Here is a 115,343-nt window from a genome sequence, read left to right as displayed (position 1 = left end):
CAGGCTGTATTGAAAACAACTATCAATGCCGGATTTCTGATCACATTTGTATGGGGAATATACCAGCTCCATACCGCACAGATTTCTTTCGGAACAATGACCGCCTTTTTGCAATTAGTGGGTCGTATTCAGTCTCCAATAGTTTCATTAATGAGCTTTATTCCACGTTTTATCCGATTCAGAACTGCAACAGACCGGGTACAGGAGCTTCTGGAAGTGGAGACAGAGGAAGAAACCGATGCCGAATATATCTCTCAGCCGGAGTCTGTATCCCTGGAAAAAGTTGAATTCAGATATGAAGATCAGCTGATTATCAATAAGCTGTGTGTGCAGATAAAGGCTGGTAAACCTGTAGCAATTGTCGGTACCAGTGGTAAAGGAAAGACGACCTTCATCCGTTTATTGCTGGCATTGATACAACCTGACAGTGGTGAAATCCGGATACATACAGCACATAGTAGTTATTTGCTTACAAACAGACACCGCGTCAATATGGCCTATGTACCTCAGGGTGATAAATTGTTCAGTACTACTATTCGTGAAAATCTCATTACAGGTACAGAAGAAATCACTGCAGCACAGATTCATAAGGCCTTATATCTGGCCTGTGCCGAATTCATATACGAGCTACCCGATGGATTGGATACTGTAATCGGGGAATCCGGCTATGGATTGTCAGAAGGACAGGCACAACGTATAGCGATTGCAAGAGCTATGATGGGCGCATCCGGTATCTGGCTCTTTGATGAGATCACTTCCGCATTAGACGGAGAGATAGCACAAAAAGTGTTCAGCCGTCTGACAGAGGAGGGGAAAGATAAAATAATGGTTTTTGTTACGCATGATCTTAAGTTGGCACAGCAGTGTGATCAGCAGATCTATATATAATCCTGAGTAATATGAATGATACTACATATAGCTGTCAGCAGACCCGAAAGACCGTTTACTTCCGGATAGCAGGTCATACGCTCAAAATGATTGTACCCGTCAGTATAGATCTGCAAAGGTCACTTCCTACATTCTCCGGATTTTATGAAGAACCGGGAGAAGAGACATTATGCCGTATGACTGTAGAAATTACGGAGTCTGCTGCTGCAATGGAAGTGGGTGAATTGAAAATGCTGAGTAATATATCTATCGTATGGCAGGATAATTTTCAATTTGAAGAAGCGGAAAAATGTTATGTCACCACGGTCAGAAGCGAATTAAACGACCACCGGTGGCTGATGTACAGTACCAAAGATTTTGCACATTCGGTGATCCGTGTTGTTCGGGAAGAACTGTACTCCACATCCGTGTTGAGCTGGTTGCTGATGGTGATTTACGGACAAGCTATTTTGCCTTATGAGAGTCTGATGTTGCACGCCTCTGTAGTGGAAAAGGACGGTCGTGGCTTTGCATTTCTGGGTAAAAGCGGCACAGGTAAGAGTACGCACAGTCGTCTATGGATAAAATATCTTCAGGATACGGCTTTGCTCAATGATGATAATCCTGTAATTCGAATCTTGCCTGACGGACAAATAATGATCTATGGATCGCCATGGAGTGGAAAAACAGATTGCTATAAAAATAAAGGTATACGACTGCGGAGTATGGTGCGGCTCAATCAGTCCGGCTCCAATATAATGCATTGGAAATCCGGAGCAGAAGGACTGATTACCGTGTTGCCAAGTTGTTCTTCTATCCGTTGGAACAGAATCCTCTTTGACCACATGACTACTACGTTGGAAAAAATTGTACAACTCGTACCTATAGGTGTACTGGATTGTCTCCCGGAAAGGGCTGCAGCTGAAATATGTTACATTGAAATAATTAACAAATATAAAATTACTGAAGAATGAAAAGACTGATTTTTGGATTAATGCTATGCAGTGTCATATTGTTAAACTCTTGTCTGTTATCTAAACGAATGGCTTATGTACAGGATATGGTACCTGATTCTGTATACAGAGTTCAGATAGCTCAGGCGACCCGTATTCAGAAAGGAGATCGACTGGGTATCGTAGTCAGTGCCAAAACCCCGGAACTGGCGATGCCTTTCAATATTGGGGAGAGTACCTATAGTATTACGGAAAAGGGAAATATAGCAGCCACCGGAACAGCTACTGGTGGAGCAAGTCTTACAAAAGGCTATCTCGTCAATCAGACCGGAGAAATAGACTTTCCGATATTAGGAACCCTAAGAGTCGAGGGGATGTCCATGGAAGAACTTAAAGAGTTTATCCGTAAAAGGCTGATAGATGGCAGACTGATCAATGAACCAATTGTACGAACGGAACTGCTCAATTTTAGAGTCAATTTAATGGGCGAGATAAACAGAGTAGGCGTAATAGATGTGCCGGATGGTGCAATCACTCTTTTTGATGCCGTCTCACGGGCTGGAGGGCTGACCAGCAATGGTGCGCCAAACAAAATAGCTGTCATTCGTGAAGAAAATGGCGTCAGAAAGATGACCATCAATAATATACAGTCTGAAGAAGTATTCAAGTCTCCGACCTATATTCTCAAACAAAATGATATTGTGTATGTCATGCCACGCGGAGGTACCATGGGAGCTAAAGAACAGCAGAGCTGGCAATTTCTTTCCACCGGAATAGGATTAGTAAGCCTCCTTATTTCTACACTTATTCTTCTCAAATAACAGTTGATATGAATCTTACAACACAGGACAATTTAAAAACAGAAAAATCGGTCAATATCATCGACCTGTTTAAATATCTGACTATACACTGGAAATGGTTTGTACTTTCCGTGCTGCTTTTCGGTGGCTATTATTATTACCAGTACAGCCGTGCCGCCTATATGTACAGGAGTTCAGAAATGGTCATGATCAAGACCCCGATGAATACTCCTTCTACTGCTCGTATTACCAGGACCAATGCTGCTTTTAATTCGGTGAGTGTAGCCGGAGAGATGTTACAATTGAATTCAAAGGAATTGATGAGGAGGACGATCGATCGTCTTGATGCAGATGTCAGTTATACCGTACGTAAGGGTCTGAGAGATCAGGAACTGTATACCAATAGCCCGGTAAAAATTACCTGCCTGAATAAAAAGCCGGATCAAAGCTTTTCATTTACACTTACTCCACTGGATCAGAAACATGTATTGCTCCAAAAATGGAATGGCGCAGCCAAAGATAAAGAACTCAAAATAGAGCTTGATAAAGAGGTCAATACACCTGTTGGCCGGATTATAATTACTGCGACCAAATATTTTAATTCATCCGCTTTGGGTGAGGATATACAGGTAAACAAGTATACACGGGAAGCCATTGTAGGCATGATTATGGGCAATCTCAAGATCCAGCAAATGGAAGAAGATGCCTCTCTGCTGCAGATCACACTGGAAGATCGTTCTGCCGTCAGAGCAAGTGATATTATCACCACGCTGATTACGGTGTATAATGAATTTTCGCTCGAAGATAAAAATCAGATTGCCATCAATACAGCGCAATTTATCAGAGAAAGACTACAGATTATTGAAGGTGAACTGGGTAATGTGGAAAACAATATTGAACAGCTTAAGACGGCCAATCAGGGAGTAGATGTCAATGTTGCCGGAGATATGTATCTGAGTGAATCCAAACAATATCAGGGAGAAAGAAATAAACTGGAAACAGATATCAAACTGGTAGATATGATGCGTAGTCATCTGGATAATAAAACAAAGAAAAATGAGCTTATTCCCAGCAATACAGGTCTCGTAGAAGCCAATATAGAAAGTCAGATTACTGACTATAACAGTACATTGCTGCGCAGAAACCGATTGGTAGAAGGTAGCAGTACCGAGAATCCTGTTGTGCAGGATATGGACAGAGCATTGGGAGCTATGCGAAATAATATAGACCGGGCTGTAGATAATGCAACAGACGGTCTTCGGGTAAGGATGCAGAAGGCAAGACAGGAAGAGCAACAGGCGAGGGGGAAAGTAATACAGATTCCACAGAAACAGAGAATCATGCTTTCGATAGAAAGACAACAGAAAGTAAAAGAAGAATTGTATGTGTTTCTGCTCAATAAGCGGGAGGAGAACGCATTGAACAAAGCCATGACGGATGATAATATTCGTATTATTGATCCGGCATATGGTCCGGACACACCAGTCTATCCTGTACGTTTCAAGAAAGTAATGACCGGTGTCGGAATAGGTATGGTGCTGCCTGCAGCCGTACTGTTGTTTATGTTGATATTCAATACCGGAGTAAGTGGCAGACAGGATATTGAAAGTGTTCTGGATATTCCTTTTCTCGGAGAGATACCGCAGGCCGGAAAGATCAAATCTGATGATAATGCTATACTGGTCAGTAAGACGGGACGCGATGTGCTTACGGAAGCATTCCGTATCATCAGAACTAATATCGGCTTTATGGCGGCAAACGGTAAGCCCCCTCAGGTGATTACGTTTACCTCCTTTAGTATCGGTGCCGGTAAAACATTTACTGCACTCCATCTGGCCGCTACCTTGTCTTTTCTGGACAAAAAGATATTAATATTAGATCTGGATCTGCGTAAAGGAACAATCAGTTCCCGACTCCATATAAAAAATACATTGGGAGCAAGTCATTACCTGTCCAATAGTAATGTTTCCATAGATGATACCATCTGTAAAAGCGGAATAGCGGACAATATCGATATTATACCTATCGGTATCGTCGCTCCCAATCCCGTAGAATTGTTGTTGAGCAAGCGCTTAGATGATCTGGTGGCCGAACTCCGAAACAGGTATGACTACATAGTCGTGGATGGTGTGCCAGCCGGACTGGTGGCCGATGCCAGTATTGTCAACCGGATTTCGGATCTGACCATATTTATGATACGGGCAGGTAAAATGGACAGAAGACAATTACCGGATATTGAGAAAATACGTAATGAAGGTAAACTGTCTAATATGTCCATCATTCTGAACGGATTAAAACACGGAAGAAGAGGATATGGCTATGGTTACGGTTATGGCTACGGCTACGGATATGGCGATCAAAAGAAAAGCAATAAGCTCTCTCTGTTTTGGAAGAAGATCAGAAGTTGATTGTGTAAGTTGATAAGGTTTATAGAGTTGATAGGGTGAAGAAGTGATAAGGTTAGAGAGGTTTAAAGCGTCAGTTGGCGTCCCCGCCAACTGTTTATGTAACATATACGACTGTCCTTTTGTTTAAAAACAAGAGGACAGTTTTTTATCTGCTGCTGCACGCGTGCCGCGTGTACCTTTACATCTTGTTATAATTGTTTAAAGCACACGCCACAGGCGTGCCCTAGCGAGATTGATAGGTGTTCTTATAATAACTCTCTCCTTTCAGGGAGAGATGCCCGAAGGGCAGAGAGGTTGATTGTGTAAGTTGATAAGGTTTATAGAGTTGATAGGGTTAAGAAGTGATAAGGTTAGGGGGTATACTGTGATTCTCGTTTCTATGTTCTTATAATAATTCTCTCCTTTTCAAGGAGAGATGCCCGAAGGGCAGAGAGGTTGATTGTGTAAGTTGATAAGGTTTATAGAGTTGATAACAGGGTTAAGAAGTGATAAGGTTAGGGTGTATACTGTGATTCTCGTTTCTATGTTCTTATAATAACTCTCTCCTTTCAGGGAGAGATGCCCGAAGGGCAGAGAGGTTGATTGTGTAAGTTTATAAGGTTTATAGAGTTGATAGGGTTAAAAAGGGATAAGGTTAGAGAGGTTGAAAGCGTCAGTTGGCGTCCCCGCCAACTGCTTATATAACATATACGAACTATCCTTCTGTTTAAAAACAAGAGGATAGTTTTTTATCTGTTGTTGCACGCGTGCCGTGTATACCTTTATTGTATTTATAGCACACGTCACAGGCGTGCGCTAACGAGGGGCAATAGCTATAAAAAAACCGGAATCAATTTTATATTGATTCCGGCCGATTGTATAAATAGTGTAGTGTGTTGTTCGTTGTTTATATAGCTCAGCTACCTGTTAAGTACACAACGGATGTTGTAATACATACCGCTGAGTAGCTGATCAGGTACAGTTGGATCTGAGTTATGAACCACATATAGAGCAGCTGCCCGGAAATAAGAGTTACCTAACTTAGTGTTATCTGTAGTCCAGTAATTACCTGTAGTCCCCCCAATAGCTATTTGATTTCCATCGAAATTAAATTGTACCCACTTGCTGTTTGCATTCTGACGAAACCTGTTATATCCAATAGTAGCTGCCGTTGGTATAAAACTCTGTTTTTCTTCGTATGTATCAGAAGAATTAGCCAAAGGTAGTAAAGCTTCGAACTCAGTCCTTCTTGGCATACGCCAGGTATTTAAAGGAAGTACTTTTTTACAAGGATCTATCAAATTATTTTGATCAAAAACATTTGGATATGGTAAGTTAGCCATCCAGTTCCAGCCATCTGTTTTGATATACTGACTAATACTTTGTATTGGCCTTGGTATTACGTCCTCATCTCTTATCTTGTAGGTGTTATTTTCATAATACAGATTTCCGGTGGCCCAGTAGGTAGTACCTATCGGAGTGACATCCAGAATATTGATATTCGCAATTTCCTCTTTACCGGCTACAGGTAAAATAGTATTTGTAAAATCCACTGTTTTGTTTGTAGTACTTAATGGTCCTACGGTAAGACTGGCTACATTGACTTTAAAAGAAGGAATTGCAGTCGCTGTTGGTGTGACAGGGATTGTATAATACGACGCGGATGCAATGGTACCTGGGAGAGTAACATTAATACTTGATACATTGTGCTGCCCTGTTATAGTGTATGTCAGTGTACCATCTGTCGTATTCAGCGATACTGTACCTTTATTAAAATACGTAGCTGATCCGAGTGTAGCATTTAATGCCGAAATAGCATCGCTTCTTGAGCTGGCATCAAAGCGTACCGTTACCTTGGCCAGTGCATGCTTGAACGTAATAGGTACCTGTGTCTCCGTATTAGGTCCGCTACCAGCAGTACCCGGAACCAACACCGTTCCATTTGCGATCAGCAGGTCCTTGTCATAGGAAGGCGTAAATATAGGATTGGCCTCGTTAAGTAGTGGAGTTACAGTCGCAGCTTCGTTGTACGAATAGGCATACCATTTGTAGCTGCCTCCTTTTACAACATCGATTTTGGCTGCTTCTGTTTGTTGTCCGGTGGATGATGCTATCGCCTCTACCGAGCCTACTACTGCACCTGTTGCAGCATCCAGTACCACCACTCTGTACTTGTACCCGTTAGTCATATTAGCTGCTCGCTGTTTGCTATTATTCGTCGATATCTCCTGTGCCTTGATCGGGCCGGATGTCACTGATATCATTGCATTAATACCACCCAGATCCAGCAGCTGACTTTCACGGGCTGTATTGGATACCGGTACCGCAGACCTGCTTGATGTAGCAGCACCTGCATCCGAAGCTTCTGCAATTCCATTCACCGCAAATGATAATTGCGTGACCTGATCCGGTGGGATCTGTTTTTCTGTTTCTTTTTTAGAACAACTGCTCAGGGTCAGCAGACCACATAGGATCAACTGTGTCCATATCATTGTTTTCTTAGTATGTATTGTTTTCATGTGTTTGACATTAATTAAAAAATGGCAACGGATTAAAATGTTAAATCCTGACTTTGTGTTTCTGTAGTCCAGTCCTCTACCTGGGGATTGGCCGAATTGGTTCCTGTTCCTCCAGGCACCAGCTTTGCGGACGATGCGGCTATACCTTGCTCCAGTTCTATCGTGCGGGTATGCACTGTAGGAGCGACATAGTTTGTTTTACTTTTTTTATTTTTATTCATAATCCAATGATTTTTTATAGTGTTTTGACTTAGGATTTCTATTTTTATTCAGCAAAAGCAATCACGGCACGGCTCAGACGAGGATCATTGTAGTACATATTATCTACGCCTCCCGCTGCGACTGTAGTCAGTTGTCTTGCAGGCACGCCAAATTCATTGACCAATACACTTTTTATCGCTTCGGCACGCGCGATACTCAGACGCTGATTGATTTCGGCGGTTCCTGTTCCTTTATCGGCATATCCGGTGATACGGTACACCTCATCCTGGTCTCCGTCTTTGATCACTTTAGCAAAGAACCCCAGATTGACGCGGGTTTCATTTGATACAGCGCTGCTTCCGATAGGGAAGGTCACCAGAATAGGAGCAGCCAGTACTTTTTTATTCACTACTACATTAGTCATGCTCTTGCCACCGGCTTCTGCAAGTTGTCTGCTGAGGGCCTCATTACTGGCCGCCAGTTCATTTACCTTACGACGAAGGGCATTCAGCTCCTCTTCGTCGTAGCTGATGACAATAGTTTTGTTTCTGTCCCAGCCTCGTTTTTTGAATTTGTAAGTCAGTCCTATCATGGTGCTTAGTGCTCCTTCTTCTTTACGCCCGCCTACTTCACCATCAAAGCGGTCATTGACCATACTACCGCGTATGTCCAGAGTCAGATCCAATGCTTCAGCAAGTCTGAATGTATTATAAAAACCCAGATTGGCACTTACTTCACGCTGCTTTGGCACATTATTGGTGAACATCCATCCGGCACCTATATAGGGACTTATAGTATAGAAACGGGTTGCACTATATCCGCCAAACAGGTTGGACAGATTGAACAACATATCTCCATATACATGGTAAAAATTAAATTTTTGTCTGCTAAGTGATTTGGATGCATCAAATACTTCGCCGGTAGAATGGCTCCCGTTTTGGGTGAGTCCTTTGATCTGATAACCACCGGCTCCCAGACGTAATCCCAGTCCGGGTGAAAACCATTTTCCAAGATGCAACCCAAAGTGTGGTGTGAGATTGTCCGAAAAGGGAGCCTGTTTGTTATGATCTCCGAAATAAACCTGAGCACCTGCTCCGGCACCGAGAAACCAATTGCTCCAGAATGTATTGCTGATAACTTTGTACTTATTGTTGTCAACAACTACAGTTGTATCTTTTCGGATACCCTGCTGACCATATCCGGTCATGGAGATGCATAGTGCAATAAAAAGTAAACTTACTATCCTCATTTTTTAATGTAATTATGTTTATTAATTCGAAAAAATCTCTTTCTTGACAGTGTACATCTGTTGTATAAATTATATCAAGTTAGTGTGTTGTGATTAATGACAAAATTATGTTTCCCCGGTTAAAATTGTAGTACTGCCATATATGTTTTTCTATAGTCAAATCTCAAAAACATCGTTTTTACAGTGATTGAAACAGGTGGTGTGGATGTATCTCTACAATTTTAACCTAGATAATGAAGCTATTTGTTGATGTTTTGTGCTTGTATATGAGGGTGTTGTTGAGTTGATAGGGTTAAGAAGAGATAAGGTTAGAGGGTTATAGTGTGATTCTTGTATCTGTGCTCTTATCATATTTCTCCCCTTTTCAAGGAGAGATGCCCGAAGGGCAGAGAGGTTGATAGTCGAAGTTGATAGCGTTTATAAGGTTGATAGCGTTACAGGGTGATTTCAGCATTTGTGCTCTTATCATATTTCTCTCCTTTTCAAGGAGAGATGCCCGAAGGGCAGAGAGGTATAGTAAGACGTTGATAGCGTTTATAAGGTTAATAGCGTTTATAAGATTAATAGAGTTGATAAGGTTGCCCGATGATAACAGCATCTGTGCTGTTATCACATTTCTCTCCTTTTCAAGGAGAGATGCCCGAAGGGCAGAGAGGTTGATAGTCGAAGTTAATAGCGTTTATAAGATTAATAGAGTTGATAAGGTTGCCCGATGATAACAGCATCTGTGCTGTTATCATATTTCTCTCCTTTTCAAGGAGAGATGCCCGAAGGGCAGAGAGGTATAGTAAGACGTTGATAGCGTTTATAAGGTTAATAGCGTTTATAAGATTAATAGAGTTGATAAGGTTGCCCGATGATAACAGCATCTGTGCTGTTATCACATTTCTCTCCTTTTCAAGGAGAGATGCCCAAAGGGCAGAGAGGTTTAGAGACTCAATAGAGTTTGCATCTGTTGGTGTCCCCGCCAAAACTGATTTACCATGGATATACTTTTTAAGGATATTTTATTTCACTTGAAATATAGTTGTGATTGCATTTTCTTTATTTTATTTTATTTCCATTAAGTGTATTTTGTAATTATAATTTTGATCTGAAGTTGTTTATATTACAATATGAAACTTAAATTTTGTGTTTTTTCGGCCTTATTGCTGACCTTCCCACTTCTAAGTCAGAACTGTTACGGGCAATCTGCAAAGGCTCCGATTATGGGATGGAGCAGCTGGAATAGCTTTCGTATACATATTGATGAAAAATTAATTAAGGAACAGGCTGATGCATTAGTCTCATCCGGTTTGTATGAAGCGGGTTATCGTTATATCAATGTAGATGATGGATATTTCGGAGGACGGGATAAAGACGGTAAACTCTTTGTCGATAGCACAAAATTTCCAAATGGAATGGGAGCTGTTGCAGATTATATACACAGTAAAGGCTTAAAAGCCGGTCTGTATTCGGAAGGAGGAAAAAATACCTGTGGATCGATATGGGATAATGATACCAAAGGAATAGGAGTTGGGATGTATGGACATGAAAAGCAGGATGCAGAGTTATTTTTCAGCGAGTGGAATTTTGATTTTATTAAAGTAGACTGGTGCGGGGGAAAGGAGATGAACTTAAATCAAGAAGAACAGTATACCAAAATTGTTCGTGCAGTTAAAGCAGTCAAGCCAGATGCCGGATTCAACTTATGCCGTTGGCAGTTTCCGGGAGAATGGGCTATCCGGATGGTAGATTCCTGGCGGATTTCTGAAGACATACGAAATAATTTCGGGTCGGTATTGCATATTATTGACCTAAACAGAGATCTGTATAAGTATGCTTCTCCAGGCCACTACAATGATATGGACATGTTGCAGGTTGGAAGAGGAATGAGTTTTGAAGAAGATAAAACTCATTTTTCAATGTGGTGTATGCTCAATTCACCATTAATGGCGGGAAATGATCTGCGTACCATATCCAGACAAACGATAGAGATCCTGACGAATAAAGAGCTAATCGCTCTCCATCAGGATAAGCGATTCTATCAGGCCAGAAGTATCCTGCGTGAAGGTAATATGGAAATCTGGGAAAAACTGCTGTCAGATAAAAAGAAGAAAGCTATAGCTATAATGAATCGTGGAGATAGCGCTGTGGGTTATACATTGGTTGCCAGATCTTTAGGGTTGAATGCTGGCAGTAATATTCGTGACCTTTGGTTACACCGTTCACTTGGCAAGATCGGGAAAGAACGAAAATTTACTATTCCTGCCCATGGCATTATAGTCCTGGAGGTCAGTATCTGATATAGAAGAGGGATTGATTTCGAAAAAAATACTACAAATTCTCTAATTTAAAATTCAGATATTCACGATACGATTCATCTGACAGTCGCAGGCAGGCCCAAAGAGAGATTATCCATTGAATATTTTATTTCGTTTTATGGTTTTACCTTTTCTTAATTGTATCGCATGATAAAGAGAAGGGACATCATTAGTCCACGTTTTTAAGGTCAGGATAATAGCCATAATCTCCAAACGTGTTAAAAGACCGAGCCACAGACAGATCTGAAAAATCACAACGGATTGGCAATGTATATTGACCTCAACTAAAGTAGCAAACAAAGAGAGTGTCCAGATCTTTGCTCCTATAGAATGTGTGGCAACTTCTTTTTTGAACTTGATAAAGCTGATTATATAGGTCAATGCTTCAGCAGCAATTAAAATAATAAGGGCTGTGCTATTCTGATGAAAAAATCCGGGGCAATGAATATAAGTGGATATGGCCACCAGAATAAAGAAGGCCTGATCCACACCCGAATCCAGTCGTCTTAAGCGTTCTGTAGATACTTTAAGCTGGCGTGCAATAATGCCATCAAATACATCAGAAAGCAGGCCAAGTGTAAGTAAACTGATTGCGTAGACTTCGTAATGTGAAATATGCAGGATACTCAATACGATAAGAATAAGCCCCATCAGCAGTCTTGACCAGATCAGTATTTCAGGAATTTGTTTTTTTGTCATAATTCTTAAAAGCAACATAGGTAGATAAGGCGTGTCGTACTACTGCCCATAAAAAAGCAACCTAAAATATTACTTTTAGATTGCTTAACCTATTTTTTGATTATTTTATTTATTCACAATGTCCATCCGGTGAACAGGATGGGCCATCACTGATAACAAAAGGTGATATTGGATTTTTAGCAGTCCACTCTCCGAATGATTTATTCAATGTGTCAGCAAAAGCTTCTGTCGGTTGCGCTCCTGAAACAGCATATTTACGGTCAAATACAAAAAATGGCACTCCCCGTACGCCGATGCTCTGTGCTTCCTGTATATCTTGTGTTACCTTGTATGCATATTCGTCATTGGATAAGGCCTCTTTTATCTCATCTTCTGTCAGTCCGATTTCCTGTCCTAATGTGGAAAGTACCTTTTGATCCCCAATATCTTTACCTTCGGTAAAATAGGCTTTAAAAAAACGCTCTTCTATATCGTCTCCCAAACCTTTTGTCTTTGCCAGTTGAATTATTCTATGGGCATTGAAAGAGTTGACAGTGACAACATTGTCAAAATTGAAATCCAAACCTGCATTCTTTGCTGTTTGCGTTACCTGATCTAACATTGCATGTACCTGATTGGCTGGCATGCCTTTTCGTTCGACAAGGTACTGTATATGATCAAATTCCTCTTTTTCAGGCAGCATTGGATCTAGTTGAAAACTTTTCCAGATAATTTCTATATTTTCAGCGTTAGCAAATTTGGAAAACGCACCTTCAAAATTACGTTTTCCTATATAACAAAACGGACACATGATATCACTCCATATCTCGATTTGCATTTTATTTATTTGAGTTGTATTCATTTTCTTCAGTTCTAAAGTACCGATGCAAATTTAACTAATTCAGGAAGGATAATAGGATCTTTCAATCGACTTCAGATTTGTTACTTCATAATGTTGCAATTTCATGATTTGTCCTTTACAAGTATATGACAAACAAGATTTACTTAAACTTTCTGACCAAGAGATACTGATCCTGAACCAGAGAAAGATAGCCGAATTCGTATATAAAATAATAAACTTTACCTGCGGTTGTTATGTACTGATGTGTGAAAAAGTCAAATTGAAAACCCATATCATTAAGATCTGTTTTATTCACTTTTACTTTATTATTTGCTCCCAGAGTATCCATCAGAATTTTTCTGTTCTTGCGTAAAATTGTATTGATAGATCTTACAAAAGCTGTCTGGTCACTGTTTAGTCGGTTATTATAGTTATTCCTGCAGCCATCATCACAAAACCGCTTGTCTGATCTGCCTTTTAATGGATTATTGCATTCTATGCATACTTTTTCTGCTGTTTTCATGGATATGCAGCTTTCTCTTAACCGTTTATAAACGCTTATAAACGTTTATAAATGGTAATAAATGTTTAATTACCGGATATTGCTATTTGTCCTATGCAACTTTGTATCAGTGCTTCGGGAGTGAATAGTAATCACTGTACCGGACAAGGAAGTTAATTAATTTTTTTTACTTATTAAAAATTTATTATTATGAACGCTTTAAGAAACAGTATTCAGTTAGTAGGCAGATTAGGGATAGATCCTGTAATCAAAGCTACAGTCAAAGGTTCAAAAATGGCTCAGCTCCGTTTAGCTACCAATGAAGTATACAAGAATGCGCAGGGAGAATGGGTAGAGAATGTTCTTTGGCATAATCTGGTGGTATGGGGAAATCTTACCCATATGGTTGAGCAGCGCTGCTCAAAAGGCACACAGATTATGGTTGAAGGTATGCTGACTTACCGGGATTATGAAGATAAAGATGGAAATAAGAAAGTCTTTGCTGAAGTCAGGGTCAGACAATTACAGATTCTCGATAAAAACAATACCTCAAAAGAGCCGGCTGATCTGCTCCAGGAACAGGTAGAGCAGGAGCAGGATCTGCCTTTCTGAGTCAATGATCATGTTGTCTGTACAGGTATCTGTGAATACTAATATTTTATTCCGGATACCTGTCGTAAAAATCATACAGTTTCTGATCCGAAAATTGCTTTTTCTTAAACAAATATTACCCGATATGTGTTATGTAAACGTCACTGTTTAATATTTTATACATATGGAAATAAGACATTCAAGTAACGGAAGAAATGGTGTGTTTACAGCATATATTGATGATCAGCAGAGTGGTCAGATGCATTATGAAGAAGGAGAGGACAGACTAATTATTGACAGTACAGAAGTGGACTCTCATTTTGAAGGTCAGGGTGTTGGCAAGAAACTGGTATTGGAAGCAGTAGATTATGCACGCAAGAATGATCTGAAAATTGTTGCGGAATGTCCGTTTGCAAAATCTGTTTTTGATAAAACTCCTGCTTTTCAGGATGTGCTGGCTACAGACTAAATCACCGGCGGATTTGTATAAATAGCGCAAATGAACTCCTGTTTTTGTAGATGTAAAGCTTCAATTTTTAAGTTCTAAAGGTGTTTTGTGTCTGATCTGAATTACTGGCAATCAATTTGAGGTATAGCCGTACAACAAGTGGTATATTTGCCCACTTTTGAATTAGACATATGAGGAAGATACAATTTGGAATTTTTTTGCTGTTAGGCTTATGGTTCATAAGTTCATGTAATACCGATAGAGAAGATACTTTTGGCGACGAACTCGCTAAAGTGTTTCAACAAAAAGGATACAGGAATTTTGATACCACTGCATATTTTGCCGTATTTAAACAAGAGCTGTCAAAGAACAAAAGTCAGCTTCATAATCCGAAATGGATCACGGAATTTGCCGATTCAACCTTAGGGATGACTTTTATCAGCAGAAATCTTAGTAAAGGTGTCGTTGATACGTTATGTATGTATCTGCAAGAATCTGATAAACACGGTTTATCTAGTGCTTATTTTCACACCAATCAGATCAAAGAAAGCTTTGAAAAGCTGAATACATTGAAATCCGGTAAAGTGGAGGATATCTATCCATTACTCGCTAAACTGGATTTATTTGCTACAGACGGATATGTTACCTATATAAGTATTCTGAAGGGGGGAGCTGTTAATCCAAAGCAGTTGTACGGTCGTTATTTTGAAAAATTACATAAAGTTACAAAACAACAGGCCAGAAAAGCACTGGACAGTACAGATGTTAAAGAATATCTTTCTGAGGTACAACCTAAAAATTCCTATTATCTGAAACTGCAACAGGTGTTGCAGAAAGGGGGAATCAGTAAAGATGAGAAGGAAAATATTTATCTTACACTCGAAAAATTGCGTTGGATGGGTAAAGATTTTCCGGAAAAATATGTGGTTGTTAATATTCCTGAACAGAAACTGCGTATGGTTGATGACCGGAAAACAAAAGAAATGATGAACGTATGTGTAGGGGAGACGATCTACGGACCCTATGCCAGAAGAGCAGGAGCAACAGACAATCATGAAACACCGGTATTAAGCGGGGAACTGGACCGTATGCAGGTCAATCCGGTATGGAATATTCCGGCAAGTATAGTTAAGAAAGAGCTTATTTCAAGTCTGAGGTCTAATCCAAATTATCTGGAATCCCGTAATATGGTGGCTTATAATAAAAAAGGACAGATGGTGGATCCTAATACAGTCGATTGGTCTTCTGATTCGGTATTAAATTTTAAATTCAAACAGAATCCGGGAGCTGATAACTCTTTAGGCAATATCAAATTTATATTTTCAAATCCTTATTCAATTTATCTGCACGATACACCAGCCAGACAAATGTTTTCAGCAAAGAACAGAGCGGTTAGTCACGGATGTGTACGTGTAGAAAAACCAGCGGCTCTGGCAGCATTTTTAGTAAATGACGATAAGAAAGCTGAACAGATCGCAAGTGAAATTGCTGATACGCTTAATAAAAGCCGTTGGGTAATGATGAAAAAAACAATTCCTGTATATATTACCTATTATACAACATGGATTGATGATGAAGGAAAAATATACAGGCTTCCGGATATTTATGGGTATGACGACAGACTAAAAAAGGCAATGAAAAAATATTATAGCCTGTAATTAATCAAATGACATAATTACAAGCTGTATATAACAACAAGATCAGGCAAAAGCCTGATCTTGTTGTTATATACTTTCACATTTGTCGATTACAAAATGTCTTCCAGTGCATGATCTAATGTCGGGAACTTAAATTCATATCCCAGTTGTCTGATCTTATCGTTAGAAAGTCTGGAACCTGTCAGAATCATATCAGCCTGTTCTCCTAATATAGCTTTAAGTATAAACTTGGGAACAGAAGGCAGGATAACACGTTTGTGAAGATGTTGAGCAAGTTTATGCGTGAAGTTCCTGTTATTAACATGTTCAGATGCTACAGCATTTATAGGTCCTTTTACATGCTGTTGATCCAGTGCAAAGGCTATAATGCCTGTGATATCATCTACATGTATCCAGGGAAAATATTGTTTGCCATTACCCAAAGCCGTATTTAAATAAAGGTTTGTAATACGCTTCAGAAGAGGAAGAGCACCTCCGTCTTTGGCCAAAACAATTGAAGTTCGGATTTTTATGACACGTTCAGCAAGACCTTCATTTTCAAATTGATCTGCTTTTGCTTCCCAGTCTTTTGTCAGATCTGCAAGGAAATCATGACCGGCAGCATCAGATTCTTTGAATATATGATCAGAAGTAATCATGCCATAATAACCACTTGCAGATCCGGATATAAACGTTTTGATTTTTTGCCCGCATTCTTTTAAGGTGTCAAAAATAAGTTGTGCGCTGTCTATACGACTGCTTCTCAGGTTTTGCTTCTGTTTTGATGTCCAGCGCTTGTCGAAAATATTTGCTCCCGCAAGGTGAATAATATGGTCTACCTGTTCAAATGCCTGTTTATCGATACGCTTCTTTTGTATATCCCATTCATACTCATTCGTATTTTTTTTATGTCTGGTCAGATAACGCAATTCATATTTATTACACAACAGGAGAGTCAGATGTTTTGCAACAAGTCCATTTGCCCCACTTATAAGTACGATTTCTTTCATAGGTTAACAATCAAATTGCCTGCTCGCTGTGTATTGTTTGGTATATCCTTCTGAAGATAACAATACAACAACACGTTCTTCTTCATAATCTCTTGGTACCTGAAAGATGAAATCCAGTTTACCGTCTTTATCCAGATCCCCTACAAAAACGAGCTCCATAAAGGTGTCATTAAATGAACTTTCTTTTAGCATAATTCCCTGGTCTTTACCGTCTATGGTTAAAGCGAGCGAATAATCCTTTACTTCATGAAATTTTTCCTTTTTATCATCGTCAGTCCAATGCATTTCCGTAGATAATATCTTTCCACGACCCTTTAAGGTATATGTATTGCCTTGAAAATCAAAGGAAGCAGATTCTTCAGGCCATATTTTGCCTGTTGTAATCTTTAATGCATTTACTTTTCCGGGTTTTAACTGCGAAAATTCCAGATATACCAGCGTCTTATGTTTTGAGTCTAGGCTTTCTGTATTCATACCGCTACATTCATCATAGCCTTTTTCGATTGTATAGTCGGGTTTTGCTAACTCGAACTGTCCGTTATCTTCGTTTAAACTCAGCCACTGATTGCCCGGAAGAAAGTCCGCTTTCTCATTTTCATCTAACCGGTAAGTTCCGTCGAAAAAGACATGACTTTCTTCTGTTACTGCGTCAGGTACAGGCTGATGAGTTACTGGCTGTAAAGTATCTGTGATACTATCTTTTGTTGGATGATTTGATAGCGTATCCACTGTATTTACGGATTTTGTTCCGGAGGACTGACAGCCCATAACAAGAATTATAACAGATGTGAAAAGCCAATATTTAGACATAAGTAGTATTTGTTTATTATAAAGGTAAACAAATATCGTATGTTACGTTATTTCAGAAGCAAAAAAATGGAGATATTATACTGTTCGCGGGGAGGCCAACAAACGCTTCACATGCGTATGCCGGTGTCTTCACCGGCATACTATTAAGGCACAAGCACCGCTACGCTAATGCTTGCAGCATACAAATTGCAAGGGTTAAACCTTGTCCTTTTTAAGAAGTTGATAGCGTTCAGGGAGTTGATAAGGTTGATAGGGTTATAGAATTAATGTGTTACTCTGATTCCTGTACAATGCTGTTATCACAATTCTCTCCTTTTTAAGGAGAGATCCCGTTTATCGGGAGAGAGGTTGCAAACAGAAATTATATAAGCACAAGCAACATGCTTTCGCATAAAAATGGGACTCGAAGACGCTTCACATGCGTTTGCCGGTGTCTTCACCGGCATACTATTAAGGCACAAGCACCGCTACGCTAATGCTTGCGCCATAGAAATTAAGAATAAACCTTGTGTAATTCTCTCCTTTTTAAGGAGAGATCCCGTTTATCGGAAGAGAGGTTGCAAACAGAAACTATATATGCACAAGCAACATGTTTTCGCATAAAAATGGGAGTCCAACAAATACTTCACACGCGTTTGCCGGTGTCTTCACCGGCAATACTATGAAGACACAAGCACCGCTACGCGAATGCTTGCGCCATACAAATTGCAAGGGTTAAACCTTGTTTAATTCTCTCCTTTAAAGAAAAGATACCGATTTATCGGGAGAGAGGCTTAAACAATATTAGTAAATTTTAGGATAGTGCACGTTGCAGAACTTCATAAGATCTGAGACGTTTGGTATCATCAAAGATATATGATGTCGTCATGATCTCATCCAGATTGTACATTTCAGCGAATGCATGTAAGTCTGTTCTCAGGGATTCTTCATTTCCGGTAAATGTGCAAGAAACCATACTTTGCACAGCTTGTTCTATTTCGGTGATACCGGCATAGATAGGTTGTTCTGTAGGTGGTGAAAGTGGTCTGCGGGTATTGGTAACTATACCTGCAAAAAGATTATACAGACTTGTTGCCAGATGAGCTGCCTCATCATTGGTGTCAGCTCCTACGACATTGACACAGGCTATGGAATAAGGATGCTGCAATTGTGCTGAAGGTTTAAAGTTTGTTTGATAAATCTCCATCGCATTTTTTAACATTGCAGGAGCAAAATGCGATGCAAAAGCATAGGGGAACCCCAGTTCTGCTGCCAGATGCGCACTATCTGTACTCGAACCTAATATCCACAAGGGAACATGCTGTCCTTCAGCGGGAAAGGCACGCACTTTAGCATTAAAATTGTCCTCACTAAAAAACTGCTGCAATGCTTTGACATCATCTGCGAAGTAAAATTGTGTGTGCATGTTATTTCGGCGAAGTGCCATCGCTGTTAACTGATCCGTACCGGGAGCTCTTCCTAATCCGAGATCAATGCGACCCGGATAAAGTGTTTCTAATGTTCCGAACTGTTCTGCGACGACCAGAGGGGCATGATTAGGGAGCATAATTCCTCCTGAGCCAACTCTTAAAGTAGATGTATGAGCAGCGACATGACTGATCAGTATCACGGTTGCCGAACTGGCTATATATTCCATATTATGATGCTCGGCAAGCCAGAGACGTTCGTAACCTAATGATTCTATATGTTTTGCGGCAGTAACAACGCGGTCAATTGCTTCTTTAGGTGTCCCTCCTTTTTTTACAGGAGCCAATTCCAAAGCAGAGAATTTGATTTTTTTCATAACATAAAGATACGAGTCCGATCAGGGAGAATTGTAATGAAAATGTAGGATTAATGTAATCTGGAGGCCATTATTACGATGTAATTATTATCATGGTCTTGAGTAAAGAAAAGGAATTGTTCTCCTCCGTCTTTGATCTTCCAGCGTTTTCTGAGTTCCTCCGGTTTATCCGGAAAGTTTTTAGCGACAATATTGGCCTGTTTGGGATAATCAGCCTTTTTAAAAGCAGCGTATGGAAGTACTTTCGTCACGATGAAAATTCTGCCCGGAAAGTAAGCTACCAGATCTGTACTTGTATAGAGATGCGTGCTGGGATGTAACTTTTGTAATTGATATTGCTTACCGACAGTTTTGAATGCTCCGGCTTTGGTGACAGCTACATCCGGATCATAGAGATACGTCAGGGCTGTACTGTAGTTGTTTGTTTCCTGCCGCTCCTGCTGATAAGTAAAAGTCAGCTGCTGTTCAGTGCCTTGAAAAAGACGGACACTATGTATTTCAGGTTCGCCTTCGAAGCCTTTTTCCTGAACAAAAAGCAATTCTTTGCAATCATTGTCTACACTGATTACATAGACGTCTTTTACATACAGCAGGGAAGTAAGAGCTGTGGAAATATCCATTAACGGAGCGATTTTACTGATAATTGTATTCGCTTTTGTAAAAAACAGAGTTTGAAGATCTGCAATATTCGGTTCACAATCTGTTAACAGAAATACTTTTCGGGTATTCACCCTTCGCGAAGGATCAATATATATATAATCCAGACTGTTGTCGGGTTGCTGTTCGAGATAAGTTACAGCATCTGTAGCTACAAATTTTACATTGTTGACCCCTAATGTTTGAAAATTGTGTTGTACAATTTCCGATAGGGCAGTATTGATTTCACAATGGGTAACCTGACGGGCCTTGGAAGTGAAAAAATAACTGTCAATACCAAATCCGCCCGTCATATCAAGGAGAGCAGTATCCGGCTTAATAAGACGACACTTGAATGCCGCTGTCTGTTCTGATGAGCACTGTTCAAGATTCAGTTTTTCCGGAAAGTATATTCCAGGTGTATTTGCCCACTTCGGTAATTTGCGTGCAATACGTTGTCTGCCATCCAGCTGAGTCGCCAGTTCTGCAGAAGAGACAGCAACAAAAGGACTTTTCTTCAGGGCAATAGCAGATGGTGAAACCTTGCTGTTGTCCTGAAGAAATTGTTGAACTTCCTTTTGTAATATATTGTAATTCAATTATTTGTTTTTAACCAGCATTTGGCAGGTATAGCTGTCCTTCAGCTCTTTAATAATTTCTTTATTCAGCAATACCCGATCTATTGTTTCCTGATTGTAATAACGTATAGTGATCAACTCAAGGCCGGATTCTACAGTCACTTTATATCTTTTTTCCAGTTCTTCAAGTAATGCCGTTACGTTATCACCTGTGTTGTCTACAGCTACAGAGAACTGGATTGCACTGTTGTGCATCATGTTGATCTTGATGCGGTGCATATGAAAAAGATTAAAGATATGGCTCAGGTTGTCCTCTACAATGAATGAAAAATCACGTGGAGATATATTGATAAATACCTGATCGACCTTAAATATAAAAGAAGGAACAGGTAATGTCTGATTCGTGCTTTTGATTGTTGTGCCCGGCTGCGTACTGTCTATGAAAGAACGCACATGCAGGGCAATCTTTTTATTTTGAAGTGGCTTGATAGTCTTCGGGTGTATCACCGTAGCACCATAATATGTTAACTCGATCGCATCCGTATAAGATAGCTCGGGAATAAGCTGTGTCTTTTCAAACCATTTAGGGTCTGCATTCAGTACACCAGATACATCTTTCCATATGGTGACCGATTCTGCATTCAGGCAGGCTGCAAATATAGCAGCCGAATAATCTGAGCCTTCACGTCCAAGCGTTGTTGTGAAGTTTTCAGAAGTCGAACCTATAAAACCCTGTGTAATTAATACATAATCATCCAGAAGTATCGGAAGTTCTTCCCGAATTTTATCTTCTGTTTTCTGCCAGTCTACTTTTCCTTCACGATAGGTATTATCTGTGAAAATATAATCACGTGCATCTGTCCATTTGGATTGGACTCCCATATGAGCAGCATATGCAGCTATAATACGTGAGGAAAGAAGCTCTCCCAATGATACAATCTGATCATACAGATAGTCATAAGTATCCAGCGGTTCTTCTTCCAGTATCCATTCAATTTCGACAAATGCATTTGCAATTTCGTCAAAAATCGGATGGGAATGATCTGCGAATAGCTGGTCCAGAATAGAGAAATGACTTTTTTTTACTTCATTCAGAAGTTCAAAGGCGTCTCCGGATTGCTGAAAAAAAGTTTTAGTAAGTTCTTCTAAGGCATTAGTTGTTTTTCCGATTGCAGATACGACGACCAAAAGTGGCTCTTCCTTATATTGGAGAATAATGGACACCACATTCTTTATGCTTTCTGCATCTCTTACCGAAGCTCCTCCGAATTTGAATACTTGCATTGATATTACTTATGTTTTTGGTTGATTGCTGTTAATTTGCTGAAGATATACTTTTCCGGAGTCGGTCAGCAGATGTTCAATTTCCTGGTAGGGGATGCGCAGAGCGGTACTTCCTTCTACGTAAGATTTGATTTCGTATGGATTGTAATAAAACAGTAGGTTATCTTTTTCCAATGCGAAATTTTCTGCTAAAGCATATTTTCCATCTTCAAAAAAATACTTTCCGGAGAGGTTTTCATTGTCTTTAAGACGTTCTGCTTTCCGAAAATATTTTTCCGCAATTTTAAGCAATTCTTTTTGTTTTTCCTTACGGATAAGATCTGTTAAGGTGATTTTTTTATTGTTGGAGATATCAAAATTCGAAAGGATCATCACATGATTGCCATGCGCTCCTCCGCTGAAATCATCGATCTGGGTAGCGATAGAAAGGATACGGGAATTATTCAGTACAACATAACTTTGAAGTTCACGAAACCAGGCTATATGGTAGCTTGGATTGGCGGCGTCTTCTACAAATTCGTTAAAACCATCCAAAAAACTTTCAGCCGCCTGACGGACACTGTCTTCACCATCAATCAGGATCGAAGATCGAAGGAGCTGATTAATCCTGTCATTCTCAAATGATGGGTAAGAGGCTTTAAAATAAGTCGTGTCAATACCCGACTCTCCTTCTATAAAATAAGGACTGTTTTCATAAAAATTAATCAGCTTATACCGTAATGTATCCTGTGTGGCCTGTGTATTGCCTTGGCTTTCATTGCCTGAATGGCAACTTGCCCAAAGTAGTGCCGTAAAGATTCCACATACTATTCCATACCTCATTTTTCCTATCCCCATTTTTATGAAAGTGTTTGTTTACGATGCTTAGTTAGAAAGAAACTTCCAGTATATAAAATATATGGAAGAATATATTTCTTTTAGTGATTAATGCTGACATTCAGCCATTCACCATCAAATGTTGCCTGATATTTTTTATAAAATGCTATTGCAGGTGTATTCCAGTCCAGCACCTGCCACATCATTCCGGAATAGCCTTTGCTTTTGCTGTATTCGACGGTTCTGTCCAGTAATTTTTTTCCAATTCCTGTTCCCCGCATCTGTTCTGTCACGATAAGATCTTCCAGATATAACCTCCGGCCTTTCCATGTAGAATAGCGGATATAATATAGAGAAATACCAACAATTTTACCGGATACTTCAGCTACAAATGCTCCCCAAACCGGATTGTTTCCAAAACCGGATTCTTCAAACTCTTCCATAGTTACAGTGACCTGTTCCGGAGCTTTTTCAAATAAAGCCAGTTCCTTTATAAGTTCAAGCATGGCCGGACAGTCTGCTTTCACAGCCTCGCGTATAATTACTTCCTGCATACTTATTTTACTTTAAAATGTTTGATAACTCGTTTTCCGAATACCGTGCTTCCCAGACGAATCATGGTGCTTCCCTGCTCTATAGCCAGACGGTAATCCGAAGACATTCCCATTGACAAAGTATCAAATGTGTCTTCCTTTCTGAAAAAGCTGGATTTTACACCATCAAAAAGCATTTTTAACTCGTAAAATTCTTCTTTTATAACCTTTTCATTCTCCGTATTTGTGGCAATACCCATTAAACCCCGGATGCGGATGTTTTTAAGCGAAGAAAACTCTTCATCCCGAAGCAACTCGATCAGTTCAGTATGATCCAATCCGAACTTAGTATCCTCGTCTGCGATATATACCTGTAATAAACAGTCTATTACACGGTCATGCTTTAAGGCATGCTTGTTAATTTCCTTCAGCAGTTTGACGGAGTCTACAGACTCGATCATATGGATAAAAGGTGCAATGTATTTAACCTTATTGGTCTGTAGATGACCAATGAGATGCCATTGGATATCTTTTGGTAGCTGTTCCTGTTTTTCAACAAGTTCCTGTACCATATTTTCTCCAAATATACGTTGCCCGGCTTCATATGCCTGCAGAATATCCTCGTTTGGTTTAGTCTTAGATACGGCTACTAATGTTACGCCTAAAGATTTGATTTCCTGATTTATTTCTTCAATGTTAGCTGCAATACTCATAACGTACAAATTTAGGATATAAAATAACGAAAAGCATCATATTCCGAGCCTTTTTGTAAATTTGTTCAAAATTATAAAATGCAACGTTTATTATTCGGTATATATTTAGTGTTTTTTCTGTTTTACTCCTGTGGTGATTCCTTGCCGAAGGATGTATTATCCCGATCCAAGATGACTGATATTCTGGTAGAAGTGCATCTGATAGATGGCTATCTGAATACATTGAGTGCAGATAGTTCCCGTCGGATAATTGACGGGTATTATCAACAGGCATTTACCAATTATGGTACAGACTCCGCAACGTTCAACAGAAGCATGAAATACTATTCCGAAGATCCTATACTAATGGGCGAAGTGTATGATAAAGTCAGTGCACGTTTAATGAAGATGGATCAGGAGTACAGTAAGATCGATTCGGTTCGTAATGCGGGTATTCAGGATAGTGTGAGAAGGGTTACTCATCTGCAGACGCTGGCCTCAAAAGCGCATGATCTGATTATGAATGTGCCTAAAGAAATCAGTAAGCTGACATATGAGGCTTACCGCGAGAGCTTTATCACGGAAGCCGGATTAGGCAGTCTGATCGGGAAGTATACTCCTGCAGTTCCTATGGTTCCTGCTGTGGAACAGATCCCGGAGAAAACATTACCGCCAATACCTATGCCGGTAGAAGAGAAGGCTGTCGGAGACAGTACGGACATGCCACTGACCCCTATGAAGTCTCCTTTGGTAAAGCCGGTGATGTAAACGGAGTCGGGAATAATTAAAATGTTGGTTTATTGAAGAGAGAACGGAATATGATTTATCCTGTAAATGCAAGTGACAAACTCGGCCTCGCCGAGATTAAAACATATATTAAACAAAAATGCCTCAGTGAGCCCGGCCGTGAGATGGTCGAGCGTATACAGCCGCAGGTAAAATACGATCAGATCGATCGTTTTCTGAGACAGACAAATGAGTTCAAAGATCTTCTGGTTAATGATTCTCCATTACCTGTAGATCATTTATACCCTATCAAATCCTTAGTAGAGAAGGCAAGGGTAGAAGGGGCTTTTCTTGCAGAAGAAGAGTTTTACAGAGTGTTGCTTTCCTTACGTACAGTCTATGCTGTAATACGTTATTTTAAAGAAAGGGAAGGTCAATATCCCAATCTGGAAGTACTGTTTGAACATGTAGAGATCGAAAACAGTATTATCCGGAATATTGAGTCTGTGCTTGATGAACGGGGTAAGATGAAGAATAATGCTTCCCGTCTGTTGCTGGATCTGACACAGCAGATCCTGAAATCGGAGCAGGAAGCCCACAAGAGAATTGACAGTATCTTTAAACAGGCGCAGAGCAACGGATGGACGGCAGATGGTAATCTGACCATTCGTGACGGACGTTTGGTGATTCCAATCCTGGCAGAGAACAAGAGAAAACTAAAAGGTTTGATTCACGACGAATCTGCAACCGGACAAACTGCTTATATAGAGCCTGAAGAGGTGTTCCATCTTAACAATAAGATTCGGGATCTGGAATTTGAGCGTCGCCGGGAAGTGATTCGTATCCTGGTGGAGTTGACGAATGGATTGAGACCTCATATTCCATTATTGTTATCTTACCACAGCTTACTGACAAAATTGGATTTTGTACGTGCCAAAGCCCTGTTTGCTTTGGATATAGATGCAGATATGCCTGAATTGTCAAAAGAAGCAGAGATAATGCTTCATAATGCACGTCATCCATTATTGTTCTTACACGCCAGGAAAGATCAGCATACTATAGTTCCGCTAAATATTAATATCAATAATGCGGAACGTATCATTGTCGTATCCGGTCCTAATGCGGGCGGGAAATCTGTGTGTATGAAAACAGTTGGATTATTGCAGCTTATGGTGCAGTCCGGTCTGCTGATACCTGCAGATCCAACTTCCAAAGTAGGGGTATTCAGGCAGATCTTTGCCGATATAGGGGATGATCAGTCCATAGAGAGTGATTTAAGTACATATAGTGCGCATTTGTCCAAGATGAAACACTTTACAGAGTTTGCAAATGCCCGTACGCTGGTGTTGATAGATGAATTTGGTACAGGTACGGATCCCTTATTTGGAGGGCCAATGGCGGAATCGGTACTGGAAACATTAAATAAAAAACAAATCCGTGGCGTTATTACAACACACTATTCTAATCTTAAGGTATTTGCGAGTAATACAGAAGGTATAGAAAATGCTTCGATGTTGTTTGATAATGTGGCGATGAAGCCTTTATATATTCTGCAGGTCGGTAAACCGGGAAGTTCATATGCATTTGAAATTGCACAGAAGATCGGTTTGCGAAAAGATATTCTGGAACTGGCCAGACAAAAAGTAGGTACACAGCAGAAAAAGGTAGATACTTTATTGGTGGATCTGGAGCGGGATAAAAAGGAAGTCATGGAAACCAAGACAGCTATTCTGAAACGTGAACGTGAACTGGTGGCTTTGAAAGCGGAGTACGAAACGCTGCAGTCTTATCTGGATGAGAATAAAAAGCAAATTCTCAAACAGGCAAAAGAAGAGGCGAGACAGATTCTAAAAGATGCAAACAAACTGGTGGAAAACACTATTGCTGATATTAAATCAGTAAATGCAGATAAAGAAAAAACTAAGGAAATAAGAGGAAAGCTCACGAAAGCTGTTGCTGATCATAAACCAGTACACGGAACAGTTGCTCCTAAAACAAAAATACAGCCTGAAGAAGATACAGCTATAGAGGTGGGTGATTGGGTGAAAATAATAGATTCAGGGAATGAAGCTCAGGTCATTGAGGTGGCACGTAATAATAATCTGATACTGGCATTAGGCGACTTACGTACAGTTGTGAAGCGTTCTAAAGTGAGCAAACTAAGAAGTAAAGAAAAGTCAAAAGCGATCAAAAGGAGTAGTAATACACCGTCAGCTGCCGATTTTAGTCCGGAAGTGGATGTGAGAGGTATGCGTACAGAAGATGCATTGAATCAGATTGAACTGGTATTGGATAGAGCTGTTATGATCGGATATCCGAGTCTTAAAATTGTACATGGCAAAGGAGACGGTATTTTGCGTAAATTTATACGGGATTATCTTCGTAAGTATAGCCATGTCTCCAGATTTGAGGATGAACATGCCGATAGAGGAGGGGACGGTATTACCTATGCTTATATAGATTAGGGAGTTGATAAGGTTAAGAGGGTTAATATAGTTGATAAAGATACTACTTGCTTACTTTTAAACTAATTCTCTCCTTTTTAAGGAGAGATGCCCGCAGGGCAGAGAGGTTTGGTGAGAAGTTGATAGGGTTTAAGGGGTTGATATAGTTGATAAAGATACTACTTGCATAGTGTTAAACTAATTCTCTCCTTTTTAAGGAGAGATGCCCGCAGGGCAGAGAGGTTTGGTGAGAAGTTGATAGGGTTTAAGGGGTTGATATAGTTGATAAAGATACTACTTGCATAGTGTTAAACTAATTCTCTCCTTTTTAAGGAGAGATGCCCGCAGGGCAGAGAGGTTGGGAAGAAGTTGATAGGGTTTATAGAGTTGATAGTGTTAGAGGGCTATACTGTGATTCTGGTATCTGTGCTCTTATAAATAATTCTCTCCTTTTTAAGGAGAGATGCCCGCAGGGCAGAGAGGTTAGGGAAGAACTTAATAAGGTTTAGAACTGCTTTATTTGATGAATATTACTATCCTCACCAGCAGATAGTTTTATATATTTGATTTTCAATTTGGATATTATGTTTGGAGATTTTTTTCAGGATGAACGTGTTCAGGCAGTCTTTGTATCCATTCTATGCGGATGTGTTATCGGTTTTGAGCGTGAATACCGGAATAAGTCGGCTGGTTTCAGAACAGTAGTACTTATCTGTTTCGGATCTACTATTTTTACAATGGTCTCTATGTTAGGAGAGCAATCCGATGACCGTATTGCTGCTAATATCGTTACAGGTATTGGTTTTCTAGGTGCAGGTGTGATCTTTAAAGGTAAGATGTCCGTTTTGGGACTGACAACTGCTGCAGTGATCTGGTCCATGGCCGCCATTGGTATGGTTATCGGTACCGGAGAGTTTGTGCTTGCATTCTTTCTTACCGGTTGTATGTTTATTATTCTGGCATTCTTTCATAAGATTGAACGTATGTTGTCCGGTTTTTTCTTTACGAAGACTTTATATATTACTTTTCAGGATATTGGATTATATCACCTTAAAGATTTTGAAGAGCTGTTACTCGAAGGTAGCGTGAAGCCGGTTCGTAAAGGTCTCCAAAAGCGTGGCAACCAGCTTATGGTCATTTATGATATTACCGGCAGACGTAAACATATTCAGGCTGTCAATGAAAAGATCGTTGGACTGGATTATGTATATGAGTTCTCTTATTCTTAATACCTTGCAATTATGTCACTTTACATTCGTCAATCTGTTTTTTATATCTTTCTGATCTTTACCTTTTCAAATGCTCCGTATGCCGCTTTTGGTCAGGAAGAGCCAGCCCGTACATTAGATATACGGATATTAGAATCTATAGCAGAAACACATACTCCAGCCCAGAATGCTACCTTTCATTTTATATCAGACTCTCATAATTATATGCAGATTGCTATTCCGGCAGGTCTGTTTATAGCGGGAGCGATCAGCGATGATAAGCAGATGCGTCAAAATGCCGGATACGTTATAAGCAGTACAGCAGTGACAGCTTTGTTAAATATCGGATTAAAGCAGGTTTTCAAACGATCCCGTCCTTTTAAGAAATATAATAATTTCACAGCTCTGTCCACGCCAGGTTCGTTCTCTTTCCCTTCGGGGCATACATCAGCAGCTTTTAGTACCGCCACAGCTTTATCTCATGCCTATCCCAAATGGTATGTCATAGCTCCAGCTATGTTATGGGCAGGTAGTGTGGGCTATTCGAGGATGTATTTGGGTGTACACTATACTTCGGATGTAGCTGCAGGTGCCGCTCTTGGTGCAGGAACTGCATTGGGTATGGGTTTTATGAAAAAATAAACAGGGCTTAATTCTATAAGTTTTCTTAGTCGCCTCGTTATTATAGTCCTTATAATATAAAGATTAAATAAGGTGTAACATATATAATTTGTGTTATTTTATTATGCGAGCATGTTAGTTTATGTTACAAATCAGGGGTATATAGTTGCATAAAATTCTATATTGTGATTTTTCATCAAAATAGTTATCCACAATTCACAATTGTTAAATTTTGTTAAATTATTAAGAAATTGAAGAGCTTATTTTAATTTCTGTAAGAAATGGGCGAATAAATATAAATTTTTAAATTCAACTCCTTCTATTTAGAATATTTGTAAATAACTTAATGATAATGAGCCCCCTGATCTGTATTAAGTTTATGTTAAGTTTACAAATATTCAACTCCTCTTTTTATTTTTGCAGGACAAATTTCATAATTCAAAATAATGAAGAAATCTTTACTATTTTTTGCTTTAGTTCTTGCAAGCTACGGTACGATCCAGGCGCAGGTAACGACAAGTAGTATGACTGGTTCAGTTACTCAAAGCAGTGGTCAGAAAACTGCAGGAGCGACAATCAAGGCAACACACGTTCCTTCAGGAACGACTTATTCGGGTTCTGCAAATAGTGCCGGAATATTTAACCTACCGAATATGCGTGTAGGAGGACCTTACAAAGTAGAAATTACTTATGTAGGTTTCAGTCCGCAAATCTACAATGACATCTACTTACAACTTGGACAGGCGTTTGTGTTGAATGCTAATTTGTCTGACAATGAGACAATGTTAGATGAGGTTGCTGTGACTGGAGTTAAAAAGGGAAGAAACTTCAAAACTGGAGCTGAAACAACTATTTCAAGAAAACAGTTAGAATCTTTACCTACTGTTAGTAGAAGTTTAAATGACTTTACAAGACTTACTCCACAAGCAGATATTAAAGGTAGTTCATTATCCATTGGTGGTATGAATAACCGTTTCAATCAATTGACGATTGATGGTGCAGTGAGTAATGACGTATTTGGTTTAAATGCATCAGGAACAAATGGTGGTGGTACAAATACAAGCCCTATTTCTTTGGACGCTATTGAACAAATGACTGTTCAGATTGCTCCATTTGATGTCAGATACAGCGGATTTGCAGGTGGAGGTATTTCTGCAGTTACTAAATCCGGTACTAATACTGTACAAGGATCTGCTTACTACTTATTCAGAAATCAGGATTTGACTGGTAAAACACCTAAATTTATTTTAAAAGACGGTGAGACAGCAACAAAATTAGCAGACTTTTCTGAAAAAACATATGGAGTACGTATTGGTGGACCAATAGTGAAAGATAAATTATTCTTGTTCTTCAACTATGAAAAAACACAAAGTACAACACCATTAAATAATCCTGTAGGCGTAGGACAATCTAAGCTTACAGTTGCTGAAGCAGACAGAATTGCACAGATTGCCAGAGATAAATATAATTATGAAGCGGGCTCTTACTCTGATCTTATTGATGAAAATGAATCAGATAAAGTATTTACTCGTTTAGATTATAATATTAACGAAAAGCACAAGTTATCTCTTAGGTATAACTATATTTCAGGTTATGATTTAGGGAACTCACGCAGTACTACTGCATTAACTTTTGCTAACGGGGCTGTAATCAAAAGATCTAAAACTCATAATGCAACTTTAGAGTTTAATAGTCGTTTCAATAATTCCATCTCTAATAACTTTATAGTTGGTTATAATCAAGTAAGAGACTTTAGAGATTTTAACGGAGATTTATTTCCAAGAGTTAATATTAATCTTGGAACAGGGTCTTATAACTTAGGAACTGATGCGTTTACAAACATTAATCAGTTAGATCAGGATGTTATAACGGTTACGAATAACTTAACTTTTTATAAAGGACTGCATACAGTAACTGTAGGTACACATAATGAATTTTATAAGATGTATAATGCATATACTGCCAATTCAAATGGATCTTACAGTTTCGCTAATTCTCCAGCAGCAGATGTGAATCCTGCTACAGGACAACCATATACAGCTATTGAAAACTTTGAAAGAGGTAAAGCCTTATCTTCTCAGTTCAGCTATAGTAATACGGATGATCCGCGTCAGGGAGCGAAATTCAGTGCTGCACAGGTTGGTTTCTATGTTCAGGATGACTATCAAATTCAGCCTAATATGAAAATTACTGCTGGTGTTAGGGTTGATATTCCAATGTATTTTGATAAACCAATGGAAAATACAGACTTTAACAATTCTATCTTAGCCCTACGTTATGATGTGAAAACAAATAGCATGCCTAAGGCAGCATTTATGTTCTCACCTCGTGTAGGTTTCAACTGGGATGTTAATTCAGATCGTTCAACAATTGTACGAGGTGGTTTAGGTATTTTTACTTCTAGATTTCCGTTCGTATGGGCTTCCGGAGCATTTTCTCAAAGTGGAGCATTGTTAGGGGGTAATAACTTGAGTTCAGGAAAAGATAATATTCCTGTTGTTAATTTTATAGCAGACCCAAATGCTCAGCCTAAGTTTGCTGGAAATGTAACACCTTCAGGTAATATTACAGTATTGGATAAAAATCTTAAATTACCTCAGATTGCACGTTTTTCAGCAGGTGTAGATCAGGAATTACCTTACGGAGTTAAAGGTACATTTGAATTTATGTATGCTAAAAACCTGAGCGCATTTAGATTCACTGATATTAACCTTGAAAAACCAATTGGTCAATTACAAGGTGCTGACAATCGTTTGATGTATTCAACGGTTAACAACGACAGACGTATTCTTGATAACTATTCAGAAGTTGTATACATTGACAATGTAAATAAGGGATATTCCTGGTCAGCAACTGCATCATTGTTGAAAAACTTTGATTTTGGATTATCAACGTCCTTATCTTATACCTATACGGAATCAAAAGATTTGTTCTCAGGAACATCATCTCAAAACAATTCAAATTTCTACCGTGTAGCTACAGTTAATGGATCAAATAGTGCTACGGTAGCACATTCTCCATTCAGTACAGGTAGTCGTGTATTAGGGGTTCTTTCTTATTCAAAAGAATATCTGGGTCACTTAGGTACTACGATTTCATTACTGTATAATGGACAATCCGGAGCACGTTATTCTTATATGGTAACAGGAGGATTAGCAGGTCTGGCACAATCCTCATCTAATCAGTTTGCTTTAATGTACATTCCTAGAGATCAGTCAGAAATGCACTTTGTTGCAACAAAAGATATGACTGCTGATCAACAATGGGCTGCATTCAATTCATTTATTGAGTCCGATGATTACCTGAAAAGCCGTCGTGGTAAATATGCTGAACGTAATGGTGCAAGAACTCCATTTGCTCATAAATTTGATGTGAGAATTCTTCAAGATTTATTCACTAATATTGGTAATACCAAAAATAAATTGCAATTATCAATTGATATCATGAATGTGGGTAACCTGATTAATAGCAATTGGGGTAAACAATATAGTGGAGGTGGTAGTTTCTGGGATAACGACTTCAGACCAGTTACATTTGATAGCTATATTTCCGGTACTAATACTCCGCAATACAGACTTAACAATTTGAATAACAATAAACCATATTTTGAGCAGGATATCGTTTCCAGATGGTCCGCACAAGTAGGTGTTCGTTATATCTTCAACTAATTTAGAAGATACACATCTTTTTTAAATAGAATCCCCGTCAGAAATTCTGACGGGGATTTTTGTTTTTTATAATAATCAATATTAGCTGATTATTATGTTAATGTTATGTTTGTTGTTTTTAATTAAATTAAAATTTTTGTTTCGTAAGTTTATGTTGTTTAATTTAAATTTATGATTATGAAAAATTATGGTTTTCTATTAATTTGTTTGTTTTTTTTATCGTGTAGCAAAAAGGATATTTATCCTGTTGAGCAGAATACAGATAAATTATCTTTACAACAAACACTAACAGCAAGTACTCCGTATTACTTTGATTGGGAAAGTGAAACTTATCTGCCCTCATTAAGTACTACAAATCTTGTTCCTCTTCCTTGGAACTCAGGCACAACCTCAATTAATCCAAACTTTGTGGATGACTATAAAAAGGTAGATGGCTGGGTATTATGTTATAATACATTTTCTCCTACTGTTTATTTAAATGATCCGAATTACACGTATTATTTTGCCCTTTATAATAGATATAGCGGAATATTACGGTTTTATCATTGGATTCCCGCAAATCCAATAGCGACATCCTATGTTACTCATGGATTATCCTTGTATGGAAATAGTAATAATTCGAGTATGTTAAATTTTAATGCTGTGGAAGTTATTCCAAAAGAAATTCAAAGATCCTTTTCTCTTATGAATGAACAACAAGTAACGTTGTCTGGAGGTAGTTGGTATGTTTTTGATTATGAAATGGCTTATGATAAAAATATTGTTAACTCATCATTCCCAAATGTGGGCATTGAGCTGAATCCTAAATGGGTTAACGTAACTACAGTCAATATTAACGGAACTTCTACAGGTAAGATTGAAGGAACAATTGGAAATCCAGGTTCACCCTTTAATCTGGTTAATTTTCTTACAAAAAGCGTTACTACTTTATATGGAAATTTAGCATACACAAATCTGATTGGTGTCTTAACATCTAAAAATGGTTCTGCTAGTAGTTCAGCTGAAGGTGAAATGAAGAAAACCCTATCCGACGGTGGTAAAGGAATAGTTAAAGGTATCTTAAATGGTATGTTTGGTTTAGGTGGTAGTCCCTCAACATACCAGAAAGTAAAACTGACAACTCAATCCGATATTAAACTTAACGGAACAATGGTAAATAACGGTTCACTATTCAATATTAAATTAGCTGTCCCTGGACAAGCTAACTATAATAATGTAGTTGGCTTAAAACCAAATTTCAATGAAGTAATGGGGATTTTTAATCTGAGTTCAGCTCCTGTAATAGATGCTCGTCGTGAAAGTTTCTGGTACAGTTTTGTTGATGATCAATACGGAGAAGAAGACTACACAGAAGTGGATGTTGATTATTACTCTCTTAAGAATGATGCATATGCTATTGAATGGAATCCAGCAGTCATAAATTCTGATCCTGTAAATGGTGCAAAAATTGAAAATTTAACGACTCAGATTGTTTCTATCTATCCTTATTCTACATATAACAGTTCAGGTGTAGGATTCACAACATTACTTCAAAAAGGAGATTGGAATCTCGCTGTTGGTGCAAATTTTGAAGTTTTGGTAAATGGAAATCATGTTCGGGAGCAGAACGGCAAAGATATTCTTGGTCTTTCATTACCTAATTCTTCTGAAGAATTTATCATTGTAAAAGATAAATATGCTGTTGGATATCCCGGTGAAATAGGGGTAAGAATTATTTTTGATGTGGTTCCAAATAATGGGGGTAAGAGAACGAAAATTATTAAGACTTTTGCAGCCAAAATACGAGATGTTATTTAGTATTATTCTTAAATTTTAACAAAAACAGCCCGTCAGAAACTCTGACGGGCTGTTGTATGGAATAGATATTTGATTGATCTCTAAAAATTCGGTTTTAGCAGATACTTATCGTAGAATCTGAAAATATGTTCTGCTGCATCTTCTGCACTATCGACCACGCGATACAGTTTCAGATCTTCTTCACTGATATAGGCATTTCCTAACATGGTATTCTGAATCCAGTCAATTAATCCGCCCCAATATTCGCTGCCAACCAAAACAATAGGGAATCGGGCAATTTTTCCGGTCTGAATCAGCGTAATAGCTTCAAACAGTTCGTCCATCGTTCCGAATCCTCCCGGCATCACAATATATCCCTGAGAGTATTTCATAAACATGACTTTTCGAACAAAGAAGTAATTAAATTCCAGTAGCTTATCCCTGTCAATATACTTATTGTGGAATTGCTCAAAAGGAAGCTCTATATTCAGACCTACGGATTTTCCTCCGGCTTCATAGGCCCCTTTATTAGCTGCTTCCATAATACCGGGACCGCCCCCCGAAATAACACCGTAACCTCTTTCTGTCAATAGCTTGCCAATGTCGACAGCCATTTGATAATATTTATGTTCTCTTGGAGTTCTGGCAGATCCGAAGATGGATACACAAGGACCTATTTTAGCTAGCTTTTCAAAACCATCGACAAATTCCGACATGATCTTAAAGATCTGCCACGAGTCTTTCACCTTTATCTCCTGCCATGTTTTGTTCTCGAACGCACGTAAGATTTTATCTTCCTTCATATTTAAATACTGTTTAAAAAATTATAGCCACCTTCTGAGGATGACTCTTACAAGATATACATTTTTTCTAAAATCAAAAATAATTATGCTGTCATAGTTTTTATGCATGCAGAAAAATTTAGAATTACAGAACGAAAAGCCGCTGGAGAATCTATTTACAGCCTGATACCTTTTATTAGAATACAGTGCTTTATTTTTTGTTTTCTGTTTTATATTAATTTAACAATAGCACCATTTTTTCTTAAAGATGCTGTAATATCTAGTTAATATGTAAAAGCTAGGTTTGCAACGTGAAATATCGATTTAGCAGTGTCTTTAATGTTTGGAAGCCAATCTTCATAGATTTCTGACAATTGGCGAAATCCATCACACTTACGATCAGATCTAACGACAGTTTTCAGTACGTATTAATCCATAAACTATTAAATATTCGTGTGCATATGAAATATCCATGTAGTACAGAGTGTACAAATACAAATGAATATAGTTTGGATATTCCATATGACAATTGAAAATCAAATTTTATGCATATGAAACTCTACTTCAACTACATGTTACTTTTACTGGTTGTCTTTACTTCCTGTAATTCTTCGGAGATTGAAACGCTACAGCTTTCCCAACAGTCTGCAACTGCAGATCAGGCATTGCCAGAAGGTACAAACTGGATGAGCTTTATACCGGGAGAACGTAAACTTTCCTCGCTGAGTATTCCAGGGACACACGATGCCGGCGCACGCTATGAGCCAGTTTCGGGTACAGCAAAGACACAGAACCTGACGCTTGCAGAACAGCTGAATGCGGGAGTTCGTTTTCTGGATGTACGTTGCCGTTTTGTAGATAACAACTTTGCTATCCATCACGGACCTGTATACCAGCATCTCAATTTTGATGATGTGTTGCAATCCTGTAAAAGCTTTTTACAAGCACATCCTTCAGAAACGATCATCATGAGTGTAAAGGAAGAGCATACACCCAGTGGTAATTCGATGACTTTCGAGCAACGTTTTATGAAGTATACCGATACGTATTCAGGATTATTCAGACTAGATGCAACTATCCCTTCTTTGCAGCAGGCAAGAGGTAAGATCGTGTTGTTAAGAAGATTCAGCAGTGCACAGACACTAGGTATTCAGGCTTATAACGGCTGGTCGGACAATACGTCGTTTACCATCCAAAATCCGGAATCTACTGTACAGGTTCAGGATGCCTATCAGGTGGGTAATAATACAGATAAATGGAATGCCATCAATACTTTATTAAATACAAGTAAGAATGCGGATGTAGCTTCCGGAACGTTGTTCTTGAATTTCTCCAGCGGATATCAGAAAAAATTGTGGGTCATCCCCAACATTCCATCCGTATCCAATGAGATAAATCCCAAATTATTAAACTATTTCAATCAGCAGACAACCGGCCGTTTCGGTGTTATCATTACCGATTTTATTTATGCGGATCTGGCTAAAAGTATTTTCAATACCAATTTTTAAAACAATATCATATACATGAAGAAAAACTATGTATGGCTGGCAGCAATGCTGTTTTGCCATGTGGGTGTAAGTACCCCAAGCTATGCAGGCATATCCGGATTTGGGAATGCCGTTATCCGCTATGACCAGCGACCTCTGAAAGGAATTGTCAAAGGTGTTGATGGATTGCCGCTTTCCGGTGTATCTGTACAATTAGAAAAGTCCGGCAAAGCTGTACAGACAGATCAGCAGGGAGCTTTCGAGCTGAGTGCAAAGGTTGGAGATCAGCTAAAAATAAGCAGTATAGGATTTCTGACTCAAATCATTACAGTAGATGAGCGTCTGCAGTACAATATAACATTACAGGAAGATAGTCAGACGCTGTCTGAAGTTGTAGTTGTCGGATACGGTAAGCAAAGCCGCAGTACAGTGACGGGTTCTGTTGCCAGTGTAGGACTAGACAGAGCCAGTTCGCGCTCGATGAACAATCTGGGGGATGTATTGCAGGGTAAAGCACCCGGTGTAGTCGTGACGAATGAGGGTGGAGATCCCACAGCAAAACCCCGTGTCAATATCAGGGGACTTGGTGGTATCAACGGAGAAGAGCCTCTGTATGTCATTGACGGATCCATATACTCCGGAGTGCCTATGCTGAATCCTAATGATATTGAATCTATATCCGTACTGAAAGATGCATCAGCTTCTATTTATGGTGCTCGTGCTTCGGGTGGGGTGATACTGGTTACAACAAAATCGGGACGCAAAGCACCGGTAAGTATCAATGTCGATGCTAAACAAGGATTTCAGTCTGCATGGAAAAAACCAAAACCACTAGATGCTGTACAACGGGCGCAGGTATCTAATCTGGCTGCAGATAATGCCGGTGTAAACCGTAATGATGCTTTTAATGCAGAGAAATACCCGGACGGGCAGATTACCCGTACCAACTGGATAGATGAAGTCATGCAAAATGGCCACATTCAGGATTATAATGTTTCTCTGGATGGAGGAAATGAACATTCAACAATATATTCGAGTTTCAATTACCGCAAAGGAGAGGGTATACTGCTCAATACCTACAATGAACGTTATAATATCCGTATCAATGCCAAGCATGAGATCAAACCCTGGTTGACGATCGGGGAGAATCTTTATCTGAACTACGACAACGGGAATGGGGCAGCTACCGGAGACGGTTATACGGGAGCGCTGATCTCAGCCATTTATTACCCGTCAAATGTGCCGGTATACGATGAGAACGGAGCTTTTTCCGGACTTCCACTACCTTACGGACCTGGAGCATACGGAGACATTATCAATCCTGTAGCTTATCTGAAGCGTCTGGATATCGATAATCCAACTTACAATTTTGTTGTGAATCCATATGTAGAACTAAAGCTGGCTAAAGGCTTGAAATTCAGGTCGAACTTCAGTATGACACAAGGTTTCAATAACTTTAAGCAATTCACTACCCGTGTTCCTGAAATCGGAAAACCATCAAACTCCAATAAACTTACTCTCAATGATAAACGCTCCAGCGATATTCTTGCCGAACAGATCCTGACCTATTCACTGGATAAAGGGGATCACCATCTGGACGCTTTAGCCGGATTCAATTATCAGAAAATCACGTCCCGCTTTAATGAGATCACGGGGCAGGGATTTGTGAGTGAAGCGCCGGAAATGCGTTATCTGGTCAATGCAAGTGAAACTCTCGCTCCATTGGATGGCTTTGAAGCTTCGACATTATTGTCTTATCTGGGACGTGTGAATTATAATTACAAACAAAAGTATATGCTTTCCCTGACTGGCCGGAGAGATGGCAGTTCACTCGTAGCTCCGCAAAACAGATTTCAAAATTACGGATCTGTAGCAGCGGCATGGTCACTTAAAAAGGAAAACTTTCTGCAGGATGTAAACTGGCTGTCCGAACTGAAATTAAGAGGTAGTTACGGGGTATTGGGTAATCTGGGAAGTCTGGATCCCTTTGCTGTAAATCCATTGCTGAGCCGTTCACAGATTTTTATGGGAAATACGCCTACACGTGTTACCTATCTGGCTGAAACAAAAAGAGCCAGTACTGATCTGACCTGGGCTGAATCTGAACAAACGAATATCGGATTAGACCTGGGGCTGATGAATAACCGCCTTTCTTTTATCGCGGATTATTTTATCAAGAATACCAATAATATGATTATGGAACTTCCGTTGCCGGGAACTACAGGATTGAAAAATCAGATTGTAAATGGCGGAAGTGTGCAGGATAAAGGGATAGAACTTGGAATCCAGTACCAATCTAAAGCAGAGGGTGAGTTCCAGTATGGTTTTGGAGGAAGTATCACTTCTGTTAAAAATGAAATAAAATCTTTAGCAGGAGGAGTGCAGACACAAGCTTTACCTATCAGTTTCCGTCAGATGTTAAATCCGGTTGTCCTTCAGGTAGGCGAATCTCTTTATTCCTATAAAGTAGTAGAGACAGATGGAATCTTCCAGTCTGATGAAGAAGTGAAAGCTCACACGAACGGTAGTGGAGGTTTGATTCAGCCGAACGCTAAGCCTGGAGATTTCCGTTTCAAAGATGCTAACGGTGACGGGAAAATAGACGCGCAAGACCGTGTTTTTGTCGGCAATGCTTATCCTACATTTTCTTACGGTATCAATTTTAATGCATCTTACAAAGGCTTTGATCTGAATCTGTTTTTCCAGGGAGTACAGGGGAATAAGCTCTTCAATGCGATGAAATTCAGTACACTTAACGCAGGTGTGGGGCAGCAATATAATATGCTGGAAGGTGTTTTGGATGCGTGGACTCCTGAAAATCGCAGCAATGAACTTCCGCGTGTTTCCCTACGTGATGAGAACCGTAATTTCTATGAAACATCTGATTTTTATGTAGAAAACGGCTCTTACGTGCGCTTGAAAAACCTTACACTGGGCTATACACTTCCAGCGGCATTATCCGAACGTATGAAACTGAAAAATGTACGTCTGTATGCCACAGGTAATAATGTATTTACACTGACCAAATACACCGGATTTGATCCGGAAGTAGGTATGGATAGCTATGGAATGGATTCCGGGCGATATCCGCAGGCAAGATCTTTCATTTTTGGATTGAATATTGGCTTTTAATTGAAACAAACACATGCAAAATAATATAAAGAAAACAATGCTGCTTGGTCTTTCGGCAGTATCCTTATTCACGGCTTGTAATAAGCAACTTGATATTGTACCTGAAGGTGCGCCTACAAAAGCCAATTTCTGGAAAACAGAGGCAGATGCGATCAGTGCCAGTAATGCACTTTATGCCTTATACGATCAGTCTGAATCATTCTACGGCAGGGGATTGTTTTGGTTTATCAATGCGAGTGATGATATGGTAACCGGGAGGGCAAATGCGCAGGCGGATAATATGAAAAACTTTAGCCGTGCTTATATCGGCGGATCCTACACCGAAAACAATTGGGTAGATCGTTTTATTATTATCAAACGTGCAAATGATATTATCCGGTACGTTCCTGCCATTCAGATGAGTGCAGCAGTTAAAAACCGTGTACTTGGTGAAGCTTACTTCAACAGTGCAGTGATGAATTATGAACTGGCTGCCAATTACGGCGATGAGCGGATGGGAGTACCTATCGTGACAGTGGATAATATGGATCATACGGAAGCGGTACCACGTGCGGCTAATATTACTGAAAACTATAAGCACGCTATTAATCAGTTTAAGAAAGCAGCAGATTTACTTCCCTTCTTTGATACCTATGCTGCTGCTGATCAGGGCAGAGCACATAAAGTAGCGGCATGGGGTTATTTGTCCAAAACCTATCTGTATATGAAAGATTATGCAAATGCAGAGCTTTATGCAGATTCCGTTATTAATTTTGGAAAAAGAAGATTAGAGGATAACTATAAGGATGTATTCACTACTGCACGTAACTATGGTACAGAATACATCTGGTCTGTGACGAGCAGCGCTGCAGGACCGGACGGATGGGGAAGTATTCTACCAGGCGTAATGCTGACCAACGGTGGCTGGGGAAAATACAATGGCTGGGGTTATTATCTTCCGACAAAAGAATTGTATGATGCATATGAGACAGGAGATGTCCGCAGAGAAGCTACGATCCTGAAGCCAGGGGATAAATTTATGTATTTCGGTGTAGAAACCACTTTCGCACCTCCAAGTGCAGCATTATCCGATTATCAGTTTAATAAATATATGGAGCCGTTCTCTCATGCCAATCCGATAGGTACATATGTGAGCCCCAATGGTGACCACAATTCAACTTCGCTCAATGTTCCTTTAATGAGGTATGCGGAGATTCTGCTGATCAAGGCAGAAGCTGCTCTAAATCTGAGAGGAAGCGGAGCAGGAGATACACAGCTCAATATGATTCGCAGACGTGCAGGTCTGACTCCAAAAACGGGTCTTGACATGACGGAATTGAAAAATCAACGTCGTTGTGAACTGGCCGGAGAATTTGCTGACCGTCACCGTGATCTGATTCGTTGGGGAGATGCAGCAGCAACCTATGCAAAAGCTTTGCACGATTCAAAAGGTAAAGTAATCTGGGCAGCAAGAAAATTTGATCCTAAGATACACCATGTATGGCTGGTACCTCAGCGTGAGATTGATAACAGCAGAGGAGTGATCAAACAAAATGAAGGCTGGTAGAAAGCGGCTCTAAAGTAAAAAAGAATGATAATAAAAACAGTGAAAATATTTATATGGGGTGCGTTAATGTTAACGCACCTCTATAGTTTCGGGCAGCAGCAGAGCAATCTGCTGGATAGCCTGATGTTTAAAGGAGCTTCAGTCACTTCAGACCTGAAGATCAAAGGGCACAGTCACAATGATTATGAGCAGGATATACCATTTTACAAAGCATACTATGCCGGAATGGAATCTATTGAAGCTGATGTGTTTTTGAGAGACGGTGTCTTGTATGTTGCACATGATAAGAGTGAAATCAAAAAAGATAAGACACTGGAATCTGTTTATTTGTCGCCTATAACTAAAGTGATGAAAGAGAATGGGGGACATGTGTTTAAAGATGGGCGTAAAAAGCTGCAACTGATGATTGATATCAAAGAAGATCATGTAACTGCACTGGATGCGCTGATCAGATTGCTGTCTTCACGTCCTGAACTGGCAGATAGGAGTAAAAATCCGGGTGCCATAAGAATTGTAATCAGCGGGGATCGTCCTGTACCATCTGATTTTAAAAAATATCCGCAATGGATATCTTTTGATGGACTGGTAGGACAATCTTATACAGCAGATCAATGGAAGCGGATTGCGATGTTGAGCGCCGACCTGAAAGCGTATACCAACTGGAACGGAAAGGGTACTCCGGTGCCGGCAGATAAAGCCAAGATCAAAGCGGCCATAGCTGTTGCTGAAAAACAACATATACCTTTTCGATTTTGGGGAAACCATGACAGCCCCAATACCTGGCAGGAGCTCCATAAGTTAGGTGTTTATTGGATCAATACAGATCAACCGGATGCTTTGGCCAGATTTATCGATCGTCTACCGTATGAGCAGTTTAGTCAGGCAACCCCACAAAGCTTATATACGCCGTCCTATCAGAGTGACGGGGCTGACCGTGATATCCGGAAAGTGATTCTCCTGATCGGTGATGGAATGGGACTGGCTCAGGTAAAAGCTGCAATGGCAGCCAACTACGGAGCTCTACATATGTCTGCAATGCGTAAAATAGGCCTTTCACGTACAGAAGCAGCCAATTCGGACAATACAGATTCGGCAGCCGGAGGTTCAGCTATCGCTACAGGCCATAAAACGAATAACCGAAGTATAGCTGTAGATGCAGAAGGAAATCCGATGACAAGTCTGGCAGACAGTCTTTATAAAATGGGCTGGGGATCTGCTATATTATCTACAGGTGACCTGACGGATGCCACACCTGCTGTATTCTATGCACATGCTGCAGAGCGGGATTCCTCCCGCGCCATAGCAAGACAGGCATTGGAAGCCTCATTTGATATACTGGCAGGGGGTACTCCCGGATGGTTCAAAGGTGATGAGGCTACACACTATCGTACAGCTATGCAGCAAAAAGGTATCACCTATGGGCATACAGCGCAATTGGCAAAAGACAGTAAAAAACAGATTGTATTTCTGGATGCAGCATACACCAAACCCGTTAAAGACGGACGTCCTGCGGTATTAATGGAACTTCTGAAAGAGAGTTTAAGTATATTGGACAAACAGCATGAACGATTTTTTATTATGGCTGAAGGAGCACAGATTGATTATGGCGGACACGCAAATGACCTCCCGTATGTCATTACGGAAACATTGGATTTTGATCAGGCTGTAGGTGAGGCTCTGCGCTATGCAGATCAGGATGGACATACGCTGGTCATCGTTACTGCAGATCATGAAACCGGGGGACTGACTTTGCTGGATAGTGATGAGAAAAACGGCTATGCACGCGGACATTTCAGCAGTAATGACCACACCAGTATTCCGGTTCCGGTATTTATATATGGTCCGGGATCAGATATATTTACAGGTTATTATGAAAATACTGAAATTTTTCACCGCATATTACAGGCCATAAAGTAGAAGTGTTGATCCGTTTTTTCGGATAAACGATAAATCCGACTAGAGAAAAAGGTGCTGTCTAATTAACGACAGCGCCTTTTTGTTTGTTCAGCTACAGATGCAGCTTCTTTCTTTCCTTTTCCTTTTGTTCGTTTCAGATAGAGTAAATATCCGGTAACAGATAATACTCCGGGAGTCAATCCGATGAGAATATATAAAAACTTGATAGGATAGCCACCATATGATCCCACATGTAATGGCTGTATCGCCGATTCCAGCTTTTTCGAAAATGATAATTCCCGTTGTATAGTTTTTCTTTCGATACTCCCTGTTAACGGATTGATAGCTAATGAACTGTTTCCAAATAATTTGCTGTCACCGGGAAGTGAACCGTTGACTCTGAACAATTGCCCTTCCTGTGCAGGCATATAGATATGTTCTATTGCTAATTGAGGCATGGCGTTTTTCGCAATCTGCAGCAGATCATCCATAGGCAAGAATCCGCTGCTATGTATCGGATTTTCTATCATCTTTTTCTCCCAGCTTTCGGGTTGAAAGGCAAACAGATTCATCCAGAATCCGGTAAAGAAAATAATAAGATTAAGTATTAATGCCCATACACCAATAATACGGTGCAAATCTGAAGTGAGCCGCCTGCGATTTTTCCAGTTAATTTTTACCCTGAATGTAATCACTTTCCAGAGTTGTTTCCTGTACACAATCAGTCCTGTAATACAGGAAATAAGCATGGTGATGCCCAGGATGGCGGTGAGTAATGCTCCCGGCATACCCAGATGAAAGGAAAAGTGAAACTGAAACAGCCATTGCATAATACCGGAATGAAGATCATCGTACCGGCCTGATCTGATCAATGCACCCGTATAAGGATTGACTGTCAGAATAGCGAGATCATAGGTGTAGACTTTGCCATCATTAAGGTATAACCTGAAGTTACATGCTTCATCTGATGGCGCTTCAGGATTGGTCCATCCGATTCCTCCCAGATGCGGATATTGTGAGGTGGCAATACTATACAGCTTATTCAAAGGGAGTTTTTGTTCTTTTTTTTCTATACGGAGGATGTCGTGATTAAGGGCTGTATCTATCTCCTCCATAAATACCAAAGCAGATCCGCTGATACCCAACAGGAGTAAAAAGACCCCTGTAACCAATCCGGCGATGCTATGCAACCGGAATAACTGTCTCCATATGTTAGTGGAAGATGCCATATTATCTGATGGTATAGTTCATGCCGATTCTGAAATTAAACGGATTCCCAAGGGAAGCAGTTGCAGTTCTCGAGTTTCCGCCTATAAAATACCGTTCATTGCTGATGTTGTAAAAGTTGAGTTGTAGCCCCCAGTTGTTTCTGTCATAATTGATCATCGCATCATACACCTTAGAGGAAGGAATTATAAATTTGGGATTAGACTGAAATCCCAGCTGATCACTCATGTAGCGGCCACCTACACCGACACCCAGACCTTTCGCCAGACCAGATGGTACATTATACTTTAACCATAGATTAGCCAGATGCTTTGGTGCATTCTGAAAACGACTTCCTTTTGTTCCAAGTGTATTATCTGCAGTGAGTACATGGTCATTATATGCATACCCGGCGATAACACTGAAATTCTGAATGCTTCCCTGCACTGTCGCTTCAATTCCTTTACTTCGTGTCCCGTCTATGGCAACCTGATGATTAGGGTTGTCATCAGTAGGTGCAGCAGCAAGGATATTTGTATAGTCTATGTTGTAAGCAGCTAACATAAGGGAAATACGATCCTGCCAGACGGAGCTTTTAGCTCCGATCTCATATTGTGTGGCGATACGCGGGGGAAACGGACCTCCGTTTTTGACACTATTAGAGTTCTGAGGAGTGAAGGATTTGGTATAACTTCCGTAGACAGTAAGGTTTTTTTGTATAGCATAGACCAAACCTGCCCGGGGTATCCATGCACTTGTCTTCGATTGATTTCCCTGTTCACTGTCACGTGCTGAAAGGGGAGTTCGGACTAAGTCATAAGAATCATATCGCATAGATAATAAGAGCGTTAAACTTTTATAACTGATCTGATCCTGTATATAGGAGCCAATTAAGCTGATACGTTGCTTGTTGTCATCATAATAATCTTTTTCAGGATTAGCTGCGGGTGGATCGAGACTATAATCCGGATTAAAAATACTGATACGTGTCGCCGCTGAATTTCTGTAATCATTCTTGTACCAGCCATAATTATTATAATCTATACCTCCTAATACCTGATGCTGCAAAACTCCTGTATTGATTTTGTATTCCAGAAAGCCCGTAGTCTGCCAGTTGTATTGATCATATAGCCAGTCCTGGTAGCCTCTGCTGATGGAGTCATTGCGGATGATACCGCTTACAATGTGATCTGTATAATCAAATTTGCTCCTGATATAACGTTGTATGACTGATAATTTGAGGTCTTTAGATAATTTGTTTTCGTAGGTCAGTGTAACTGAAGTGTTATGCGTTTTGCCATAATCGCTTGGACTTTGTATCGTCAGGTTTTTTGGATAATAATTAAAGTCAAAACTGCCGTCCGGACGGGTATATACATAGGTTCCTCTGTCATATTGCTGCACAGTTTTAGCGTAGGCATAATTGACTTCCAGGTCCAGTCTGCTTTTGTCATCAATAAGATATGTAAGCGAAGGAGCCAGTAACAGGTTGCGCACATCCTGATAATCGCGGAAGCTATTTCCCTGATCATATCCGGCTATTGCTCTGTACAACCATTTGCGATCTTTGCTCAGTGGTCCTGTCATATCTGCCGAGAATCGTTTGGAATCCCAGCTGCCATATGATGCCGTCAACTGTAATTGTTTAGCTGGCAGTGGTTTTTTAGTTGTAAAGTTAATGACACCTCCCGGTGCACTTTCACTGAAAAGAACTGCTGCAGGCCCGCGCAGCACCTCTACCTGTTGCACATTATACAACAAAGGCTGCTGACTCCATAAATAAAGATTACCACGTACGCCGTTAAAGGTAATAAAACCGGATCCGAAAGGATAATAGCCTGTGAATCCACGCATACTGAAAGAACCCATTCCACTATTGGCTTTGACTCCTGTCATGACAGAAGACAGTTCATTGAGGGTCGATGCCTGCAGATCCAGAATAGTCTGCTGGCTGATAACCTGAATAGACTGAGGAGTCAGCAACAGAGGTGTCTGTGTGCGGGTGACGGCAGTGACGGTGTCAGTTTTATACTTTTTATGTTCTGTATTAATGACGACTTCTTCAAGTCTTCGGATAGTGTCTGTAGATTGTGCGTGTACAACGTTGGTCTGACTACCTGAATAGATCAGGATAGCGAAAAGTATAGATAAAGTAGAGTTAGACATGGTGATATCGTAATGTAATAATAATACTGCAACTGCTTCTGCTGCAGAATAGTATGTGCGCAAAAAGGCATGATCCGATATCTGTATAAGATATTTAGCTACATATATTTACATTTGGTAGCACTGCCGTATACTATGGATAAAATAGTATCCTGAAAAAGGACAGTGGTGCAGCCGGGGCATATGTAGCCCGGAATCATGGAATAATAAAGAATTACGATATACGGGGAGGCTTGAAAAGCGAAAGGGCATATGCAGAAGACATATGCGGTGTGTCGGTTATATACTGTTTTGTATCTGCTGCGGGTATAATAAGGGGAGCAGGTGACCAGTCAAATGTGATCTGTGTATAGATGAGTTCATTTAACTGTTTGATAATCTGCATATCCTGATTATGCTCTTTCTCCTCGAGTTTTTTGATTTTTTTCATCAAAACACATTGTCCGTGACAACTCAGTTCGGGTTTATCTTTGTTTTCACAGAGAACTCTGGAGATATAATCCTGATTTATTTTGAAAGAAATAAACATCGCCATTCTACTGAAGGGTTGTAACAATACAACCAGTGCAAGTACGATGGGAATGAGTTTTAATCTTTCTTTTTTCATGTGCGCTGCAAAGGTATAACAAAAAATATTTCCGCAGACAAAAAAATGATCCCTTTACCTAAATTCGGGCAAATATAATCTCAAAAAATTGGGTTTAATGCTTCGGAATGTTTACCTTGTAAAGATCAGAATTGCAGGATAAAAAGGTGCTGGTTTATCCGTAAGGGAATTGTTTAATATTCACTTTTGTAAATTTCTGGTGCTATATTTTGGTGTCATTCTTAATCTTTTCTCTGCTATGGATGATTTTATTGCTGCACGCTCGCAGATGGCTATGTCGCTGGGTTTTCATATTATTTTTGCCTGTGTCGGTATGGTCATGCCTTTCTTCATGTGTATTGCTCATTATTTGTATTTAAAGACCGGAAATGAGATCTACAAAGGTCTTACTAAAGCCTGGAGCAGAGGTGTAGCTATACTGTTTGCTACCGGCGCTGTTTCCGGGACGATGCTTTCCTTTGAACTGGGACTGCTCTGGCCTGGCTTTATGAAGCATGCTGGTCCCATCTTTGGTATGCCTTTCTCTCTGGAAGGGACAGCCTTTTTTATTGAGGCTATAGCTTTAGGTTTTTTTCTTTACGGATGGAACAGATTCAATAAGTGGTTTCACTGGGCTACAGGACTGGTTGTCGGTATCAGTGGGATTGCATCTGGCATATTGGTGGTCGCTGCTAATGCGTGGATGAATAGTCCTTCTGGATTTGATTATGTAGATGGTAAATACATAAACATAGACCCCATTCAGGCGATGTTTAATGATGCCTGGTTTTCGCAGGCCCTGCATATGATGTTAGCGGCCTTCGTTGCCACAGGTTTTGCGGTCGCTGGGGTACATGCACTTATGATTATCAAGAAAAAAAATGTGGCCTTTCACACAGCAGCTTTTCGTATATCGGCATTGGCGGCTTGTATCGCAGCGCTGTTGCAGCCTATCAGTGGTGATATCTCAGCAAAAGACGTTGGAAAACGTCAGCCGGCTAAGTTAGCGGCTATGGAAGCTCATTTTGAAACAGAAGCCAGAGCTTCTTTTTTAATAGGAGGAATCCCTGATGAAGAGAAGGGGACAGTAAAATATGGAATAAAAGTGCCTGGACTTTTAAGTTTTCTGGCTTACGGAGATATGGATAAACCGGTCACCGGACTGAATGATATCCCTCGGGATGAGTGGCCTCCGGTAGCGATCACCCATTATGCTTTTCAGATTATGATCGGATTAGGAATGTTGCTGGTGTTGCTTTCTATCCTATATTTTATAGCTCTGTTTAGGAAAAAAAGTTGGTTGCAAAGCACCTGGTTATTCAGATTATTTGTGATCGCTATACCGTTGGGATATATTGCACTGGAGGCCGGATGGGTAGTCACAGAGGTTGGACGTCAGCCCTGGATTATATATGGTATTATGCGCACTATTGATGCGGTGACGCCAATGCCAGGAATTGCGTATTCCTTTTATGTATTTACGGCTGTTTTTGTATCCCTTTCTATAGCTGTGATTTATCTTTTGTACAGACAGATTACAATGGTAGGTCATCTCTATGATCCTACAGACCCTAATTTTAAACTAAAAAAGTAATATCATGTTATACGTTGTCATTGCTTATCTGTGGGCTGCCATCTGTCTCTATCTTATTCTGGGAGGAGCCGATTTTGGTGCCGGTATAGTAGAGTTGATCTCCGGTAAGGAAACCCGTCCCCGGGTGCGTAATCTGATGTATAAAGCCATAGGCCCTATTTGGGAGGCAAATCATATGTGGCTTATCATTGCTATTGTTATTCTTTTTGTCGGGTTTCCGGAGATTTATACGACTATGTCCATCTATATGCACCTGCCTTTGCTCATGATGCTGATTGGTATTATAGCAAGAGGTACGGCATTTACTTTTCGCAACTACGATGCTGTAGAAGATAATATGCAAACCATTTACTTCCGTATCTTCACCATATCGAGTCTGATAACACCTTTTTTTCTCGGCATTATAGCGGCATCTACTGTTTCGAGTCATATTGATACACAGGCAACGGATTTTTATACAGCTTATATCAGCAGCTGGTTTAACTGGTTTGGTATTGCTGTAGGTTTGTTTACCGTAGCAATATGCGGTTACCTGGCTTCGATCTTCGCTATCGGGCAGGTTGAGCGAAAGGAAGACAGAAGATTAATGACCAGACTGGCAAAGTTGTTTGTATTTGTGGTCATGGGCTGTGGCGTTTTGGTATTTGCAGCGGCGTATTACTCACATATCCCTTTGCTCAACTGGGTATTGGGCGATATCTGGGGGCAGATAGCGATCTTTCTTGCTTCCTGTTCGGTTATATGGCTGTTTATTAGTTTTCGTAATGAATCTATTTCCCTTATGCGTATACTGGCCGGTTTTCAAGTGGTTATGATCTTGTTTGCAGCGACCTACAAGCATTATCCGAATCTTATATTATTGAAAAACGGTCAGCACCTTTCATTGGTTGAACATGCAGGAGCAGAAGGAGCTATCAGCTCTCTTGCGTGGGCATTATTGTTGGGAAGTATTTTTATATTACCTACTCTGTTTTATCTTATGTATTCCTTTAGTCGCAAATCAATAAAGGCTTATTAATTAGTTTATAATTGATTATTTCAGTTGTTTTCAATACTCTGTCACTTAAGTATTGGAGAATAATGTCGTGATAATACAATTTATTTTGATTTTTTTCTTTGTTTTGAGAAAATTATTTAACTTCATATTTTCTTGTTTAAGTTTAACTGACGGTTTGTTGATGTTGAAATATGATTATAAACCAAGCCATTATTACCGATATTAAAGCCATTATTTCACAATCAAAAGATGTGGCTATACGGGCTATTGACCACCAACGGACATTAATGTATTGGCATATTGGAAAGCGTATTTTTAAAGAAGAACAAGAGGGAAAAGATCGTGCAGATTATGGAACTTTCCTTGTTAAATATCTTTCCGATCAACTACAGCCTGAATTTGGAAGCGGGTTTTCAATCAGGCAAATTAATTTGTATCGTCAATTTTATCGCACTTTTGAGAATGTGCATACAGTGTATGCACAATTGAGCTGGAGGTAAATGTTTCATTAAGATTATCAGGCAAATACTATTTACCTGATAATCTGATGAATCTTAACTACAAACCATAGGTTTATATTTGTTCCAGTTGTCAGCTATCATCCAAAGATTAATAGCAAAAAATGGAAGAGCAATCATTAACCCGGATGGTTCGAAAATGGCATTGTGAAGAATAATGCCAACCATAATTGGAAAAATTACAATAGCTCCCAATGCTCTTGTTTTTGGAAAGATGAAAAGCAAGCCACCTAGCAGTTCTATAGCACCTACCAGAGGTATCAGGTACTTGATCTCTGCCATAGCTCCGAATAGCTTCATTTGTTCTGCTGTCAGTTCGGGCATAGGCATATAATTTAGAAATTTGTTTAGCCCGGCATTGATAAACATCAATCCAAACAGAAGGGAGAGGATGAATTTAACGATTTTCATGATTTTTAATTTTTTGTGTGTAATTGGTTTTCCTGATCAAATATAATGATCAAACAAGATATTGACTATAGTGTTTTAAGGATTTAAAATACACAAGTGAATAAGCACTATATAAAGTATAGGTTCATTCGAAAAATGATGACCGTTTTATTAATAACAGCTCGGAGATTACCTCGTTTTCATCAGATTAGCCGTTGGAATATTTTTTCATCTTTTTTTTATTTAGATTAATTCTAATTTATATTTGCGCTGAAAATTTAACTATATAAGATAATATAATACTATGAAAAAGAGTTATCTGATCGCTTGAGGTTTATTCTTATTGGCCGGATATGTACAGGCACAGACGCTAAAGGGAACTGTCTACAATGCTTCCGGAGAGAAAATCAAGGGAGCCAGTATCCTGATATCGGGTAAAAGCCTTGGTCAATCTGATGAAAACGGATCTTTCTCTATAAAACTTACTCCGGGAACTTATCAGGTAAAGACATCTTATCTGAATAAACAAAGCTCCGTAACAGAGGTTTTCCTGCAACAAGGGGATCTCAGAGAGCTGGATTTTACTATTGATGCTTCCAATCAATTGGAAGATGTTGTGGTGGTGGCATCCCGAAAACCAGTAAATATTTCGGATATAGCAGGGACAGTCTGGGTTTTCAATCGTGAACAGATTGAACAGCAGGCTAAAAACGGGGTTCCGTTGAAAGAAATGCTGGCAATCCTTGCGCCTGGTATGGATATCGGTCCGCAGGGTAGAACTAACTACGGTCAGAATATGAGAGGCAGGGCTGCACTGGTCATGATCGATGGGGTGTCATTAAATAGTATACGTTCTATCAGTCGTCAACTGGATGCAATTGACCCTTTTAATATAGAGCGGATTGAGATTCTTTCTGGAGCAAGTTCTATCTATGGTGGAAATGCTACAGGAGGTATTATCAATATAATAACCCGGAGAGCTAATAAAGACGGATTGGGCGGTACTTCCGAAATCGGTGTAAGAGCTGGTCTGAGACATTCAAATGATCACGATTATCGTATTGCTCAATCTTTACAGGGCAGAGGAGAGAAATTAGAAGGTCGTCTGGCAGTTGCTTATCAGCAAAACGGGGCTACCTACGGGGCTGATAATGAACAGATTTTTACGGATATTACACAAACGGATTTACAGTACAACAGAAGTGTAGATGTATTGGGAACTGCAGGCTATCAGATCCATCCGAATCACAAGATCACTGTATCCGGACAGTATTATAATTCTAAATTTAATGGCAAAAGAAGTCTTTTCTTAGGTGATAACCTGAGTGCTTTTACTACCGGAAAAGGAGAATTACTTGAAATGAGAGACGGATTTAAATCGAGTGTAAATCCGGGTACTGTACGCTTAATGGGAACAGCAAATTATCATGGTTCACAACTACTTGGCGGACAGGATCTGTATGTGCAGGTAGCCGGGCGGTCAGAAAAGCTGGATTTTTATCCTTTCCCGGGGACATTAAGGTTAGCGACAGGCGTTACTCCTTATATGTCTTCATCCCGTCAGAATACGTATTATACCGGATTGAAAGCTTTATTATCTAAAAGCTGGGACAAGATCAATATTACGTACGGATTGGATGTAGATTTTGAGAAATTCGAAGCGACACAAAATGTATATGATATTGCAAAATCATTTGAATCCGGAGGACTGGTAAATGAAACTATCCATACTTTAGGCAGATATCCTACCAATCGCTCTACAAGTATAGCCGGATACTTTCAGGGAGAATATTCAATTATAGATATGTTGAAACTTACTGCAGGCCTGCGCTATCAAAATACGGATATTACGGTTAAAGACTTTGTAGGCTCCGTTCAGCAGACTCAGGTAGCATTTGGCTATGGAAATTCAGCGTCAGCTATTCCGGGCGGAAAGAGTTCATATGATATGACATTGGTCAATGCTGGTTTATTACTGAAGCCTAACAGTAATCATCAGGCCTGGTTTACCTATTCGGAAGGTGTGGCACTGGCCGATCCGGCAAAGTTTTATGGTTATGGTACTTATAATCTCAATGCTACGACTAATAACTGGGATATTACATCCAGTCTCAATGTAAAAGATTCACCGCTGCAGGGGATTAAAACAAATCAGTTTGAACTGGGATACCGTATCAATTATGCGGGAATTAAAGGACAGGTATCCGGATTTGTAAGTAAATCTGATAAGGTAATGTCTGTTGATCGTACTAATTTTCAGGTTGTTGTCAATGAGCAGAATCTTCGGAATACAGGTATAGAAGCTGAATTGTCGTATACATATGACGGATTTTATATAGGAGCAAGTGCATTATTAATCCGTTCGGAAGTACAGGTTGAAAACGATTGGAAAAAGCAAGAAGTATATAATGCCAGCCCATCTAAACTTGTGGCTTATACCGGATACAATATCAAAAACTGGAACTTTCGTTTCCAGAGTTTACAAAACATGAAATTGAAGGACGAATTGAGCAATGAGATTAAGGCTTACAATACATCAGATCTTTTTGTTGGGTATACGTTGCCTTATGGTAAGCTGAATGTCGGGGTACAGAATTTATTCAATACAACTTACCAGACGATCTGGAGTAAACGATCGCAGATCCTGTATTCTACTTATAAACTCGACGATCTGTTTTATTATCAGGGAAGAGGAAGAACCTTTTCCGTCAATTATACGTTCGACTTTTAGAAATATAACTACTTAATACTTAAATGCGAAGCAGATTTGTTTCGCATTTTTTATTAAATATCAATATGATAATTTCTGTATCTGCAGCAAAATAAATATTTTTAAGCCTTAAACAAGATTAACCTAAACAAGCTTATGGTTTTTGTATCAATAACCGTTTTCAAAAGATGCAGAAGTCAGAGTATGTTTTTTTACCAGTAAAATATGGAGAGAACAGTAGAACAACCAAACGGAGAAAACCAACCTGCCGGAAAAAGTAAGAAAGGTTTATATATTACATTGACTATTTTATGCTTGCTTATTTTAGGAGCAGGCGGATACTACTTTGCTGTGTATAAAAATGGTGGCCAATCCTTAGACGACAGTAATGCTGAAAGGCAAGAAGCAATAAATTCTATTTTTTCTGTTTCAGAATATGATAATATTCCTGATAACTATAAAGCGTTTATTTATAATTTTTTAGAATATAATAATTATCTGGACGGAACGGAGTTCTTAACCAAAATTGCTGACAGAGCGAAGTCTGTTTATGCTTTCGGAAATTTTACCGGCGATGACGATAATGAAGATGACATGGCTGTATTGTTCGAAAAGAATGACTATAAAAGCAGTTCTCTTGTTATATTCAATCATAAAGGTGAAGGACTTTTAATAAAAGATTATGAAAGTGAATTGCCGGTTATTAATTCATTTAAGGCTGGAGCCAGAATATACATGGATGAAGCTAAACTTGTACCAGCTCCCTGTGCCGGGTTAATCATTAAAAACGAAAACACGAAGTATGCATTGGTATATGATAAAAAGACGAAGAAGTTTAACTCCTATTATCAATATACACAACAGGAAATAGAAAATATGGATCAGATGGGATCGGAAGATGATATATCCGGCGATACTCCGGAAGAAACGGAATCTACACCTGATAGTACACATACTATAGCAGAGGGCGATCAATAACCCAGACTTCTCGACAATCTGTAATTTATCTTCTATCGTATTTTTGTACAATAATTTAGTTAAAGAAGAATGCTTATTCTTATTTTTGCGAAATGGAATTTTCTTCAAAATTATTGCAGCAGGCAGTAGATGAATTTGGGCGTTTACCGGGTATAGGACAAAAAACAGCGTTAAGGTTGGTCTTGCACCTGTTGAAGCAATCTGATGGAGAAGTTTTGCGTTTTACAGGGGCGCTCAATCAACTCAAAGAGCAGATTAAGTACTGTAAGGAATGCTTTAATATTTCAGATCATGATATCTGTGAAATCTGTAGTTCACTCAAGCGGGACAAATCTTTGATCTGTGTCGTAGAAGATACCAGAGATGTCATGGCGATAGAGAATACCAATCAGTATCAGGGCGTATATCATGTGCTGGGAGGCCTGATATCTCCTATGGATGGTGTAGGTCCTTCAGATCTCAAAATAGAAGGACTCGTAGAGCGTCTTCGTGCCGGTCATGTGAAGGAAGTAATTTTGGCTTTAAGTGCCACCATGGAAGGGGATACGACAATATTCTACCTGTACCGTAAATTAAAAGAATTTGATATTCAGATCAGCACCATTGCCAGAGGTATTGCATTTGGTGGCGAACTGGAATATGTAGACGAAATTACACTTGGGCGTTCAATTGCTACAAGAGTTCCATATGAGCGGAATATAGGATAATTTTAAATCAATAAACCGGGCTTAACCCGGTTTATTGATTTAATCCTAATCTTTTCAAAGCCCAGATAAACCCAAAAGCAACCAATACCAATATAGCAGCATCGATATACCATAAGGTATGATATCCCCAGAGAGCTACTGTCTTTGTACCCAGAAAGGGACCAAAGATATTGGATGAAGCAAAAGCAATAGAATTCATACCCATATATGCTCCCTGTGTATTGCGTGTAGAGCGCAAAGCAGTAACGGTAGCCATAAATGGTAATGTAAGCATCTCTCCAAGCGAAAGCATAAACATCGCTATATACAGCCAGGCTATTCCAAAATTAAAATTGAGCATCAGATAGGAGAGACCCGCACATAATGTTCCGTAAAAGAGTATGCGTGTAATAGTGGCCCGATGTTCAACAATATGTACGAGCAGCATTTCAAATACAACAATTACAAATCCGCTGAAGCCGAGTATCATGCCGATTTCACGTTCATTCATATGGTGAACATCCTGATAGAAAAGAGGAAGTGTACTGATCAGTTGAAAAAAGGCCATTGAAAACAGACAACAGAGAATAGAAAAAAGTATAAATGGTCCATCTGTATAGGGGTTCCTGTCTTTCACTTCCGTCTGTAATTCCTTTTCTGATTTTTTAGTTATTTTATTTCCTTTTTTATTGTAGAAAAAGTAAAGGAAAACAACAGCGGCTATAGCTACCGCGATAGCATTTCCATAGAAAATCCAGTTGTATGAAAATGCAGCCAGAAAACCTCCCAACGCAGGACCAATCGAAAAACCCAGGTTGACCGCCATTCTGTTTAGTGAATAAGCTTTCGTCAGGTTTTCCGGTTTGGCATAGCGTGCCACTGATACCGAGTTTGCAGGTCTGAACGTATCGGCCACCAGACTGAGTACAAAAACAATAGCGGCCATAGATTCGAATGTACGGAACATCGGCATCAGCAAAAATAAAGGAGCGGTCATAATCAGACTGATAGACTGTACTTTGAAATTCCCAATTCTGTCTGTAAGCCATCCGCCTAGCCAGGATCCGGCGACGGATCCGCAGCCATAGCAGGCTAATACAATACCTACATGGGAGATGTCAAAGCCAAGTTGTTTGGTCATATACATACCCAAAAATGGTATTACCATAGAGCCCATCCTGTTGATTAGCATCACTAAGGCGAGGAGCCAGGCTGCCGGGGAAAGTCCGCTGTAAGACTTGATATATATTTGTATAATTCTTTTCATGAGATAAATGTTGTAGTTTCTGTCAGTTCATTTTATCCGTAAAAGGATATAAATGATTCTTTCAGAAGTAGTCAAAAAAAAATGTCAAACCGGGTGATGATGATCAGACGCCCGATTTGACATTTTAATATGCTAACTTTTTATAGTTTTTATGTTAAAATCGAGGGTTTTATATGATGATCGACCTGATATACGACAGACTCGATGCGCTTCTTTCCCGAATAAGGTTTTAAAATGAAATCAATGCGTCCCAAATTAATTCCGGCAAAACCGACCTGATTGACAATCGTCTGTTCTCCTGCCATATTACGGACAGAGACCGGTTTATCTAAAAAGGTATGCGTATGCCCACCTATAATCAGATCAATATATTGAGTCTTCTCTGCTAACACGAGATCAGAAACTTTGTCTGAATCGTATTTGTAACCCAAATGGGAAAGACAGATCACCAGATCACATTTTTCTTCTTTTTTCAGCTTTTCAGCAATCCGGTTCGCTACAGGAATCGGATCCAGATACTTCATGCCTTTGCAATTCGTAGGATCTACGAGGCCATTTACATCTATACAGACACCAAATACCCCGATTTTGATACCTCCTCTTTTGAAGATGGTATAATCTTGTGTTTTGCCCTGCAATACCGTTCCTGTAAAGTCATAGTTGGCTGTCAGGAAAGGAAATTTTGCATGATCCAGATATTTAACTAGTCCATCCAGTCCGTTGTCAAACTCATGATTACCAAATGTCCCTGCATCATAACCCAGTTTGGTCATCAGATCCAGTTCCAGCTTACCGCCAAAGAGATTGAAATAAGGTGTGCCCTGAAACATATCTCCTGCATCAAGCAAAAGAACGTTTTTCTCCTCTTTTCTGATCTTCTGAATCAATGTACTTCTGCGGGCTACACCGCCAAGTCCCTGATTTCTGGATCCATCCATCGGAAAGGGTTCTATTCGGCTATGTACATCGTTTGTATGCAGTATCGTGATTTTTACTTCCGAATCAGCCAGTGCATCCAGAGGTATGTTACTCAAAGCAGCAGTTGCACCTAGTGCACCTAAACCTTTGATAAAGACTCTTCTATTGACTGATTTTAACTCTTCCATCTAATACTGCATTAATATGTTTTCCGGCTTTCGTTTGTCTGCCGATATAATCCATAAGACCTTCACGGACTTTACTTTCATAGTCTTTTCGTGATACCGGGCTGGCTAAAGCATCCAGATTGTCTCCGCCATTAGCGATATAATCATAGGTCACCATTTTATAATGTTTGGCTGGATCAATATCCTGACCATTAATCTTCACTGATGTTGCTTTTTTACCCACGATCTCCATTCGCATGCCACCTATAGGTTGACCTCCTGTCTGTGCAATGAAGTCAGCCAGTGTCAATACATCCTTACCTGACAATTCAAGTATAGAGATCTTATTCTCAAAAGGCATGATCTCAAATATTTTACCTACAGTAATATCACCTTGTCTCATATCTGTACGGATACCACCTTTGGTTGCAAATGAAAATACAGCATCCTTATCCAGTGTTTTTCCGATATCCAGAAGAGCGTCAGCAAAAAAGTTTCCAATAAGACTCTCGGCATCCCGTGTCTTGGTCAGATAGGTGTCTGAATAACCAATTACACGGTTCATTTCAGATTCCATTTGTTGCTTATAAGGTGCGTAAAGTGCTACTACTGCAGAATCTGCAGTAACAGTGTTATTCATTTCATAGCCCTGATAGGAGTCGGATGCCCGGGTGTAGAGCGTCTTGCACGAGGTGAATCCCATGAAGCCCAAACCTATTACTAATGCCAGGGAACGGATGTTAAATCTATACATAAAACGACAAGATAAATGTGTCGGCAAAAATAATTGAGACAAAGGTAGATAAAATATCCATTTTTAGCCTTAAAATACCATGAAACTTATATGAATAAATTTGTGCTATTTTTTGAGGTTAAGAAGAAGCCCGTGATTCTGTTTTTTTAAGTTGCATAGCTACTTTTCTCTCTTTTTTCAATACAAGCTGCTAATAAAATGCGGTGTTTTTTAAGGAGAGATCCTGGTTTAGCGGGAGAGAGGTTTAGTTGACTGTTTACCAATTATTATAGGAATACTGAATCCTTTTGTTGCGGGTGAGGACACCGGCAAATGCCTTTAGGACTAAAGAATCTTCTTCTGAAGGAACTACTATTTCTATTAAATGATGCTTAATGTTAGTTTACGCTATACCTATAAAATTCTCTCCTTTTTAAGGAGAGATCCCGGTTTACCGGGAGATAGGTTTGGTTAACTGTTTACCACTTACATTATAAGACTACTGCATCTGTTGCCGGTGGGGACACCGGCAAACGCCTTTGATAGTAAAGGAGAGAGGTTTAATTGCGTATAATTGACAGTTTACCAATTATATATAGGAATATTGCATTCTGTTGCCGGTGAGGACACCGGCAAACGCCTTTGATAGTAAAGGAGAGAGGTTTAATCGCGTATAATTGACAGTTTACGAATTATATATAGGAATACTGCATCCTGTTGCGGGTGAGGACACCGGCAAATGCCTTTAGGACTAAAGAATCTTCTTCTGAAGGAACTACTATTTCTATTAAATGCTACTTAAGGTTAGTTTACGCTATACCTACAAAATTCTCTCCTTTTTAAGGAGAGATCCCGGTTTACCGGGAGAGAGGTTTAATTGACTGTTTACTAATTACAATAGAAATACTGCATTCTGTTGCCGGTGAGGACACCGACAAACGTCTTTGGGGAATAAAGATTATAATATTTTTTAATAGTTTTATTTCTCCAAATTCTTAACTATTGTTCTGAAGGTAAGATTGATGCGTGGTCCGAAAATACGTTTGGTAGGAGGCAGGCGATGCATCCAATGGGTCTGTGTAGTACCTTTCATGACAAGCAGACTTCCATGTTCCAATACCATAGCGATTATTTGCTTGGTTTGCTTATGCTTGAAAGCAAATTTACGTTCAGCACCAAAACTCATAGAGGCAATAGCTCCGTTTTTTTTAAGATCTTTTTCACCGTCACTGTGCCAGGCCATTCCTTCATCTCCGCTATGATAGAGATTTAACAGACAGGAGTTATATTTCTCTCCGGTATGTTCTTCTGCAATTTCTTTCAGTTTTAATAAATCTTCTGTCCATGGAAGTGCCGATTTAGTAATATTAGAATACGTGTAAGAAAAGGTCTGATCTCCGTACCAGGCGACCTTTCTTTTTGTCTCGATATGTTTTCCGAATATTACTGCCTGATCATTTTTCCATGCAATATGCTGTAGAAGACGCTCGTAATAGGCCGACGCTTCCTGTACAGACAGCACTGTGCCATAATAATATACTTCACCGTCTTGCGGAAGCAGATTTCGTGATATAAAGCTTTGATCCTCAAATAATTTCATGTCCTTACCTTTCTGTGCAGTTATGAATCGGCCACAGTATCCTGAAGAGCGCTTTCCCATCCTATAATAGCAGTTTTCCGTGTTGGTCCCCACATATATCCGCCTATTGTGCCGGACGACTGGATAACGCGATGACATGGAATCAGAAAAGCAACAGGATTACTGCCTATGGCTGTTCCAACAGCTCTTGAAGCCTTAGTATTTCCGATTTCTTTCGCCAGTTGTCCATATGTTGCCAATTGTCCCATAGGTATTCTTAATAACGTTTCCCAGACTTTTAACTGAAAAGGAGTTCCTTTAAGATGCAATTTGATCTCCGAAAGTCTGGACCAGTCATTCTGAAAGATCAGGGCTGCATGCTGCTGCATATTATCGGTTCCTGTTATTAAAGAAGCATGAGGAAAACGTTGCCGCAATTGTGTTATGCCATCGTCTTCATGATCCGTAAACCCCATAAAGCAAATGCCTTTTTCAGTAGAGCCGATAATGAGTTTACCAAACGGACTTTCGGTAAAACTATAGCGGATAAGAAGATTTTTTCCACCATTTTTGTATTCTGCCGGGGTCATTCCTTCAATTTTGATAAAAAGATCATGCAGTCGGCTTGTGCTGGATAAGCCTGTGTCATATGTCGCATCAAACAGCGAAATGTGTCTGTCTTCTCTTAAAAGTTTCTTAGCATGTTCTACAGATATATACTGCAAAAATTTTTTTGGACTTGTTCCCGCCCATGAGGCAAACATGCGCTGAAAGTGTGCAGGGCTTACATGAATATGTGCCGCTACTTCCTCGATGGAGGGTTGCGTCTTGAAATGATCACGAATATAGGTGATCGCATTTGCGATACGTTGATAGTCTACTTCTTGTTGAGTTTCCATGATAATTATTTTATAAGACAAATATCCGCATGTTGTTTGTCTTATAAAATCCGAATACTGCTATTTTTCAGTATCCGGATTTTCAGTATTTTTCAGCTTACTATTGTCCATCCCTTTTGAGTAAATAATAGCTCTGCTTAAGTTTGTATTACACCTACATTGTATCGTTCTGTTATCGGAGCATGGTTTGCAGCTTCAATTCCCATACTGATTACTTTGCGTGTTTCGTCCGGATGAATAACACCATCAACCCACAATCGTGCTGCTGCATAGTATGGACTCAACTGTTCATTGTACTTGTCTTCAATACTTTTTAAAAGGGCTTGTTGCTCTGTTTCAGTAATCGATACTCCTTTACTTTTTAAAGCAGCATCCTGAATCTGCAAGAGGGTTTTTCCTGCTGCCGCTCCACTCATTACGGCGATCTGTGCTGTGGGCCATGCATAAATGAGGCGGGGATCGTAAGCTTTGCCACACATCGCATAATTACCAGCTCCATAGCTGTTTCCAATCATAAAGGTGAATTTAGGTACAACCGAGTTCGCCATTGCATTTACCATTTTGGCACCGTCTTTAATAATGCCTCCATGTTCAGAACGGCTTCCGACCATAAAGCCTGTTACATCCTGAAAAAATACCAATGGAATGGACTGTTGATTACAATTCATAATGAATCTTGCAGCCTTGTCTGCCGAATCACTATAAATAACACCTCCCATCTGCATTTCAACAGATCCTCCTGCTTTTTTTGCCTTCACTACTTCACGCTGATTGGCAACAATACCTACCGCCCAACCATCTACACGAGCCAATCCACAGACGATGGTTTTGCCATAATCTTTTTTATATTCTTCAAATGTGTTTTCATCAACAATAGCTTCTATTATACGCTTCATATCATAGGGTTTTGTCCTGTCAAGAGGCATAATATCAATAATTTTTCCTGCCGTTGAGGCTGGTTTTGATGATTCTTTTCTGCTAAACTGTGCTTTAGGCTGTTCTCCGAATTTATCTATCACTTGTTTGATGGCATCCAGACAGGCTTCATCTGTAGGATACTTATTATCTGTAACACCGGAAATTTCGGAATGCGTAGCTGCACCTCCCAATGTTTCCGCATCAACTGTTTCTCCTATCGATGACTTGACCAGATAGGGGCCTGCAAGGAATACGGAACCTGTACCTTCTACTATAAAAGCATAGTCTGACATGATCGGGAGGTACGCACCACCTGCCACACAACTTCCCATTATAGCAGCCAGCTGTGGTATGCCCATAGACGACATTTTTGCATTATTTCTGAAAATACGTCCAAAGTGCTCCTTATCGGGGAATATTTCATCCTGCATAGGTAAAAATACACCTGCTGAATCTACGAGATAAATAATAGGGATATGGTTTTCCATGGCTATCTCCTGAGCACGGAGATTTTTTTTACAGCTGATCGGAAACCAGGCACCAGCTTTGACTGTAGCATCATTGGAGACGATAACACATTGTTTGCCTTGCACATAACCTAATACACATACCGCCCCGCCATTTGGACAGCCACCCTCGTCTTCGTACATTCCATCTCCTGCAAAGATACCTATCTCCAGAAAGTCACGATTGTCATCCAGTAAATAGTGTATGCGTTCCCAGGCCGTAAGTTTACCCTTCTGTTTATGTTTCTCAATTTTGTCCAGTCCACCGCCTAATGCCAGTGTCTCTTTCTTTTTGTTTAAAACATCAATTAAGTTATTCATTTGCAATTTTGGTTTATAAGGGGTGCTTATATTAATAATTTCTTAATATGGGATAAAAATAAAACAATATTTTGATATTTTTGTAATTGTATATATAATAGTTTGTATATATTTGATTCGAAAATCACCAATAATTATAAACACGTAAATAGTAAATTATGTTTGTCGCTAATGTAGACCAGATGGAGTTGATCAGGCAGAGTGCTGCTGATTTTGCAACGAATTTTATTAAACCACATATCATGGAGTGGGATGAGGCTCAAACCTTTCCCGTAGAGCTGTTCAGGAAGATGGGATCTTATGGTTTCATGGGAATTATTGTGCCTGAGGAATACGGAGGTGCAGGACTTGGTTATCAGGAGTACATTACTATTCTGGATGAAATATCCAAAGTTTGTGGTTCAATAGGGCTTTCCGTGGCAGCACACAATTCATTGTGTACCAATCATATTCTTAGTTTTGCGAATGAGGAACAAAAGAAAAAATATCTGCCTAAACTGGCTACAGCCGAATGGATAGGCGCATGGGGGCTGACAGAAACCGGTTCCGGATCTGATGCGGGAGGTCTGACGACTGTTGCAGAGCGGGATGGAGATTATTTTATCCTGAACGGGTCGAAAAATTTTATTACACACGCCATCAGTTCTGAAGTTGCCGTTGTTATCACACGTACCGGTCAAAAGGGGGATAAAAAAGGAATGACTGCTTTTATCATCGAAAAAGGTACACCGGGATTCTCGGCAGGAAAGAAAGAGAATAAATTAGGAATGCGCGCCTCAGAAACAGCATGTTTATTCTTTGATAATTGCAGAGTACACAAGGATCAGATCATCGGTGAAGAGGGGCAGGGTTTTGTACAGGCATTAAAATTATTGGATGGAGGACGCATATCTATTGCTGCATTATCTCTTGGTATAGCTCGTGGTGCTTATGAGTGTGCTTTAAAATATGCGAATGAACGCGAACAATTTAATCAGAAAATATTTGATTTTCAGGCTGTAGGGTTTAAATTAGCAGAAATGGCTACGCAAGTAGAAGCTGCAGAGCTTCTGACTCGCCAGGCTGCATATTTAAAAGAATCAGGTACGAAATCTTCCAAGATCAGTGCAATGGCGAAGTTGTATGCATCTGAAGCCGCAGTAGAAGTGTCGAATGAAAGTGTACAGATTTTTGGCGGATATGGATTTACTAAAGATTATCCTGCTGAAAAGTACTTTAGAGATGCCAAATTGTGCACCATCGGAGAAGGAACGTCCAGCATCCAGAAAATGGTTATAGCAAGAGAAATTCAAAAAGATGTCAGATCTTAAAAAAAATATCACTTTAGTAGAGTGTCCGCGTGATGCCATTCAGGGATTGCACGGACAGATATCTACAGAAAAGAAAGTCGCATATATTAATTTTCTGATTCGTACAGGATTGTTTGAATGTATAGATTTCGGAAGTTTTGTATCTCCTGCAGCTGTACCTCAGATGGCAGATACAGAAGCTGTTGTCCGGCAGCTGGATCTGGTCAATGACACCAGACTTCTGGCTATTGTAGTCAACGAGAAGGGAGTGGAGCGTGCTTCTGTTTTTGAGCAGATCCATTATCTGGGCTATCCTTTTTCCATATCAGAAGAGTTTCAGCTCCGCAATACCAACGCAAATCTGCAGCAGTCTTTTGAACGGTTGAAATATATTGTCGAACATACTAAATCCGCAGGAAAAGAACCTGTAGTTTATATTTCTATGGCATTTGGTAATCCGTATCAGGAGATATGGAGCGAGCAGCTGGTTATTGACTGGCTGGGAAAAATTGCTGAATTGGGCGTCACACGGTTCTCGCTGGCTGATACTACAGGTGAGGCTTCTGTAGCACAGATCGACAGCCTGTTTCATAAGGTATATGAATTGTTTGGTGGGCTACACATAGGAGCACATTTTCACTCTACCAAATTGAATAGTATGGACAAAATAAAAGCTGCTTATGCATCCGGATGTAAAATATTTGACGGAGCCATGTTAGGATATGGAGGCTGTCCTTTTGCAAAAGATGATCTTGTGGGTAATATTGCAATGGAGGATCTTCTGTTGTTTTTTGGGAGAGGTAATGCGTCCCGGATTGAGGAGTTGAAACAACAATTTAATACATTAATCAGTTAGTATCATGAGTAGCATTTCCTATCATTTTATCCGAACCGATATAATAGACCATGTATTTTACCTCACCTTAGCCCGTCCCGGTAAACGCAATGCTTTTACACCGACTATGGTCAATGAGATCAGACATGCGTTACAGGAAGCAAATAATGACACAGCTGTACGTGTAGTGATAATAAAAGCTGAAGGTCCGGTATTCTGTGCAGGAATGGATCTCAAAGCATTTGAAAATCCGGAAGCTGATACCATAAATCCGGATATTACAAATGCCGATATTTCTCTGGGAGCAGTCATAGCCGAGCTTAACAAACCTTCTGTCTGTATTATAGAAGGAGACGTATATGCCGGAGGTTTTCTTATCTTTCTGGAATGTACTTATGTCTTTGCTAAGCAAAGTGTACGGTTTGCCCTGCCGGAAGTACGTATCGGAATATTTCCCTTTCAGGTGCTGGCCTCTTTGCTCAAACATCTTCCGGATGCTAAAGCTATGGATCTGTGCATACGGGGTACTTCGTTTACGGCTTCACAGGCACATGAGCTTGGATTAATTACGGATTTTGTTGAAAATGAAGACGATCATAAGATCAAAATGCTGATTGCTGATCTGACAATGGGTGCTCCATTGGCAATAAAAAAAGGTTTTGAAGCCTTGAAACAGATTAAGGAACTGGCTGCTGCTGACCGCTATGCGTACCTGTTAAAGGTATTACATGAACTGAAAGAATCAGAAGATGCCAAAGAGGGACTTGCTGCCCAACGTGATAAGCGTCAGCCGGATTGGAAAAACGGTTAAATTTATACAGAAAATAAAAAGGGATATCCAACTACTTGAATATCCCTTAAAAAAATATAGACAGATTAATAGGTCAGTCTGTGAATACCATTAATTGTTCCGCCCTCGACTTTCAATCCCTGTGTAGCCGTGTTTGTTGCAGTATCAAAGATGTAAACATAGCTGTCCCCTGTATCTAAGGTTAAGCCTACATATGCTTTGGTTCCGTCTGGAGAAAGGGCTCCGTAGTTGCTTGATGTTGTACTTGCTATGTTAACAGGGGCACCTGTAACCCAGGTAACAGTTTGAGCATATACATCAGCAATTGCAAATTTAATTCCTACAGTAGACTTTGATTGTGTGTATGACTGCACCAAAAATTTCCCTTTACCGATATAACGTGCAGAATTGATTTTGAAGCCATTTGTTTTCTCCTCAAAATTGAAGAAATAGCTTTTGTCAAATTCCGTAGTTCCTTTTTTGATACGAACGATAGCTGATGGATTTTTTGATACAATATTTTCTCCGATTTTTACAGTAGCACCTGAAAAGCCATATGCATCTCCCTGCTCATCTACAAATAATCCATTTTTAAAGTAACCACCCAGGTAACTGGTACGGTTGTCTTTGATTACTTTTTCGACTTTCAGATCCGGAAAAGATATTACAGCAACCCATGTGCTGTCGGGATAAGCGGTACCAAAGGTATCTCCGCAACATCCCTTTATACTCATATATGGAGCCAGTAACTTATCTCCAAACTGAGTGGCCCAGGTGAAGTGAGCACGTTCACCATTACCTGCTAATTTGACAATATTGATTTCCTTATCTGCTTTGATTCCCGGGTTTACGGCATCAATACGATAGACAAGAGAATTTTCGTTGCCTGAACGAGGAACTTTGAATAAAACAAGTTCATCATTCATCGGCGCAAATACCTGAACAGTCTCGGTCACAAAATTGGAAACTTTTACAAGTTTACCTTCTGTATTTAATGCGTAAGATGTAACAGCACCCGGATTACCCTGTCCGTATAGCATACTGAAGAATTTATTCTGGTTGACTACATAGTACCGCCATGTTCCGTCCTGTTCGATACCATTACCTTTTGTAGAGATAGAGCCTTTTGTCAGGTCATCAGTTGTCAGTAAATAATCTGCAGTTCCGGCCTCTGCACTGGTAGGATGAGCAGCAATAACATATTTTACTTTATTCCCTTCACCTGGTGTAATGTTGGTGTCAATGGTTCCTTTGTCTTTGGAACAGGCGTTAAAACCTATAAGGGCAGTAGCTGAAAGTAAAGTTAGATTTTTAAATGTTCTGATCATGAGTATGTAATTTTAGTTATTAATATTATTTTGAGTTGTAAAAAAAATCTAGTTAGATATAAAGTAACGTGCTTTCAGGAAGAATCCTCTTGATGGCTTCGGCAATCTGAAATTGTCAAATAACTGGGCATTAGTTATGTTTTTGCATTCCAGACCTATATTATACCGACCATTGTTAAAGCTATATACAGCATTGACATCATGCCCCAGTTGTGTACCAATGTCCAGTTTTTCTGCACCCTGACTTGGCCAGTAGAGATACATGCTGTGTACATAAAGCAGGTTATAACCGATACTCAGATTGTTCCCTTTTGTGCCCAGATCGGAGAGGAATACTGTTGCATCAAAATTGCCGTACAGATAAGGAATATTAGGCATCCTGTCATTGTAGACGATACTTACATTTGCGTTGTCGTTTTCATATTTGGTTTTATTCCTGAAGTCATGATAAGACATATTCGCTCCCGCTGTGAAGAATTTCTTATAGGAATACCGAATCTCAGCGTCTATACCTTTATTGGTTACACTGGCTCTGTTTTCCATAATAGTCTTAACCATGTTTACATTAAATTTTTCACGGATAAAATCTTTGGAATCTCTGTACAGAAGTCCCAGATCTACAGCAAAGCGGTGATCCTGATTAATGGAGAACATATAATTCACACCCAGATTATAATTGTCACTGGATTCCGGTTTCAGGTCCAGATTACTTGATTTCAAAATTTCATCCCCGAATACCTCTTCCGCTTCCGGCATACGCTTCGCATTTTCGTACGAAGCTTTTAATTGTAGGGCAGGGGTAAGGAAATAAGTACCGGCTATTCCGTATCCGATTTTGTTATAATTCGTTTGCTGATGGTTATATGCTACATCACCGTAGTTGCCAGACGGATTATAACTGGAGCTGTATTTAAGCCGTTGGAAGTAATTTTTGAAAAATCCTGTGACATTCCATTTGCCATCATGATTGTAGCGGTACGCTAAGCCTGTAATATTTTTACTTGATTTTCTGGGAAGATCATAGGCGACGTTTTCAGGATACAGTTCGTCAGAACCTTTTCTGTTAAAAGTAGAATAGGTATTGTTCAATACAACAGCATTTCGTTCATTAATATCATATGAAATCGTTGTAGCGGCCAGGCCTGTATTATTTCTGTACTTGTAGAGACTTCGGCTTTGCTCGCCGCCCAGGCCCGAATAATATTTAGGCGTACCATACCAATCGTACCTCACATAAGTCGTATCGATGTTCTGTTCGTGCCCCAGGTTAATATTCGCATTCACACTTGCTGTCAATCCTTTGATAAACAGATCTCTTTTCTGGTATCTCAAAGTGGGTGTAATAATGTCGCCCTTGCGGTACCAGGATCCGAATACAGATTCAATACGCGCACCAGTCTGCATTTCTTTATAACTCTTACCCAATTGTATTCCTACTAAAAGTCGGTCTGCATAGCTTTTGTCCACGACTCCGGTCTGAAGAATAATCGCTTCATTGTGGTAGGTGTCGTGAAAGCGTTTTACATTTTGAGGACCATCAGGAACAGATATTCTGTAGTTGTTGTCTGAATAATTCTGGTAAGCATTTAGCTGCAATGTATAGCCGGATTTAGAAGTCAGACCCGCATTTATAGTGGTTCGGTGTGTATTAAACGATCCATAAGAATAAGAGGCATCTATATAATTCTTTTTAGAGCTGCCGGTGACGATATTAATTGCGCCTCCCATAGCATCAGCGCCTAACCATACAGGTACGACACCTCGGTATACTTCCACACGTTCGGCCAGATTGATCGGAATATTATTGAGCTGAAAAGAAGATCCGAAGCCTTCCATAGGAATACCATCGATGAATATTTTTATCTGTTTACCGGAGTAACCATTGATAGACAGATTCATATCTGAACCCACACCACCGGTCTCCCGGACTCTTACTCCGGAGACTCTATCCAGTGCATGACCAATATCAAGTGTAGTATTATGGAGTTTTGTAGCATCTAATGCAGTGACATTGTAGGCCTGTTTGTTGACCTCTTCTACTTTAGTGCGCCCTAACACCATGACTTCCTCTATTTGCTCTGTTGAGCGGGTAAGTGAAATGACGGGAAGTGTCTGCTTGTTTGGTCCTATTTGGATATCTTCACTCCATCTGCTGTGTCCTATTGCAGATACTACGATTTTATATTTCCCTGAAGGAAGATTCTTAAATGTAAATTTTCCGTTTTCATCGGTAATCGCATTTTTGGATAAGGAAGGGATTTTAACTGTCGCACCGGCTAAAGGTATATCTTCACTCATTATCTGCCCTGTAAGTTCATGTTGCTGAAGCTGAATTGTCAACAGGCTGCTATTCGGATTGCCGGCTGCATAAAGAGCTGAACTGCATATCACATGGGCAAAGAGAAGGGCGCCACATATTTTTTTGCCGGAGATATTCGGAAGTAGATTAAGAATGGGGTAATTGTGTTGCATGTCGGATTTGTTCAATAGATGTCGTTGATGTTAATAGTTGCAAGTGAATAATATGAGCTGTAAACCTATTTTTTACATATCAGTTATTATGCCTTATAAGCATGTATGAAATACTTTATTTTTATTTAGATTAAATATAAACAGTGCAAATTTAGAAAGAAATAATAAGCAGACAAGTTTTTTTTAATCTTTTTTGAATAGTTGTGTTTTAGGCCTTGTTTATATGTTTAAGGCTTATTTTTTCCTGTTTACACTATCTTTTATGAATAGAATCCTTATAAAAATGGTGGGAGTCGTGCTTATTAAGCTTACTAAAAAGAACTGATCAAATAGAATTCAGAATGGATCGGGCAGGGGTAATTTGCTGATCCGATCGTTGAATTTGATATGCAGTAATCTGGTAATATCTTTTATTGATAACCGTTCGGTGATCACGTTTGTATCGGATAGAAAATCTTATATTTTTTGATTTGCTTAAGCTTTGCTTTGTAACATGAGCATGCTGTACTTCTGATACTTAAGATTAATCAGATAGCCCGCTACCGCATTTTAGAAATTAATTATGATTTTTTATTGACAAAAATGGATTTTGTTCTATATTTGCATCATTGTTTATAATCAGTCTAAATAAAAAATATGAAAATTATTACCCAATTATTTTTGATTCTGATTTTACTTGGCGGCAAACAAGTAGCAATGGCTCACGCTGTATGGATCGAGAGCAAAGCGTCCGCAAGTAAAAATCAACCCCACGATGTAAAAATATTTTTCGGAGAATATGCTAGCGGGGAAAAGGAAAGTACAGATAAATGGTACTCTGATCTCAAAAATCTGGAAGTATGGTTAACGACTCCGGATAACCAACGTGTAAAGCTTGATGTGAAGGATGAACAAGGCCATTTAGCAACATCCTTTGTTCCTGAGAAAGACGGTCTTTACTATATATCTACTGTACACGCAACAAAAGATTTAGGTGGAACTACAAAGTACAACTTTTCTTCACTTGTCCCTGTAAGTGTCGGCAAATTGGTAAACAACGCAAATTCTCCTAAAGATCTTCCTTTTGCGGTCGAAAAAGTCGTTACAAACGGAAAGAATAAATCTGAAGTAGAAGTGCTTGTCAGCAGTAATGGTAAGGCAGTCAAAGATGCTGAAGTTATCGTGATGTCTGAGACAGGATGGACCAAAACATTCAAAACGAACGAAAAAGGTATTGTTTCTTTCTCTCCGCAGTGGAAAGGTAATTATGTAGTGGAAGCATCACAGATGAATGATGAAACCGGGCGTTGGAATGATAAAGACTATACCCGTAACTGGCATGGTGCTACTACATTTTTTGAACAAAAATAAAAATTATAAAAGTTATCCGTAAAGCTGGAATAATGCCATATCACTACTGTCTTCAGGCAGAATGATGCTACATTATTAACAGACATGCTTTTGATGGTTTTTTCTGAAATCCACATGCACCTGAAAAGGGTAAGCGGTATGACAGCGAAATATACGGACAACTCTAAAATAGATTAACGTTTCTCTCTCTTTAATGTTTCAGCGGTTGGTCCCTATGATCAGCTGCTGATTATTTAAAGGAGCTTTGATTTAACTTATATATGTTTAGCACTAGTTTTTTACTTGTTTTTATAGGTTTTTTTCTCTGGTACAATACATCCAAAAAGGCCGGATGGAAAAATAAACCAGCATATCTGGCCAAACTGGAATCAAGGCCGCAGTTTAGTAAATTTCTATGTGCCACATTATTCATAATTGCAACCGGACTATTCGTTTATTATTTAGGTTGGATGAGTGGAATTTTTATTGCTATAATTAGTATTATGACAGCAGGAAGCCTGCTTGTTGCTCTTTTTCCATTTCGCTATCTGAATTATAAGTCGGTTCTGGCTGCTTATGCGGTATGTCTGCTGTTTGAATTTTTTATTTAATACATATGCCTGCTAATAAAAAATATTTAACCAAGTCTCCCTGGCTAAGACTTTCAAAAATTCTGGCCGGATTTGTAGGAGGATATGTAGTCATGCTGAGCTTCCACCTGTGTCTCATGTATATATTCCCTCAGGAAAATGTTATTATTACATCATTTATCACCGGATACATTTTATGGGCTTTCTTATTGTTATGGGCCTTTGTTGCTGAAAACATCTGGAAAGTATGGCTCACTTATATTGTATTAAGCCTGCTCTTCTCTATTCCTTACTTACTTAAATAACAACAATGAATATCAGAAGATATAACATCTATTTTCATACACATACCATCAGCGGCATACTCATCTGTGCATTATTATATGTGATCTTTTTCGCCGGTTCATTTACTTTTTTCAGAGAGGAAATATCTGCTTGGCAAAAGAATTTTTCATACAGTGCGCATAAAGGGATAGTAAAAAAAGACTACAATTTTTTAGTGGATTCGTTATCCACCAAGTATAACTTAACCGGAAGAGATTTTTCTTTTTATGTCAACCGGAATGACATGGCTACCTATGTAGACATGAGTGTCTCGGCAGATACCACTATCAGTAAAAAGAATCCGGAAACAGAAGGTAAAAAGGGGAGAAGAGGCCGGAGAGGAGGCAATGAAGATTCAGCTTATTTTACATATGACTTTGCTAAAAAATCAACATCTGATTATGCAAGTTCTTATGATATGGGCGAATTTTTATACAGACTTCATTTTCTGGCGCAACTTAATCAGATCCCAATCAATATCGGTACACCTTTCGGATATCTTTTAGCGGGCTTGGTATCTTTTCTTTTTTTATTCGCCCTGATTACAGGGGTATTTCTTCATTGGGATAAGATCAAATCCAATTTTTTTATATTCCGGCCCTGGAGTAAATGGAAAACGGTATGGACGGATATTCATACAGCTCTCGGTGTAATCGGTTTTCCTTTTCAATTTATGTTTGCTGTTACAGGGGTAATACTGATTATCAATTTTGTATTGATCATGCCCTACAGTAAGGTGCTGTATAAAGGAGATACGGAAAAGGTTTATCAGGCTTTGCAATATTCTGATGATGCAAAATATGAATATTCGTATCAGGCGCTGAATACTAAGTTTGATCTGAATGCCTTTGTAGAAGGAATAAATGAAAGATGGCCGGGAAGTACGATTAGCCGAATGTATGTACGAAACTATAATGATGCAAACATGCATATTATTGTGGAGGCTAAACCTGATGCAGATATCAACTTTTCCGGAACCGGAAAATTAGTGTATCGTGTCAAGGATCAAAAGGTATTAAGTGAGAAAACACCTCATCTGGAATCCAGCTATCTCGATCATGTAAAAGCATTGATTTATCATCTTCACTTCGGCGATTACGGAGGCCGTGCATTAAAGATTATTTATTTTGTATTAGGCGTAATGGGTTGTGTGGTTATTATATCCGGTATTTTGATCTGGCTAGTTGCACGGGATAAGACGAATGTACCTGCACATAAGCGTAAGTTTAACTTTTGGACCGCTAATATATTTCTGGCTTCCTGTCTGACTATGCTTCCGGTTACGGCATTCACATTTATTGTATTACGCTTTTTAAATACACCTACGCAGAGTGATATTTACCATTGGTATTTTTATTCCTGGTTGGTGCTGGCGGTCTATTTTATTATACGCAGGGATATCGCATTGACTAACCGCCAAACAGTATTTTTATCCATATTGCTGTGTTTGGGTGTTCCTCTTGCAAATGGTATTATGACGGGCAGCTGGCCATGGGCCACCTATCGGTCAGGAGCATTTGATATTTTATTTATCGATTTACTGTTTTTTGCATTGTCTCTGGTTTCACTTTATGTATATATAAAGATCAGAAAACGAAAATATACGGCTTAATTAAAAATTTTAGGCATTGATCCCATTGTAAATATGGGAGAAACTATTGTCATACTTTGTACTGCCCTTTATGCATACAGGTATGACAATTTTTATTTCAGACCGATCTGCAATTATTTACCGACTTTGATTATAGCCTTATGTTCTATTTTGAAATTGAGCGAGTTGGCTATAAAGCAATATGTATTAGCCTTGCGATGTAAGTCTTGTGCCAGTGCAATTTTATCTTCTTCTGCTATTTCTATTTGCGGATGTAAAGTTATTCCGGTAAAATACCCACTTCCATCTCCATTTTCCAGCATAGTTCCTTCCGGCTGATCCACATAGGCCAGTACTGTAATATTGTGCTGTGAACAGAAGTGCAGATACCAGAGCATGTGGCAGGAAGAAACAGAGGATAGAAGCAGCTCTTCCGGATTGTATCTTTGCGGATCTCCTCTGAAAGCCGGGTCTGAAGAGGCTTCAATAATGGCTTTGTTTTCAGACTGGATAGTATGGTTACGGCTGTAGGAAGTATAACTTTTAGTCCCTAGACCCGTATTACCAGTCCATTCTACCGTTAAACTGTATTGATGCTGTTTACTCATTGTGATTTTTTATTGGGGATTGCTATTGTACCATTTTTATAAAGTTGAATAGCCTGATATACTATATCTTTGATGGAGGAAAGCGGTAAATCTTTATCCGAATCTAAAAGCATGATCTTCATTCGTGCTCTTTTTTCAGTTATCAGCATGGGGTGTATAATGTGCTTACCTTCAACAATTCCAATATAGGGCTGTCCATAGGATTTGTGTATCCATAGGTAGCAGAACATTTTTCCTTTATAACAAAAGAAAGGCATACCATATTTTAGTTCATGTGTTATATCCGGATCTAAAGCCAGAATAATATCCCGTAGTGCTAACAGACAACTTTTATGAGGTTCCTGCTGTGATAAATAATAATCCGCCAGTGTTTTCATACTGTCCTTATATTAACCGGTATAAAAATAGGATTCTCTAACGTACTTTGCGGATACGTCTTTTTTTATTTTTCAGAACGAATCTTCTCAACTGTAAAAAACCTATAGTTACTTTTCGGTTGGTCTTGAGATAGGGTATACTCATTACTGCCAGTAAGGATACACAGGCCGAAGTGCCCAGTGCACCACCAAAGCCATCGAAAAATCGGCTTGTATTCAGGAAAATAAAGGTAAAAATCAGCCCGGCAAGTCCTAGTCCCAGATAGCTGGACAACTGACCGGAAGACACCATGCCAATAAAAGAGGAGCCTATGAATACGTAAGGTATATTTTTAGTAAGATAAGGCGACAGCAGTTCAGGGAAAAAATACAGAAATCCGGCAACCAGCATAGTTAGTGAAGCGGAAGAACGGATCGGCCCTTGCTTCAGATGAACACTGGTATAGAAAGATAAGAGACTTCCGAAAATACCTACACAGATTAAAATAAAGACTTCCATTAACTAACGAATAAGAAAGATAATCAGATAAGTGATAGACACACCTAAAAAGGCCAGTGTTCCCAGTTTGCCTCCGATTCCCGAAAACAAGCTTTTGGAAACAACCAGTAATACAGCAGTACAAATACTCGCTGCAAGGATAAAAGTAAAACCATTGGCAATACCTTCACTGGACATCCCCACAAAAGCTCCGCAATAAATGGCGGCAGGCAGCTGCTGAAGATAAGCGGACCGTTTATTCAGAAGCGGGACAAAAGAACCTGCTGTACCTATAATACCTGCCGAAAACACAGTTCCCAGATGAAAGTGAGTATGCAGATAGTAACAGCTTATTGCGCCTAGAGGTACACCTATTGACACCAGGATATGATCATAAAGATGCTTGTCGTGATGAATGGGAGCTCTGATGTAGGATACGAGAATAAGAATAGAGATGGCTATAATAAAAACAGATACCCAAGGAGACTGCATGTTTTCACGGAATATAGCCAGAAGAAATAGCAGCTGAATGATAAACAGGAGTCCTATCAGAAAAAAACGAAGTAAGCGATGGTAGCGCATGCCTTAAATTTGCTGTGCAAAAGTAAGTAATTACATTTTAAAATGTTAAAAAATCTTAAAAAGTTGTGCTGGATGTAATGTTGGAGGCTTTAGGATCGTTATATCAGTACTTTTCATAATTTAGGTTAATAATTGGTTAGAAAGACGCCCGAAGTTCCCCGCTTCGGGCGTCTTCTTTTTTTATGGTTTTTTTTTATGGTTTTACTTTTTAATGTTTCGCTTGTCCGTAAATGTTACAATAAAACTGAGGATTTGCGCAAATTTTATTGTTAACTTTATATAACTCATTAAAAAGGAGGTTATTATGAACCTGGTAAGCAAGATTGAGCACTGGGGAGATGCCCATCATCCCCGTTGGCTAGACGTACTAAGAATCGCATTAGGAATTGTGATCTTTGCAAAAGGAGTGAGTTTTATTATGGATACGGATTCCGTGTCCCGGCTCATTCAAAAAACCAACTTTCAGTTATCCATATGGTCTGCAGTCCACTATGTAGCATTTGCTCATCTGGTAGGAGGGTTGTTTATTGCTTTAGGGCTATCTACACGGCTAGCCGTTGCATTTCAGATACCCATACTACTTGGTGCGGTTTTCTTTGTCAATATTACAGATGGATTTAGTTTTCTGAATTCTGAATTCTGGTTTTCTTTGATTGTACTGGTATTACTTATTGTATTTTTTATTATTGGTTCGGGACCTTATTCCCTTGATAATGCAATGAATAAACCCGGATATCTGCGTAAGATATAGGAGACACATTACTTCCGGTGGAAATTATAAAGGCTGTCTTTTAAGATAGCCTTTATTGTGAATTTTAGAAATAAAATAGATGTTGAAGGAATTGTTTAACCTATTTAGGTTAAATAATTTTATTTTGAATGGATGTTTTATGTATATTTAGTTGTTAAGAGGAATTGGTTGTTAATTCAATCCTGCACATACAGACACTAACGCCTGCGCTATTGCATTTAAGAATTCTGACAATGATAGTTTACATAACCAACCATTCGTTCGAAGGAATAATCCAGATTAAAGCCCTGTTAGCAGAGCTTGTTTCTTCAATCATGTATTAAAATTTAATACGATATAAAGTTTAAAGATAATCAACTATGGAAAATTTTGGGGAAAAGATAAATGAAAACTACTCTTATACAAAGGGAAAAATAAGAAGGGAACTGGAGCGTATATTGAATAAGCACGGTGTAAAATCCCAAATTTCGAAACAGATATTTTATGACAAATGCAAGATAAGGAGGCTGGATAAGGGAAGTCATATATTTTCTGAAGGTCAGGTAAACAATTCAGAATATGTATTATTATCCGGAATACTGCATCGATGCAATGCCTGTGAAAAGGAAAATATAGTGACCACAGGTTTTTACAATTCTAAGTCGCTTATTACTCCTCATTTCCTGCGAACCAGAAACAATAAAAGTATCTTTAGCCTGCAGGCTGTGACTGATGTTATACTGGCAGAAATTTCATTAAAAGAATACAAGAGATTACATAAATTAAACAAAGAATTTGAAGTCTTTGAACGGCACTTTGTTCAGGAAGAGATTTTACAGATTTCTCATAACAAGGTATTTCTGCGTTGCTACGATACTAAAGAGAGATTGTTGTTTTTTCGGGAGCAATTTCCTGATCTTGAAGATAATATACCTCATGGTCTGATTGCTTCTTATCTTGGGATTACACATGTTTCTCTCAGCAGGTTGAGAGGAGAAATAGCGAAAAGTAAAATAAATCATGAGTAAAGGCAAAATTCATGAGTAGAAAAAAGAACTGGAAAAAGTCAAAAAAGGTATTTAGCTAAGCTTAATATTTTGAAGATGAAAATTTAACAATATCTTAATGTGTGCCAATTTTAATCAGGTTCAGCATGTTAATTTGCTTATTTATAGGTCTGTATCTTATTTTTAATCTTACCTTTCGAATGTCACATAGATATCAATTAGTGCCGTTTTTGCTAATAATTTTAGTTCCATATTAGGAATTGGCGCAATAATTGCGTATATTAGTAAAAATCAAAAAGAAAGGAATAATATATGATTAAAAAACAAAAAGTAAAACAAACTCAATTGCAAAAGAATCCCTACTTGTATTATGTAACTAACTGGGGTTTTGTAAATCCAACAACAACTGAGACTCCCTCAGAATCCAAGAAGCGTTAACACTCCCGTTAACCTTCTCTAATCAACAGAATTCGTAAATTTTTAAAGATGTGCTTTTTACAGAAAAGCATTTTTTTGCTATATCCTGTTTTTTAGCCTGTCCAAAATACATTGATAGTAAGATTGCTTATCATTTTCATTGATGATAACGATCTTTACATCATGTGTTTTCAATAAATCCAGCTTCGCTTTTGACCGTTCGGTATAGTATTCAGGAATGTAATAGTATATAGTATTCCGGATAAATGGATTTCGTTTGTAAAACTTACTCCTTGCCCTGTAAGTCAGGAGCCACCACAAATCCGTTTCTACAAAATCCAGCGCAAGTCCGAAAATATGAATATCGGTAGTAAAAAACAGATCAATCCAGGATTGACAGACTATTTTATTTCCCTTAGCCAATTGTCTGATAAAGGAAGTATTGTCGACTCTGGAATTGCTGTAATTGGTGCCGGATATGGTATAATTTCTCATTCCCTGTAGCTGTCCGCAGTAATGCTCATAGCCGAGATTTATAGAATTCGGACTGTTGCACTCTCCGTGAATATGCCAATACGTTTTTTTATCCAGCTGATGTCTGCGATATATACTGTAGGTTGTTTCCTTAACGACGCTATCGTTTTTAACCGGTACCTGACCTTCCAGCGTATACTCGTAGTTTGTGGTCATAATATGGGACACCGGAAGTTGGCGAATTTGTTCGTGTATAGTGTTTGGATTTATTTCAGAAACCCGATTTGCTATATAGGTTTTGAGCTCCTTCTCGTGGAGCATTCCAGCTCTTATTGCTTTTAAAAAGATTTCTTCATAGAGCATTGGAAAAGGCTTATCTGTATCTTCTATATCCTGGATACGAAACTTTGTTTTTATCTCCTGAAGGAGATCATTCCAGCTTTTTCCGGGAGAAATGTTGTTTATATCATTTCCAATCAGTAGAGCGTATATATGTGCTGATTTTTCCATCTCAAAATGCTTTATAAGTAAAAATTTCCAAGCATAATGCAGAGGAACAGTTACGCCAATATACCGTATTAATCGCTAATTTTCAATAATTCTCCTGTTATTGATCCGGAAAACTAATGGCCAACTGTTGTTATCTGAGAAGTTTTCATAGATCTCATGAAAATGAACAGGGATAGTGCTATACATAGTGCAAATACAAAATAGCTTACCGCCAGACCTTCCTGACCGTTGATCTTAATCGTCTTGATCAGCATCATACTCGCCAGAGAGGTGACCAAATAGCAACCGCCACTTGTCAATCCGCTTGCTACCCCAGCATGTGTGGGAAACCGAGTAAGGCAATACGTAAAGTAAATATTATAAATAAACCCCGACATCACATGCAGACACAATACGAATGCCATCAGAACATAAATATTTGGATTGTATCGTGATGTAGTATACATAATAACGGAAAGTGCGAGCTGTATAGTTACAGCGGTAACGAGCTTTGAAAAAAATGGTTTATTCTGTAATGTTTTACCTAGAATTCCGCCCGTCATAAGTCCCAGACCCGACAACAATGCACAATATCCTGTAGTGACAGCAGAGAAGTGAAACCGCTGTTCAACGATAAAGGGAGCAGCCATTCCAAATACCATCACCATACCATAACTGAATCCCAGCACAACCAGACCTATACTAAAATCCGGAGCTCCAAGGACATGCTGATAAGACTGGCGGATATTTTGTGCATCAAAAGGTTTACGAATCTGAAGTGCTTCTCCTGAAAAAAACAATTCAATTAAGAGACAGATCAGGGAATAGCCCGCCAGCAGATAAAAATTTGCTGTCCAGCCAAAAGCCTGCTGCAAATAACCGCCTATAAAGGGGGCAGTGATAGGAGCCATAGCCCAGATAATCGTAAGCATACTGGTGTAATGCTGTAATTGTCGTCCGGAATAAATATCCACAAGAAAAGCGCGTTTTCCAACCACTATAAAAGCGGCTGAAATTCCCTGTAAAATGCGCATTAAGTATATAAAATGAATATTGTGAACAGTCGCAATAGCCACATTACTTAGCAAAAATACGGTGAGTGCTACCAATACAATACGGTATCTTCCAAAGCTGTCTACAATACTTCCCGCCATAAGCAAAGAAATACCGTAGCTGATCAGGAAAAATGTTAATGTTAATTGAATACCTCCGGCATTGGTATGTAGCATTTTCTGCATTTCGGGGAAGGAGGGAAGGTATACATCTGTGACAAGACCAGAAAGGGGTATCATCAGAAAAATAGAAAGTGTACAGATGCTTTTGTATTTGGGGTCGTATAATTTCATAGACTTATTTGTGTCAGATCAGAGTACAAAAGTAGTTCATATGATAAGAGTAAAAAATAAGGAATTCAAATCAAAAAGTACAAAAATCAAATATGTGTTGCCGATGTGAATTTGTATTGACGGGGACTTTCACCCATATGCTTTTTGAAAAATGTATTGAAATGCTGAGGATATTCAAACCCAAGTCCGTTTGCAATTTCGGCGATACGCCAGCCACTGTGCAGCAGGAGATTTACAGCCTCAGCGAGTATACGCTCCTTTATCCAGTCACTGGTGGTTTTGCCTGTTTGTACTTTAAGACTGTGATTGAGGTGGTTCACATGTATATGCAGGTTGTCTGCAAAATGGGCAGGAGTCCGGAGTTGTAAACCCGGTACAGGGGATTCAATCGGAAATTGATTGTCAAGCAGATCCATAAAACGGGTTACGATATCCTGTTGGTAAATACCCGAATCATGAGGCATACTGGTCGTCTTGATCTTGATCGCCGTATAGACAACAAGATTCAGCAAATCTTTTAATAACAGATCTTTATCACTGAAATTGCTGCAATACTCGCGCTGCATACTTGAAAAATAGTGATGCAGATGCTCATATTGTGTGTCATTTAGAAAAAGAAAGGGATATATATCATCTTTAAATAAGGAGAATAGTTTTCGGAAAGATTGTCGTATTGTTGGTGTGATAAAGTATTCATTAAATAAACAGGTGAAACCCTCCTGATCTTCAGGTAGATTCTCCCATCCAAAACGAATATTTCTGTCCGAAAAGAAGAGCGCAGGTTTATCAATCAGCACTTCTCCTTTTTCAGTTTGTAAAAGCGCTTTCCCACGGGTAAGAACAATCTTGTAATAGTCTCTGCGGGCAAAATTTAATGTAGTAAAACAATTTCCTCTTTTCAGAATATTGAAGTGTGCAGCATTGGCTCCATGTATACTGAATTCCAGAGGAACCGGTTTGCTTAACCTGCTGTAATATTCCTCTAAAGTTTCCTTTGCTTCCATGTTGCAAAATTACAAAAATCAAATGAGGGATACGGTTATGTTTACGTAAAAAACATATACGCTGATCATTTTAAGTAGAGCAGCGAAAGACAATTTCTTATTGCTTACATAATATAGTACTCTTCAGGTGCAGGAGGAGCGGGTTTAGACACATTTTTCTCGCCTATCTGTTGCAGAATATTCATTTCAATAGTCTGGCTTAAGGTTGTCATCGGTGTATCCATAGGCGAATTTTCGAATGGATCCTGCATCATAATGGCTGTTTTCTCAATAGCAATAAAAATTACGGGTATACCTATTGTGAGTGCAATTTTGGCATACATCAGATTGTCGCTTAAGCAAAAGGGAAGCATAACAATGAATACACAAATCATAAAATGTAGCAAAACACTGTAAGATGACGGGAATACTGTGTTTTTTATCCGTTCACATTTTCCCATTGAATCGCAGAGACGTACTAATGTTTCATCTATCTGTACCTGACGAAACTCTGTGATCTGCTGTTGTTCTGCCAGCCGTTTAAGCTGTAAACTATGCGCACTGAGTATGGTATTGGGAATATTGTGATCATGTATATTATTTTTATCCAGGTAGTGCTGTACTTTATGTGAAAACGGAACTCTTCTGAGCGATTCACTGAGGGCATAATTCCAGATGATCTGACGTTCGGCAAATGAATTAATTTCCTGTTGTGAGCTGTCTGGCAGAAATTGTATTAACTGGCGTATCAGTGTACGGGAATCATTAACTATACCGCCCCATACAATGCGTGCTTCCCACCATCTGTCGTAAGATTGTGCTGTCCGAAAGGCCAGTAATAAAGAAACAATCGTTCCCATAGTAGAAATAATAGGCAGAGGAATAACAATAGATTCCAGATATTTCTCATGAGAAACCCATCCGATCAGCAGGGAGAAGGTGACAATATAGAGTAAGTCAAATTTTATTATTTTAATAAAATCCCACACCGATATACGTTTGTTTAATAGCATATGTTTCTAATTAAATAGTGTTACTGCAGCTGTTTAAATGCAGATTAAGTAAGAAACAATATTTTATATTCATTGTTTTACGAAACGGTATTTATACTAAAAAAAATAAAGGAGGGGTAGAGTGGGCAGATCTTAAAGTATCTTTAAAAAAGAAAGAACGGATCGAATCGTTGAAGACTGTAAGAGTTAGTCGGGATGGCCGGATTTGAACCGACGACCTCCAGCACCCCATGCTGGCGCGATACCGGGCTACGCTACATCCCGAAAGGAAGTACAAATAAAACAAAGAGAACGGTTATAATCAATTTTTTTTGATCTAAACCGGAGATTATTTAATTTATCCGGAAGCATCAGCTTTGACTGCTTCCGGATAAATGAAAAAACTGAAATCTGGGTGTTCAGAAAACTGTTTTAATCTGTGTATTTTTTGAAAATAGAAGTCGCAATATGTCCGCCGAATCCGAACGTATTATTCATTGCATAATGCAGTTCTTTATGCTGTGCTTTTTCTAAAGTAAGATCGAATATATCTTTAAATTCGGGTTCAATATCAACCGAGTTGATTGTTGGAGGGATTATGTTTTCCTGTACTGCTTTGATAGAGGCAATGGATTCTATTGCACCTGCAGCTCCTAACAGGTGTCCTGTCATGGATTTTGTAGCACTGATATTTACTTTACTTTCAGCTCCGAAAACACGCAGTGCGGCTCTCAGTTCACTCAGATCCCCCTGAGCTGTAGATGTCGCATGTGTATTGAGATAACCAATATCTTCCGGCTGCAGACCAGCATCTTCCAATGCTGCGAGCATCCCCAGATAGGCACCTTCACCTTCCGGATGTGTACCGGTCATATGGTATGCATCTGCGGCCATTCCACCGCCAACAATTTCTGCAATAATAGTTGCGCCTCTTTTCTTTGCGCTTTCCAGATCTTCCAGTATCAGTGCGCCGGCACCTTCACCCATTACAAAGCCATCTCTGTTTATATCAAAAGGTCTGGATGCCTGCTGAGGATCATCGTTGCGTGTAGATAAGGCTTTTGCAGAATTGAATCCACCTATTGAACTTTCTGTGATAGGGGCTTCCGAGCCGCCTGTGATGATCATGTCAGCTTTATTCCAACGGATATAGTTAAAAGCATCTATAATAGCTGTATTCGAGGTAGCGCAAGCAGATACAGTAGAAAAGTTGATACCTCTAAGGCCGTATTTTATGGAAATCATACCAGCGGCAATATCTACGATCATCTTAGGGATAAAATACGGATTAAATCGAGGAGTCCCATCTCCAAGTGCAAATTCGCTGACCTGCTGCTGGAAGGTTTGTATTCCGCCGTTTCCTGACCCCCATATCACTCCGATCCGGTTTCTGTTTAACTCTTCAAAATTGATATCGGCATCTTTTATAGCCTCTTCTGCAGCTATAAGTGCATACTGGGTAAAAGGATCATATTTGCGGATTTCGGCCTTGTCCATGTAATCCAGCGGGTCAAAATCTTTGAGTTCACAGGCAAATTTTGTTTTGAACTTGCTGCTGTCAAATTTTGTAATAGCCGCAGCTCCACTTACACCATTGATAAGGGAGTGCCAGAATTTCTTTACATTGTTACCGATAGGAGTCAGAGCTCCCATTCCAGTGATAACTACTCTTCTCATTTTCTTGTTATTTTAGCAGAAGCTCTTTTTTAATTGCTTCTTGTATTCGTTTGAAATCATTTTTGTCTGTCAGCCTTGCGAGCGGAACAATAGCCACCATATTGGATATGATCAGAAGAGCTTTTGTCCGGATATCTGTGTTGAGATTAAAAACTCCCTCGTTTTTACCTTCTTCTAAAAATCCGGTAACCCAATCCAGCATAGAAGATGAAAATTCCCTGAGTTTATCTGTCATACAGTCTTCCAGCGTATGATAATCAGGGGCTAAAGAGCCTATAATACAGACCTTTTTTTCCAACTCTATCTGGGCATGAATAGCGAAGAAAGTTTCCAGTTTGTCAATGGCAGAAAGATGCTCGGAATTTTGTCTTGTGGTGTTGAATTGATCAATATGATAATCAATTACAGCAGCTCCCAATGCGGTCTTGGTAGGGAAATGATAATGAATGGACGCATTTCTTATATTCAGTTGTCTGGCAATATCAGAAAAACTGAATGCATTGAACCCTTTCTCCCGAATGAGTTTATCTGCTAATGTAAGTATGGCTGATCGTGTATCCATATCAGATACAAATATACTTACCTACATGTAGGTAGGCAAATTTATTTTTTTAAATCCGTATTTACAGATGAAAGAGAAGAAATAGAAAAATAAGGTACATAAAAAAGACGGGAAGCCAACAGGCTTCCCGTCAAAAAAAATAAGGCTATTTTTAGGAAACTTGTGTCGTATTGAATACATCTCCGAAACGGGAAAATGTTTCATTGGCGATTTCTGCGGCTTTGTGATGTGTCTCCGGGTTTTCGCCCTGTGTATTTAGAGCTGCAGTGAAAATACCCCACATCTTGCCTGTGTTCTCACCATAGCCGGAGAAGAAGGAAGTACCTTTGTGTATACCATATTTATTGAGCATCTGCACAATGATTGGTCCTCCCATGATCGAGCCTTCCAGTACATACAATGCACTTAATGCTTCTAAAGGATTGCTGATCTCCGGAACTTTGATATCAGATCTGTTTTCTACAGTTCCGCCCAGCGACTCAATATCTGCTTTGATGTAGTCTGACTTTCTGCGATCAGCATAGTCGTGTAGGACATCGGCACTGATGTAAGGCTGGATTGCCTTTTCAATAGCATTAAAATAGATGTAGAAATTGTTTAAAAAGTCTGCGTAATCAGCTTCTGAACGAATGGCTTTCATTTGTCTAACGACAGTGCCTTCTAAGGCCTGATGTGCAGATTTGGTAGATTCTTTGATATGTTGACTTAACATTGTATATTCTTTTTTTATTTAACGGTTTAATACAAATATTCGTATTAATTCCTTCTCTTGTATGCTGATTTTTGCTTATTAATCTATGAATTTCGCTTTATTTCAGTTTCAGATCTCTTTTTATCATGGGTACATAAGGGACGGCTTCCTGTTGTTCTGTTTGTGTGAGCTGTGTAGTTGCTGAGCGCGCTGAAGTGGATGATTTGACTTTCCCGCTGATTAGATCCAATGTTGCCGCCAGATAGGGTTCATTGGGATCTCCCAGAGGCAGAGACGGGACCCCGGTGACATTCACATCTACCGGTATACCATTAAAATAGTCTGACCAGCCATTTGCATTGCGAATCAGAAAACTGGCAAGATAGAGTTTATACTGATCAATATTTATGGCAAAGAAGCCAACAGGTTTACCGTATGTTTTTTGTCCTATCAGCTTAACGGGGAAATACGGCATGAGACTGCTGATGACTAACTCGCTTGCCGAAGCTGTTCTGCCGGTGACAATAAAATAAATGTTTTTGACAGATTCCAGTTTTCCTTTCTTTTCGAAAACTTTTGTAGTCCCTTGTTCTGAAAAATTCACATCTGCCATTGTTGCCACACGTCCCTGATAGGATACTGTTTTGCCCTGTTCGTTCAGAAAGACCTGACGGGTTAATATAGTGGCTTTACCTTCCCGCATAATCGGATTGAATTGTTCGGTGAACATGACCTTTCCGTTGAGAGAAGTAGGAGCAATCAGATCCGTCAGGTATTTCGCAGTCTCCACATAACCTCCTCCGTTACTCCGCAGATCAATAATCAGGTTTGTAGGCGCAAACGCAGCCATTGTCGCAAAGGAGTCATCCAGAGCCGCCTGACAACTGCTCAGTATAGGGAAGGAGCCCAGCGCTATATATCCTATACTTTGATTTCCTTCCTGCCAGGTTTTCTGATACAGTATCGGGGATGAAGTCGCTGCGATAGCTGCAGTAGATCCGGATTGGGCTGTTCCTTTTTCAATATTGGAATACTTCGAAACACCTACGCCTATTGGGTTTTCAAAGGGAATGCCAGAGCTGTTCTTTTTGTACTGCGTAATGTCAAACAGTTCTTTCTTAAATGCAGTCAACTCCGGGTTGATGCTCCCATATCTTGTCCTGGGATCAAAATCCTGATATGTCGGTAAGGCATCCTGCCACAGGTATACCTGACGGGCATACAGAAAGATCGAATCCAGTGTAAATTGTGTACGTGTCCCTGTAGTCGGTGATATAATTTTATCTTCTTCCGGATCGGTATCCTTATCTTTCTTACAACTGGCCAGAAGGAAAACGGGAAGTAAGAAAAAAAGCAGATGTCTGCTCCATATCTTGTGATAGGGCTGCCGGGACGTGTATATTTTTTGCATCTTTTGCGGGTTCTTTAGTTAGTTAATTCAGAGACTAATTTACTGATTAGATTTGATAGCATGCTTATCGCGTATACATTTTTAAAGGTGCTTATGTAGAATTATAGCTATAAATTTTGTGATTTTTACAAACTTTAACATTTTATCTTTCATATAATGGGTTGATAATTATATTTTTGCATCCTTAAGATATATATGTCCAATGGTATTTTACTGTTGGCAGCAAAACCCCGGAACTTCACAGCTTCGGGGTTTTGTGTTTTATTACTCCGGTATTACGGGTCTTTCTGTCGCCGTCGGTTCACTACTCAGGGATTCTAAAAAAGAGACTATTGCTTTCCGTTCTGTACTCGTCAAACGTAGATTTTTGATATGGGGGGATAGTTCTCCATTGATCTGCTGTCCGCTTACCTGAGGCATTCCCTGACTCAGCAGATCGAGCATTTCTTCCAATGTGGATACAGTACCGTTGTGCATATACGGGTATGTTTGTGCAATATTCCGAAGACCTGCTGTACGAAACTTCCCTCTATCGGATTCTATGCCTGTGGCTATAAATCTGCCGTTGTCAAGAGTTCCTGTGCGATCTGTTGCATATCCTAAATTATGGTATTCCAGATCTGTCAGAAACGGACCATTGTGACAATTCAAGCATCTTCCTTTTGTGCGAAACAGATGCAAACCTTCAATCTGCTGGTCGCTCAGTGCCTTGTACTGACCTTTCAGAAATTTATCAAAAGCTGTTTCTCCGCTTACAATACTCTGAGAATATACCGCAATAGCATCCAGTATGCGCTGTCTGTTAATTTCCTGATCTCCGTACGCTTCTGCAAAAAGAGCCAGATAATCTTTTACAGCAGACAGCTTTGCAGGCAGGGTATAAGTATTTCCTCCCATTTCGATTGGAGATTCGATAGCTTCGGCAATCTGCTCTGCATACGTCTTTGCACGACCGTCAAGAAAGAGCCTGCCATTGACATACCACACATTTTCCATAGAAGGAGTATTGCGGTGATGTGTAGCTATACCTTCAGCAGTTTTTTTTCGATCTACCCAGTAGGTTGCCGGATTATGACAGGAGGAGCAGGAGTTGTCACCACGACCAACACGCGGATCGAAGAAGAGCACTTTACCTAAAGCGATAACTTTGCGCTGAGCAACAGCATCAACCGGCCCGGCAGGCATGACTGCCAGCTCCTGAAACAGAATGCCTTCATCCAGCACAGGTTTGGGCCATAAGGACGAACGGGTTTCATATTGCTCTCGCAGGCTTTTCTCCTCCGGAATAACAGGAGGATCTGTATCCGGACCTTTTGCTTTGCTACACGCGCAAAAAACACATATGATTAGTATAATTAACCATTGAAAGGTAGAAGATAACATGAAATCGGAAATTAGGATTTAGTAAATAAGTATCTGCAATGTTGTATTCCAGATACTCATTTTTATGACTAAAGAGGTTATATTATCTGTGACAGGATAACGCTCTTCTTTGCTACTGTGTAACGGTATAATTGGTGGTCACAAGACTGCCTATTAATACTCCGCTTTTATCATAAGCATTGAAGGATCTTATTCTTCCTAATGCTACTGTCTGAGGAATAGTGACTTCGATTTTTTGAGTAGATTCATTGAAATTTACCTCTGTAACGGTGTGTTCTACCCGTCCCAGATCAATTAGCTTGAATGAACCCACGCTGTTGCTGTAGTATTTTTTGAATGCACTTACACTATAATTAAGCAGCATTTTTTCGCCACGTTTGATATTGCGTGTAACCATATCATTGGTTACCAGTGCGGCGAATGCCGGAGGAGCTATTTTGAATGCTTCTGTTGTAACCGAGCGTATTCCTGAAACAATCTTAATCTTATACGTACCGACATTTGGTTCTGTTGGTACGACCACACTGATGCCATTTGCTTCTAATGTCTCTATGGTTAGTTTGGTTTCTTTATTGCTTTCGTCAATTAAAAAAGCAGTTGTTTTATCTTTATCTGTCAGTATATGCTGCGTACTCAATCCGATTGTTGGTGAAGATCCGATGTTGTATACCAAATCAGCAGACAGAGATAGGGTGGCGCTTATCATGGGCTGATTGACCTGTAGTTTTAAAGTATATGTTCTGGTCGTTCCGTCTTGCGCTTTCACAATATATTTGGCAGACTCATCTGTTTTAAGGCTTATAGCAGTTCCGGAAGCCGGACTGATACTGGCACGGTCAGATACGACAATAGTTGGTGTCAATGTAGTAGGTTCTTCCTGATAGGGTGGCCAATACAGGATGATTTCATTATTAACGATACTGGCTGATAGTGTTTTGCCATTGGCATCCTTTACTTCAAAGCTCTCGATCTCATTGTAGGGGAAGTCTACATATTCCTTGGAACATGAAGATAATAGCTGCGTAAAAAACGCAGAAAACAGGAGTAAAAAAGAATAGCGTTTTAATGTTTGGGTAATAAGTTGCATAGCGCCTACAAATAAAAGTGTATGCGGATGTGTGATTGAAAATGGACTGTCGGCACATCCACTTACCGACAATCCATTTTGGTTAAATTTTATAAGGTTTTGAATGCAATATTTGCATCAGCTTTAACCTGAAGACCTGCTCCTGAACCTGTTTGGCTTACATTTGTGAATTCGATTAATTTCACAGCGTAAGTAACTGTTCCTGCAGTGTTTCTTACTAAAATAGTACGTCCAGCGATAGCTTCGTTAGCGCGTGTTGTAGTATTGTATGTGTACCATCCGTATGGAGGAGTAGTAGCTGTTTCACGGCCAAGAGTAGTTACTGCAACTGCACTTGTTGAATTCCAGTCTGTTGCCACTACAGTGCTGTAGTCTTTATTGATAAATTTGATTGAGTATCCTTCTCCTGCAGAGATATTACCATTTACATGGCTACCCAAAACAATTTGATGCGGATCCAGATCATCCAGACTTTGTGCTCCTGTTCCGGATATATCTACATAGACATTTGGCCAGTTAGCAGCATTCATTGGTGACCACCATTGGCCATCAATAACATATAAAGAAGAGTTTGCCTGCGCTTTATTCAACTCTAAAGGAGTTACTTTTTCATTGTCTTTGTTACAAGATACGGTAAGTGTTGCCAAAGCAGCGATGGCTAAGGCCGTTTTGAAGAATGATTTTACTGTTGTCATTTTTTTGTGTTTTTAAAAATTATTAAATAGTTAAGATATATATGCCCAACGGGCTTGTGGATGCTATGTTGTAATGTTCAACCAGGCGCTTAAGGTCACTGACTTCCATCCTTCGAAGTCAAATCTGACGTTTACAACAGGTAAATTTCCTGATGGAAAATCTGTTGGGAAACCAACTTTTAGGGCTGTTCTGCTCCATGATTTGACAGGCAGAACATAATCTTTTCCATTGACAGTCGCAGTCACCTTTTGTAATCCCAGAAATACGGTATTGGATTGCGGAACAATTTCCCACTCATCTGTTTTCTTAAGGTCTATGGATGATTTAGGAAGGTAAACATCAGGTTGTACATAAGAGATTGTCAAAGGTTCTGCGATAAGTGACGTATGTCCCAGACTTTGGACTTCTACTTTGTACGTACCATTGGTAATGTCGGCAGGAATTCTGTCTATATATTCGGTACCGGTAAAACGTAAAAGATAAAGGTCTTTCTCTATAGTGGATAATGAAGCACTGTTAACCCCCATCGTATATCGCTTTTGATTTTCCTGATTGATCAGGGTTACTTTAACGAGTTTGGCGTTACTGTGTGCAAAATTTCCCAGGATAGCGGGCATAGTTTTTCCTGGTGATTGATTAAGAGAAAGTGGAGTCTGCCAGGATACAGCCAGTGAAGATGTACTTTGAAGAACTATTTGCAATGTATAAGTTCTGGAAATACCATTCGCAGCGGTGACTGTATATGTTGTTCCTGTAGCTTCTACCTGAATGGGAAGAATTTCTTCTTTTAGTTTGGCTCCGTTAGAAAGCTTAATCTCCGGATCAATTACAGAAAGACCGTAATAGAATGGAAGATATACCGTAATTGTATTTTTTTGATTATCAATAGCACCATAGATAACCTGATCATCGGTAAGATTAACTACTTTGTATTCCAGTATTTTATCTTCCGGTAGCGGTTCCAGCTCTTCTGTCTTCGTGCAGGAGCTGAGGGTCATCACTATGCAAAGCAGTGTGCATAGAAATGCATATAGTTTATTCATGTTATTGGTTCGTGTTTGTGTACTAAACATCTGGATTCGGATAAGATTAAGGTTATTATTATTTGATTTCAAATGTTTTACTACCTGCTTTTACCAATACATACTGGAAGGTAAAATAAGGGGTAGGGGAATCTTTATACCAATCTTTTGGATCTAACAAGTCTTTATAAATACTCTGTATCCTGACTTTAGCATAGTTCCCTTTCGCGGTGCGGACAATGATTGTGTGACCTTCTATCGGATAACATACATGGGCTTTACGGGGATCAGAACCACCTTTGATTGTACCTCCGAAATCATAAAGGTACCAGCCCAGACCTTCCCCAAATGCACCGGAATCATCTGTGCCGTACGATTTTTCTCCTGTACGGAAAAGATTGTCTGCCGGAACCTCGGTTACATCTTCGAATTTTTGTTTGACGATTAGAATTCCGCCTTTACCGGTTCCGCCTCGCAACGGTGTGTTGCAATTGAGGAAACTTCGGTATATATCATCAAATGAAAGGTCCCATCTGGCAGTCTGTTTGTAATCCGGATTGATTCCTTGTTTACTTTCCAGACTAAAATATATAGGAGATTGTTTTGTAGTTGGTTCACTTCCCTGTGGTAAGGCTTCTCCGAAGTTTTTGACTGTAATGAGTGTATTAAACATACTCTCTGCAGTGGGCGGCTCGGGTTCCGGATCAGGTTGTGGAGTATCACTCTTACTGCAGCCGATAAAGATAAAGCCTACCAGTATGGGCAGCAACACGGTCTTGTAGATCGTCATGATGCAAGAGTTGATGGTTGTACTTTTCATGTGTTAATAATAGTTGTTATTTTTATTTAAATTAATTCTAAATAATAATGCTAAGATAGAAGTATTTTTAATAGGTGATGCTATTAAAACTGCTATTTAGTATATGAAATTCGGTTTCTTATAAGATATTCGGATTTCATTTGGTTCTTTTTATTATCTGGTAGTCAGGTTTTTACTTCCGTCTTGCTGAACAAAATAACGAAATGTATAGTAGGGTGCCGGCCAGTTGAGGTTAGTGACTGCCGGAGGATTACCTTTATATGCATTAATGAGCTGAAGTTTAGCATATTTTCCATCAGGAAGGCGAACAATATACGTACGGTTGGGCAAAGCCTGCATGATATGGGTATCCAGACTGTAGCGAAACCAACCATAAGATCCCTGTGAGGATGCCCATCCGATTTTGTTTACTTCACTTTTGTTAAATGTTGCATCTTCGGGAGCTGCAGTTACATTTTCATAAGCCTGGTCAACCAGAACAACAGCTGTATTGGACGCCTGTCCTCCGAATCCCGGATTGTATTCGTAAGTGGCATTATTAACATATATTTCTGAATTGTATGGACCTGTAAATGCAAGGTCCCAATCTTTGAATTTAAGCCATTGAAGGGAGTCTGCCTTTGTTTTGATCCAGATCTGCCGTTTGTCACGAAATCTATAAAGGAAAGTATAGAAGTCTCTTTTCTCCTTGCCATCTACATTACCTGCCATTGAGGCCTCAGTATCTCCCGGCAAATCATAGATAACCGTACTTTTACCATCTTCTAATGAGGGGCGGGGATCATCTTCATTTTTGCTGCATGAACTGCTGCTGAGGATGAAAAGGACGCCTAACAATCCAAAGCCTATCTTTCTGAACCAGTGTAATGGGTACAATTCATTCATAATAAGATTTTTATCTTCCATTTGTATTTTGGGGTTTAGCATATTCAGATACTTCATCATAATTTGTATTATAGCGGTGTATGATTTGTGTTATTCTTTAAACCAGCGATAACCGACACCTCCCAGGATGACTCTTCCGGGTTGCCCCGGCATATACTGATGTGTAAAGTTTAATATATTGTCGCCTATGACCCGCAACGATAAGCGGTCGTTCCATAGTTTTTTCTCTATCGTGATATTAAGCAGGACATGTTCCGGTACAAAAGCGTCAAATTTGTCAATAAACTGATTGCCATTTATTTCCTGGAACGGGTATTTTCCACGAATATTAGCTCTTACATTCAGGCTCAGATCCAGTGGTCTGTACACATATAATGCTTTGAGATTGAGCATGTGGCGCGAACGGTCTTCGATTCCCCAGTAGCTCTTGGTTGTAACAGGCGTGGATTCTCCTGTCACCGGATTGTTGATCGTCTGATTGAAGGGCCATCTTCCTGCACGAATGCTGTCTAATACACTCAGATCTTTAGCGATCAGATACTGGTAGCCTGCAGAAAGCTCCAGATCAGTAAGCAATTGTGTTGTCAAAGTGAGTTCTACACCCTTGTTTACAGCTTTGGGGAGATTACGGTATGTATATATCTGACCAATAGTAGTGCCCGAGCCTACGAGGACATTGTTGATCTGATTGTTGATCCGATGATAGAACACCGATACTTCAGCTTTGAAACGTTTCTGAGGTTGCCATACTAAGCCTGTGTTTAGAGACATACTTTTCTCTGCCTGCAGATTGTTGGCAGTTTTATTGACTACATAGCTGTTTTTGTAGCTCAGTTCACCTGCATTTTCCATTGCCTGCAAGGTCTCTTTGAGTACATCTGTCCCTAAAACAAGGTAGTTGGCTGCAGGATTAAAGAAGGCCTGGTATCTCATTTTGTAATCCGGAGATTTGAAACCGGCACCGATTCCGGCTTTAAGGAGGAGGGTAGATGAAACGCTGTATTGTAAGCCAAAGCTGGGACTTGCTTTTCCGCCATATACATTTGTACGGTCATAGCGTATGCCAGCCAATGTATTGAGCTTATCTGAAGTTTTCCATTCTGCCTGTATATAACCGAAAGCGGTGTTGAGTGAACGTTCTTCACTCAGTTCCTTATTGTCCATAAGTTCAAGACTCCCGCCTAATCCTCCTGTCAGTTTGAGTGATGATAACGGCGAGTACGCAAATTGCTGCTCAACCCGGTGTACCTGTTGTCCGAATTTTTGCGCACTTATCAATGCACTTTGTTTTACCCATTCGGCATCCATCTGTGTTTCATAGCGGGTGTAGTAGTATCTGCTCATACTGCGGAGCCCGTTTTCAAACTGGTGATCATAACTTGCGGCTAAATTGAGATCCCGGTCTGTCTGGTTGTCTTTATTAACCAGATCATCAGACCAGTCATTGATCATCGTGGAATGCCGTTCAGCATATCTTGCCGTGAAGCCGACAGTTCCATTTTTGGTAAGACGATACCGCGTACGTCCCTGAAAACTGTAATTGGAATACGGAGGTAGCGTCGTACCATCCTTCATATAAGAGTTGCTGTTGAAACCATCTGTACGGTAATAGTTGCCTGATACAACTACGGATCCCCTTTGAGAAGCAAATGGTGCTTCTGCTTCGAGAGTAGCATCTACAATATGGAGACTGCCGTAGAGAACAGAGGCGTTTGCCTGAGGAGCTAATGCTCCGTGTCGGGTAATAATATTGATTGCTCCACCAAGAGCATCACTTCCATACAGACAGGAAGAAGCACCTTTAATGATTTCTATACGTTCAATATTAGTTACAGATATTCTGGAAAGATCAAAATTTCCGTTATTGCGACCCAACATAGGCTGTCCGTCGATCAGCACCATTACATAATTGCTGCTGAAGCCTTGCATTTGGACACCAACAGCACGGGATCCGCCTGATATATCATTAACAACAGCCACACCGGTCTGCTCTTTCATGACCTCATCCAGACGACGGCTTCCCATAAGCTCAATTTGTCTGCGTGTGATCACCGTCACCGGCATAGCTGCCTGTTCTGCACGGAGCAGATTATCCACGCTGGGTATTCGTTTTTCAATCTCAACTTCGCTTAAACTTGTTTCATCGGTTTCAACGATGAGTTTTAGTTGCTGCAGACTGCGTTTTTCAAGATTAAGCTCCTTTTCTAAAGGTTTATAGCCCACACATGATATCCGGATCTTGTACGTGCCCTCATATAATTCCGCAAAACTGAATCGTCCTTTTTCATCTGTCATTACTACTTTATTGTCTGGCAGCAGAGTTACAGTTGCATTAGGGATAAGCTGTCCGTCTGCATCTGCTATATAGCCGTTGATATGAAGCTTTTGCTGGCTGTAGACAAGCTGATGCATGACCGTAAAAAAAAGTATACAGATAATGTTTTTGATATAAAAAACGATTTGATTCACTATTTTTATTTTTAATCAATCTAAATAATATTGCAAAACAAATCATTGTCATCGAGAAAACCTGTATGAAATCTGCTAAATATTATATGTAAAGTGATATTTATTTGATGGGAAATGACTGATTTATTGATCTTAATTTTCAATGAATCAGATTGTTATGTTCTTATTGGGGACGAAAAGAGGAGATGTTTGTTAAATGTAAAATTTTTATTTAGACTAATTATTGATTGTTTTGTAAAGTAAACGGACACATTGTAATCAGAAACGAATGACTTTTATACATAAACTACTGAGTTGTTTTCTTTTTTTTATCTGTATATCTGCATCTGTATACGGGCTGCCTAAACGTATCATCACTTTAAGCAGTTCCTTGACAGAGACCGTATATGCTTTAGGGTATGGCAGCGCTATCGTAGCTACGGATGTGACAAGTGTATCTCCGGCTGCTGCAAGTGCATTGCCAAAGGTAAGTAAGAACCGCTCTGTAAGTGCTGAAGTCCTGATTGCTTATCAACCAGACCTGATCCTGGCACCTGAAGGTGATGTAGGTGCCGGAGTTATCCGTCAGTTAAAATCTGCCGGTATCCGTTTCGTAACGGTCAAACAGATTTATTCTGCAAAAGGTGCAGTAAGTTATGTACAGACTGTCGCCCAGGCATTAGGCGATAGTAATAAAGGGAAGACACTGGCGACCAAACTCAGTAAAGATATGGCCGAAGCACAGGCAGCAGCTCAGAAGAATCTGAAAGGGCGCAAGCCGAAAGTCTTGTTTGTATACGCAAGAGGTACCGGTACGATGAGTGTGGCGGGTAAGGGCAGCAGTCTCGATGCTATTATCGAATTGTCCGGTGGACGTAATGCCGTTCAGGAATTTACAGATTACAAACCTTATACAACAGAATCTCTGGTGAAAGCAAATCCGGATATTATTTTAATGTTTGATTTTGGGGTAAGCAGTCTTGGAGGCAGAGATGCGGTATTGAAGATGCCGGGCATGCGGGTGACTGAAGCCGGAAAGAATAAAAGAATTATCCAGATGAATGGTCCTTTGCTGATTAATTTCAGTACGAGACTGCCTGAAGCTGTAGCACAGTTGAATAAAGCTATTGTAGCTTCTTTGTAAAATACCGATGAAAGAAAAAATTATTATTATCAGCCTTCTTATTATTCTGCCAATTGCCATGATTGTCGCTATGGGAATGGGGGCATTTTACATTCCTGTACGGGATGTGCTGATATTGCTGGGGCAGAAGATTGGGTTAGCTTCTTCTGTTACCGTAGATAATATATATAGCGATGTTTTGTTTATAGTGCGCCTGCCGCGTGTTTTAATGGGTGTATTGGTAGGTGCGGCACTTGGGATTTCGGGAGCTGCTATTCAAGGCATCTTCCGTAACCCTCTTGCAGAACCCGGACTGATTGGTATATCTGCCGGAGCATCCTTATTTGCTGTGCTGATCATTGCATTTGAAACTGTACTTTTCGTTGGTCTGAGCGAATTAATTGGTTATTATCTCCTGGCTTTCGGAGCTTTTGTAGGAGCGGGTATTACTTCTCTACTGGTCTATCAGTTATCCCGAAAAAAGGGAAGACCCCGGGTCACAACGATGTTGCTTGCCGGGATAGCTATCAATGCTTTTGCAGGTGCACTGACAGGTCTTATTACATACATGGCGGATGAGCAGCAGCTTCGTACCATTACCTTTTGGATGTTGGGCAGTCTGGGGGGAGCTACCTGGGAAAATGTAGCCGCTATCACTCCATTTATACTGATTCCATTACTGATATTGCCTTTTTTTAGTAAAGCTTTGAATGCTTTTGCTTTAGGTGAATCCCAGGCGGATTTGCTGGGTATGCGGACTGACCGTGTCAAGAGATGGGTGGTACTCTTATCTACTATGGCAGTGGGAGCTTCTGTATCTGTATCCGGCATTATTGGCTTCGTAGGATTGTTAGTTCCACACACCGTACGTCTTATGGGAGGAGTGGAACATCGATACGTACTGTTGAGTTCCGCATTGTTTGGTGCATTGATACTGACAGTGGCAGACATTTTAGCCCGAGTACTGGCAGCCCCGGTGGAGTTGCCTATAGGTGTTATCACTGCATTATTAGGAACTCCGGTTTTCCTTTATATTTTATTGACTGAAGAATAGCAAAAACTAAAAGTATACAGCATGTTGCGTGTCGAAAAACTTACTTATGAACTAAAAGGCAGAAAGTTGCTCAAGGACGTCTCTTTTCAATTGAGAGAAGGGGAAGTATTAGCCTTGCTGGGTGCAAATGGCGCTGGGAAATCTACATTAATGCGTCTGCTTAGCGGCGATATTGAAGCTACAGAAGGCAGTATTCATCTGTACGGGAAACCACTGGGTAGTTATCATGTGACAGAACTGGCTAAACGAAGAGCAATGCTTTCTCAGCAAAATGCCATGAGTATGGCGTTTAAAGTGAAAGATATCGTTATCATGGGCAGGTATCCGCATTTTAAATCAAGTCCTGGAAAACATGATCTGGATATCGTGAATGAGGTGATGAAGATTTGTGGAGTAGAGTTGTTTGCAGACCGTTCTTACCTTAGTCTTTCGGGAGGGGAGCAACAGCGTGTGCAACTGGCTCGTGTACTTGCGCAGCTCTGGGATAATCCGGATAGCCTTTTACTTTTGGACGAGCCTGTTTCGGCATTAGACCTTCGTTATCAGCAGCAGGTGCTGGCTATTGCAAAAGCTTTGTCCAGAAAGGGATTTATGGTGGTAGTGGTGTTGCACGATGTGAATCTGGCCAGTATATATGCGGATCGTATTATTATGCTCAAAAACGGGCGGAAATGGTTTGATGGTACCCCGATAGAAGTGTTGGATAAACAAAGTTTGTATACTGTATTTTCGGTAGAAGCAGATGTGAATATACATCCCAAAACCCTGAAACCGCTGATAAGACTGGAAGAAATCGAAATGGATGCTTCTCATTTCAATAGTAAGCTCCCGGCACGTAAGATGGAAGAAGATTTAAGAGAACGCTATTTGCAGCTTCAGGACCTGCAGCCTAATGCATCTTTGCCGATACTCGCTAAGCAGCTCGAAATTTCTGAAATGGATTTACTATTTATTGTGTATCCCAATCAGGTGGCTATTCTTAATAAAGATAATACGGGCTTGCTCAAAGGGTTGACTGGATTGGGAATTATCAATTCATCGGTAGGGAATGAAATAGTACAGATGGATATTCGTTGCTTGCTGGAAGATCCTGAACTGGAGGAAGGATATTTTATATTTCGGGATAGTGCGTATGAAATACAGATCGAACTCTCAAAATGTAAAACGGTTCTTGCGGTAGCGCATCAATGGGAAAAGAGCCTCCGATTTTATGATGAAAATGGTCACCTGGTATTTATGGTAACATTGGGAGATAACCCCGACAATCAGCAAGCGTTTGTGGATTTGCTGAGTTCTTATAAAGCTACCGAACAGAAACTCCCGGTAATAGAAAAATCATGCGAACGTTTGTCGGTCAAGCAGGAAACGGTGTCTTATGATCGTATCACTAAAAAGGATTTTGCTTTCTTCAAAAGGATACTGGCAAGATGTGCTGCGGAGCAGCTCCCTGTTTCTTTTTTTATTCGAAATAATGTTTGTCGTCAACACTATAAAGGTTGTATTCAAAATCTGGTGGATCAGGGGTGTCGATATATGATACTGGATAAAAAACTTGTTCTTACGATCGATAATATACAATCCAGCCACATATGGTTAAGTAAGGTGGCAAATGATACAGAGTTGATTTCCATAGATGTATGTGACAACCATCAGAATATTATGATTTCCGTGCAGGTAGATAAAAGTGTAATTCCGGCGGATAATTCACAGGAATGGTCATCTATTTTAAATACATGAGTTAACTGATACCCATTTATAAAACAATTACTTATGAGCAATCTATTATCTTCCACTCCGGTAAAAGTACAGCAAATGTTGGAATCCTATTATGCAGAACAACAGTTACAACATTCCAAGAAAAGACAGTATATTTTGGAAAATATATTGTTACAGCGTGACTGGATTGATGCTGTAGATCTGTGGATCAGTATGCAACGTCATGTAAGTATCAGTTGTATATATCAAACCTTAAAACTATTAGTAAAAGCAGGGATTGTAGAACAGCGCACAGGAGAGGATCGTAAAACTCATTACCGGGCTTTGTTACAGATGAGCAGGCAGGCATAAACCTGAAACTTTTTATTGCGCATTCTATTTAGAAAGATTTTAAATAGCTGATATTTCCTGAAAAAATCCTGTATCTTTAGCCCTAACGTAATCCTTTTTCATCTGTATGTTGATCAAAAGTAAAATAGAAGAATTAGATGAATGGCTTTTTATAGAAGAAATTCCTGATCTGTATATTCCGGATAAACCGTTGGTCGAAAAGCGGGTAGAAATCAAACGGGATCCGATTACGATGACCAATTTTCAGTTATCCACGAGCGGCCTCTTTATTTTACATACCAATATGCGCTTTGATCAACCTGTACATATCTACACAGAGGTGGAAGGAGAGGCTATTACCAGTCAGTTTATCTTTTACAAATCTATTGACAGTAAATCGCAGTATGGGATGAGCAGACATAATATCCGTTATATTCCTACCGTCAAGTCCAGTCATGAAGTAAAGACAGGAGTGGATTACAGTTACTTTATTGCTGTGATATCTAAAGAATATTATCTCAACCTGATCAAACGGGATTCTTTAATTCACAGAGATTTTGTAAAGAATATAGAAAAGGGGCATTATACTTCTTTTGCGGAGGAGGATCTGATGGCTACATATGAGATGCAGCATACTATAGATGAACTTCTCACTTCCAAGAAAACGGGAGAGATCCGCAGACTGCATACCGAATCCCGCATCGTGGAATTGCTGATGTACCAATTTGAACAATATAATGAGCAGGGGACACCCAATAATGAACTTTTCAATGAAGATGATATATATCGTCTGGAAATGGCACGTCAGATACTGGAACAACGTATTGCAAATCCCCCCACGCAAAAAGAGCTGGCTTCTGAAGTGATGATGAGTGAAAGTAAGTTGCGGAAAGATTTTAAAGAGTATTTTTCTGTTACCATCCACGATTACCTGACACGCGTACGTATGGAAAAAGCGAGGATCTTACTGCTTGCCAAACAAATGACGGTATATGAAGTCGCATTGCTTACAGGATTTGGTCATCAGAATAATTTTAGCAGTGCATTTAAAAAATACTACGGAATATCTCCGGGAGAGTTAAAAACATAAATATACACTGTAATTTAGAGTATACTCATTGCCGATATAAAAATAAAGTCCCCAAAATATTTTGGGGACTTTACTATATAATGGATGCCTTATTCAGCAGTCCATCCACCACCTAAAGCTCTGTAAAGATCTACTATGGCTGCCAGTTCAGCTTTTTTGAGCTGGGCAAGTTCAAGTTCACTCTGTAATACATTGCTTTGCGCTGTAATGACTTCCAGATAGGTTGCCATACCTGTTTCAAACAGAAGATCAGCATGTCCGATAGCGTTTCTCAATCTGATGGTTCGGTCAGAAGCAATTACTTCCTTTTCTTTGAGCTTACGTATAGAGACCATCGCATCCGATACTTCTCCTACAGCGGTAATAACAGACTGTTTAAATCTGATAACACTTTTTTCCTGTTCAACACGTGATACTTCATATTGTGTACGTAATTGTTTGCGTTGCAATATAGGCTGTGTGATGCTGCCCGCCACAGATCCGAAAAGAGAAGCCGGCAGATTAAACCAATTGCTGGATTTGAATGCATTGACTCCTGCATCGGCACTTATTACCAGTGAAGGATACATACTTGCTTTTGCAGCTTGCTGATTCGCCTGAGCTGCTGCTATAGCTAGTTCTGCGCTTTTTACATCTGGTCTGCGGCTCAGCATCGTTGCTGGAATACCGACCTGCAGATGCTCAGGGAGTGTAATGGTATTCAATGTTGCTGTCGTCGCAATGGCGTGTGGCAACTGACCACTAAGTACGCTGATGGCATTTTCCTGGATCTGTACCTGTTGTTCAAAATCCGGAATAAGAGCTGCAGCAGCCAGACGCTGCGCCGCTACCTGTTCTACAGCTAATGAACTGATATCACCGACTTCATATTGATATTGAACAATACGTAAAGTACTATCACTCAGACGGAGATTTTTTTTCGCAATATCCTGCAATTGATAGAGCATTAACAATTGATAATATCCCTGTGCAACCTGAGAAACCAGCTGTGTCTGCACTACTTTACGGGCTTCTTCGGTCTGGAGATAAGATGCAAGTGCTGCGGCTTTTTGATTTTTGATCTTGCCCCAGATATCAGCCTCCCATGACAGCGACAGAGCAGCTGTATAATCTTCCACATGATTGGTGCCCAGGAACTGATTAAGGCTAAGCCCATTCATACTGTTGTTAGACGGGTTTGTACTGGTTGCATTGACTCGCAGCTGAAGATTCGGCAGATTTGCTGCTTTAGCCTGACTTAACATCAGTCTGGAAGCTTCAATATTTTTTACTGCAAGTTGCATATCCATATTCTGGCGGATGGCCGAATCTATTAATTGTTGCAGCATCGCATCCTTAAAAAATTCCCTCCACGGAATGGAACCTATGGTATTTGTATCTGTCTTGAGCGCATCGCTATCCCGATAATTATCGGGAAGCGTGACCGGTACATGCGTAGCTAACCGCTCTGTCTTACATCCAAAGAGAATGAGAGAAATCAGAAAGAGACTTGCGCTATAGAATTTAATGTTCATATAAATAATGTATATATAGTTGGACGTTAAGATTGAGAAGGATCGACCATCTGTAGTTCATGTCCTGTCAAAGCTGTAACTGCTGATCCGTTTTTCTTTTTAAAGTTTGGCTTTGATACTTTTTCCTGTAAGCTTTGAAAAATAATAAACAATACAGGTATGATAAATAGACCAAGCACTACTCCGGAAAACATACCTCCTGCAGCAGCAATACTGATGGAATGATTTCCCTGTGCGGAAGGTCCTGTAGCACCCATCATCGGAATCATACCTACAATAAAGGCTAAAGATGTCATGATAATAGGACGAAGACGGAGTTTCGCTGCCTCTAATGCAGATGCTGCGATAGAAAGACCTGTCCTACGCCTTTGAATGGCAAATTCTACAATCAGAATGGCATTCTTGGCCAGAAGTCCGATCAGCATGACAAGGGCAACCTGTACATAGATATTATTTGAAATACCAGTCATGCCGATAGCTGCGAATACACCAAATATTCCGGTAGGAATAGAAAGGATTACGGCTAAAGGAATAATATAACTTTCGTATTGAGCGGCCAGCAGAAAGTATACAAAGACCAGACACAGAATAAAGATCACTGTAGACTGACCTCCTGATGTGATTTCTTCTTTGGTCATACCCGAGAACTCATAGGTAAATCCGGAAGGCAGGTGCTGAGCCGCAACTTCTTCCACTGCACGGATAGCATCTCCTGAACTGAAGCCCGGATTTGGAATCGCATTGATACCGATAGAGTTAAACAGATTATAACGGGAAGCGGTCTCCGGACCATATACGCGGTTGAGCCTTACGAGGGTATTGATCGGAACCATCTCCCCAAATTTATTCTTCACATAAATACCGTCCATAGCCGAAGGCTCAGAACGTTCTGTCTTATCTGCCTGTAGCATAACACGGTAATACTTACCAAACCTGTTGAAATCTGATGCCTGTGCACTACCAAAGTACGACTGCATCGTCTGCAGAATATCTCTTGTGCTTACACTTAACTGTTCAGCTTTTACATCATCAACTTCCAGTTCGTATTGCGGATAATCTGCCCTGAATGTGGTAAAAGCCATCATGACCTCCGGACGTTGCATCAGCTCACCGATGAATTTCTGACCTACAGTACTGAATTTACCGAGTTCACCTCCGGTACGATCCTGCAATACCATATCCAGTCCGTCAACGTTACTGAATCCCGGAACAGTAGGAAAGGTGAAGACAAAGAAATTCGCGCCTTTAATTCCGGCCAGCTTTTGATTAACATCACCCATTATGGCATTGATATCTTTGATATCTCCACGTTGATCATGTGGTTTGAGCAGAATAAAGGCCACTCCGGCAGAAGGACTTGTCGATTGTGTCAGGATATTGAATCCGGAAAGTACATTGAGAGTCTTTGTGAACGGTGCATGTTGAAGTTGTTTTTCGGCTTCTTTTAAAGCCTCATTTGTACGATCTAATGAAGCACCTGCTGGCATAGAAAGAGATATAGCAATAAAACCCTGATCTTCAGAAGGAATAAATCCGGTAGGCGTTTTACGTACCATCTGTACAGTCAGCAACAGTACAATAGCTAATCCTGTAAGGCCGACCCATTTGTATTTGACCAGAAATCTAAGACTGCCGACATAGTTTTTGGTGAGGCGGTCAAAACCTACGTTAAAACCAGCAAAAAACTTCTCTTTGAAGGATGTTTTCGGAGCCGGATGTTCCGAGTGCTGTGGTGCTTTCAGAAATAATGCACATAATGCAGGACTCAATGTCAGGGCATTTACGGCAGAAATAACAATGGCAATAGCCAGTGTAAAAGCAAACTGCCTGTAAAATACACCTGTAGATCCTTCCATAAAACCAATGGGCAGGAATACGGCAGACATGACCAGCGTGATAGAGATAATGGCTCCGGTGATTTCACTCATGGCTGAAGTTGTGGCCAGTTTTGGTGGAAGGTGCGTATGTTCCATCTTCGCATGCACAGCCTCCACCACGACTATAGCATCATCCACTACGATACCGATAGCGAGGATCAATGCAAACAGGGTAAGCAGATTGATAGAGAAACCGAATAGCTGCATAAAGAAGAATGTTCCGATAATCGCTACCGGCACGGCAATAGCTGGAATAAGGGTGGATCTGAAGTCCTGAAGGAAAAGAAATACCACCAGAAAGACTAGTAAAAAAGCCTCTATAAGGGTATGCTGAACCTGACTGATGGATTGATCCAAAGCATCTTTGGTATTGTAAAGCACTAAGTATTTTACACCTTTTGGAAAGTCTTTTTCAGCCTTTTCCATTAATTGCTGTATAGCGATCTGGATCTCATTGGCATTAGAACCTGCCAACTGCATAATTCCGATATTGATACCAGCTTTTTCATTAATACGGGTATTACTACCGTAGGTATATGCACCTAATTCTATACGGGCAACATCTTTGAGTCTAAGTATAGAACCGTCTGCATTGGATCGGATAATAATATTTTCATAATCCGCAGGTTGGTTTAATTTACCTTTGTATTTGATGACAAATTCAAATGCTTCGCGGCTGCTTTCTCCAAATTTACCCGGAGCAGCTTCTACGTTTTTGTCCTGAATGGCACTCATGACTTCCGAAGGTGTCAGTTTGTAACTGGCCATTTGTTTCGGGTTCAGCCATACACGCATAGAATAATCTTTACTACCACCGAAGATCAGGGCTTGTCCCACACCGGATATACGCTTTAATTCAGGAATAATGTTAATCTGTGCATAGTTATTCAGAAATGTCTGATCATAACGGCTCTCATCTTCTGTGTAAAGATCGAGTACCATAATCAGACTGTTCTGTTGCTTAGCTGTAGTAATACCGGCCTGTACAACCTCACTTGGCAACTGGCTGGTCGCCTGTGCAACTCTGTTCTGCACGTTCACAGCGGCCTGGTCAGGATCTGTTCCTAACTTAAAGTAAACTGTGATCATCAGTGAACCGTCATTACTTGCTGTAGAGCTCATATAGCTCATGTTTTCCACCCCGTTGATGGATTCTTCAAGAGAAGGTGCTACAGCACGCAGTACAGTCTCTGCATTGGCACCCGGATACAGTGCCGTAACCTGTACAGCCGGAGGAGCGATATCCGGAAACTGTTGAAGGGGCAAGCGAAGCATTCCCATTACGCCAAGGATTACGAGCAGGATGGAGATTACCGTCGCCAGTACAGGTCTTTCTATAAATTTTTTAAGCATAGTCTTTTGTGTATTTCAAAATATTATTTGTTGTCATCAACTTTTTCGGTCTGTGGAGCAATGACCTGTCCTTCCTGTAGCATGTCTATTCCTTTAACTACAATTCGGTCACCTTCTTTTAATCCATCTTTTACCAGGTAATTAGTGCCGGTTTTGCCCAGTACCTGAATAGGTTGTTGCATTACTTTGTTATCCTTGCCAACCGTATACACAAAGATCTTGTCCTGCATTTCAAGGGTAGCTGCAGCAGGAACCAATAAAGCCTGATCGATTGATTTACTCAATCTGATACGACCTGTATTCCCACTTCTCAACAATCCGTCCGGATTAGGAAAAGTAGCACGCAAGGTAATCGAACCTGTATTTTTATCGAATTGACCGTCTACCATATCTATTTTTCCGGTATGTTCGTAATTCTGCTGATCAGAAAGTACAAGCGTGACAGGAGGGAGGTGCTTTATTTTCTCCTCTATAGACTTTCCTTTTGCATTATTCTTGAACTGAACGAAATCATTTTCACTAAGGGAAAAGTATACATGCAGATCTCTTATATCTGACAATCCTGTTAAAGCCTGTGCATCCATTGGTGTAATCAGGCTTCCCTGTTTCTTCTGAAGGCGTCCGATATAGCCATCAGAAGAAGCCCGGATTAGGGTATATCCTACATTGATTTTTGCTGCTTCTATAGCAGATTTAGCCTGTTGTACACTTGCTTTTGCTGCGTTTCGCGCACTTACAGCAGTTTGTAGCTGAAAGTCTGTCAGAACTTTGTTGTTGACCAGACGATTCTTTTTCTCCACTTCCAGCTCCGCATTTTCCAGTGAAGCCTGAGCTACCTGCAGATTGGCTTTTGCCTGATTCAACTGCTCCTGATACGGCCTGTCGTTGATCTTAAACAGTAATTGACCTTTTGATACTTTTTGCCCCTCGTCTACATAGATATGATCCAGAATGCCTTCGATCTGAGGACGTATTTCGACATTGGCCAGTGCTTCTATAGATGCAGGATATTCCTGATATGTAGTTTCATCTGCCATCTGGATTGCCATTACCGGTAAAGCGGCAGGAGGAGGTGTTGCATCTGCTGGTTTACTGGTTCCGGTAGAGCAACTATATAAGAGTGCTCCTGAGACATAAAATGCTATTTTAACACTATTAAAAGGTTTAACACTGTTAAATGATAAGCGATAGATCTCTAAAAGATTAGTAAATAGTGATTTTTTCATTATTAAATTAAGATTGTATGATGGATGCTAAATTATGCTCTGTTATATATGTTTAACATAATTAAATATGCTAACACTGTTAATTGAATTGTAAAAATAAAACTGCCATTTTAAGACAGGATGGATATGTATTTTTAAGTTAATTATATATTTAACACTGTTAAATTACCTAACAACGTATTTGTTGAGGGCAAAAAAAATTAATCTTTCAGCGATCGTGTGATACCATAAATAGCATCGCGTAATACCTGCTGATTGGTGGTGTCGCCATTTCCCTGATTAACCAGATTAATGGATATTAGTCCGTGAATAACGGACCAGAAAGTAAAGTACTTCCGGCATATCAATTCTTCTGAAGGCTCCTGATCTTTCATGATCTCACGAATGACATCGCTTATTATCTTACCATGCGATTCCACACAAAGGAAGGATTTTTCAAATCCGCAACATTGGGTACCTACACCAAACATCAGTTGGTATAGTTCCTTTTCTTCGAAAGCAAAGTTCCAGTAGGTAAACCACATAGCTTCTAACTGTTTTTCCAGTTCTGCTTCCTGTAGTTTAGCCTCTTTAACGCGTATAGACAACATGATATATCCCTGATTAGCCAGTTCGATAAGGATGGCTTCTTTATTCGCAAAATACTCGTAGATCATGGGAGCAGTATATTCGATGATATCCGCTATTTTCCGCATACTCAACGCATGCCAGCCCTCTTCCTTCACAATTTGAAGAGAGGCGTCCAGAATTTTACTTCTGTTTTCATCTTTGAGGCGTTGAATACGTTCTTTGCTACCCATTTTTAACTACATCAAGTTATTTAACATCGTTAAATGAATTGCAAACATCGAAAAAAAAATCATACAAATTGACATGATATTGTCATTAAGTAAATGATCCGAAGGGAGATTATAAAGGTTATGAATATAAAAATATTCTTTAAATGGGGTTGAAGACTATTTACATACCGGGAATCAGTACGCATTCCCGGTATGTAAAAAATTATTAAAGATCAAGATCCTGCTGTAACCGTACATCATCAGATGCCGATCCTATACGGATCTTAAAGCTGCTGCCTGGCTCTAATACTTTTTTCATCTGTGCATTGATAATGGACAGATCGTCCTCTGTCAGTATAAACGAAACCGTTTTGGACTCACCTGTTTTTAGATGTACACGTTCAAAATGTTTTAATTGCTGTACTGGTTGTGATACGGATGCATACTGATTACGAATATACAATTGAGGCACTTCATCACCATCATATTTTCCTGTATTGCTCAATACAAATGACACCCGGTAATCCTTGTTGTCTTTTTGTATTTTAAGGTCTTTATATTCAAAGGCAGAGTAGCTTTTGCCGTATCCGAATGCATAAAGCGGGGTTGCGGCTTCCTCTACATAGCGATGATCCAAGGGGCTTTTGCGATTGTAATGAATGGGTATCTGCCCCACACTCCGCGGAACGGACAGTGGCATTTTTCCAGCAGGATTATAATCGCCGAAAAGTATATCGGCAATTGCATGACCACCTTCCTGTCCAGGATACCAGGCACATAAAAGAGCATCAGCCTGCGTTGCAGCCCAATTCATATTCAACGGACGGCCCTGTATGTAGATGACAATAATGGGTTTGCCTGTTTGCTTTAAAGCCTTTAACAATTCCATCTGTCTGCCGAGAAGATCAAGAGTGGAACGGTCAAATCCTTCTCCGCTTTCCATATCGCTTACATTTTTATCTGAGGCTACTGCAGCACCTGTGGATATATATTCAGTCTTGAAATCGCGGGCACTGGAGCCTCCCACAACAGCCACAATGACATCTGATTGCTGTGCAACTGCAACTGCAGCAGCAATATCACTGTTAGTCGTATCTCGTATAGCACATCCCTTCGCATAGGATACCTGTGCTTTAGGAAGTCTTGCCGATATAGCCTGACGGACAGTAGTTACAGCCCCATCGGGTTGTGGAGCAGTATAATCGCCCAACATATTATATACATTGTCAGCATTAGGGCCTACGATAGCAACCTTGACATCTTTACGAAGTGGAAGAATATTATTTTTATTCTCCAGTAATACAATAGATTCTCTGGCTACCTGTCTTGATAAGGCAATATTTGCTTCGGTTTTGACTTCTTTTTTTGCTGTTTTCGCTTCTACAAATGGCTTTTCAAAAAGTCCCATTTCAAATTTTAATGCCAATACTCTGCTTACAGCCTGATTAATACTGTTTTCCTGAATTTCTCCATTTTTGACAGCCTCGATCAGTTTGAAATAAGCATTGCCTCCGAGATCCGTATCAAGACCTGCTTCTATGGCCAATATAGCGGCCTGTTTGTGATCTTTGGCTACACGGTGACTTCCCTTTATACCTTCGATACTGCCCAGATCGGAAACTGTAAATCCGTTAAAATTCCATTCCTGACGAAGGATATCCGTCAGCAAAAATTTGTTAGAAGAGCAGGGGATACCATCTACAGAATTGTAGGCAGCCATTACAGATTTTGCTCCTGCGGCTACAGCTGACTGAAACGGGGGTAGAAAGTATTCTCTGAGTTCACGTTCGCCTACGCTGGCTGCACTTCCGTTATGTCCGCCTTCAGGAATACCGTAAGCAACAAAATGCTTCAGCGTAGGAATAGTAGCAAACGGATCGGCAAGTTTACCTGACCCTAATCCTTTGACTATAGCTGCAGCCAGCGTACCGGTCAGCACAGGATCTTCGCCATAGCTTTCTTCTACACGTGACCAGCGGGGATCGCGGGATAAATCTAAAACAGGACCATAGCTGATATGAGCCCCTTGCTGCCTGACTTCTTTTGCAACTGTAGCAGACATTTTTTGTAATAAAGCCGGATTCCAGGTAGAGGCCTGACCGATACCTGTCGGAAATACGGTCGTACCAATGGCCATATGGCCATGTGGAGCTTCTTCAGCAAGAAAGACAGGAATACCAAGACGCGTATTCTCTATGACATACTTTTGTAAAGCGTTTGCAGCTTCAGCAGAAAGTTGCGGATCAAGGCCGTTAGCAATTGTCTTTTGCGTCCAGGGATCAGCTCTGAAGGTAGCCCATAACATTCCGATATGTTTACTGGCTACGATATCTTTGAATTTTTGTGATACAGTCGCTGTATTTCCTTTTCGTTCATACATTTCCCAGCCAAGCGGGCAAAGTAACTGACCTACTTTTTCTTCAAGCGTCATACGCTGAATCAAATCCCGGGTTCTTATCTCAACGGATTGGGATGCGTCTTTGTAAACAGGTTTTTGGGCAGCTAATGGTAAAGGGACGGATAGCAATAAAGCGTAAATAGCAACAGATAGTTTCCTCATGAATTAGTAGTAATGTAAGTTTGGTTTAATTTGTTTGTAATAAGTGATTTATGTTTTCTCTTGTTTAGTTTTTGTGTATGTTATTTTTTTGTTGGACTGTAGGTGTCCAAGCCTGCATCAAATGCATCAAATAGTGCCTTTAGTTCTTGTGCTTTTTCCGGAAATTCATGTATAACATTCGTTCGTTCACTTGGATCATAGGAAACATTAAATAACTCTTTTGCGGCTTCGTACGGTTTGCCGGAATTATTATTCACACCAGCTGGAAGTTCTCTGTATTTCCAGCTTCCTTTTCTTACGGCTTCTACTTTTCCGTGATTCACCAGATAAATGGGCCTGTGGTCTGCTGTTATATTTTCCGATTCAGAAGTCAGCAAACCAGCAATAGATTGTCCGTCTAATATTCGGGATGCCGGAACAGAAGCTCCTGTCCATTCTGCCAATGTAGGTAAGATATCGACATTGCTGATTGCATTACGGAGCGTGAGTCCTTCGGGTGTGTGGTTCTTCCAGTATGTAATAAACGGGACACGTACACCACCCTCATAAGTTTGTGCTTTTGATCCTCTGAATACTCCGGCTGTACCTACATGCCAGTTTTTGGTTTTATGATCGCCGCTCATACGGACAGGATATTCGATCCAGGGACCATTATCACTGGAAAACATAAAGATGGTATTGTCTGCAAGTCCCTGTTCTTCCAGACTGGCCCACATGATCGCGAGTTGTCTGTCCAGATCTTCCAGCACAGCGCCCAGCGGACCAGCAAAATGCAGGTCTTTCATACGGCCTGATTCCGCTGAAAAGGCAACCGGAAGGTGCGGCATATTATGTGCATAATAAAGAAAAAAAGGCTCGCCTTTCTTTTGCTGGCGAATATACTGCGTCACTTCTTCTGTATAAATACGGCTAAGGGCAGAATCTGCAGGCCGGCTTACGACTGGCGTCTGATTTCTGAATATTTTAATGGTGTTATCGGTTTTGACATAAGGATCTCGGTAGTCATGACTGTAAAGCATGCCATAGAAATAGTCAAAGCCCTGTTTGTTAGGTAAGTATTCTCCATGATCACCAAGATGCCATTTACCTATCAAAGCTGTATGATATCCTTTTTCTTTTAGCATTTCTGCAATGGTCACTTCCTGAGCCGGCAGGCCGTTTTTGGCGCCAGGACCTATAGGATCAGGCAGGTTATAACGGGAGGCATATCGTCCGGTCAGCAGTGATGCACGGGAAGGTGTACAGGATGGACTCGTTACCATATAATCTGTAGCCCGCACTCCTTTGGAAGCCATTTTATCTAAAAAAGGAGTCGCAATACTCGGATTTCCGTAACAACCCAGATCTGAATAGCCCAGATCATCCGTCAGAACAAAAATAATATTAGGTTTTTGTTGTGCATATCCAGCTATAGAAATCAGACATAGTAGATATAAAAGTATAGGTTTGAGATTCATGTGCTAAAAATATAGAATAAATTATTAAAATCAGAAACAGACAGCTTAATGCTTTTTTAGGTAAACCAATAGCAGCATTATAATGCTGCAGCTATCAATTCTAATTGTTCATTAGCTTTTAAAGAAATAGTGTACGTATTCTTTTCTTTTACAAGAGATTTGCCGTTTTTTTCTTTTAAATCTTCTGCGGATCTGATATGTAATATTCCGGTATGATTTGCTTTGATCTTTACGGATTTTAAGTGACCATGTTCTTTACGGGCACTAATAACAAATCCTCCTTCAGTAAGTAGATTGGTAAAGGAAACATCTGTCCATGATGCCGGGACAGCGGGAAATATTTCTATATAGCCGGACTTGCTTTGTAGCAGCAGTTCATGTATACCCTGTGCAAACGCAAAATTGCCTTCCAGTGTAAAAGGTCTGTATGTAAATCCTGAATATTGTCCGCCCTTTTGATCTCCATTGAGATGAAAAGAATTTGTTGAGCAAAAATTACCTGCAAATTTCTGAAGATTGCTTACGGCCTTATCTGCCTCTTTGGCTCTGGCATGGAGACATGCCATCCAGCTAAAAGAGTAACCTACCCATGCACGCGTACCCAATTTTTCCAGATGTCTCAATGAATTAAGAATGACCGGAGCATCCTTGGAATTATTAATATCCAGCCTTGCCAGCGGATAAATAGCCATATAGGGGGACATATGCCTGTGAGAATGTTCCATACGTACATCCGGCGCCATTAGCATCCCGCTTTCATCTACTGCATAATCAGGTAATTGCGAAGCAATCTTCGTCCATTCCGCAACCTCATTCTGATGCCCTGCAGCAGCACTTACTTCTGCTGCTGCATCAAACAGAAAATGTGCTAATCCCAAATCAAAATTGGTCCAGTCTTTAAACCATGCGTTTATACTGTTATCATTATATTCCGGACTGGAACTTAAAGGTAAATAACGCTTTTCTTCCCGTAGTTCTGTAATATTTTTCAGATAAGTAGCCGCTGCAATAATATATGGATAGGCTCTTTCTTTTAAAAAAGTATCATCCATACTATATTTCCACTGCCAGTAAAAATGCTGAGCAGTCCATGCACTTACAGTAGGAGAGAGCGAATATTGTATCCATCCGCCCATAGGCAAACCATTTAGAGTAAGTACACCCGGAATATTTAATCCTTCTACTCCAAAGTAATGTTTAGTGTAATCCATATTAACCTCCCGAATACGCCAGAGCCAGTCCGTATAGGTCGAAGCTTCAGCCAGCCTGTTACCGGTATAAGCCGGCCAATAGCTGAGTTGCGTATTCAGGTCATTGTGAAAATCACCTTTCCACGGTGGAAGACCTCCGTTATCGGCTGTCCATACAGCCTGTAAAGTTATGGCCGGAGCATCTTTACGGGCGACTGCACCAAGTTTGTACATGTCCAGATAATACTGACGCTGCAATAAGGTGTCAGGGAGGGAAACGGAAGACATATTCCAGTAATTATCCCACCAGGTAAGATGGCTCTTTTGTAAAGCCTGCTGAGATTTTTCATTCATCTTTTTGGAGATGTCTGCCTTTTGGTTCTTGCTTACAGTCCACATACCGATCAGTTTATCCTTTCCGGATCTTCTCCATTCCAGCTCTACTTCATAAAAATTATTTTCATAAGTTGGCTGATGAAGCAGTTGTTGCTGTGCAGAATTCTTTAATACACCCTGCTTATAACCTAATCTGGCTAAATGCTGTCCTTCTACAACACTTGCCTGAGTTGTGCCGTTTCCTTTTGCTTCATACTGATGTGGCAGTAATCGGGGAATCAGACTTTCTATCTGCTCTGCCCGTATTTCAAAATAACCAACCTGCTCGGTTGCGTGTATGTAACACTTGAACGTGTTTCCGTTATCAAATACAATTGTGTTTTCTGCTCTCCGGATATCCAGTGTATTGCTGATTACTTTGCCCAATACCGAAAGATCAAAAGACATCGCTGCTGCAGGTAGCTTGGTAGGATAGGGAGATGCGTCATAGGGAGCATCTCCCCATTGCTGTACCGTTTCATAAGTTTTACTATTTACATGTTGTTGTACCCAACTGAAATTATGCTGTTCCCATTCAAAGGCTTTTCGTTCATCCCAGAGATCTGCACGATCCAGAGATAAGCGAAGGGTATTATCCTTTTGCCATATCAGAGCTCCTAACATACCATTTCCCAGCGGAATAGCCTCGTCCCATCTTGTGGCGAAGTGATCAGACTGCAGATTATATTCCTTCATGTTTTGCGCAGACAATTGCAGCACAGCATTAATCGTCACATACAACAGGATAGATTTCTTTATATTCATAATTGATAAGGGGTAGAATTTATAAAGTTAAAGCTTTGTAATAGTAAGAATTACACTTATTTTAACCATTATAGCAACTAAATTGACATTTTTCAAGCTGTTTTAATGAATGTTTAATATTTCCTAATCGGCTAATTAAGTTGTAGATATGGTTAATTTCGGTTTACTAAGGTTGAGTGCAATCTCTTATCTTTATAGATTCAATCTATCTTAAATTATTATAAACCTTATGAATTCTAACCGAAGAGATTTTATCAAACTCGCCGGACTTTCCAGTCTAAGTGTACTCAGCAGTAGCCTGTTGGTGCAAGCCAATACCTCTTTACCTGCAACCAGTGAAAATAACAAGTTGGCAGGAATCAAAACATTTAATATGTGTGGTTTCCAGGCTCCTAAACTTGAAAAAGTAAGAGTTGGCTTTATAGGTGTGGGCAATCGCGGTTCAGGTGCGGTATATCGGATGAACCATATCGATGGCGTGGAAATAAAAGCCATCAGTGATATTCGTAGAAAAGTAGCGGAACGTTCACTTAAAAACGTATCAGGCCCTGCACCTGATATATATGCAGACAAGGAAGATGAATGGAAGAAACTTTGTGACCGTAAAGATATTGACCTTGTGTATATCTGTACACCCTGGCATTTGCATACACCTATGGCTGTATACGCAATGAAAGCCGGGAAGCATGTCGCTATAGAAGTCCCGGCTGCCACAACAGTTGAAGAGTGCTGGCAGTTGGTCGAAACTTCCGAAGCAACAAAAAAGCACTGTATGATGCTTGAAAATTGTTGCTATGATTTCTTCGAATTGATGACACTCAATATGGCGAGACAAGGTGTGTTTGGTGAAATATTACATGGTGAAGGCGCATATATCCATGATCTTCTGGATAGCAATTTTGGCAAGGATTCTTATTATGATATGTGGCGCCTGAAAGAAAACTTCCGTAATGGTAATCTATATCCTACACATGGCCTGGGACCTGTATGTCAGATCATGGATATTAATCGTGGCGATCAGATGGATTATCTGACTTCTGTTTCTACTAATGATTTCAGTATGTCTGCCCGCGCAAAGGAATTAGCGGCCAAAGACGAGTTTTATAAGCAGTTTGCGAATAAGCAATTCAGAGGGAATATGAATACCACTACAGTCCGTACCCATAAGGGCAGGACTATTATGTTGCAACACGATGTCTCAAGTCCTCGTCCGTATTCCCGTATTCATGCTATAAGTGGTACAAAAGGATATGCACAGAAATGGCCTGAACCGGGGAAAATTGCCTTTGGACATGACTGGATTTCTGCAGATGAAATGAAGAAACTAGAACAGCAGTATACTCCTGAAATTGTATTAAAAGTAGGAGAGATGGCTAAGAAAGTCGGTGGTCATGGTGGTATGGATTTTATGATGGACTGGAGACTGATCGATTGCCTGAGAAACGGACTTGCATTGGATCAGGATGTATATGATGCTGCACTTTGGAGTGTCATCGGACCACTGAGTGAAAAATCTGTCAAAAACAGATCAAATTCAGTAGATATACCAGACTTTACAAAAGGAGCCTGGAAGACTAATCAACCGGTAGAACTCACCCTGAAAGGTGGAGGAACTACAGCAGTTAAGGGCAAATAATAAATATCATGAAATCCCGGAAGTTCTTCCGGGATTTCATGATTATACACATCTGTACGTATGGCACATTCTTATTTAAAGGCATTAATTTATCTGTTTGTATCTGCATCCACTCTTGTCGCAGAGGGACAACAAGAAAAACCAAATATCATTTATATCTATGCAGACGATCTGGGATATGGTGAAATAGGAGCTTACGGGCAAAAGCTTATACAGACTCCTCATCTGGACCGCATGGCTAATGAAGGAATGAAGTTTACACAGCATTATACTTCTTCTCCGGTATGCGCACCTGCCAGAGGTATGCTCCTGACGGGGAAGCACGGCGGACATGCTTATATTCGCGGCAATTATGAAATGGGTGGATTTACAGATGATACAGAAGGCGGACAGATGCCACTACCGGAAGGAACCTTTACGATACCCCTAATGTTAAAAAATGCCGGCTATGCAACAGGTATTATAGGTAAGTGGGGCCTGGGAATGATAAATACTACAGGAGATCCTAATAAGCAGGGATTTGATTATGCATACGGATATCTGGATCAGAAACAGGCGCACAATTATTATCCGACCCACCTCTGGGAAAACGGGAAATGGGATACCTTACGAAATAAAGAAGTTAATATGCATATGCGGATTAATCCGCAGACAGCTACTGAGGCTGACTTTCAGAAATACGAAGGACTTGATTATGCACCTGAGAAGATAACGGAAAAAGCTTTGGCATTTATAGATCAGCATCAGCATAAACCTTTTTTTCTCTATCTGCCCTATACTATCCCTCATGTCGGTCTTCAGGCTCCTCAGGAATGGGTAGAAAAATATATAGGTAAATTCAAAGAAGAAAAACCATACTATGGAGAACAAGGCTACAACCCTTCCAGATATCCGTTGTCGACCTATGCCGCTATGATCAGTTATCTGGATGCACAGGTAGGACTTGTAATGGACAAAATCAAAGATCTGGGACTGGACGGGAATACCATTATTATGTTTTCCAGTGACAACGGGGCGACCTTTAACGGAGGTGTTCAGGCCA

93 protein-coding genes and 1 tRNA gene (2 of these 94 cut by a window edge) are annotated in these 115,343 nt (G+C 39.9%); 40 read left to right on the top strand and 54 right to left on the bottom strand.

Annotation, left to right across the window (positions count from 1 at the left end):
- The 4 genes in view from I6J02_RS19555 to I6J02_RS19540 are tightly spaced (at most 11 nt apart) and all read left to right on the top strand, a layout consistent with a single transcriptional unit that may run on beyond the window.
- On the top strand, window positions 1–888 hold the 3' portion of the coding sequence (locus I6J02_RS19555) for an ABC transporter ATP-binding protein (protein ID WP_201679445.1). Its footprint begins 738 nt before the window's first position; 888 of the gene's 1,626 nt are visible here — the last part of the coding sequence; its start codon lies beyond the left edge, outside the window; the stop codon is at window positions 886–888.
- An 11-nt stretch (window positions 889–899) separates the two neighbouring features.
- Window positions 900–1,841 carry a hypothetical protein gene (locus I6J02_RS19550; protein ID WP_201679444.1) on the top strand — a complete coding sequence of 314 codons (942 nt, stop codon included), beginning with the start codon at window positions 900–902 and terminating at the stop codon, window positions 1,839–1,841.
- Complete coding sequence (locus tag I6J02_RS19545; RefSeq protein ID WP_201679443.1) at window positions 1,838–2,641, top strand: polysaccharide biosynthesis/export family protein; 804 nt, start codon at window positions 1,838–1,840, stop codon at window positions 2,639–2,641. Before I6J02_RS19550 ends, I6J02_RS19545 begins: the two co-directional genes overlap by 4 nt.
- Before the next feature lie 8 nt (window positions 2,642–2,649).
- On the top strand, window positions 2,650–5,028 hold the full coding sequence (locus I6J02_RS19540) for a GumC family protein (protein WP_201679442.1): 2,379 nt from the start codon (window positions 2,650–2,652) through the stop codon (window positions 5,026–5,028).
- Between the two features lie 899 nt (window positions 5,029–5,927).
- On the opposite strand, the gene I6J02_RS19535 is transcribed toward I6J02_RS19540, so the two are convergent.
- The 3 genes from I6J02_RS19535 to I6J02_RS19525 are packed head-to-tail and all read right to left on the bottom strand — an operon-like array spanning window position 5,928 to window position 8,976.
- Entirely contained in the window at window positions 5,928–7,526 is a 1,599-nt protein-coding gene (locus I6J02_RS19535; protein ID WP_201679441.1) for a fimbrillin family protein, read from the bottom strand.
- Window positions 7,527–7,558: 32 nt separating this feature from the next.
- The gene (locus I6J02_RS19530) at window positions 7,559–7,747 is read right to left on the bottom strand and encodes a hypothetical protein (protein WP_236582182.1); all 189 of its coding nucleotides are present in this window, start codon (window positions 7,745–7,747) and stop codon (window positions 7,559–7,561) included.
- Between the two features lie 44 nt (window positions 7,748–7,791).
- The gene (locus tag I6J02_RS19525) at window positions 7,792–8,976 is read right to left on the bottom strand and encodes an OmpA family protein (protein WP_201679440.1); all 1,185 of its coding nucleotides are present in this window, start codon (window positions 8,974–8,976) and stop codon (window positions 7,792–7,794) included.
- 1,115 nt (window positions 8,977–10,091) lie between these two features.
- On the opposite strand from I6J02_RS19525, the gene I6J02_RS19520 reads away from it, so the two are divergent.
- Complete coding sequence (locus I6J02_RS19520) at window positions 10,092–11,261, top strand: glycoside hydrolase family 27 protein (RefSeq protein WP_201679439.1); 1,170 nt, start codon at window positions 10,092–10,094, stop codon at window positions 11,259–11,261.
- 108 nt (window positions 11,262–11,369) lie between these two features.
- Here the strand turns inward: I6J02_RS19520 and I6J02_RS19515 are convergent, their stop codons facing one another.
- The 3 genes from I6J02_RS19515 to I6J02_RS19505 all read right to left on the bottom strand — a co-directional run bounded on the left by I6J02_RS19515 (window position 11,370) and on the right by I6J02_RS19505 (window position 13,321).
- Window positions 11,370–11,978: a CDP-alcohol phosphatidyltransferase family protein gene (locus tag I6J02_RS19515; RefSeq protein WP_201679438.1), complete on the bottom strand. Its 609-nt coding sequence runs from the start codon at window positions 11,976–11,978 to the stop codon at window positions 11,370–11,372.
- 109 nt (window positions 11,979–12,087) lie between these two features.
- Window positions 12,088–12,819: a DsbA family oxidoreductase gene (locus tag I6J02_RS19510; RefSeq protein ID WP_201679437.1), complete on the bottom strand. Its 732-nt coding sequence runs from the start codon at window positions 12,817–12,819 to the stop codon at window positions 12,088–12,090.
- A 139-nt stretch (window positions 12,820–12,958) separates the two neighbouring features.
- Window positions 12,959–13,321 (bottom strand): hypothetical protein, encoded by a 363-nt coding sequence (locus tag I6J02_RS19505; protein WP_201679436.1) that lies wholly within the window; start codon window positions 13,319–13,321, stop codon window positions 12,959–12,961.
- A 189-nt stretch (window positions 13,322–13,510) separates the two neighbouring features.
- Here I6J02_RS19505 and I6J02_RS19500 point away from each other — a divergent pair, with 189 nt between their 5' ends.
- The 3 genes from I6J02_RS19500 to I6J02_RS19490 all read left to right on the top strand — a co-directional run bounded on the left by I6J02_RS19500 (window position 13,511) and on the right by I6J02_RS19490 (window position 15,997).
- Window positions 13,511–13,912: a single-stranded DNA-binding protein gene (locus I6J02_RS19500; RefSeq protein ID WP_201679435.1), complete on the top strand. Its 402-nt coding sequence runs from the start codon at window positions 13,511–13,513 to the stop codon at window positions 13,910–13,912.
- A gap of 163 nt (window positions 13,913–14,075) precedes the next feature.
- Window positions 14,076–14,360 (top strand): GNAT family N-acetyltransferase, encoded by a 285-nt coding sequence (locus tag I6J02_RS19495; protein WP_201679434.1) that lies wholly within the window; start codon window positions 14,076–14,078, stop codon window positions 14,358–14,360.
- A 170-nt stretch (window positions 14,361–14,530) separates the two neighbouring features.
- Window positions 14,531–15,997, top strand: a complete 1,467-nt coding sequence (locus tag I6J02_RS19490) for a L,D-transpeptidase family protein (protein ID WP_201679433.1) — start codon at window positions 14,531–14,533, stop codon at window positions 15,995–15,997.
- 89 nt (window positions 15,998–16,086) lie between these two features.
- Here I6J02_RS19490 and I6J02_RS19485 read toward each other — a convergent pair whose 3' ends face one another.
- The 8 genes from I6J02_RS19485 to I6J02_RS19450 form a co-directional block, all read right to left on the bottom strand.
- Window positions 16,087–16,986 (bottom strand): TIGR01777 family oxidoreductase, encoded by a 900-nt coding sequence (locus tag I6J02_RS19485; protein ID WP_201679432.1) that lies wholly within the window; start codon window positions 16,984–16,986, stop codon window positions 16,087–16,089.
- Window positions 16,987–16,989: 3 nt separating this feature from the next.
- Window positions 16,990–17,796 (bottom strand): hypothetical protein, encoded by an 807-nt coding sequence (locus tag I6J02_RS19480; protein WP_201679431.1) that lies wholly within the window; start codon window positions 17,794–17,796, stop codon window positions 16,990–16,992.
- Between the two features lie 793 nt (window positions 17,797–18,589).
- Entirely contained in the window at window positions 18,590–19,579 is a 990-nt protein-coding gene (locus tag I6J02_RS19475; RefSeq protein WP_201679430.1) for an LLM class flavin-dependent oxidoreductase, read from the bottom strand.
- Window positions 19,580–19,629: 50 nt separating this feature from the next.
- Window positions 19,630–20,814 (bottom strand): class I SAM-dependent methyltransferase, encoded by a 1,185-nt coding sequence (locus tag I6J02_RS19470; RefSeq protein ID WP_201679429.1) that lies wholly within the window; start codon window positions 20,812–20,814, stop codon window positions 19,630–19,632.
- Window positions 20,815–22,077 (bottom strand): aspartate kinase, encoded by a 1,263-nt coding sequence (locus I6J02_RS19465; protein WP_201679428.1) that lies wholly within the window; start codon window positions 22,075–22,077, stop codon window positions 20,815–20,817. It abuts the gene before it with no gap.
- A 9-nt stretch (window positions 22,078–22,086) separates the two neighbouring features.
- Entirely contained in the window at window positions 22,087–22,899 is an 813-nt protein-coding gene (locus tag I6J02_RS19460; RefSeq protein ID WP_236582181.1) for a DUF3298 and DUF4163 domain-containing protein, read from the bottom strand.
- Between the two features lie 95 nt (window positions 22,900–22,994).
- Window positions 22,995–23,447, bottom strand: a complete 453-nt coding sequence (locus I6J02_RS19455; protein WP_201679426.1) for a GNAT family N-acetyltransferase — start codon at window positions 23,445–23,447, stop codon at window positions 22,995–22,997.
- A gap of 2 nt (window positions 23,448–23,449) precedes the next feature.
- A complete protein-coding gene (locus I6J02_RS19450; protein WP_201679425.1) occupies window positions 23,450–24,139 on the bottom strand; it encodes a YggS family pyridoxal phosphate-dependent enzyme in 690 nt (229 codons plus the stop codon).
- A gap of 78 nt (window positions 24,140–24,217) precedes the next feature.
- On the opposite strand from I6J02_RS19450, the gene I6J02_RS19445 reads away from it, so the two are divergent.
- The 6 genes from I6J02_RS19445 (at window position 24,218) to I6J02_RS19420 (ending at window position 34,582) form a co-directional block, all read left to right on the top strand.
- Window positions 24,218–24,886, top strand: coding sequence for a DUF4296 domain-containing protein (locus tag I6J02_RS19445; protein WP_201679424.1), 669 nt, complete (start codon window positions 24,218–24,220; stop codon window positions 24,884–24,886).
- A 50-nt stretch (window positions 24,887–24,936) separates the two neighbouring features.
- Window positions 24,937–27,309 carry an endonuclease MutS2 gene (locus I6J02_RS19440; protein ID WP_201679423.1) on the top strand — a complete coding sequence of 791 codons (2,373 nt, stop codon included), beginning with the start codon at window positions 24,937–24,939 and terminating at the stop codon, window positions 27,307–27,309.
- 563 nt (window positions 27,310–27,872) lie between these two features.
- Window positions 27,873–28,517 carry an MgtC/SapB family protein gene (locus I6J02_RS19435; RefSeq protein WP_201679422.1) on the top strand — a complete coding sequence of 215 codons (645 nt, stop codon included), beginning with the start codon at window positions 27,873–27,875 and terminating at the stop codon, window positions 28,515–28,517.
- Window positions 28,518–28,529: 12 nt separating this feature from the next.
- Window positions 28,530–29,138: a phosphatase PAP2 family protein gene (locus I6J02_RS19430; protein ID WP_201679421.1), complete on the top strand. Its 609-nt coding sequence runs from the start codon at window positions 28,530–28,532 to the stop codon at window positions 29,136–29,138.
- A gap of 425 nt (window positions 29,139–29,563) precedes the next feature.
- A complete protein-coding gene (locus I6J02_RS19425; protein ID WP_201679420.1) occupies window positions 29,564–32,785 on the top strand; it encodes a TonB-dependent receptor in 3,222 nt (1,073 codons plus the stop codon).
- A 177-nt stretch (window positions 32,786–32,962) separates the two neighbouring features.
- Entirely contained in the window at window positions 32,963–34,582 is a 1,620-nt protein-coding gene (locus I6J02_RS19420) for a hypothetical protein (RefSeq protein WP_201679419.1), read from the top strand.
- A gap of 80 nt (window positions 34,583–34,662) precedes the next feature.
- Here I6J02_RS19420 and I6J02_RS19415 read toward each other — a convergent pair whose 3' ends face one another.
- On the bottom strand, window positions 34,663–35,364 hold the full coding sequence (locus tag I6J02_RS19415; protein ID WP_201679418.1) for a TIGR00730 family Rossman fold protein: 702 nt from the start codon (window positions 35,362–35,364) through the stop codon (window positions 34,663–34,665).
- 530 nt (window positions 35,365–35,894) lie between these two features.
- Between I6J02_RS19415 and I6J02_RS19410 the strand changes: the two genes are divergently transcribed.
- From I6J02_RS19410 to I6J02_RS19395, 4 genes are read left to right on the top strand one after another with little or no spacing between them, the layout of a single operon-like run.
- Window positions 35,895–36,851 carry a phosphatidylinositol-specific phospholipase C gene (locus I6J02_RS19410; RefSeq protein ID WP_236582180.1) on the top strand — a complete coding sequence of 319 codons (957 nt, stop codon included), beginning with the start codon at window positions 35,895–35,897 and terminating at the stop codon, window positions 36,849–36,851.
- A 15-nt stretch (window positions 36,852–36,866) separates the two neighbouring features.
- The gene (locus I6J02_RS19405; RefSeq protein WP_201679416.1) at window positions 36,867–39,962 is read left to right on the top strand and encodes a SusC/RagA family TonB-linked outer membrane protein; all 3,096 of its coding nucleotides are present in this window, start codon (window positions 36,867–36,869) and stop codon (window positions 39,960–39,962) included.
- Between the two features lie 13 nt (window positions 39,963–39,975).
- Window positions 39,976–41,508 carry a RagB/SusD family nutrient uptake outer membrane protein gene (locus I6J02_RS19400; protein ID WP_201679415.1) on the top strand — a complete coding sequence of 511 codons (1,533 nt, stop codon included), beginning with the start codon at window positions 39,976–39,978 and terminating at the stop codon, window positions 41,506–41,508.
- 39 nt (window positions 41,509–41,547) lie between these two features.
- Complete coding sequence (locus tag I6J02_RS19395) at window positions 41,548–43,425, top strand: alkaline phosphatase (protein WP_236582179.1); 1,878 nt, start codon at window positions 41,548–41,550, stop codon at window positions 43,423–43,425.
- 62 nt (window positions 43,426–43,487) lie between these two features.
- On the opposite strand, the gene I6J02_RS19390 is transcribed toward I6J02_RS19395, so the two are convergent.
- The 3 genes from I6J02_RS19390 to I6J02_RS19380 form a co-directional block, all read right to left on the bottom strand.
- Window positions 43,488–44,633: a PepSY-associated TM helix domain-containing protein gene (locus I6J02_RS19390; RefSeq protein WP_201679413.1), complete on the bottom strand. Its 1,146-nt coding sequence runs from the start codon at window positions 44,631–44,633 to the stop codon at window positions 43,488–43,490.
- Window position 44,634: 1 nt separating this feature from the next.
- Window positions 44,635–46,839 carry a TonB-dependent siderophore receptor gene (locus tag I6J02_RS19385; protein ID WP_236582178.1) on the bottom strand — a complete coding sequence of 735 codons (2,205 nt, stop codon included), beginning with the start codon at window positions 46,837–46,839 and terminating at the stop codon, window positions 44,635–44,637.
- Window positions 46,840–46,990: 151 nt separating this feature from the next.
- The gene (locus tag I6J02_RS19380; RefSeq protein ID WP_201679412.1) at window positions 46,991–47,383 is read right to left on the bottom strand and encodes a hypothetical protein; all 393 of its coding nucleotides are present in this window, start codon (window positions 47,381–47,383) and stop codon (window positions 46,991–46,993) included.
- 238 nt (window positions 47,384–47,621) lie between these two features.
- Here I6J02_RS19380 and I6J02_RS19375 point away from each other — a divergent pair, with 238 nt between their 5' ends.
- The 3 genes from I6J02_RS19375 to I6J02_RS19365 all read left to right on the top strand — a co-directional run bounded on the left by I6J02_RS19375 (window position 47,622) and on the right by I6J02_RS19365 (window position 50,453).
- Window positions 47,622–48,956: a cytochrome ubiquinol oxidase subunit I gene (locus I6J02_RS19375; protein ID WP_201679411.1), complete on the top strand. Its 1,335-nt coding sequence runs from the start codon at window positions 47,622–47,624 to the stop codon at window positions 48,954–48,956.
- Window positions 48,957–48,960: 4 nt separating this feature from the next.
- Window positions 48,961–49,974, top strand: a complete 1,014-nt coding sequence (locus I6J02_RS19370; RefSeq protein ID WP_201679410.1) for a cytochrome d ubiquinol oxidase subunit II — start codon at window positions 48,961–48,963, stop codon at window positions 49,972–49,974.
- A gap of 170 nt (window positions 49,975–50,144) precedes the next feature.
- Window positions 50,145–50,453: a DUF1016 N-terminal domain-containing protein gene (locus I6J02_RS19365; protein ID WP_201679409.1), complete on the top strand. Its 309-nt coding sequence runs from the start codon at window positions 50,145–50,147 to the stop codon at window positions 50,451–50,453.
- A gap of 54 nt (window positions 50,454–50,507) precedes the next feature.
- Here the strand turns inward: I6J02_RS19365 and I6J02_RS19360 are convergent, their stop codons facing one another.
- Window positions 50,508–50,882, bottom strand: a complete 375-nt coding sequence (locus tag I6J02_RS19360) for a MauE/DoxX family redox-associated membrane protein (protein WP_201679408.1) — start codon at window positions 50,880–50,882, stop codon at window positions 50,508–50,510.
- A gap of 322 nt (window positions 50,883–51,204) precedes the next feature.
- Here I6J02_RS19360 and I6J02_RS19355 point away from each other — a divergent pair, with 322 nt between their 5' ends.
- The 3 genes from I6J02_RS19355 to recR all read left to right on the top strand — a co-directional run bounded on the left by I6J02_RS19355 (window position 51,205) and on the right by recR (window position 55,256).
- A complete protein-coding gene (locus I6J02_RS19355; RefSeq protein ID WP_236582177.1) occupies window positions 51,205–53,592 on the top strand; it encodes a TonB-dependent receptor in 2,388 nt (795 codons plus the stop codon).
- Between the two features lie 204 nt (window positions 53,593–53,796).
- Window positions 53,797–54,549 carry a hypothetical protein gene (locus I6J02_RS19350; RefSeq protein ID WP_201679407.1) on the top strand — a complete coding sequence of 251 codons (753 nt, stop codon included), beginning with the start codon at window positions 53,797–53,799 and terminating at the stop codon, window positions 54,547–54,549.
- A gap of 92 nt (window positions 54,550–54,641) precedes the next feature.
- Window positions 54,642–55,256, top strand: coding sequence for a recombination mediator RecR (gene recR, locus I6J02_RS19345; protein ID WP_201679406.1), 615 nt, complete (start codon window positions 54,642–54,644; stop codon window positions 55,254–55,256).
- Window positions 55,257–55,287: 31 nt separating this feature from the next.
- Here recR and I6J02_RS19340 read toward each other — a convergent pair whose 3' ends face one another.
- The 6 genes from I6J02_RS19340 to I6J02_RS19315 form a co-directional block, all read right to left on the bottom strand.
- Window positions 55,288–56,502, bottom strand: coding sequence for an MFS transporter (locus I6J02_RS19340; protein ID WP_201679405.1), 1,215 nt, complete (start codon window positions 56,500–56,502; stop codon window positions 55,288–55,290).
- A gap of 149 nt (window positions 56,503–56,651) precedes the next feature.
- Entirely contained in the window at window positions 56,652–57,608 is a 957-nt protein-coding gene (locus tag I6J02_RS19335; protein ID WP_002994836.1) for a metallophosphoesterase, read from the bottom strand.
- On the bottom strand, window positions 57,583–58,341 hold the full coding sequence (locus I6J02_RS19330) for a 5'-nucleotidase C-terminal domain-containing protein (RefSeq protein WP_236582176.1): 759 nt from the start codon (window positions 58,339–58,341) through the stop codon (window positions 57,583–57,585). Before I6J02_RS19330 ends, I6J02_RS19335 begins: the two co-directional genes overlap by 26 nt.
- A 958-nt stretch (window positions 58,342–59,299) precedes the next feature.
- Window positions 59,300–59,920 (bottom strand): alpha-ketoglutarate-dependent dioxygenase AlkB family protein, encoded by a 621-nt coding sequence (locus tag I6J02_RS19325; RefSeq protein ID WP_201679404.1) that lies wholly within the window; start codon window positions 59,918–59,920, stop codon window positions 59,300–59,302.
- A gap of 20 nt (window positions 59,921–59,940) precedes the next feature.
- A complete protein-coding gene (locus tag I6J02_RS19320) occupies window positions 59,941–60,807 on the bottom strand; it encodes a methylated-DNA--[protein]-cysteine S-methyltransferase (protein WP_201681776.1) in 867 nt (288 codons plus the stop codon).
- Window positions 60,808–60,935: 128 nt separating this feature from the next.
- On the bottom strand, window positions 60,936–62,543 hold the full coding sequence (locus I6J02_RS19315) for an acyl-CoA carboxylase subunit beta (RefSeq protein ID WP_201679403.1): 1,608 nt from the start codon (window positions 62,541–62,543) through the stop codon (window positions 60,936–60,938).
- 158 nt (window positions 62,544–62,701) lie between these two features.
- Between I6J02_RS19315 and I6J02_RS19310 the strand changes: the two genes are divergently transcribed.
- Genes I6J02_RS19310 through I6J02_RS19300 form a run of 3 tightly spaced genes read left to right on the top strand, consistent with a single transcriptional unit; the run spans window position 62,702 to window position 65,478 of the window.
- Window positions 62,702–63,853, top strand: coding sequence for an acyl-CoA dehydrogenase family protein (locus I6J02_RS19310; protein WP_201679402.1), 1,152 nt, complete (start codon window positions 62,702–62,704; stop codon window positions 63,851–63,853).
- Window positions 63,840–64,688: a hydroxymethylglutaryl-CoA lyase gene (locus I6J02_RS19305; protein WP_201679401.1), complete on the top strand. Its 849-nt coding sequence runs from the start codon at window positions 63,840–63,842 to the stop codon at window positions 64,686–64,688. Before I6J02_RS19310 ends, I6J02_RS19305 begins: the two co-directional genes overlap by 14 nt.
- A 4-nt stretch (window positions 64,689–64,692) precedes the next feature.
- Window positions 64,693–65,478 (top strand): enoyl-CoA hydratase/isomerase family protein, encoded by a 786-nt coding sequence (locus tag I6J02_RS19300; RefSeq protein ID WP_201679400.1) that lies wholly within the window; start codon window positions 64,693–64,695, stop codon window positions 65,476–65,478.
- A gap of 65 nt (window positions 65,479–65,543) precedes the next feature.
- Here the strand turns inward: I6J02_RS19300 and I6J02_RS19295 are convergent, their stop codons facing one another.
- Window positions 65,544–66,785 (bottom strand): DUF4374 domain-containing protein, encoded by a 1,242-nt coding sequence (locus I6J02_RS19295; protein ID WP_201679399.1) that lies wholly within the window; start codon window positions 66,783–66,785, stop codon window positions 65,544–65,546.
- Window positions 66,786–66,833: 48 nt separating this feature from the next.
- A complete protein-coding gene (locus I6J02_RS19290) occupies window positions 66,834–69,257 on the bottom strand; it encodes a TonB-dependent receptor (protein WP_201679398.1) in 2,424 nt (807 codons plus the stop codon).
- Between the two features lie 636 nt (window positions 69,258–69,893).
- Here I6J02_RS19290 and I6J02_RS19285 point away from each other — a divergent pair.
- The 4 genes from I6J02_RS19285 to I6J02_RS19270 all read left to right on the top strand — a co-directional run bounded on the left by I6J02_RS19285 (window position 69,894) and on the right by I6J02_RS19270 (window position 73,112).
- Window positions 69,894–70,607, top strand: a complete 714-nt coding sequence (locus I6J02_RS19285; RefSeq protein WP_201679397.1) for a DUF4198 domain-containing protein — start codon at window positions 69,894–69,896, stop codon at window positions 70,605–70,607.
- A gap of 260 nt (window positions 70,608–70,867) precedes the next feature.
- Window positions 70,868–71,197, top strand: a complete 330-nt coding sequence (locus tag I6J02_RS19280) for a hypothetical protein (protein ID WP_201679396.1) — start codon at window positions 70,868–70,870, stop codon at window positions 71,195–71,197.
- A gap of 5 nt (window positions 71,198–71,202) precedes the next feature.
- Window positions 71,203–71,481 carry a hypothetical protein gene (locus I6J02_RS19275; protein ID WP_003005970.1) on the top strand — a complete coding sequence of 93 codons (279 nt, stop codon included), beginning with the start codon at window positions 71,203–71,205 and terminating at the stop codon, window positions 71,479–71,481.
- 5 nt (window positions 71,482–71,486) lie between these two features.
- Window positions 71,487–73,112, top strand: coding sequence for a PepSY-associated TM helix domain-containing protein (locus tag I6J02_RS19270; RefSeq protein WP_201679395.1), 1,626 nt, complete (start codon window positions 71,487–71,489; stop codon window positions 73,110–73,112).
- Between the two features lie 113 nt (window positions 73,113–73,225).
- On the opposite strand, the gene I6J02_RS19265 is transcribed toward I6J02_RS19270, so the two are convergent.
- From I6J02_RS19265 to I6J02_RS19250, 4 genes are read right to left on the bottom strand one after another with little or no spacing between them, the layout of a single operon-like run.
- Window positions 73,226–73,699: an OsmC family protein gene (locus I6J02_RS19265; protein WP_201679394.1), complete on the bottom strand. Its 474-nt coding sequence runs from the start codon at window positions 73,697–73,699 to the stop codon at window positions 73,226–73,228.
- The gene (locus I6J02_RS19260) at window positions 73,696–74,076 is read right to left on the bottom strand and encodes a DUF1801 domain-containing protein (protein WP_201679393.1); all 381 of its coding nucleotides are present in this window, start codon (window positions 74,074–74,076) and stop codon (window positions 73,696–73,698) included. Before I6J02_RS19260 ends, I6J02_RS19265 begins: the two co-directional genes overlap by 4 nt.
- Before the next feature lie 37 nt (window positions 74,077–74,113).
- Window positions 74,114–74,575, bottom strand: coding sequence for a hypothetical protein (locus tag I6J02_RS19255; RefSeq protein ID WP_201679392.1), 462 nt, complete (start codon window positions 74,573–74,575; stop codon window positions 74,114–74,116).
- A gap of 3 nt (window positions 74,576–74,578) precedes the next feature.
- Window positions 74,579–75,136, bottom strand: a complete 558-nt coding sequence (locus I6J02_RS19250) for a hypothetical protein (protein WP_201679391.1) — start codon at window positions 75,134–75,136, stop codon at window positions 74,579–74,581.
- 304 nt (window positions 75,137–75,440) lie between these two features.
- Between I6J02_RS19250 and I6J02_RS19245 the strand changes: the two genes are divergently transcribed.
- Window positions 75,441–75,887 (top strand): DoxX family protein, encoded by a 447-nt coding sequence (locus I6J02_RS19245; RefSeq protein WP_201679390.1) that lies wholly within the window; start codon window positions 75,441–75,443, stop codon window positions 75,885–75,887.
- Between the two features lie 359 nt (window positions 75,888–76,246).
- On the top strand, window positions 76,247–76,894 hold the full coding sequence (locus I6J02_RS19240) for a Crp/Fnr family transcriptional regulator (RefSeq protein ID WP_201679389.1): 648 nt from the start codon (window positions 76,247–76,249) through the stop codon (window positions 76,892–76,894).
- Window positions 76,895–77,389: 495 nt separating this feature from the next.
- On the opposite strand, the gene I6J02_RS19235 is transcribed toward I6J02_RS19240, so the two are convergent.
- The 16 genes from I6J02_RS19235 to I6J02_RS19160 all read right to left on the bottom strand — a co-directional run bounded on the left by I6J02_RS19235 (window position 77,390) and on the right by I6J02_RS19160 (window position 94,277).
- On the bottom strand, window positions 77,390–78,274 hold the full coding sequence (locus I6J02_RS19235; RefSeq protein WP_236582175.1) for an SIR2 family protein: 885 nt from the start codon (window positions 78,272–78,274) through the stop codon (window positions 77,390–77,392).
- Window positions 78,275–78,387: 113 nt separating this feature from the next.
- Window positions 78,388–79,599 (bottom strand): MFS transporter, encoded by a 1,212-nt coding sequence (locus I6J02_RS19230; protein WP_201679388.1) that lies wholly within the window; start codon window positions 79,597–79,599, stop codon window positions 78,388–78,390.
- 86 nt (window positions 79,600–79,685) lie between these two features.
- The gene (locus tag I6J02_RS19225; RefSeq protein WP_201679387.1) at window positions 79,686–80,603 is read right to left on the bottom strand and encodes a helix-turn-helix domain-containing protein; all 918 of its coding nucleotides are present in this window, start codon (window positions 80,601–80,603) and stop codon (window positions 79,686–79,688) included.
- Window positions 80,604–80,707: 104 nt separating this feature from the next.
- On the bottom strand, window positions 80,708–81,595 hold the full coding sequence (locus I6J02_RS19220) for a bestrophin family protein (RefSeq protein ID WP_201679386.1): 888 nt from the start codon (window positions 81,593–81,595) through the stop codon (window positions 80,708–80,710).
- Between the two features lie 190 nt (window positions 81,596–81,785).
- Window positions 81,786–81,859 (bottom strand) — tRNA-Pro (locus I6J02_RS19215).
- Window positions 81,860–82,006: 147 nt separating this feature from the next.
- Entirely contained in the window at window positions 82,007–83,251 is a 1,245-nt protein-coding gene (gene fabF, locus I6J02_RS19210; RefSeq protein WP_201679385.1) for a beta-ketoacyl-ACP synthase II, read from the bottom strand.
- A 7-nt stretch (window positions 83,252–83,258) separates the two neighbouring features.
- Window positions 83,259–83,813, bottom strand: a complete 555-nt coding sequence (locus I6J02_RS19205) for a TetR/AcrR family transcriptional regulator (protein ID WP_201679384.1) — start codon at window positions 83,811–83,813, stop codon at window positions 83,259–83,261.
- Window positions 83,814–83,964: 151 nt separating this feature from the next.
- A complete protein-coding gene (locus I6J02_RS19200; protein WP_201679383.1) occupies window positions 83,965–84,525 on the bottom strand; it encodes a biliverdin-producing heme oxygenase in 561 nt (186 codons plus the stop codon).
- Between the two features lie 97 nt (window positions 84,526–84,622).
- Window positions 84,623–85,915, bottom strand: a complete 1,293-nt coding sequence (locus tag I6J02_RS19195; protein WP_201679382.1) for a S41 family peptidase — start codon at window positions 85,913–85,915, stop codon at window positions 84,623–84,625.
- Window positions 85,916–86,179: 264 nt separating this feature from the next.
- A complete protein-coding gene (locus tag I6J02_RS19190; RefSeq protein ID WP_201679381.1) occupies window positions 86,180–87,298 on the bottom strand; it encodes a cytochrome-c peroxidase in 1,119 nt (372 codons plus the stop codon).
- A 112-nt stretch (window positions 87,299–87,410) separates the two neighbouring features.
- A complete protein-coding gene (locus tag I6J02_RS19185; protein WP_201679380.1) occupies window positions 87,411–88,385 on the bottom strand; it encodes a hypothetical protein in 975 nt (324 codons plus the stop codon).
- Window positions 88,386–88,474: 89 nt separating this feature from the next.
- Complete coding sequence (locus tag I6J02_RS19180; RefSeq protein WP_201679379.1) at window positions 88,475–89,080, bottom strand: hypothetical protein; 606 nt, start codon at window positions 89,078–89,080, stop codon at window positions 88,475–88,477.
- A 63-nt stretch (window positions 89,081–89,143) separates the two neighbouring features.
- Window positions 89,144–90,124, bottom strand: a complete 981-nt coding sequence (locus tag I6J02_RS19175; RefSeq protein WP_236582174.1) for a DUF5018 domain-containing protein — start codon at window positions 90,122–90,124, stop codon at window positions 89,144–89,146.
- A gap of 58 nt (window positions 90,125–90,182) precedes the next feature.
- Entirely contained in the window at window positions 90,183–90,923 is a 741-nt protein-coding gene (locus I6J02_RS19170; protein WP_236582173.1) for an HmuY family protein, read from the bottom strand.
- A 153-nt stretch (window positions 90,924–91,076) separates the two neighbouring features.
- The gene (locus tag I6J02_RS19165) at window positions 91,077–91,868 is read right to left on the bottom strand and encodes an HmuY family protein (RefSeq protein WP_201679377.1); all 792 of its coding nucleotides are present in this window, start codon (window positions 91,866–91,868) and stop codon (window positions 91,077–91,079) included.
- Between the two features lie 30 nt (window positions 91,869–91,898).
- A complete protein-coding gene (locus I6J02_RS19160; RefSeq protein WP_317191825.1) occupies window positions 91,899–94,277 on the bottom strand; it encodes a TonB-dependent receptor in 2,379 nt (792 codons plus the stop codon).
- Between the two features lie 268 nt (window positions 94,278–94,545).
- Here I6J02_RS19160 and I6J02_RS19155 point away from each other — a divergent pair, with 268 nt between their 5' ends.
- From I6J02_RS19155 to I6J02_RS19135, 5 genes are all read left to right on the top strand, one after another.
- Entirely contained in the window at window positions 94,546–95,400 is an 855-nt protein-coding gene (locus tag I6J02_RS19155) for a hemin ABC transporter substrate-binding protein (protein WP_201679376.1), read from the top strand.
- 7 nt (window positions 95,401–95,407) lie between these two features.
- Window positions 95,408–96,433 carry a FecCD family ABC transporter permease gene (locus I6J02_RS19150; RefSeq protein ID WP_201679375.1) on the top strand — a complete coding sequence of 342 codons (1,026 nt, stop codon included), beginning with the start codon at window positions 95,408–95,410 and terminating at the stop codon, window positions 96,431–96,433.
- A gap of 21 nt (window positions 96,434–96,454) precedes the next feature.
- Complete coding sequence (locus tag I6J02_RS19145) at window positions 96,455–98,170, top strand: heme ABC transporter ATP-binding protein (protein ID WP_201679374.1); 1,716 nt, start codon at window positions 96,455–96,457, stop codon at window positions 98,168–98,170.
- A gap of 33 nt (window positions 98,171–98,203) precedes the next feature.
- Window positions 98,204–98,500 (top strand): transcriptional repressor, encoded by a 297-nt coding sequence (locus I6J02_RS19140; protein ID WP_201679373.1) that lies wholly within the window; start codon window positions 98,204–98,206, stop codon window positions 98,498–98,500.
- Window positions 98,501–98,606: 106 nt separating this feature from the next.
- Window positions 98,607–99,569, top strand: a complete 963-nt coding sequence (locus I6J02_RS19135; RefSeq protein ID WP_201679372.1) for a helix-turn-helix transcriptional regulator — start codon at window positions 98,607–98,609, stop codon at window positions 99,567–99,569.
- Window positions 99,570–99,658: 89 nt separating this feature from the next.
- On the opposite strand, the gene I6J02_RS19130 is transcribed toward I6J02_RS19135, so the two are convergent.
- The 7 genes from I6J02_RS19130 to I6J02_RS19100 form a co-directional block, all read right to left on the bottom strand.
- Complete coding sequence (locus tag I6J02_RS19130; protein ID WP_201679371.1) at window positions 99,659–101,083, bottom strand: efflux transporter outer membrane subunit; 1,425 nt, start codon at window positions 101,081–101,083, stop codon at window positions 99,659–99,661.
- Window positions 101,084–101,109: 26 nt separating this feature from the next.
- Window positions 101,110–104,313 carry an efflux RND transporter permease subunit gene (locus I6J02_RS19125; RefSeq protein WP_201679370.1) on the bottom strand — a complete coding sequence of 1,068 codons (3,204 nt, stop codon included), beginning with the start codon at window positions 104,311–104,313 and terminating at the stop codon, window positions 101,110–101,112.
- 23 nt (window positions 104,314–104,336) lie between these two features.
- Complete coding sequence (locus I6J02_RS19120; protein WP_201679369.1) at window positions 104,337–105,539, bottom strand: efflux RND transporter periplasmic adaptor subunit; 1,203 nt, start codon at window positions 105,537–105,539, stop codon at window positions 104,337–104,339.
- 200 nt (window positions 105,540–105,739) lie between these two features.
- On the bottom strand, window positions 105,740–106,339 hold the full coding sequence (locus I6J02_RS19115) for a TetR/AcrR family transcriptional regulator (protein ID WP_201679368.1): 600 nt from the start codon (window positions 106,337–106,339) through the stop codon (window positions 105,740–105,742).
- 205 nt (window positions 106,340–106,544) lie between these two features.
- The gene (locus I6J02_RS19110; RefSeq protein ID WP_201679367.1) at window positions 106,545–108,878 is read right to left on the bottom strand and encodes a glycoside hydrolase family 3 N-terminal domain-containing protein; all 2,334 of its coding nucleotides are present in this window, start codon (window positions 108,876–108,878) and stop codon (window positions 106,545–106,547) included.
- A gap of 80 nt (window positions 108,879–108,958) precedes the next feature.
- Window positions 108,959–110,335, bottom strand: a complete 1,377-nt coding sequence (locus I6J02_RS19105; RefSeq protein ID WP_201679366.1) for a sulfatase-like hydrolase/transferase — start codon at window positions 110,333–110,335, stop codon at window positions 108,959–108,961.
- 77 nt (window positions 110,336–110,412) lie between these two features.
- Window positions 110,413–112,665 (bottom strand): glycosyl hydrolase family 95 catalytic domain-containing protein, encoded by a 2,253-nt coding sequence (locus I6J02_RS19100; protein ID WP_201679365.1) that lies wholly within the window; start codon window positions 112,663–112,665, stop codon window positions 110,413–110,415.
- A gap of 229 nt (window positions 112,666–112,894) precedes the next feature.
- Here I6J02_RS19100 and I6J02_RS19095 point away from each other — a divergent pair, with 229 nt between their 5' ends.
- Both I6J02_RS19095 and I6J02_RS19090 read left to right on the top strand, forming a co-directional pair.
- A complete protein-coding gene (locus I6J02_RS19095) occupies window positions 112,895–114,301 on the top strand; it encodes a Gfo/Idh/MocA family protein (RefSeq protein WP_201679364.1) in 1,407 nt (468 codons plus the stop codon).
- Between the two features lie 60 nt (window positions 114,302–114,361).
- Window positions 114,362–115,343, top strand: the 5' portion of a protein-coding gene (locus tag I6J02_RS19090; RefSeq protein ID WP_201679363.1) for an arylsulfatase. Its footprint extends 509 nt past the window's final position; the window shows 982 of its 1,491 coding nt (coding positions 1–982); it begins with the start codon at window positions 114,362–114,364; its stop codon lies off the right edge, out of view.

The sequence above is a fragment of the Sphingobacterium spiritivorum genome (assembly GCF_016725325.1).
Classification (GTDB): Bacteria; Bacteroidota; Bacteroidia; order Sphingobacteriales; family Sphingobacteriaceae; genus Sphingobacterium.
The sequence above is the reverse complement of the archived record's forward strand: the minus strand, read 5'-3'. Positions and strand labels throughout refer to the sequence as shown.

Excerpts from the sequence above, each read along its gene's own strand:
- I6J02_RS19550 (WP_201679444.1), top strand. The coding sequence starts at position 900 with ATGAATGATACTACATATAGCTGTCAGCAGACCCGAAAGACCGTTTAC.
- I6J02_RS19545 (WP_201679443.1), top strand. The coding sequence starts at position 1,838 with ATGAAAAGACTGATTTTTGGATTAATGCTATGCAGTGTCATATTGTTA.
- I6J02_RS19540 (WP_201679442.1), top strand. The coding sequence starts at position 2,650 with ATGAATCTTACAACACAGGACAATTTAAAAACAGAAAAATCGGTCAAT.
- I6J02_RS19535 (WP_201679441.1), bottom strand. The coding sequence starts at position 7,526 with ATGAAAACAATACATACTAAGAAAACAATGATATGGACACAGTTGATC.
- I6J02_RS19530 (WP_236582182.1), bottom strand. The coding sequence starts at position 7,747 with ATGAATAAAAATAAAAAAAGTAAAACAAACTATGTCGCTCCTACAGTG.
- I6J02_RS19525 (WP_201679440.1), bottom strand. The coding sequence starts at position 8,976 with ATGAGGATAGTAAGTTTACTTTTTATTGCACTATGCATCTCCATGACC.
- I6J02_RS19520 (WP_201679439.1), top strand. The coding sequence starts at position 10,092 with ATGAAACTTAAATTTTGTGTTTTTTCGGCCTTATTGCTGACCTTCCCA.
- I6J02_RS19515 (WP_201679438.1), bottom strand. The coding sequence starts at position 11,978 with ATGACAAAAAAACAAATTCCTGAAATACTGATCTGGTCAAGACTGCTG.
- I6J02_RS19510 (WP_201679437.1), bottom strand. The coding sequence starts at position 12,819 with ATGAATACAACTCAAATAAATAAAATGCAAATCGAGATATGGAGTGAT.
- I6J02_RS19505 (WP_201679436.1), bottom strand. The coding sequence starts at position 13,321 with ATGAAAACAGCAGAAAAAGTATGCATAGAATGCAATAATCCATTAAAA.
- I6J02_RS19500 (WP_201679435.1), top strand. The coding sequence starts at position 13,511 with ATGAACGCTTTAAGAAACAGTATTCAGTTAGTAGGCAGATTAGGGATA.
- I6J02_RS19495 (WP_201679434.1), top strand. The coding sequence starts at position 14,076 with ATGGAAATAAGACATTCAAGTAACGGAAGAAATGGTGTGTTTACAGCA.
- I6J02_RS19490 (WP_201679433.1), top strand. The coding sequence starts at position 14,531 with ATGAGGAAGATACAATTTGGAATTTTTTTGCTGTTAGGCTTATGGTTC.
- I6J02_RS19485 (WP_201679432.1), bottom strand. The coding sequence starts at position 16,986 with ATGAAAGAAATCGTACTTATAAGTGGGGCAAATGGACTTGTTGCAAAA.
- I6J02_RS19480 (WP_201679431.1), bottom strand. The coding sequence starts at position 17,796 with ATGTCTAAATATTGGCTTTTCACATCTGTTATAATTCTTGTTATGGGC.
- I6J02_RS19475 (WP_201679430.1), bottom strand. The coding sequence starts at position 19,579 with ATGAAAAAAATCAAATTCTCTGCTTTGGAATTGGCTCCTGTAAAAAAA.
- I6J02_RS19465 (WP_201679428.1), bottom strand. The coding sequence starts at position 22,077 with ATGCAAGTATTCAAATTCGGAGGAGCTTCGGTAAGAGATGCAGAAAGC.
- I6J02_RS19460 (WP_236582181.1), bottom strand. The coding sequence starts at position 22,899 with ATGAGGTATGGAATAGTATGTGGAATCTTTACGGCACTACTTTGGGCA.
- I6J02_RS19455 (WP_201679426.1), bottom strand. The coding sequence starts at position 23,447 with ATGCAGGAAGTAATTATACGCGAGGCTGTGAAAGCAGACTGTCCGGCC.
- I6J02_RS19450 (WP_201679425.1), bottom strand. The coding sequence starts at position 24,139 with ATGAGTATTGCAGCTAACATTGAAGAAATAAATCAGGAAATCAAATCT.
- I6J02_RS19445 (WP_201679424.1), top strand. The coding sequence starts at position 24,218 with ATGCAACGTTTATTATTCGGTATATATTTAGTGTTTTTTCTGTTTTAC.
- I6J02_RS19440 (WP_201679423.1), top strand. The coding sequence starts at position 24,937 with ATGATTTATCCTGTAAATGCAAGTGACAAACTCGGCCTCGCCGAGATT.
- I6J02_RS19435 (WP_201679422.1), top strand. The coding sequence starts at position 27,873 with ATGTTTGGAGATTTTTTTCAGGATGAACGTGTTCAGGCAGTCTTTGTA.
- I6J02_RS19430 (WP_201679421.1), top strand. The coding sequence starts at position 28,530 with ATGTCACTTTACATTCGTCAATCTGTTTTTTATATCTTTCTGATCTTT.
- I6J02_RS19425 (WP_201679420.1), top strand. The coding sequence starts at position 29,564 with ATGAAGAAATCTTTACTATTTTTTGCTTTAGTTCTTGCAAGCTACGGT.
- I6J02_RS19420 (WP_201679419.1), top strand. The coding sequence starts at position 32,963 with ATGAAAAATTATGGTTTTCTATTAATTTGTTTGTTTTTTTTATCGTGT.
- I6J02_RS19415 (WP_201679418.1), bottom strand. The coding sequence starts at position 35,364 with ATGAAGGAAGATAAAATCTTACGTGCGTTCGAGAACAAAACATGGCAG.
- I6J02_RS19410 (WP_236582180.1), top strand. The coding sequence starts at position 35,895 with ATGAAACTCTACTTCAACTACATGTTACTTTTACTGGTTGTCTTTACT.
- I6J02_RS19405 (WP_201679416.1), top strand. The coding sequence starts at position 36,867 with ATGAAGAAAAACTATGTATGGCTGGCAGCAATGCTGTTTTGCCATGTG.
- I6J02_RS19400 (WP_201679415.1), top strand. The coding sequence starts at position 39,976 with ATGCAAAATAATATAAAGAAAACAATGCTGCTTGGTCTTTCGGCAGTA.
- I6J02_RS19390 (WP_201679413.1), bottom strand. The coding sequence starts at position 44,633 with ATGGCATCTTCCACTAACATATGGAGACAGTTATTCCGGTTGCATAGC.
- I6J02_RS19380 (WP_201679412.1), bottom strand. The coding sequence starts at position 47,383 with ATGAAAAAAGAAAGATTAAAACTCATTCCCATCGTACTTGCACTGGTT.
- I6J02_RS19375 (WP_201679411.1), top strand. The coding sequence starts at position 47,622 with ATGGATGATTTTATTGCTGCACGCTCGCAGATGGCTATGTCGCTGGGT.
- I6J02_RS19370 (WP_201679410.1), top strand. The coding sequence starts at position 48,961 with ATGTTATACGTTGTCATTGCTTATCTGTGGGCTGCCATCTGTCTCTAT.
- I6J02_RS19365 (WP_201679409.1), top strand. The coding sequence starts at position 50,145 with ATGATTATAAACCAAGCCATTATTACCGATATTAAAGCCATTATTTCA.
- I6J02_RS19360 (WP_201679408.1), bottom strand. The coding sequence starts at position 50,882 with ATGAAAATCGTTAAATTCATCCTCTCCCTTCTGTTTGGATTGATGTTT.
- I6J02_RS19350 (WP_201679407.1), top strand. The coding sequence starts at position 53,797 with ATGGAGAGAACAGTAGAACAACCAAACGGAGAAAACCAACCTGCCGGA.
- recR (WP_201679406.1), top strand. The coding sequence starts at position 54,642 with ATGGAATTTTCTTCAAAATTATTGCAGCAGGCAGTAGATGAATTTGGG.
- I6J02_RS19340 (WP_201679405.1), bottom strand. The coding sequence starts at position 56,502 with ATGAAAAGAATTATACAAATATATATCAAGTCTTACAGCGGACTTTCC.
- I6J02_RS19335 (WP_002994836.1), bottom strand. The coding sequence starts at position 57,608 with ATGGAAGAGTTAAAATCAGTCAATAGAAGAGTCTTTATCAAAGGTTTA.
- I6J02_RS19330 (WP_236582176.1), bottom strand. The coding sequence starts at position 58,341 with ATGTATAGATTTAACATCCGTTCCCTGGCATTAGTAATAGGTTTGGGC.
- I6J02_RS19325 (WP_201679404.1), bottom strand. The coding sequence starts at position 59,920 with ATGAAATTATTTGAGGATCAAAGCTTTATATCACGAAATCTGCTTCCG.
- I6J02_RS19315 (WP_201679403.1), bottom strand. The coding sequence starts at position 62,543 with ATGAATAACTTAATTGATGTTTTAAACAAAAAGAAAGAGACACTGGCA.
- I6J02_RS19310 (WP_201679402.1), top strand. The coding sequence starts at position 62,702 with ATGTTTGTCGCTAATGTAGACCAGATGGAGTTGATCAGGCAGAGTGCT.
- I6J02_RS19305 (WP_201679401.1), top strand. The coding sequence starts at position 63,840 with ATGTCAGATCTTAAAAAAAATATCACTTTAGTAGAGTGTCCGCGTGAT.
- I6J02_RS19300 (WP_201679400.1), top strand. The coding sequence starts at position 64,693 with ATGAGTAGCATTTCCTATCATTTTATCCGAACCGATATAATAGACCAT.
- I6J02_RS19295 (WP_201679399.1), bottom strand. The coding sequence starts at position 66,785 with ATGATCAGAACATTTAAAAATCTAACTTTACTTTCAGCTACTGCCCTT.
- I6J02_RS19290 (WP_201679398.1), bottom strand. The coding sequence starts at position 69,257 with ATGCAACACAATTACCCCATTCTTAATCTACTTCCGAATATCTCCGGC.
- I6J02_RS19285 (WP_201679397.1), top strand. The coding sequence starts at position 69,894 with ATGAAAATTATTACCCAATTATTTTTGATTCTGATTTTACTTGGCGGC.
- I6J02_RS19280 (WP_201679396.1), top strand. The coding sequence starts at position 70,868 with ATGTTTAGCACTAGTTTTTTACTTGTTTTTATAGGTTTTTTTCTCTGG.
- I6J02_RS19275 (WP_003005970.1), top strand. The coding sequence starts at position 71,203 with ATGCCTGCTAATAAAAAATATTTAACCAAGTCTCCCTGGCTAAGACTT.
- I6J02_RS19270 (WP_201679395.1), top strand. The coding sequence starts at position 71,487 with ATGAATATCAGAAGATATAACATCTATTTTCATACACATACCATCAGC.
- I6J02_RS19265 (WP_201679394.1), bottom strand. The coding sequence starts at position 73,699 with ATGAGTAAACAGCATCAATACAGTTTAACGGTAGAATGGACTGGTAAT.
- I6J02_RS19260 (WP_201679393.1), bottom strand. The coding sequence starts at position 74,076 with ATGAAAACACTGGCGGATTATTATTTATCACAGCAGGAACCTCATAAA.
- I6J02_RS19255 (WP_201679392.1), bottom strand. The coding sequence starts at position 74,575 with ATGGAAGTCTTTATTTTAATCTGTGTAGGTATTTTCGGAAGTCTCTTA.
- I6J02_RS19250 (WP_201679391.1), bottom strand. The coding sequence starts at position 75,136 with ATGCGCTACCATCGCTTACTTCGTTTTTTTCTGATAGGACTCCTGTTT.
- I6J02_RS19245 (WP_201679390.1), top strand. The coding sequence starts at position 75,441 with ATGAACCTGGTAAGCAAGATTGAGCACTGGGGAGATGCCCATCATCCC.
- I6J02_RS19240 (WP_201679389.1), top strand. The coding sequence starts at position 76,247 with ATGGAAAATTTTGGGGAAAAGATAAATGAAAACTACTCTTATACAAAG.
- I6J02_RS19235 (WP_236582175.1), bottom strand. The coding sequence starts at position 78,274 with ATGGAAAAATCAGCACATATATACGCTCTACTGATTGGAAATGATATA.
- I6J02_RS19230 (WP_201679388.1), bottom strand. The coding sequence starts at position 79,599 with ATGAAATTATACGACCCCAAATACAAAAGCATCTGTACACTTTCTATT.
- I6J02_RS19225 (WP_201679387.1), bottom strand. The coding sequence starts at position 80,603 with ATGGAAGCAAAGGAAACTTTAGAGGAATATTACAGCAGGTTAAGCAAA.
- I6J02_RS19220 (WP_201679386.1), bottom strand. The coding sequence starts at position 81,595 with ATGCTATTAAACAAACGTATATCGGTGTGGGATTTTATTAAAATAATA.
- fabF (WP_201679385.1), bottom strand. The coding sequence starts at position 83,251 with ATGAGAAGAGTAGTTATCACTGGAATGGGAGCTCTGACTCCTATCGGT.
- I6J02_RS19205 (WP_201679384.1), bottom strand. The coding sequence starts at position 83,813 with ATGGATACACGATCAGCCATACTTACATTAGCAGATAAACTCATTCGG.
- I6J02_RS19200 (WP_201679383.1), bottom strand. The coding sequence starts at position 84,525 with ATGTTAAGTCAACATATCAAAGAATCTACCAAATCTGCACATCAGGCC.
- I6J02_RS19195 (WP_201679382.1), bottom strand. The coding sequence starts at position 85,915 with ATGCAAAAAATATACACGTCCCGGCAGCCCTATCACAAGATATGGAGC.
- I6J02_RS19190 (WP_201679381.1), bottom strand. The coding sequence starts at position 87,298 with ATGTTATCTTCTACCTTTCAATGGTTAATTATACTAATCATATGTGTT.
- I6J02_RS19185 (WP_201679380.1), bottom strand. The coding sequence starts at position 88,385 with ATGCAACTTATTACCCAAACATTAAAACGCTATTCTTTTTTACTCCTG.
- I6J02_RS19180 (WP_201679379.1), bottom strand. The coding sequence starts at position 89,080 with ATGACAACAGTAAAATCATTCTTCAAAACGGCCTTAGCCATCGCTGCT.
- I6J02_RS19175 (WP_236582174.1), bottom strand. The coding sequence starts at position 90,124 with ATGAATAAACTATATGCATTTCTATGCACACTGCTTTGCATAGTGATG.
- I6J02_RS19170 (WP_236582173.1), bottom strand. The coding sequence starts at position 90,923 with ATGAAAAGTACAACCATCAACTCTTGCATCATGACGATCTACAAGACC.
- I6J02_RS19165 (WP_201679377.1), bottom strand. The coding sequence starts at position 91,868 with ATGATGAAGTATCTGAATATGCTAAACCCCAAAATACAAATGGAAGAT.
- I6J02_RS19155 (WP_201679376.1), top strand. The coding sequence starts at position 94,546 with ATGACTTTTATACATAAACTACTGAGTTGTTTTCTTTTTTTTATCTGT.
- I6J02_RS19150 (WP_201679375.1), top strand. The coding sequence starts at position 95,408 with ATGAAAGAAAAAATTATTATTATCAGCCTTCTTATTATTCTGCCAATT.
- I6J02_RS19145 (WP_201679374.1), top strand. The coding sequence starts at position 96,455 with ATGTTGCGTGTCGAAAAACTTACTTATGAACTAAAAGGCAGAAAGTTG.
- I6J02_RS19140 (WP_201679373.1), top strand. The coding sequence starts at position 98,204 with ATGAGCAATCTATTATCTTCCACTCCGGTAAAAGTACAGCAAATGTTG.
- I6J02_RS19135 (WP_201679372.1), top strand. The coding sequence starts at position 98,607 with ATGTTGATCAAAAGTAAAATAGAAGAATTAGATGAATGGCTTTTTATA.
- I6J02_RS19130 (WP_201679371.1), bottom strand. The coding sequence starts at position 101,083 with ATGAACATTAAATTCTATAGCGCAAGTCTCTTTCTGATTTCTCTCATT.
- I6J02_RS19125 (WP_201679370.1), bottom strand. The coding sequence starts at position 104,313 with ATGCTTAAAAAATTTATAGAAAGACCTGTACTGGCGACGGTAATCTCC.
- I6J02_RS19120 (WP_201679369.1), bottom strand. The coding sequence starts at position 105,539 with ATGAAAAAATCACTATTTACTAATCTTTTAGAGATCTATCGCTTATCA.
- I6J02_RS19115 (WP_201679368.1), bottom strand. The coding sequence starts at position 106,339 with ATGGGTAGCAAAGAACGTATTCAACGCCTCAAAGATGAAAACAGAAGT.
- I6J02_RS19110 (WP_201679367.1), bottom strand. The coding sequence starts at position 108,878 with ATGAGGAAACTATCTGTTGCTATTTACGCTTTATTGCTATCCGTCCCT.
- I6J02_RS19105 (WP_201679366.1), bottom strand. The coding sequence starts at position 110,335 with ATGAATCTCAAACCTATACTTTTATATCTACTATGTCTGATTTCTATA.
- I6J02_RS19100 (WP_201679365.1), bottom strand. The coding sequence starts at position 112,665 with ATGAATATAAAGAAATCTATCCTGTTGTATGTGACGATTAATGCTGTG.
- I6J02_RS19095 (WP_201679364.1), top strand. The coding sequence starts at position 112,895 with ATGAATTCTAACCGAAGAGATTTTATCAAACTCGCCGGACTTTCCAGT.